Below are 115,343 nucleotides of genomic sequence, written 5' to 3'. Positions count from 1 at the left end.
GCCGCACGTGAGCAGGATGACGCCCTGCTCGTGCGCGAACTTCGCGACCTTGTTCGTGAGCGCGGCGTCGGGGGCGCCGGTGGCGGGGTCGACGAGCTCGATCGCGACCATCGCGCCGCGGCCGCGGACGTCGCCGATGCGCGGGTCGGCCGTGCGCAGCGCGTTGAGGCGGCCGATGAGCACCGAGCCGATCTCCTTCGCGCGCTCGACGAGGCCGTCCTGCTCGTAGGTCTCGATCGTCGCGAGTGCGGCGGCGCAGGCGATGGGCGAGCCGGCGTAGGTGCCGCCGAGGCCGCCCGCCATGGCGGAGTCCATGATCTCGGCGCGGCCGGTGACGGCCGAGAGCGGCAGGCCGCCCGCGATGCCCTTGGCGGTGACGATGACGTCGGGCACGATGCCCTCGTGCTCGCTCGCGAACCAGGCGCCGGTGCGGGCGAAGCCCGTCTGCACCTCGTCGGCGATGAAGACGACGCCGTTCGCCGTCGCCCACTCGACGAGCGCGGGGAGGAACCCGGCGGCGGGCACGATGAAGCCGCCCTCGCCCTGGATGGGCTCGATGATGATCGCGGCGAGGTTCTCGGCGCCGATCTGCTTCTCGATCATGGTGATCGCGCGGGCCGCGGCCTCTCGGCCGTCGAGGCCGCCGTCGCGGAAGGGGTAGCTGAGCGGGGCGCGGTACACCTCGGGGGCGAACGGGCCGAAGCCGTTCTTGTACGGGATGTTCTTCGCGGTGAGCCCCATGGTGAGGTTCGTGCGGCCGTGGTAGGCGTGGTCGAAGGCGACGACGGCCTGCTTCTTCGTGTAGTGGCGCGCGATCTTGATCGCGTTCTCGACGGCCTCGGCGCCCGAGTTGAAGAGGGCCGAGCGCTTCTCGTGGTCGCCGGGGGTGAGCTCGTTGAGCTTCTCGGCGACGGCGACGTAGCCCTCGTACGGCGAGACGGTGAAGCAGGTGTGCGTGAAGGCGCCCAGCTGCGCGCTCACGGCCTCGACGACGCGGGGGGCCGAGTTGCCGACGCCGGTCACGGCGATGCCCGAGCCGAGGTCGATGAGCGAGTTGCCGTCGGCGTCGACGACGACGCCGCCGCCCGCGGCGACGACCGAGATCGGCAGGGTGTGGCCCACGCCCGCGGCGACGGCCGCGGCCTTGCGGTTCATCAGCTCCTGCGAGCGGGGTCCGGGGATGGCGGTGACGAGGCGGCGCTCCTGGGTGAGGGCGGGGCCTCCGGTCGTGGTGGCCGGGGTGTCGACGAGGGTCATGTCTGCTCCGATGCAAGTGACGACGGTGGCGTGATGCGTCGATGCTAGGTCGAGAGCCGTAGATGCCTCAGGGCCGCGGTGTACGGTCAGGGGCACCTTCTTCGCCACGACGTACAAGTGAGCGACCTCACGCAGAGGCATCCGCCTGAATCCGGAATGCAGGAACTTCCGGGCGCCGTGCGGCGCGCCGAGCCCCGACACGCCGCCGCGCCCCCGAAAGCTCCTGCACTCTCGTCCGGGGTCTCGCCGAACGTGCCCTCGCAGCCCGTTGACGGGCGGGGAGTGCGCTCTCGACTGGGGCGGCGAACGCCGTCGCTACTCGGCGACGGAGACGAGCTCGCGCTGCTCCTCGAGCCCCTGCGCGGCGACCGCGCGGGTCGCGGGCGCCGGCGGGTCGTTCGGCACCGCTGCGATGGCGCGCGTGCCGAGGCCGGGGATCGTCAGGCGACGCCGGGCGCGCCCGATCGCCCGCAGCGACACCGCCCACTGCAGTCCGTAGCCGATCGCGAACACGAGCAGCGTGAAGATGAGCGCCATCGCCGCGCCCTGGTCGGGTTGGTAGAGCTGCGCCGACCGCGGGCTGATCATGGCGTACATGTAGACCGAGAGCGGGCGCGACTCGGGCGTCGCGAGGAACGCCGGCAGCGTGAACTCGTTGGTGCCGAGGATGAACATCTGGATCCACACCGCGAAGACCGTCGGCAGCAGCAGCGGCACGACCACCCGGCGGAAGCCCTCGAGCGGGCTCGCGCCGCTCACGAGCGCGGCCTCCTCGAGCTCCTTGCGGATCTGCAGGGTCGCGCTGTAGCCCGAGCGGTACGCGATCGAGACCCGGTACGAATAGGCGATCACGAGCGCCACGATGGTGCCGGCCAGCGGGATCACCGGGTTGATCACGAGGAAGGTGAGGAACATCGCGAAGCCCGCGATGACCGCCGGGATCGCGACCGACGACGAGGCGAAGAGGTCCATGCCCTTCGACCAGCCGGTGCGACGGCCCCGCGCGATGCCGTAGGCGAGCACGGTCGCGGCGACGCACGCGATCGTGGCGCTCGCGCCCGCGATGAGGAGCGTGCGGCCGAGCGACGCCCAGAACTCGGGGTCGGCGAGCACCTCGCCGAAGGCGCCCCACTGCGTCTGCGACGCGAGCGCCTCGAACGAGAACGCGATCGGGTACGGCGTGATCGCCGACCAGAGCAGCGCGAACATCGGCAGGATCGCGGTGAGCAGCACGAAGACGAAGACGGCGACGAGCACCGGGACCTTCCACGCGCCGAGCTTCATGATCGTCGGCCTGAAGCCCTTGCCCGAGATCGAGGCGCGGCGCTCGGCACTGCGGGTGGCGCGGAGGTAGATCACGAAGGCGATCGTCGTGATGACGAGGAACACGCATCCCCATGCCGCGGCGAGTCCGTACTGCGGCAGCTCGCCGGCACCCGCGCTGATGAGGTTCCAGAGCTTGAGGGCGAAGATGTTCTTGCCCGCCTCCTGGCCGAACAGCAGCGGGATCTCGAGGCTGCCGAGGCCGAGGATTCCGGTCAGCACCGCGACGCCGAGCAGGCCCGGCCAGAGCATCGGCAGGGTGACGCGCCTGAGGGTCTGGCCCCACGACGCTCCCGAGACCCGCGCCGACTCCTCGAGCGAGCCGTCCATCGACGTGAGGATCGGCACGATCATGAGGAACGGGAACGTCACGTTCGTGAGCGACTGCACGACGGTCATCGTCGCGAACGAGTACGGGTCGATGACGAGGTCGCCCGGCAGCAGCCGCAGCAGCTGGTTCAGCACGCCCGACTCGGGCGAGAGCATCAGCTGGTACGCCTGCGCCTTCACGATGGGCGGGATGATGAACGGCACGACGACGAGCACCGAGATCACCCGCCGGAACGGCACGTCGGTGCGCACCGTCACCCAGGCGAGGCCGAAGGCCAGCAGCAGCGAGATGATCGTCGAGCCGCCGACGAAGACGGCGGTCGAGCCGAGCACGGCCCAGAAGTCCTCGCGGAGCTCCCACAGGGTGACGAAGTTGTCGGCCGACCACTTCGCCGTCGACACGCCGAACGGCAGGAACGGACCGCGGAACGCCGTGATCACCTGCACGGCCAGCGGGATCGCGAGGAGGAGGAAGATCACCGCTCCCGCGATGACCGTCGCGATCTTCATTCCGGTCGGCCGGGTGCGCCCGACCTCCGTGGTCCGTCCTGCCGTCGACATGTCCTTAGCCGTTCAGTGCCGCGTCGGCGGCGTTGATCATCGCGATCCACTCGTCGCGGTTGTCGGGCGACTCGATGTTCGTCGTGCCGTCGAGTCCCTCGAGCAGTGCGTCGGCGTTCGTCTTCATGAGGCCGGTCGCCTCGTCGAAGACCGTCGACGGCAGGCCCGCGTAGGGCACCTGCGTCGTCGAGAACTGCTCGTCGGTCATGCGCAGGTGCAGCCAGTCGGGGTTGTACGCGTTCCAGAGCACCCAGAGCATCGCACCGGCCTGGTTCTTCGCGTCGACGTTCACGCCCGAGAACTGCGCGAAGACGGGTCCGTCCTCGTAGGGCTGCACCGTGAGGCTCGGGTTCGGGTTGAAGAGGGTCTGACCGAGCGCGATCGGCACGTCGCCGTTCGAGAGCGGCGAGTCCTGGTCTTCGAGCACCTGCAGGGTGCCCGAAGACTTCAGCTCGTCGATGAGGTCGACCATCGCGTCTTCGCCGTCGGCCATGCCGACGCCCGAGAACACGTTCGCGTTGTAGCTCGCGACCGAGACCTTGCCCTCGTACTCCGGGTCGAGCAGGCCCTCGAGCGTGGGCGGCGCCTCGACCTTGTCGGTGTTGACCTGCATGAGCGAGCCGTTGATGCTGTCGGGCAGCATGCCGGTCGAGCCGAGCGTCAGGAACTCCTCGGGCACGCCGAACTTCGTCCAGTCCACGTCGGCCCAGTAGCCTTCGTCGGTCATCGCGGCCGACGAGACGATCGACCCCGAGATGACGTCGGTGTTGCGGGCGCCGGTGGCCTTCGCCGAGATGATCGCCGACGACAGGTTGTAGGTGAGGCCCTGCGTCTCGATCGTGAGGTCGGGGTACTTCTTGTTGAACTCCGCGATGACCTCGGGCGAGAGCTCGTACCAGTCCCAGATGACGAGGCGACCCCCGTCGGTCTCCTTCGCCTGCTCGTAGAGCGCGTCCATCTGCTCGTCGATCGCGGGCCAGAGGTCGTCGTAGAAGTTCTCGCAGCGGGTGACGGGGCCGACCTCGACCGACTCGCACGCGCCGGCCTTCGCGGCGTCGCCGGAGGGTTCGATGGCCTGGGGGGTCGACGACGGCGTGCTGCACGAGCTGAGCAGCAGCATGCCGGTCGCGGCGAGGGCGATGAGTCCGCCTCGTGCTGTGGGTGTTCTCATGATCCGGATGTCCTCTCTGACGTGGATCTCGGTGGGTGGGGTGAATCGGGTGGAACTCCTAGTCGGCGAGCACGCGGCACGCCGGGGGCGCGAGCTCGATGAACACCGAGCTCCCGTTCGCGGGCGAGTCGAGGGGCGCGCCGCGCGCGACGAGCGTGCCGGCGACGCCCTGCCCGTCGAGCACCTCGACTTCGACCTCGACGATCTCGCCGAGGAACTCGACGCGCACGACCCTGGCGGGCAGCACGTTCGGCCGGTCGGGCGCGGTCTCGTGCCAGCGCACGCTCTCGGGCCGGAAGGTGACGGTGACCTCGCTGCCCGTGCCGAGCTCGGCCGGGCAGGGGGTTACGAGCTTCGTGCCGAACGCCGAGACGATCGCGTCGCCGTTCGCGTCGCGCCCCTGCACGACCGCAGGGATCATGTTGACCCGTCCCACGAAGTCGGCGACGAAGCGGTCGGCCGGCTGGTAGTAGAGCTCGCGCGGCGTCGCCTCCTGCACGATGCGGCCCCCGTTCATGACCGCGACCCGGTCCGACATCGACAGCGCCTCCGACTGGTCGTGCGTGACGTAGAGCGCGGTGATGCCGAGCTGCTGCTGCAGCCGGCGCAGCTCGTTGCGCATGGTGTCGCGGAGCTTCGCGTCGAGGTTCGAGAGCGGCTCGTCGAGCAGCAGCAGCTTGGGCCGGTGGGCGAGCGCGCGGGCGAGCGCGAGGCGCTGCTGCTGCCCGCCCGAGAGGGCGGTCGCGGGCCGGTGCGCGTAGCCGTCGAGCTGCACGAGCTCGAGCGCCTCCATCGCGCGCTTCCTCGCCTCCTGCTTCGGCAGCCGGCTGCCCGACACCTGCAGCGGGAACACCGCGTTGGCGAAGACGCTCATGTGCGGCCAGATCGCGTAGTTCTGGAAGACCATGCCGACGTCGCGCTTGTCGGGCGAGACGTGCGACGACGCGGTCGAGAGCACCCTGCCGTCGAGCGAGATGGTTCCGCCGTTGCTCGTCTCGAGCCCGGCGACGCACCGCAGCGTGGTCGTCTTGCCGCAGCCCGAGGGGCCGAGCAGCGACGTGAACGTGCCGGGCTCGATCGTGAAGGTCACGCCCTTGACGACGGGCACGTCGGCACCGTCGAGCGAGTAGTGCTTCTCGAGGCCGTCGACGATCAGGCGTCCGCCTCCGTCTGCTGCGGTCGTGGGGTGCGGCGTCGTCACTGACGGCCTCCTTCGGTTTCGTATTCAGGATCCAGAAGAACGGTGCGGATGCCTCAGCGAGGCGTTGCGACGGCCATCAGTGCTCGGCGCCCGAGGTCGAGACGGCGGTGCTGCCGGATGTCGCGGCCGTCGTGGTCGCCGACTGCGACGCCGACGTTCGCTCGCCCCATCCGACGGTGACCTTCGGCTTCGCGAAGAACGCCACGACCCCGGCGCACACCACGAACCCGGCGACCGCGAGCAGCAGCGACTGCGACATCGCGGCCGAGAACCCGCCCGCGAGCCCGGCCGGCAGCGCTCCCCCGCCCGCCCGGGCCGCGTCGGCGTCGAAGCCCGGCAGCTGCGCCGCGAGCGTGAGGCTCATGAGCGCGGCGATCGCGGCCGAGCCGAGCACCGACCCGACCTGGCGGGTCATCGTGTACACGCCGGACCCGGCACCCGCCTGGTCGCGCGGCAGGTTGCGGGTCGCCGTCGACGCGAGCGGGGCGAAGACCCCCGAGATGCCGAGCCCGAGCACGGCCGACGGCAGGAGCAGCAGCCCGAGCGAGACATCCGGGCCCATGAGGGCGCTGTACCAGGACAGCGCGAGCGCCGACGTCGAGAGCCCGGCGAGCGACACCCACTTCGGGTCCACCCGATCGCTGAGCCGGCCGACGAGCGGCGCGAGCACGCCCGAGATCACGGCCATCGGGATGAGCATGAGCGCCGCCTGCGTCGGCGTGAGCCCGCGCGCCACCTGGAAGTAGAACGCGAGCGGCAGCGGCATGGCCGTCATCGCGAGTCCGACGAGCGAGATCGCGACGTTCGAGAGCGAGAAGTTGCGGTCGCGGAAGAGCCCGAGCGGCAGCAGCGGCTCGGCCCGGTTGAACGCCTGCCAGACCACGAACCCGGCGAGCACCACGATGCCGGCGACGATCATGCCCCACACGGTGACCGGGCCCGCGATCGTGCCCCAGTCGTACGTCTGCCCCTCCTGGATGCCGAACACCACGAGGAACATGCCGACCGCGCTCAGCACGACGCCCAGCCAGTCGAAGCGGTGCGCCCGCGTCTCGAGGTCGGGCACGAGTCGCCACGCGGCGACGAAGGCGACGATGCCGACGGGCACGTTGACGAAGAACACCCACTGCCAGCCGAGGGAGTCGACGAGCACGCCGCCGAGGATCGGGCCGACGAGCGTCGCGACCCCCGCGACCGAGCCCCAGAGGCCCATCGCCGCGCCGCGCTGCTGGGGCGGGAAGACGCGGGTGATCACGGCCATCGTCTGCGGGGTCATGAGGGCGGCGCCGAATCCCTGCAGGGCGCGCGCCGCGATCAGCAGCGCGATCTCGCCCGAGAGCCCGCACCACAGCGAGGCGAGCGTGAACACGACCAGCCCCACGAGGTAGACCCGCTTGGGGCCGAACCGGTCGCCGAGGCGGCCCGTGATCAGCAGCGGAACGGCGTAGGCGAGCAGGTACGCGCTCGTCACCCAGATCACCGAGGTCAGGTCGGCGTCGAGGTCCTCGAGGATCGCCGGGTTCGCGATCGACACGATCGTCGTGTCGACGAGGATCATGAAGAACCCGATGACGAGCGCCCACAGGGCGGGCCAGGGCCTGGCGGTCTGGTTCATGGTCGGCTTTCGCACGGGTCGGCTCTCACAGGGGGATGTCTCTGAGCCGACTAGCTCGCGGCGGCGGCGCCCGCGTCGGGCAGGCCGGTGACGGGCTCGCCCAGCAGGGGCGTCGACACGGCGTAGATGCCGTGGTTCGCGAAGAGCCAGATCAGGTTGCGGTCCCACTCGACGAAGATGCCGTGCACCGGCGCTGCGAGGTCGTCGTCGTCCTTGAGGCCCATCGGCGGCACGAAGTAGGCGCCGACCTTCGGGTCCTCGGGGTCGCGGACGTCGAAGATCTGCAGCCCCGCCGCGTAGAACGCGTAGGGGATCACGCCGCCGTGCGGGGTGCCGGTGTTCGTGAAGTAGCCCGAGCGCTTCGGCCCGAACGACCCTCGGCGCTGCGCCCAGTCGGTGAAGGCGGCCTCGGCCGGCGGAAGCGGCCGGGGCAGGGTGCGCACGACCCGCGGGTTGGTCGGGTCGCTGACGTCGACCTGGTAGATCTCCTTCGCCGGCTCGTAGCAGTCGGTGTTCATCGGGTAGCCCGAGACGTAGACGTAGCCGGTCTCCTCGACCTGCGTCGTGTCGACGTTGTCGCCCTCCGTGCCGGCGACGCTCGTGGGCAGCTCGCACCATCCGACGTGGTGGATGTTCGCCGGGTCCGAGACGTCGAGCACGAAGAAGCCCTGGCCACCCTGGGCGGCGTAGCCGTACTTCCAGCCCGACTCGACCGAGCGCGGCATGAACACACCCATGCGCGAGCCGAACCAGCTCGTCTTGTTGTTCCACCGGTCGTTGCCGGCGAGGACCTCGGAGTCGTCCTCCTCACCCGCGCGGGTGCCGGGCACCCACCACTGCGAGAGCAGCTCGGGGTTCGCCGGGTCGGAGACGTCGTAGGCGGCGTGGCCGGCGGCCCACAGCGTCGTCCTGTACGGCTGGTTCGTGAAGGTGTTGTCGGGGGCCGTCGCGACGAAGAGGTACTTGTCGCCGTAGTAGACGGGCAGGTCGAGTACGCCGTTGCCCTCCTGGATCTCGTCCGGCCCGTGGTTCGGGTCCGTCGAGATCTCGGTGAGCAGCGTCCAGTCGCGCGGGCTCGGCCCGTTCATCTCCCAGGTGCGGAAGCCGCGCAGGCCCTCCCACTCCAGCAGCTGCCCCTCGACGGTGTCGTCGGTCCACTTGTTGGCGACGCGCCCCTTGAGGAAGTAGCGCGGGGTCTCGCTGGCCTGGATGGCGATGTGCTTGCCGAGCTGCTCGTTCCACTGCACGGTGGTCGCGCCGAACTGCGGGCGGGGGTCGGTCCAGCCCCACTGCTCCTCGTCGACGATCTTCAGGTCGCGCGGGTCGGTGATGTCGTAGAGCTTCCAGTGGTTGCCGCCGCCGTAGTGCAGCATGTATCGGGTGCCGTCGACGTCGTAGATGCACTGCCACGAGTGGCTCGTGTTGACGACGATCGGGTAGAACGCCTCGGCCTGCGCGTTGAGGGCGTAGGTCTCGGGGTCGCGGTAGTCGAGCTGGCCGGGCCAGTCGACGAACACGTCGCGCGGGACCGAGGGGGTCGAGGCCGGCGGCAGGAAGGTGCCGTCGGGCTGCATGCCCCAGCTCGCGGGGTCGGGGTCCGCCGGCTCGCCGGCCACCCGCTCGAAGTCCTCGGGGCGGTACTTCTTCGCGTCGGGAACGTAGGGAGAGCCGGCCATGTCGCCTCCATTGGCAGCAGGTGAGTGGGATCGTGACGACGCGGGGGCGCCGTAGATTCAGCGTCATCCGATCCAGCGATGCTGTCCAATATCAATACGGCTCGGAGCCATGACCAATCGGGCATATCGCCCAGCGTTCATCAACCCGCGGAGTGCGCGTGCTCGCGCTCGAACTCGGCGAGCCGGGCACCCTCCTCCCGCAGGTGGGCGAGCAGCGCCGCCGCGGCGGCCGACGGCGCGCGGTCCTTCGGCATCGTGACCCCGACGGACCGCCGGATCGAGCTCAGCGCCGTCGGCAGGAGGCGCAGCTCCTTGTCGTCGACCGCGATGAACATCGGCAGCGCCGCGATGACGTCGGTCGTCACGAGCAGGTTCCGCAGCGTCAGCATCGAGGTGCACTCGACGCGGTCGGCGGGCAGCGGCAGCCCCTCGTGGAAGAACACGGCCTCGAGCTCGGCGCGCAGCGCCGTCTGGGCGACGGGGAAGATCCACGGGTACGCGACGAGGTCGGCGAGCGCGGTCGAACGATGGTGCACGGGATGCCCCGCCCTCGCGACGAGCCGGATCGGCTCCTGGTGCAGCCGCTCCTGCTCGAGCCTGACCGGCACGCTCGACGAGAGCCGGCCGACGGTGAGGTCGAGGTCGCCCGCGAGAAGCAGCTGCTGCAGGGTGTCGGGCGTGCCCTCGCGCACGACGACGGTGAGTCGCGGGTGCTCCCGCTTGAGCCCGGCGATCGCCCTCGGCAGCAGCAGGTTCGAGCCCGCGAGGTGCGTGCCGACCGTCACGGTGCCGAGCTGGCCCGACTGCAGCAGCCGCACCTCCTCGCCCGCGACGCGGAGCTCGGCGAGCACCGACCTGGCGCGCTCGATGAACGGACGGCCGTACTCGGTCGGCGTCACACCCCGCGGCAACCGCTCGAACAACGGCACCCCGAGGATCTCCTCGGCCTCGCGGAGCCCGCGGGTCACGACGGGCTGGGTGATGTGCAGCGCCTCGGCGGCGCGCACGAGCGTGCCCTCGTCGGCGATGGTGGTGACGAGCACGAGATGCCGGATCTTGAGCCGGCCGTCCAGGAGTCGATCGGTGGCCATGCCGCAGGACTATAGCCGAAAGGGCATGGCAGTGCAGCAAGAGAGTATTTGTCGGCATCCCTCCGCCTTCCTAGCCTGAAGCCATGCCAACGCAGACGACGACGTCGGCGGTGACGGCGACCGCCGCCCCGCCCGCCCCGAACCGGCTCCGCAACTTCATCGGGGGCGAACCCGTCGACGGCGTGCGCGGCTTCGACAAGACGAACCCGGTCGACGGCTCGCTCGTCGCGATCGTGCACGAGGCGGGCGCCGACGAGGTCGACCGTGCGGTCGCCGCGGCGCGGGCCGCGCTCGAGGGCGCGTGGGGCCGCATGACGGTCGCCGACCGCACCCGCCTGCTGCGCCGGGTCGCCGACGTCATCGACCGCCGGGCCGACGAGCTCGTCGCGGCCGAGGTCGGCGACACCGGCAAGCCCGAGACCCTCGCCCGCGACCTCGACGTCGCCCGGGCGTCGGCGAACTTCCGCGCCGCGGCCGACACGGTCTCGTCGGCCGGCCTCGACTCGTACCTGACCGAGATGCCCGACGGGCGCCGCGCGCTGAACTACGCCGTGCGCAAGCCGCTCGGCGTCGTCGCGGTGATCGTGCCGTGGAACCTGCCGCTGCTGCTGCTGACGTGGAAGCTCGCCCCCGCCCTCGCCGCGGGCAACACCGTCGTCGTGAAGCCCTCCGAGGAGACGCCCTCGTCGGCCACGCTCCTCGCCGAGATCCTCGTGGAGGCGGGCGTGCCCGCCGGCGTCGTGAACGTCGTGCACGGATTCGGCACCCGCTCGGCGGGCGAACTGCTGACGAGGCATCCCGGCATCGACGGGGTCACGTTCACGGGCGAGTCGTCGACCGGGTCGGCGATCATGCGAGCGGTCGCCCCGCGGGTGCGGCCGGTCTCGTTCGAGCTCGGCGGCAAGAACGCCGCCGTCGTCTTCGCCGACGCCGACCTCGATGCCGCGATCGCCGGACTCGCCCGCTCGACCTACCTCAACACGGGCCAGGTCTGCCTCTGCACCGAGCGCATCTACGTCGAGCGCTCGATCTTCGCCGATGTCGCGGCCGGGCTCGCCGAGCAGGCGTCGCGCCTGCGGCTCGGTCGCCCCGAGGACCCGGCGACGACGACCGGCCCGCTCATCTCGCAGGCGCACCGCGACAAGGTGCTCGGATACTTCGAGCTCGCCCGCGAGGAGGGCGCGACGGTGCTCGCGGGCGGCGGCGTGCCCGCCCTCGGCGGCGACCTCGACGGCGGATCGTGGATCGAGCCGACCCTCTGGACGGGCCTCGACAACTCCCACCGCACGATGCGCGAGGAGGTCTTCGGACCGGTCGCCGCGCTCGTGCCCTTCGACACCGAGGAGGAGGCGATCGCGCTCGCGAACGACACCGACTACGGGCTCGCCGCCGTCACCTGGACGAGCGACCTCACCCGCGGCCACCGCGTCGCGCAGCGCATGCGCGTCGGCATGTCGTGGGTGAACACCTGGTACCTGCGCGACCTGCGCAGCCCGTTCGGCGGTGTCGGGCTCTCCGGCGTGGGCCGCGAGGGCGGCCGGCACTCGCTCGAGTTCTACACCGAGCCGACGAACGTGTGCGTGCAGCTGTGAGCGGGCAGAGCGCGCCGGCCTGGCCTGGCGAGCACGAGGTGACGGATGCCTCGGGCGCGACGACCTCGACGATCGGGGCCTCGAACGCGGATGCCTCGTGGCGCGACGCCGACGAACGGCTGCGCGCCGCCGCCCGCACCGGCGTGGCGTGCGCCCCCGTGCGCGAGCTCATCGGCGAGACCGACGAGCGCGCGGCCTACGCCGTGCAGTCGCTCGGCATCGAGCGGCGCCTCGCCGAGGGCCGCCGCATCGTCGGCCGCAAGATCGGGCTCACCTCGCCCGCCGTGCAGGCGCAGTTCGGCGTCTACACGCCCGACTACGGGGTGCTGCTCGACGACATGGTCTTCGCCGACCGCGAGCCGATCGACCTCGGCCGCTTCCTGCAGCCCCGCGCCGAGGCCGAGGTCGCGTTCGTGCTCGGCCGCGACCTCGACTCCCCCACGGCGCACGTCGCCGACGTGATCCGCGCGACCGAGTTCGTGCTGCCCGCGATCGAGGTCGTCGACTCCCGCATCGCGGGCTGGGACATCCGCATCACCGACACGATCGCCGACAACGCCTCGAGCGGGGCGGTCGTGCTCGGCACCACCCCGCACCGCCTCGACGGGCTCGACCTCGCGGGGGTGGGCATGCGGCTCGACCACGGCGGCGAACCCGTGTCGACCGGGTCGGGTGCCGCGTGCCTCGGCAACCCGGTGATCGCCGTCGCGTGGCTCGCCCGTGCCGTCGCGCGGCACGGCCGGCCGCTCCGTGCGGGCGAGGTCATCCTCTCGGGCGCCCTCGGCCCGATGGTCGCCGCCGCCGAGGGCGTGTTCCACGCCCGGCTCGACGGCCTCGGCGAGGTGCGGGCCGACTTCATCACGACCACGGAAGGAGCCGCGGCATGACGACCGGCGTCGCCATCATCGGATCCGGCAACATCGGCACCGACCTGCTCATCAAGGTCAAGCGCCTCTCGTCGACCCTGCGGGTCGTCGCGATGGCCGGCATCGACCCCGACTCCGACGGGCTCGCCCGCGCGCGCCGGATGGGCGTCGCGACGACGCACGAGGGCGTCGACGGCCTCGTCGCCATGCCCGAGTTCGAGGACGTCGAGCTCGTCTTCGACGCGACGAGTGCGGGCGCGCACGCCCGGAACGACGCGCTGGTCCGCGACGCCGGCCGCGTCATGGTCGACCTCACCCCCGCCGCGATCGGCCCCTACGTCGTGCCCGTCGTGAACCTCGGCGAGCACCTCGGCGCGACGAACGTCAACATGGTGACGTGCGGCGGCCAGGCGACGGTGCCGATGGTGGCGGCGGTCTCGCGCGTCGCGCCCGTCGCCTACGCCGAGATCGTCGCCTCGATCTCATCGCGCTCGGCGGGCCCCGGCACGCGCGCGAACATCGACGAGTTCACGCAGACCACGGCACGCGCGCTCGAGGTCATCGGCGGCGCCGAGCGCGGCAAGGCGATCATCGTGCTGAACCCGGCCGAGCCGCCGCTCATCATGCGCGACACGGTCTACTGCCTCGTCGAGCACGACGACGGGGCCCCGCTCGACGAGGCCGCCGTGCGCGCCTCGGTCGACGCGATGGTCGCCGACGTGCAGGGCTACGTCGGCGGCTACCGGCTCAAGCAGCGGGTGCAGTTCGACCCGGTCGACGAGCCCTGCGTGCCCGCGCTCGACCGGCCGTTCCGCGGTACGCGCGTGACCGTCCTGCTCGAGGTCGCCGGCGCCGGCCACTACCTTCCCGAGTACGCGGGCAACCTCGACATCATGACCTCGGCGGCGCTGCGCACCGCCGAGCGCCTCGTCGCCGAACGCGCGACCGCCGAACCGCAGGGAGCGAGCGCATGACCGAGATCACCCCCGACGCGACATCCCCCGACGGCCCGAAGGTCTACGTGCAGGACGTCACCCTGCGCGACGGCATGCACGCCATGGCCCACCGCTACACGCTCGACCAGGTCCGCGACATCTCGCGCGCCCTCGAGGCCGCGGGCGTCGACGCGATCGAGGTCGCCCACGGCGACGGCCTCGGCGGCTCGAGCGTCGCCTACGGCCAGGGCGCGCACAGCGACCGGCAGTGGATCGAGGCGGCCGCCTCGGTGCTCGAGCGCGCGAAGCTCACGACGCTGATCCTGCCCGGCATCGGCACGATCGACGACCTCGCCCGTGCCCGCGACCTCGGCGTCGCGAGCGTGCGCGTCGCCACCCACTGCACCGAGGCCGACGTCGCCGCGCAACACATCGGCTGGGCGCGCGAGCACGGCATGGACGTCTCGGGCTTCCTCATGATGAGCCACATGAACGACCCGCGCGGCCTCGCCGAGCAGGCCCGGCTCATGGAGTCGTACGGCGCCCACTGCGTCTACGTCACCGACTCGGGCGGGCGGCTCACGATGCGGGATGTCGCCGACCGGGTCGACGCGTACCGCGAGGTGCTCGCCCCCGAGACCCAGATCGGCATCCACGCGCACGAGAACCTCTCGCTCAGCGTCGCGAACAGCGTGACCGCCGTCGAGCACGGCGCCTTCCGCGTCGACGCCTCGCTCGCGGGGCAGGGCGCGGGCGCCGGCAACTGCCCCATCGAGGCGTTCGTCGCCGTCGCCGACCTCGTCGGCTTCGAGCACGGCTGCGACCTGTTCGCCCTGCAGGATGCCGCGGAGGAACTCGTCCGTCCCCTCCAGCGCCGGCCCGTCCGGGTCGACCGCGAGACCCTCACGCTCGGCTACGCGGGCGTGTACTCGAGCTTCCTCCTGCACGCCGAGCGGGCCGCCGAGCGGCACGGGCTCGACGCCCGCGACATCCTCGTCGAACTCGGCAGCCGCCGCATGGTCGGCGGCCAGGAGGACATGATCGTCGACGTCGCGCTCGACCTCGTCGAGGCGCGGTCCGCGGCCGCCGGAGGTGCGGCGTGACCGCCGCCTCGGCCTTCGCGGCGGCCCTCGACCGCGCCCAGCGCACCGCATCGCCGACGACCCAGCTCGCCGCCGACGCGGCGATCGGCCTCGACGCCGCCTACGCGACCCAGCACGCCCTCCTCGCCCGCCGGGTCGCCCGCGGCGAGCGCATCGCGGGCTTGAAGCTCGGCTTCACCTCGCGCGCCAAGGCGCAGCAGATGGGCGTCGACGACGTCATCATCGGCACCGTCACCGACGCCATGCGACTCGAGAACGGCGGGGTGTTCGACGTCTCGACGGCGATCCACCCCCGCATCGAACCCGAGGTCGCCTACCTGCTCGGCGACGACCTCGACGACCCCGCGCTCGCCGCGTCCGACGCGGTCGGCGCCGTCGCCGGGGTCGCGCCCGCGCTCGAGGTCATCGACTCGCGCTACCGCGACTTCACGTTCAGCCTCGACGACGTCGTGGCCGACAACGCCTCGGCCGCGGCGTTCGCGATCGGACCGTGGCGGTCGCCCGAGGCGGTCTGGCCGCTCGACAACCGGGCCGTCCGACTCGAGATCGACGGCCGGCTGTCGCAGGCCGGCTCGACCGCCGCGATCCTCGGCGACCCGGTGCGGGCGCTCGACGCCGCGCTCCGTCTCGCCCGCCGGCACGGCTTCGCGCTGCGCGCCGGCATGGTGCTGCTCGCGGGGGCGGCGACCGTCGCGGTGCCGCTGCCGGCCCGCGGCGTCGTCACGGCGCACGTCGCCGGGCTCGGCGAGGTCTCGGTGCGCGCGAACGGCGACGGGGGTGCGCGATGACCGACGCCCGAGGCATCCTCGTCACCGGCAAGGCGACGCCGCGCGGCCGGTTCCCGCACGCCCGGGTCTCGGGCGACCTCGTGTTCGTGTCGGGCACCTCGAGCAGGCGCCCCGACAACACGATCGCGGGCGCGGAGGCCGACGAGTTCGGCGCGACGCGGCTCGACATCGCCGTGCAGACGCGCGCCGTCATCGAGAACATCCGCGAGATCCTGTCCGAGGCGGGCTGCACGCTCGACGACCTCGTGCAGGCGACGAGCTACCTCGTCGACATGAACGACTTCGCCGGCTACAACGCGGTCTGGGCCGAGTACTTCGACGAGCGCGGGCCCGCCCGCACGACCGTCGCCGTGCACCAGCTGCCGCACCCGCACCTGCGCATCGAGATCCAGGCGATCGCGCGACGCCCCGACGCATCCCACGACCCCAGCGCCACAACTCTCGAGGAGGAGAACCAATGAGCACCATCCCACCCGTCATCGATTTCGCCGCGTGGATCAAGGAGCACGAGCACCTGCTCCAGCCCCCGGTGAACAACAAGCAGGCGTTCATCCCGATGAACGACTTCATCGTGCAGGTCGTCGGCGGCCCGAACCAGCGCACCGACTTCCACTTCGACCCGTACGAGGAGTGGTTCTACCAGTACCGGGGCAACATGCACGTCAACATCCAGACCGAGGACGGCCCGCAGCGCATCGACATCCGCGAGGGCGAGATGTGGCTGCTGCCCGGCAACGTGTACCACTCGCCCCAGCGCCCCGAGGCCGGCTCGATCGGCATCGTCATCGAGCGCATCCGCGAGGAGGGCACCCTCGAGAAGTTCGCCTGGTTCTGCCCGAACTGCAACGAGAAGGTGCACGAGGTCGAGCTGCAGGTGCGCGACATCGTCGAGGACCTGCCGCCCGTCTTCCGCGAGTTCTACGAGAGCGAAGAGGGTCGGACGTGCCCGAAGTGCGGCACCGTCCACCCCGGCAAGGGCTGAACCCGTTGGGCACGATCGACGTCCACACGCACTTCGTGCCGCACGCCTGGCCCGACCTCGCCGCCGAGGTCGGGCCCGGCGTCTGGCCGACGCTGCGGGTGGACTCCGAGCGCGAGGCGATGATCATGCTCGGCTCGAGCGAGTTCCGGCGCATCGACGACCGCTGCTGGAACGCCGAGGCGCGCCTCGCCGACATGGACGCCGACGGCGTCGAACTGCAGGTCGTCTCGCCGACCCCGCTCTTCTTCTCGTACACGGCGGCGGCCGACGAGGGCGCGAAGGTCGCACGCATCTTCAACGACCTCGCGCTCGAGCTGTGCGAGCAGGCGCCCGACCGGCTCGTGCCGTTCGCACAGGTGCCGTTGCAGAGCACCGACGCCGCGTGCGCCGAGGCGTCGCGCGCGATCGCCTCGGGCCACGCCGGCGTCGAGATCGGCAACCACGTCGGCGATCGCGACCTCGACGACGAGGGCGTCGTCACCTTCCTGCAGCACTGTGCGGCCGAGGGCATCCCCGTGTTCGTGCACCCGTGGGACATGGCGAACTCGCCCCGCCTCGACCGCTGGATGGCGCGCTGGCTCGCGGGCATGCCCGCCGAGACCCACCTGTCGATCATCTCGATGATCCTCGGCGGCGTCTTCGACCGGGTGCCCGCGTCGCTCCGCATCGCGTTCGCGCACGGCGGCGGGTCGTTCGCGTTCTGGCTCGGCCGCTTCGAGAACGCCTGGCACCAGCGGCGCGATCTCATCGGCGTCAGCGAGCGGCCGCCCTCGGACTACCTCGACCGGTTCAGCGTCGACTCCGTCGTGTTCGACCCGCCTGCGCTGCGGCTGCTCGTCGACACGCTCGGCGCCGAGCAGGTCATGGTCGGCAGCGACTACCCGTACCCGCTCGGTGAACGCCCCGTCGGATCGGTCGTCGACCGCGCCGAGTTCCTCAGCCCCGCCCAGTGCGAGGCGATCCGCCGCGGAAACGCGCTGCGGTTCCTGGGGCGGTAGCGCCCCTCGGCCACCCCTTTGGCCTCGCCTCGACCCACGATCCGGAGAACCGCACATGAGCCTCGCGACATCCCCCCAGCTCACGATCGACCGCGCGACGTGCGCCGCCCTCGACGCGGCCGACCCGCTCGCCGGGTTCCGCGAGCGATTCGACCTTCCCGCGGGCGTCGTCTACCTCGACGGCAACTCGCTCGGAGCGCTGCCGAGGACGACGCCCGCGCATGTCGAGCGGGTCATCCGCGAGGAGTGGGGCACCGGGCTGATCCGCAGCTGGAACGACGCGGGCTGGTTCGACAAGCCGCGCGCGCTGGGCGACCGCATCGCCCCGCTCATCGGTGCCGCCCAGGGCGAGGTCGTGCTCGGCGACTCCACGTCGTCGAGCCTGTTCCAGGTCGCGGTCGCGGCGACCAGGCTGCGACCCGGCCGACGGGTGATCGTGTCGGAGCGCGGCAGCTTCCCGACCGACCTGTACATCCTCGAGGGCGTCCAGGAGCTCGCGGGCGCCGACACCGGCGGGCCGCTCGAGCGACGGCTCATCGACGACGAGGCCGACCTCGACGACGTTCTCGGCGACGACGTCGCGGTCGTCGTGCTCACTCACGTGAACTACCGCACGGGGCGCATGTACGACCTGGCCGACGTCACCCGGCGGGTGCACGAGGCCGGCGCGCTCATGGTGTGGGACCTCTGCCACTCGGTCGGCGCCGTGCCGGTCGACCTGGCCGGCGCCGGCGCCGACTTCGCGATCGGGTGCACGTACAAGTACCTCAACGGCGGACCGGGCTCGCCCTCGTTCATCTGGGTCGCGGAGCGGCACCAGGCCGAGGCGCGCCCCGCGCTCACCGGGTGGCACGGGCACGCGAGGCCGTTCGACTTCGGCCTCGACTACGCGCCGGCCGACGGGGTCGCCCGGTTCCGGGTGGGCACCCCGCAGCTGCTCTCGGTCGCGGGGCTCGAGGCGAGCCTCGACGTGTGGGCCGACGTCGATCTCGAAGCGCTGCGCGAGAAGAGCCTGCGCCTCACCGAGCTGTTCATCTCGCTCGTCGACACCCGGCTCGCGCGGTGGGACGTCGAGGTGGTCTCGCCCCGTCAGTCCGCGCGCCGCGGCAGCCAGGTCGCGCTGCGGTTCGGCGGCGACGACGGCGTGCGCGACGGGCTGCCCGAGACGGCCGACGGCTACGCGGTCATGCAGGCGATCATCGGGCGCGGCGTCATCGGCGACTTCCGCGCGCCCGACCTCATGCGCTTCGGCTTCGCCCCGCTCTACGTCTCGCACACCGATGTCTGGGACGCGGTCGCGGTGCTCGAGGACGTGCTCGCGAGCGAGACCTGGCGCGAACCGCGCTTCGCACGCCGCAGCGCCGTCACCTGAGGGGCGCTCCGGCGCTCGGCGGCGGCGCGCCTCCCCGAACGTGCACTCGCCGCCCGAGAACCGGCGACGAATGCACGCTCGAGTGCGGTCGCGCAACACGGCTGGATGCCTCGGCGCCGATGTGTACACTCAGGGCATGATGTTCGCCGGCGTGTACACCAGCGTCGGCCGGGCAACCCCGACGGTCGAGTAGGCCGGCCGGGGCCGAGTCGAGACACCGAGGCACCCCCGCATGAAGCCCACCGTGCAGACACTGCTCGCCCGCCCCGAGCTGGGCCTCGGCCTCCTCACGCCCATCGAGTCGCTGTCGGCCGGCGCACTCGACGCGCCCGTCGTGTGGGCGCACAGCTCCGACCTCGCCGACCCGACGCCGTTCCTCGACGCCGGGCACGTGCTGCTCACGACCGGCACCCAGTTCGCCGAGGGCGTCGTCGGCGACGATGCGGGCGAAGCCGGGTTCGCCGACGCGTACGTCGCCCGCCTGCGCGCGACCGGCATCGCGGCGCTCGGCTTCGGCACCGAGGTCATCCGCGCCGGCACGCCCGAGGCGCTCGTGGCCGCCTGCACCGCGCAGGGCCTCCCGCTCTTCGAGGTGCCGTACCGGGTGCCGTTCATCGCCATCGCCCGCACGGTCGCCGACCTCATCGCCGAAGACGCGTACGCCCGTCAGGCGTGGGCGCTCGCGGCGCAGCGCGCGATCTCGCTCGCCGCCCTCCGGCCCGACGGCCTCTCGGCCACCCTCGCCGAGCTCTCGAACCGGCTCGGCACCTGGGTCGGGCTCATCGACGCGACCGGCACGCTCGACCGCGAGGCGCCGGCCGACGGACTGCCGCAGCCCGCGCTCGGCGAGGTCGTGGGCGAGGCCCGCTCGATGATCCGGCGCGGCCAGCGCGCGAGCCGCACCCTCGTCGCCGGCGAGTCGACCGGCGCTCCGCAGCGCATGACCCTGCAGACCCTCGGCGGCGGCGGGGCCCTGCGCGGAGTGCTCGCAATCGGCGACTCCGCCGAGCTCGACGCCGCCGGCCGGGAGGTCGTGAACGCGGTGATCGCCCTCGCCGGGCTCGCGCTCGAGCAGAACCGCGACCTCGACCGCGCCCGCGGTCACCTGCGATCGGGGCTGCTCCGCGGCATCCTCGACGGCGACACGGCGCTCGCCGAGCGCGTGTCGGCCGAGATGTGGGGGCCGCTTCCCGAGGCACCCGTGCGCGTCATGGTCACGGATGCCCCGGCCCAGGTCGACCGACTGACCGAACTGCTCGAACTGCGCGTCGAGGAGCGCGGCGGGCGACTGTTCTTCGGGCGGGACGACGAACGGTTCGTGCTCATCGTCGAGGAGGCCGACGCCCCGCTGGCCGAGGAGCTCGCGACCGAGTTCGAGCTTCCGGTCGGCGTCTCCGACCCGGTCGCCGAGGCGGGCGTTCCGCAGGCGCACGAGCAGGCGCTGCGCGCCCTCGACCGGGCGCGCGAGAGCGGCGCCGGCGTCGTCAACTTCGACGAGATCAGCCGGCAGGGCGTGCTCGCCTTCCTCGCGCGCACCGACGCACGCGCCGTCGCGCTCGCGACGCTGGCCCCGCTCACCGAGCACGATGCCGCGAACGGCACGACGCTCGTCGAGACCACGCGGACCTGGCTCGAGCACGGCGGCCAGTTCGACGCCACCGCGCAGGAGCTCGGCGTGCACCGGCACACGGTGCGCAGCCGCATCGCCCTCGCCGAGCGGCTGCTCGGGCGCGACCTCTCGGGCTTCCACGCGCGCGCCGACCTGTGGGCGGCACTGCTCGCGGTCGAGTAGCGCGGCGCTCGGCGCGCACCCCGCTCGGGAGGTCCCCGCGGCCGGGCGGCGGGTCACCGGGCCCGGCTGCGATGCCGCTCCGGCGCCATTGCGCGCGGGCACTCCGTCCACCCCGAGCCACTGACGCATCCTGCTCGAAGAGCAGTCTTCACATTCAGAAATCGTCAGGTCAACCCTTGCCGCTGACGCAGAGAATCGCTACGGTCATCCTATCTTTCCCTACGAAGGAGCCCGCAATGATGCGAATCTGGCCAGTGAAGACGCTGATTTCCACCTCAATCATCGGAGCAATGATCGGCGCGGCGGCGATCGTCGCCGCACCGGCGAATGCGGCTCCTGATGTTCGAACGATCACTCCGGCGTCGGCGGGGCCGACCGGCATCGACGCTGTCATCCCCCGCCCGACCGACTGGACCGCGGGTGACGGGACCGTCGGCCTCACCCGCGCCTCACGGCTGCTCGTCGACGGGCCGTCGCGCGACCTCGCACTGCTGCCCGCGGGCGAGGCCGCCTTCCCCGGCCCGGTCGCCGAGGTCACCCAGGATCTCGCGAAGCGCGTCGCGGCCGAGCTGCGAGACCTCACGGGGCTGCCGCTCAAGACCACGGGCGAGGTCGGCAAGGCCGCCGAGGGCGACATCGTGCTGCGGCTCGTCGACGACGAGGCGCTCGGCGCCGAGGGCTATCGCTGGTCGAGCGACGGCCCGATCGTCATCGAGGCGTCGACGACGAACGGCCTCTTCTACGGCACGCGCACCCTCGTGCAGCTGCTCGAAGCCGACGACGACCACCGCGACGTGCCGCGGGCGACGTCGACCGATGTGCCGACGCAGGCCGTGCGCATGATCCAGCTCGACGCCGGCCGCAAGTACTGGTCGATGGAGTCCCTCGAGAACCTGCTGCGCCGCATGGGGCAGCTCAGGCTCAACACGCTCTTCCTCCACCTGTCCGACTCGGAGGGCTTCCGCCTGTACAGCGAGAAGTTCCCCGGGCTCGCCGACCCCGAGCACTCGTACAGCAGGGAGGACATCGACCGGCTCAAGGCCCTCGCCGCCGAGCAGCACGTGCAGCTCATGGGCGGCATCGACGTGCCCGGGCATGCGACGGTCATCAGCGACGCGTTCGACATCGGCTTCGGCTCGGGCGATGGCGCCTGCACGCAGGCGCACACCCACTCGCACCTCACCCCCGACTGGATCATCGACATGACCCGCGAGGACGCGGTCGCGAAGACCGCCGAGATCGTCGACGAGTTCTCGTCGTGGTTCGACGCCCCGCTCTTCTCGATCGGCGCCGACGAGCTGCCGGGCCAGCTCGCGAACTGCCCCCGTGTGGCGCAGGCGATCGCCGACGATCCCGAGATCGACACCCTCGGCGACCTGCTCACGAGATACATCAACACCCTCGACGCGGTCATCACCGAGAACGGGGCGCGCACCGCGATCTACAACGGCGTCGAGCACATGTCGACGCCGAAACAGGATCTCAACGCCTCGGTGGTCGACCTCACCTGGGAGGGCACGGGCGCAGGCCCGGCCATCCCGGGGCACGACGAGATCGCGATCGGTCCCTTCTACCTGACGCCGAACAACTACCACAACCTCTACCCCGACGTCGCCTGGATGTACGACGAGTGGGCGCCGAACACGGAGGCGGACCTGCTCGGCTCGGGCATGCCGCACTGGGCCGACTACAACTTCTGGTCGGAGGACGCGTACTGGGAGCAGCTGAGCGCGCTGCCCCGGGCGGTGCTCGCCGACCGCTCGTGGAACGGCTCGGCGACGCCCGACGACCTCGCTGCGTTCACCGCGCGCTTCGACGCCCTCGCCGCTCCGGCCGGCCTCATGACGCCCGATCGGCCGAAGCGGGTCGACGACGGCGAGCCGTCGCACCGCTGGACGTTCGACGAGGCCGAGTACCCCTCGGGCTGGACGTGGGCCGGCAGCCCGGGAAACACGATCCTCGCCGAGGACGCGGCGGGCGACCTGCCGGGCTCGACCTACATCATCAACAACCCGACCCTCGTCGACGGCGGGGTGAAGGGCGAGGCGTTCCGGTTCGACCACAACCGCGACGGCGTCGGGTTCGGCGGGGTCGACGTCGCCGAGCCGTGGACGGTCTCGACGTGGGTCAGGCTCTCGTCCGACGCGGGCGAGCAGGTGCTGCTGACCTCGAAGGCGGGCGCGCTCAAGCTGCGCCAGACCGGCACCGGCAAGGTCGGATTCACCGAGTACGGCGTCGCCGACCACTCGTTCGAGTTCACCCTTCCGGCCGGGCGGTGGGTGCAGCTGACCTGGGTCGCGACGGAGGGCGAGACGACGCTCTACGCCGACGGCGCACGCGTGGGTCGGATCGCCGCGTCGATCCCGCTGCCCCTGCGCTCGGTCGGCACCCCGTCGGCGAGCCTGCGCGGCGACCTCGACGAGCTGACCACGTGGGACGAGGCGCTCGACGGCGACCAGGTCGCCGGCTGGTTCGACGGGTACGACGTACCGGCGTGGGACTACACCGCGTCGACCGCCTCGCTCAACTCGCACGAGAGCCCCGAATGGTTCGACGACGACAAGTTCGGCATCTTCGTCCACTGGGGCCCGTACTCGGTGCCCGCCTGGGGGCCGCGCGGCTCGTACGCCGAGTGGTACTGGAACTACATGAACTCGAACGGCTCGGCGACGAACCAGTATCACCGGGCGACGTACGGCGCCGACTACCCGTACGACCGGTTCATCGACGAGTGGAAGGCCGAGGAGTTCGACCCCGAGGCCTGGGTCGACCTCTTCAAGGACGCGGGCGCGAAGTACTTCGTGCTCACCTCGAAGCACCACGACGGCACCGCCCTCTGGGACAGCGATGTGAGCGGACGCGACACGGTCGACCTCGGCCCGAAGCGCGATCTCGCCGGTGAACTGTTCTCGGCCGCCCGCGACGACGGCGAGCTCAAGGCGGGCTTCTACTACTCGCTCTACGAGTGGTACAACCCGGCCTACACGGGCAAGCCGGCCCGCAATCCGTACACCGGTGCCGAGGTGCCGTACACGGGCGCCCCGACGGGGGTGGACTACGTCGACGACTACATGCTTCCGCAGATGCGCGAGCTCATCGACAAGTACGACCCCGACATCCTGTGGTGCGACGGGCAGTGGGAGAAGCCCGCCTCGTACTGGAAGACGGCGGGCGTCATCGCCGAGTACTACAACCGGGCGAAGAACGGCGAGGAGCCGCACGAGGTCGCCGTCGCGAACCGGTGCAAGATCGACTCCGGCTCGCTCGACTCGACGGAGCTCGACTTCCAGACGCCCGAGTACACGGTCAAGCCCGACATCGACACGAACAAGTGGGAGTCGAGCCGCGGCATCGCGCACTCGTACGGCTACAACCAGAACGAGCCGATCGAGGACTACCTCACGAGCGACCAGCTGGTCGAGTCGCTCATCGACATCGTGAGCAAGAACGGCAACCTGCTGCTCGACGTCGGCCCGAAGGCCGACGGCACCATCCCCGAGCTGCAGGCCGAGCGGCTGCGCGACATCGGCGCCTGGCTCGACGTGAACGGCGACGCGATCTACGGCACGACCTATTGGAACCGGGCCGACGAGCCGGCGTCCGACGTGCCGGTGCGGTACACGCAGCGCGACGGATCGCTCTACGCGACGGCCCTCGACTGGCCGGGCGAGCACCTCACGCTCGGCGGCGACCTGCCGTTCGGGGACGACACCTCGGTGAAGCTGCTCGGCTCCGACGGGACGGCGCTCGACTGGGCGCGCAACTCGGCCGGTGAGGTCGAGGTCGAGATGCCCGCCGACGGTGCCGACGCCACGACGTCGACCCACGCGTTCACCTTCGAGATCTCGAACCCGGGCGCCGACAGCCTCCTGCGCACGACCGTCCGGGTGCCCGAGGCGGTGCAGCGCGGAAAGACGGTCGTCGGGTCGGCCGTCATCGCCAACCCCTCGTCGAAGGCGTCAGCGAAGGCGGAGCTCGAGATCGCCGGACCGAAGGGATGGACCGTGCAGGCGGGCGGCGCCTCGGTGCCCGCACTCGGCCCGGGCGAGTCCTACGTTGTGCCGATCACGATCTCGGTGCCGGCGGGCGCCGATGCCGCGAGCGGCCGCATCGTCGTGACGACCACGACGGACGGTGTGTCGACATCGGCCGCCGCGACCGTGAAGATCGCACTGCCCAACCTCGCGAAGGGCAAGCCGGCGACGCAGTCGAGCATCGCGTGGGACGGCGTGCCCGCGCGCGCGGTCGACGGCGACCGCAACGGCGCCTTCTCCGGCAACTCGGTGACCCACACCTCGGAGCCGTCGAAGGAAGCCTGGTGGCAGGTCGACCTCGGCGAGAGCGCCGAACTCGACCGCGTGGAGATCTACAACCGCACGGACTGCTGCGGCGAACGTCTCTCGAACTACTGGGTCATGACTTCTGACGTGCCGTTCACGGCGAGCACGCTCGCCGATGCGCGGGCAGAGGCCGACACGGCGATCCGCGTCGCCGAACAGGCCGGTCGACCGTCGGTCATCGACCTGCCCGACGGGGCGACCGGGCGCTACGTGCGCATCCAGCTCGAGTCCGCCACCCTGCCGCTCTCGCTCGCCGAGGTCGAGGTGCTCGGGACACCGGCGGGCGGCTGAGGCCGCCCGTGGGCCGGGGCCGGGGACGCGTCGAGCGTCCCCGGCCCCGGCCGCGTCAGCGCTGCGCCGCGATCAGGTCGCGATACCAGGCGAACGAGTCCTTGCGGGTGCGCTCCCCCGTCTCGAAGTCGACGTGCACGAGTCCGAACCGCTGCGTGTAGCCCTGCGCCCACTCGAAGTTGTCCATGAGCGACCACACGAAGTAGCCGCGCACGTCGACGCCGTGCTCGATCGCGTCGGCGACGGCGCGGAGGTGCCCGTCGAGGTAGGCGATGCGCTCGTCGTCGTGCACGGCCCGGCCGTCGTCTCCGGCGCCGTCGGCCGCAGGCACGACCTCGTCGGGGTACGACGCACCGTTCTCGGTGATCACGACGGGCGGCAGCGCGTCGCCGTAGTCGCGCTGCAGGCCGACGAGCAGCTCGCCGAACGCCGCCGGCACGACGGGCCAGTCGAATCCGGTGACCGGTGTGCCCTCGGGCGGCACGACCGGTTCGAACGGCAGCCCGGCCGCGGCGAACTCCGAGCCCTCGGCGGGCGCGGCGACGTACGTCGGGTTGTACGAGTTGACGCCGTAGAAGTCGAGCGGCGCCGAGATCGTCTCGAGGTCGCCGTCTTCGAGCCCCGGAAACGCGTCGAGCCCGAACGCGGACAGGTCGGGGTAGGCGCCCGTGAGCACTGGGTCGACGAAGATGCGGTTGTAGACCAGGTCGAACGCGCCCGCGGCCATGAGATCGGCCGGATCCGACGAGGCGGGCACGACGAGCGTGTGGTTGTTCGTGATGCCCACTTCGACCGAGCCCGACCGCGAACCCGAACCCGACGCCGCGCCGGCACGGATCGCCGCGACCGCGAGCCCGTGGCCGAGCAGCTGGTGGTGCACGGTCGGCAGCGCGCCGAGCATGAGCTGCCGTCCAGGCGCCTGGGTCCCGAGCGCGTAGCCCTCAAGCGTCGTCATCGCCGGCTCGTTGAGCGTGATCCACCGGCCGACCCGGTCGCCGAGCCGGTCGAGCACGAGGCCGACGTAGTCGGCGTACCGCGAGGCGGTGTCGCGCACGAGCCATCCCCCGGCGTCCTCGAGCGGCTGCGGCAGGTCCCAGTGGTAGAGCGTCGCGAGCGGGGCGATGCCGGCCTCGGCGAGCGCGTCGACGAACCGTTCGTAGTGGTCGAGCCCCGCGGCGTTCGCAGGTCCCGTGCCGCCGGGCTGCACGCGCGGCCACGAGATGGAGAACCGGTAGTCGGTCGCGCCGAGCTCGGCGAGCAGGGCGATGTCGTCGCGGTAGCGCCGATAGCTGTCGGCCGCGACGAGCGCGTTCGACCCGTCGATGACCCGCCCCGGCTCGGCGGTGAAGGTGTCCCAGATGCTCGGTCCGCGCCCGTCGGCCGTCGTCGACCCCTCGATCTGGAAGGCCGCCGTCGCCGCGCCCCACCGGAAGCCGCGCGGGAAGGTCGGCGGCGCGGCCGCCGCCCGGTCGTCCAGGGGTGCGTTCATGTCGGGTTCCGCCGTCTCTGCGTCGTCGCGAGGCGAGCGCCCGAGGCATCCCCGCCTTGTGGGTCAGATGACCCACTTCGGACGAGCCTAGCGATCCCGCCCTCGACGGGGAAGCCCCACCGGGGATTCCGACGCCGACGCGTCCGCCGCCGATTCCCCCGGCAGCGGCATGGTCGCGACATCGGGCCAGTCGAGTTCGCCCGACTCGAACTCGCCGGCGAGCGCGGCCATCCAGTCGCGCTCGGACGAAAGGCGCGCCCGCTCGAACTCGGTCTCGATGAGCAGGATGCGCGGCACGCCCCGTGCTTCGGCGAGATCCGCCGCGATCCGGGCGAGCGCCAGGTCGATCGCCGCGACCCGTGCCCGCAGCGCGGCGATCGCCTCGTCGCGACCGAGCACGCCCATGAACGAGAGCGCCGCGTACGCGAGCACGGCGTCGGGGTCGGGCGACGCGAGCAGCAGGGCGACCCGCCGGCGCAGCTCGGCGCGCCCGGGCTCGGTGATGGCGTACCGGACGCGCTCCGGACGCCCGGTGGGCTGCTCGGTGCCCGCCTCGACGACGAGTCCGGCTGCCTCGAGCTTCGCGACCGCGTGATAGAGGCTGCGGGGCAGTCCGCCGATGAAGTCCTTGCGCGTGTCGACGATGAACCGGTGCATGTCGTACGTGTGCCGGGGCCCCTGGCTCAGGAGCGCGAGCACCGCGAGGGCGGGAAGGTCGCGGTCTGATCGCTGCAGTCGGTCGCGGCTCGTCACCGCCCCAGCGTAATCCATTCAGCGCATTCTGCATTAGTGCATGTTGCACTAATGCAGAATGCATGCGATGCTGTCGGCATGAACGAGACGCAGACACCCATCGACTCCGACGCCGACCGCACCGCCGTGCTCGACGCACTCGAGCGCATCCGCTCCGCATGGGACTCGGGCGACGCGAGCGCGTACGCCGCCGAGTTCACCGACGACGCGAGCTACGTGATCTTCGCCGGCCTGGCGAGCCTCGGCCGCGAAGCCATCCGACGCGACCACGTCCCCGTCTTCGAGCAGTGGCAGCGGGGTTCGCGCATGGCCATGCGCGTGCTGGACCTGCGCCTCGTCGGCCCCGACGTCGCGATCGCGGTGACCGAGGGCGGCATCGGCAAGCGCGCACGAATCCGCCTCGACAAGATGCAGACCTTCGTCATGGTGCGCGAGGCCGACGCCTGGCGGTGCGCCGCGTTCCAGAACACCAGGAAGAACCGGCTCTTCATCACGATGAACCGGCTCGCGGCGCCGCGCGATCGCTGAGCGGGAGGTCCGCGATCGGCACCGGCCCGGCCGCGCCCGCGCGACGCACCACTTCTCCGCGCCCCCACCCCCGGCGTACGCTGTAACCGTCGGAGGGGGTTGCAATGCAGGCCACGGTGGGCGAACGCCTCTTCATCCACGGAAAGCAGGTCGGCCAGCCCGGCCGGCACGGCGAGATCCTCGAGGTCCGCGGCGAGGACGGCGGTCCGCCGTACCTCGTGCGCTTCGACGACGGACACGAGACGCTGCTCTACCCGGGCGCCGACTGCGAGCTCGAACCCGCCGCCGAGTGAACCTGTGCCGCGGCATTCCAGCGCCGGTCACGGTTCGGCCGACGGGATGGCTCGCGCTCGCGCCGCGCTAGCGTGGAAGGCATGTACCACTCCTATGCGGCGATCGGCGACAGCTTCACGGAGGGCGTCGGCGACGAGTTGCCCGACGGCAGCGTGCGCGGCTGGGCCGACTTCGTGGCGCTCGGCCTCGCACAGCACGCGCGCGAGCCGATCGGCTACGCGAACCTCGCGATCCGCGGGCGCAAGCTCGGCCCCATCATCGACGAGCAGCTCGGCGCCGCGATCGCGCTGAAGCCCGAGCTCCTGAGCTTCAACGGCGGCGGCAACGACATGCTGCGCCCCCGCATGGACGAGCAGGTGACGGCGACTCGCTTCCGCGACGCGATCCACCGCATTCGCGACGCCGGCATCCACGTGCTCATGCTGAGCGGGGCGAACCCGACCGAGCACCTGCCGATGGGCAAGGTCTTCGACGCCCGCGGCGCCCGGCTCACGGCCGCGCTCGTCGACCTCGGCACGCTCGAGGGCGTGACCTTCGTCGACAACTTCAACGACCGCGGGCTCCGCGACATCCGCTACTGGTCGCCCGACAAGCTGCACCTCAACGCCCTCGGCCACGCGCGCGTCGCCTCGAACGTGCTCACCGCGCTCGACGTGCCCGTGCCGCCCGAGTGGGGCGTCGAAGAGGTCGCAGCCGCCCCGCCCGGGCCGCGAAGCCGCAACACCGCCGCGTACTACCGCGAGTTCGTGCTGCCCTGGATCGGGCGCCGGCTCACCGGCCGCTCGTCGGGCGACGGCCGGGTCGCGAAACGCGCGACGCTCGAGGCGGTCGAGCCGGGCTGAGTGCGGGCGGGCGCCGGCGGCCGAGTGGGCGTCGCGTTCGGCGGCGCGCGGCTCAGGGCTCCAGCGCCTCCGAGACCGCGAGGCGATCCTCGAAGATCCGCTCACCGGTCCGCTCGAGCACTTCGACCACGTGGTCGGGGGCGCCCGACCTCCTGATGTGGTCGACCAGCACCGAGGTCGTCACCGGGAACTGCAGCCCGTCCAGATGGGACTGCACTCGCACCTCGTGCACCAGCACGCTCATCACCTCTCTCGTCGCTCAGGTTCTTCGTGGGAGGCGACGCGGGCGCTGCGGCATCGGCCGGGCGCCCGCGTCGCCGTGGGGATCAGGCGGTCACCGACTTGCGCCCGACCTCACCGGCCGACTCGATCGCGACCTTGCGCGGCTTGGCACGCTCGGCGATCGGGATAAGAACGCTGAGCACGCCGTTGTCGTAGCTGGCGCTGATGCCGTCGGGATCGACGTCGTCGCCGATCGTGAACTGCCGCATGTAGCTGCCGAACGGGCGCTCCTGCAGCATCCACCTGCTGTTCTCACCCGCGGCAGCCGACCGCTGGGCGCGGATCGTCAGCAGGTGCCCATCGACGTCGATGTCGATCGACCCGGGATCGATGCCCGGGAGGTCGGCATTGAGGAGGTAGCGGTCGCCCTCTCGGAAGAGGTCGACCGGCATCATCCTCGGCTGGCGACTGGTGTCGAAGATCGTCTGCGCGATCCGGTCGAGTTGGCTGAAGGGATCGAATGACATGGCCACGGTGAACTCCTTTCGTCGATGGTGGGATCTCTCGTCTGCGCGCCCGTCGCGCGGGGGATCGCGAGCCCTCCCGCCGACGTGCGCCGGGCGTGTCGGCGGCTGCGTCGAGGTCAGCGCCCGGCCGCGAGCGGCACGAGCGGGCGATCGGCCGGCCGTGAGCGCCGTCGTCGTCGACGACGTGCGCAGTCGCGCGACGATCGCCTCGAACTCGACGTCGACCCACGCCTGGTCGGCGAGCACCAGCTCGACGAACCCGGCCGTCGACGTCGCCGACATCTGCATCAACCCGGCCACCCCCGACCTCGACGGGCCGACCGATGGGTTACCCGTCATCGCTGATTGAGATTACCTACAGTGTTTGCAATAGATTTAATACACCAACTGCTTGACTTGTTTCAAGTCCCCGAGCAGACTTCCGAAGATGAACGATCGGGCGGGCGGCATGCCGCTGTACAGCATCGCGGTGGCGGCTCAACTCGTCGAGTTGCAGCCGGCCACCCTCCGCCTCTACGAGGAGAAGGGGCTGCTGACACCCGCCCGCACCGAGGGCGGCACCCGCCGGTACAGCGAAGACGACCTCGCGCTCGTGCGCCAGGTCGTGCGGCTCCAGGGCGACGGCATCAACCTCGCGGGCATCGGTCGCGTCCTCGCCCTCGAGCAGGAGAACGACGAGTTGCGCCGTCGGCTCGGGCGACGCCCCCGGCGCTGACGATCCCGCCCATCAGCGTGACGAGGCGACGGCGACGCCGCGCTCGATCGGGGGCATCCGTCGGTCGTGCCGATGACAATGCCCGGTGCGGATGCTGCTTCAGAAGCCGCGCCTACGCCCCGAGCACGTCGGCCACGAACGCGCGGGTGCGTCGCGCGAGCCCCTCGATGCGCTCGAGCTCGTGGGCGCTCGGCAGTACCTCCGACGGCGCGGCGGGCCGGCCGAGCCGCACCGTCTCCTGGCAGGCGAGGTCGCTGCAGATGTACGTGCCGATGCTGTCGCCGCGTTCGCCCGCCTCGCCCGCGCGCCGGGCGGAGAACAGCGCGACCTGGTCGCCGGGCTGGTGGGTGTGGCAGAGGTTGCACACGGCGGCGCGGTGCCGGGAGCCGGTGCGTTCCGACGCGCGCAGCACGACGCCGGCGGGCGAACCGTCGAGCTCGGTGACGAGGTAGCCCCGCTCGGCGATGCGCGGGTCGCGCCAGGCGAACGCGTCGAGGTGCGCCCACTCGGTGACGAAGAACTTGACCGGCAGCGACAGCTGGGCGATCTCCGCCTGGCTGGCGTTGCCGAGCGCGGACTTGACGTCGGACTCGACCAGTGGCTGCATCGGTCTCCCCTCGTGCGACTCCCCCAGTCTACGAACGGCGCATTCAGTCGACGAACGCCTCATCCTCGCGACCCGACGACCACTCACCGTAGGTCATCCGATCGTTCCCGGGCGGGTCGATCATCACGAGCTCCCACTCGACGCCCTCGGCGTCGGGCAGCCAGGAGACGACGATCACGTCGCGCTCACCCGATCCGCGCGGTCGGCGGGCGCCGAGCTCGGTCGCCGCGTACTGCACGACGATGCCGTGCTCGGCGAACCGCTCGCGCGAGGCGCACTCGCCGCGCTCGACGAGGTTCGTGCCGCCGATCGGAATCACCGAGAGGCAGACCTGGTCGGCGCCGTTGAGGTACACCCAGAACCCGCGGCCGAACAGCTCGTCGAGCTTGCGCACGGTGTCGGCCTGGGCGCCGAGGGCCACGACGAGGCTCTCGTCCTCCGGCTGCTGCGGCCGATCGAACACCGCGAGTCCGCGCGGCGGCGCGAGCGCCGCGTCGAGCGCGACGGCTCCGACCGCCGCGAACACGCCGAGCACTCCTGCGATCGCGAGCACGCCGGGCCACCGGCGAGGACGCAACGCCGCCGCCGCTGGCGGGTTCGGAGATTCGTCGCGCCGCGCGGCGACGGGGGCATCCGCGCCCGGCGCATCGCCGGATTCCCCGGATCCGGCATCAGGGGCGGGTGCCGCCGTGCGGGATGCCGCGGCCCGGCGCTGCTCCGACCGCCGGGCGAGTTCGGCCTCGACGCGTTCGAGCTCGATCGCGGCATCCGTCTCGTAACCGTCGGGGGTTCCGTAGACGACGCGCCGCAGCGCGTCGGCACGCGCCTCGAGTTCAGCATCGTCGCCCGTCACTGGGAGCCTCCGCTCCCGACGCTAGTCCGCGGCGATCGTCGCGGCCAGCCCCCGTTCGGCGGGCGTCTCAGGCGAAGTCGAACGCGGCCCGGGGGCGGTCGTCGACGAGCGGGTGCCAGCCCTCGGGACCGCGGTCGTACGCGTGCGCCGGTCCGTCGGCGACGAGCTTCGCGAGGGCGGCGAGGAAGCGGTCGACGTCGTCGGTCGTGGAGCCCGCGCCGAGGCTCGCGCGCAAGCCGTTCGAGCGGCTGCCGACTCGGTCGAAGAAGGGGTGGGCGCAGAACCGGCCGGCGCGCACCGAAATCCCGTGCTCGGCGCCGAGGGCGGCGGCGAGCAGCCCGACCGAGCCGCGGTCGAGTTCGATCGTGGCGATGCCGAGACGGTCGACGACGTCGTCGAACCCGCGCACGACGCGAATGCCGCGCTGGGCGGCGAGCCCCGCGTGCAGGCGTTCGGTGAGCGCGAGCTCGTGCGCCGCGCGGGCCGGCTCGCCGAGGCGTTCGAACTCGGTGAGCGCGCGGGCGATCGCGACGATGCCGACGACGTTCGGCGTGCCGGCCTCGTGGCGGGCGGCGCCGTGCTTCCATTCGACGCGGTCGAGGCGAACGTGCTCGACGGCGCCGCCGCCGGCGAGGTGGGCGGGCGCCGCGTCGAGCCAATCGGCGCGGCCCACGAGCGCACCGGCCCCGAACGGCGCGTAGGCCTTGTGACCCGAGAAGGCGAGGTAGTCGATGCCGGATGCCTCGAGCGAGACCCGACGGTGCGGCAGCAGTTGCGCGGCGTCGACGGCGATGCGGGCGCCGTGCGCGTGGGCGATCCGCGCGAGCCGGTCGATCGGCAGCACCTCGCCGGTGACGTTGGACGCGCCCGTGACGGTGAGGAGCGCCGCGGGACATCGGGCGAGCTCGGCGTCGAGCGCATCGATGGTCTCGGCGATCGTCGGCCGTGCGACGACGACGCGGCGGGCGCCGTCGCGCCAGGGCAGCAGGTTCGCGTGGTGCTCGAGGTCGAGCACGACGGTGTCGCCCGGCACCGCGGCCGCGAGCAGGTTGAGCGCGTCGGTCGTGTTGCGGGTGAACACGACGATGTCGTCATCGCGGGCGCCGACATGGCGGGCGACGGTCGCACGGGCGCCCTCGACGAGCGCCGTGGTCTGCTGCGACGGGTACCCGGTGCCGCGGTGCACGCTCGCGTAGTACGGCAGCACCCGGGCGACCTGCTCGGCGACGACGGTGAACGCCGGCGCCGAAGCGGCCACATCGAGGTTGACGTGGCAGACGGTGCGGCCGCCGAGCACCGGCACCTCGAGCCCGGCGTCGGCGAGCGGGGCGAGCGGTGCGGATCCGTCGGGGAGCGAGGGCACCGCACCGGCCGTCATGCTCGCCGCCTCCGACGTGCGCGCGGGGCGGACGGCGGCCTGTTCGGTGGCGATCACGGAAGTCTCCTCGGTGCGTGGTGGGTCGAGGCTACGAGCCGCCCGTGACCGCCTCAACCCTTGCCGTCGCGCACCGTCACGCCGCGCAACATTCGGACACAATCGGCTCAGGCCGCGGGCGGGGTGGGCTCGCCGAGCGAGAGCATGAGCCGATTCGCCCAGTTGAAGAACGCCGCGGAATGGATGACGTCGGAGACGGCCTGCTCATCGAGGCCGACCTCGCGGAGCGCGTCGAGATGGCGCCGCTCGAGCCGCGGCGGCGTGGCCGCGAGCGCGACCGCGGCGTCGATGACGGCCCGCCATGCGGCATCCTGCTCGCCGTCCGTGCCCTCGTCGAGCAGCCGCTGCACGTCGTCGTGGCGCTTGGAATGGTGCGTCGCGAAGCGCGCGTGCACCGAGGCGCAGAAGATGCAGCCGTTGAAGCGGCTCGTCGCGGCGGCGGCGAGCTCGCGCTCGGCGCGCGGCAGGCCGTCCTTCGCGTTGTAGAAGATGTCCTTGTCGGTGAGGGTGCGCGCCCTCAGGATGTCGGGGTCGCGCGCGAGCAGCCTGAAGTAGTCGCTCTTCGCACGGGCGCGGTCGACGAGCCCCTCGTACTGGCGTTCGGTGAGACCCGCCTCGTCGGCCGGTTCGAGCCACGGCGTCCAGCCGAGCTCGTCCTGGGTGAAGCGATCAGGGGTGGATGCCTCGGGGTGGGCGACGACCGCGTCGTCGACGGCCTGGTCGGTGATGGTCTGGTCGGTCATGCTGCGTCCTCCGTGTCGAGCAGGCGGAGCCCGGCCGCGACGCGCAACTGGAACGCGAGGAACGACACGAGCTGGGAGAGGGTGACGATGCCGTCGGTCGACCAGCCGGCCGCGGCGAGCGCGCCGAGCGCCCCGGGCGACGACTCCCGCGGGCGGAACACGAGCAGGTGCGCGTGCTCGAGCGCCGCGGTGAGCCGGGTGCCGAGCACCGTGCGGGCGGGGTCGTCGGCCGCGACCCCGAGGCGCAGGCCGTCGCGGTCCTCGGCGGTGAGCGGGCCTGCCGGGTACGCGCCGTACGGGCCGGTCGTGCGCACCGAGGCGGCGAGGTCGGTCGTCGCGTCGACGAGGGCGTCGCCGCCCGCGTCGCGGGCGAGTGCGGCGTAGTGCGCGGCCGAGACCTCGTCGTCGTGCAGGATCGAGACGAACTGGGCGACCGCGGCGCGTTCGGCGAGACTCGCGTGCGTCTCGTCGATCGCGGTGAAGAGGGCGTCGTAGCTCGCCTGGGCGTTGTCGCGGGTCGCGGGGCGGTGCCGGCGCAGCGCGTCGACGGCGCTGCCGGGCGTCACCCCCGCGAGCCGGTCGATGAGGTCGGTCATGTCGGTGCCTTTCTGTCGTAGTCGTTCGTTGCCGGTCTTGGTCGGTCGTTGCCGACCTGGTCGTTCGCTGCCGACGGAAGGATCCCGCTCCTCAGCGGGTTCGGTCATGTGGTCGCCCTCTCCCGAGTGAGGCGCGGGGCCGAATGGCGAACGGCCGGCCGACCCGTTCCTCGCCCGCGCGAGTGGGTGCGTTCAACCGGCGAGGGCGTGCGAGCGTGCGCCCCAGCCGAGCGCGGGCGCGACCTCGCGGGCGATGAGCTCGATCGAGCGCAGCACGAGCTCGTGCGGTGGGTCGACCGAGTGCACCTGGAACGCGACCTCGGTCGCCTGCGCGGCGACCGTGTCGCGCGAGAGCGACTCGATCACCTCGTCGACCGTGCCGACGTGGGTGTCGTACGCGGCGATGAGGTCGTCGAGGGTGTCGCCGAGGGGCGGCTGGCCCATGCGGGTGAAGCCCACGGCGGCGCGACGCAAGCCGATCTCGGCGTGGCGCCTCGCCTCGTCGCGCGAGTCGGCGACGAAGAGCGTGCGCGACGCGAGGATGCGCGGCGGCACCCCGTGCGGCAGCGCCTCGAGGTACGCGTCGATCACGGGCTGCTGCACCTGCGAGAGGCTCGCACCCGGGGCATCCCCAGACCGGGGCTGGGTGCGGGAGAGCATGAGGCCGTGCCCCGCGCGTCCGGCTCGGGTGCCGCCGAACGCCGAGAACGTGGCCTGCCAGACCCGGCCGAGCAGGTCGCGACCCGGCGGTTGCAGACGGTTCGCGTCGTCGCCGAGCGCGCCGCCGGCGAGGGCCGCGACGAGCGCATCGATCTTCTCGCCGAAGACCCGGCCGCGATCCTCCGAGCGCTCGCCGAAGGCGAGGAACGACGCGGGCGTCGAACCCGACCCGAGCCCCAGCTCGGCGCGGCCGCCCGACAGGAGGTCGAGCACGACCGCGTCTTCGGCGACCCGCACGGGGGATTCGAGCGGCAGCGTCACGACCCCCGTGCCGAGCCGGATGCGCGAGGTCTGCGCCGCGACGTGGGCGAGGAAGACGAACGGCGACGGCAGCCCGCCCTCCGCGGCGTGGAAGTGGTGCTGCGCCACCCATGCCGAGTCGAAGCCGTGCCGCTCCGCGGCGACGACCTGCTCGGTCGCGATGCGGTAGCGCTCGGCCGCGCCGGCGTCGTCGAGGAGCCTGGTGAAGAATCCGATGCGGGTCATGCGAGGGCCTTTCCGGTCGGGACGGCGGGAGGGACGGCGGGAGCGGATGGAGCGGGCGTCGCGACGGCAGCGACCGCCGCGCGTCGGGGCACCGCGTCGAGCAGCTCCCGGGTGTAGGCGTGCTGCGGCGCTCGGAAGACCTGCTCGGTGGCGCCCTGCTCGACGATGCGCCCGCGGCGCATCACCGACACCGAGTGGCTGATGCGGGCGACGACCGCGAGGTCGTGCGAGATGAAGAGGTAGCTGAGCCCGAGCTCGTCCTGCAGCTGCTCGAGCAGCTCCAGGATGCGGGCCTGCACGGTGACGTCGAGCGCCGAGACGGCCTCGTCGAGGATGACGAGTTCGGGCTCGGGCGCGAGCGCACGGGCGATCGCGACGCGCTGCCGTTGCCCGCCCGACAGCTCGGCCGGGCGACGTCCGGCGACGTCGGCCGGAAGGGCGACGCGGTCGATGAGCCGGCGCGCGGTCGCGGCGCGGGTGGCGCGATCGCCGACGCCGAAGTTGCGCAGCGGCTCCGAGATGATCTCGGCGACCGTCTGGCGCGGGTCGAGCGACGCGAACGGGTTCTGGTAGACGAGTTGCACTCGGCGGCGGAACTCCCGCTTCGCGGACCCGGCGAGCGCCGTCGCGTCGGCGCCGCCGAGCGACACCGCGCCCGCGTCGGGCGCCGCGAACCGGGCGATGATGCGGGCCGTCGTGGTCTTGCCCGAGCCGGACTCCCCCACGATCGCGTGCGTCGTGCCGCGCAGCACCTGGAACGACACGTCGTCGACGGCGCGGAACGCCGGCCGCCGGCGCCCGAGCGAGAACTCCTTCACGAGACCGGATGCCTCGAGCACGAACGGGTTCTCGGCGGCGGCGACGCCCGGGTCGCGGAGGAAGAGCGGCGGCCTCGGGTGCCGGAACGTGTGCTCGGCGAGCCCCGGCGCGTCGGCGAGCAGCCGGCGCGTGTACGACTCGCCGGGCGCATCGAGCACGGCTTCGGTCGCGCCCTGCTCGACGATGCGACCGTGCTGCATGACCACGATGCGTTCGGCGCGCTCGGCGGCGACGCCGAGGTCGTGCGTCACGAGCAGCACCGCCGTGCCGTGCTCGCGGCGCAGCTCGTCGATGAGGTCGAGGATGCGCCGCTGCACGGTCACGTCGAGCGCGCTCGTCGGCTCGTCGGCGATCACGAGCTCGGGCGAGAGCGCGACCGCGTTGGCGATGAGCACCCGCTGCCGCATGCCGCCCGACAGCTCGTGCGGGTACTGCTTCGCCCGCAGCGCCGGGTCGTCGAGGCCGACGCGTTCGAGCAGCTCGAGCACGCGCCCGCGGATGCTACGACGGTCGCCCCGCCCGTGGATGCGGAACGTCTCTGCGAGCTGCACGCCGATCGGCCGCACGGGGTTGAGCGACGAAACCGGGTCCTGCGGGATGTAGCCGATGCGCGCGCCGCGCACCGACTCGAGGCGGCGGTCGCTCCAGCCTGCGATGTCGGTACCCGACAGCCGGATCGCACCGCCGAGGGCGCGGCCTCCCTCGGGCAGCAGGCCGAGCACGGCGCTCGAGGTCGTCGTCTTGCCCGAGCCCGATTCGCCGACGAGGGCGACGACCTCGCCCGGCTGCACGTCGAACGACACGTCGTGCACGACGGGTCGCACGCCGTCGCGGGTGCGGTAGCCGACGTCGAGGTGCTCGATCGAGAGCAGCGGGGCGGTGGCGGTCATCGGGTCCTCCCGAGGGCGTGGCTGATGCGGTTGGCGCTGAGCACGACCGCGACGACGACGAGGCCGGGCAGCACGGTGAGCCACCACGAGGTCGCGACGTAGTTGCGCCCCTCCGCGATGAGCAGGCCCCACTCGGGCGTCGGCGGCGGCGCGCCGTAGCCGAGGAAGCCGAGCGTCGAGATCGCGAGGATCGCGGTGCCGAACTGCAGCGCTGCGAGGCCGACGACGGCGGTCAGCGAATTCGGCAGCACATGGCGGAAGAGCACCGCGTGCAGTCGGGCGCCCGAGCCGAACGCCGCCTCGACGTAGTCGGCCTGGCGCACTCGCACCACTTCCGAGCGCGACAGCCGGGCGAACGCGGCGACCGAGCCGACGCCGACGGCGATCGCGGCGTTCACGGTGCCGAAGCCGAGCAGGATGATGATGCTGAGCGCGAGCAGCAGCCCGGGGATCGCGAGCAGCACGTCGACGAGACGCATGACGACCGCGTCGACCGCGCCGCCGAGCGAGCCCGCGAGCACGCCGAGCAGGGTGCCGCCGACGAGGCCGACGGTGACGGCGACGAAGGCGCCCGAGAGCGAGTGCACCGCGCCGTGCACGACCCGCGTGAAGAGGTCGCGGCCGATGGCGTCGGTGCCGAACAGGTGGGCGCCGCTCGGCGCCTGCAGCTTCTCGGCGGGCACGCCCGCGAGCGGGTCCTGCCCGGTGAACAGCCATGGCACGATCGCCCACGCGATCACGACGGCGATCACGGTCCACGCCACCACGAGCCCAGGCCGGATGCCCCGGAGCCGGCGCCGCACGTCGGCCGCTCGGGGAGCGCCCGACGGAGGAGGCCCCGCTGCCGCCGGTCGAGGAGCGTCCGGCGACGGAGGCCGCGCCTCGAGAACCTCCGACCGGGGCCCGGTCGTGACGGGGCTCGGCGCGCTCGCCACGCTCCCACCTCTGCCGCCGGCCTCGACCGACTCGCGCACGTCGACGCTCATGCCGCCACCGCCTTCCGCTTGAGTCGCGGATCGAGCACCGGGTACACCAGGTCGACCGCGAGGTTGACGACGACGAACACGAGGGCGGCCAGCACGACGATCGCCTGCAGCACCGCGACATCCTGATTGGCGACCGCCTGTTCGGTGAGCCGGCCGATGCCGGCGCGGCCGAACACGGTCTCGGTGACGACCGCGCCGCCGATGAGTTCGCCGATGAGCACGCCCGCGATCGTGATCGCGGGCAGGGTCGCGTTGCGGGCGACGTCGCGCCAGAGCACCCGCGCGGGGCTCGCGCCCTTCGCCCGGACGACGGCGACGAACGGCGAGAGCTGCACCTCGTCGATCGATCGGGCGAGGATCTGCGCGAGCGGCGCCGAGATCGGCACCGCGAGCGTGAGCACCGGGAGGATGAGTCCCTGCACGGGGTCGGCCCCGATCACCGGCACGAGCCGCAACTGGAACGAGAAGACCTGGATGAGCACGATGCCGAGCCAGAACACGGGCACCGAGACGAAGACGCCGGGCAACGCTCGCAGCCCCTGGCGCAGCCAGCCGAACGGGGCGAGCGTCGAGAGGAACGCGAGCGCGACCGCGAGGACCACCGCGACGACGAACCCGAGGCCCGCGAGCACGAGCGTCTCGGGCAGCGCGGTGCCGATGAGCTCGTGCACGGGCGTGCCGTACTGCACCGAGTACCCGAAGTCGCCGACGACGAACCCCGAGATCGTGTGCAGGAACTGCTGCCACGCGGGCACGTCGGCGCCGTAGCTCGCCCGGATGTCGGCGATCTGCTCGGGCGAGAGCCCGAGCTCGGGACTCTCGAACTTGATGAGGATCGCGTCACCGGGCAGCGCCTGCAGCAGCACGAACGTCGCGGTGAACGCGATCGCGAGCACGATGAGCGCCTGTCCGGTGCGGCGTGCGAGGTAGGGCATCGTTCTCTCCTTTCGAGGGGTTGCGGTTGCGGGTCGAGGAGGAGCGGAGCGGCGTCTCGAAACCCGCGACGTGCGGGCCCGGGTTTCGAGACGGTCGCCGACGCTCCCTCCTCGACCTGCTCGACCGACCGAGCGGCTACTGCTTCTCGACCCAGGTGTCGTAGAACTGCGGACGGGCCACGGCCTCGGTCGTGAAGCCGTGCACGTACGGCGCAGCGCCGTAGACCTGCGGCTCCTCGAACAGCGGGATCACGTAGGCCTGCTCGGTCAGGTAGTCCTGCACGGCGGCCGAGGCCTCGTCGCGCTTCGCGGGGTCGGGCTCGGAGGCCACGGACTCGAGCAGCTCGTCGAGCTTCGCGTCGTCCGACAGCAGCGTGTTGCGGTTCTGCGTGTGGTACTGGCTCTTGATCACGTCGTTGTCGGCGCGTCCGACCATCGAGTGGTAGACCGGGGTCTTCAGCGGGTCGAGGATGTCCTCGGCGTAGCTGCCCGCGTCGGCGGCCTTGACGTTGAGCTCGACGCCGATCTTCGCGAGCTGCTGGCTCACGAGCTCGAGCGTCTGCTTCGAGAGCGGCTGGGGCTTCGCCTCGTAGACGGTGAGCGAGAGCCGCTCGCCGCCCTTCTCGCGGATGCCGTCGTCGCCGACCTTCCAGCCGGCCTCGTCGAGCAGCTGCTCGGACTGCTCGGGATCGTAGGCGAGCTTCGCCGACTCGTCGGTGTACCCGGCGGCCGTCGCCGCGAGCTCGCTCGTCGCGACCGGGTAGTTCGCGGTGAAGATCGTGTCGACGACCTCTTGGGCGTCGACGCCGTGCACGAGCGCCTGGCGCACGCGCAGATCGCTCAGCAGCGGATTGGTGAACCGCAGCCCGAGCGAGTTGTTGACGCCCCGGGTGGGGGCGGCGACGATCTCGAAGCCGGCGTCGGCGACCTGCTGCTCGTCGAACGCCTGCACGTAGCGGATGACGTCGGCCTGCCCGGCGAGCAGCGAGCCGATGCGCACGCTGTCCTCGGGCGTGACGACGAGGTCGATGCCGTCGAGGTAGGCCCGGCCCTGATGCTCGAACGAGGCCGGGGCCCAGTCGTAGTCCTCACGCGCCGCGAGGTGCAGCGAGGTGCCGATCTCCTCCTCGGTGATCGTGAACGGACCCGAGCCGATGATCTCGGTCGCCGAGCCGGCGCCCCAGTCCTCGAGCTTGCGGTCGAGGGTGTCGGGCGAGACGAGGCCCGAGTTGATCGTCGAGGTCGCCTGCAGGAAGCCCGGCGCCGGCGCCGAGAACCGGAACGTCACGGTGTCGTCGTCGACGACCTCGCTCGAGGCGTAGTTGTTGATCGCCTCGGAGACGGTGAGTCCGAGCTCCTCGTCGCCGAGCCCGTACGTGTCGAAGTTCTCGGCCACCGCGGCCGCGTCGAGCGGGGTGCCGTCGGAGAAGGTCACGTCGTCGCGAAGGTCGAACGTGTACTCCGTGGCATCCGCGTTGACGGCCCAGTCGGTCGCGACCCACGGCTGGATCTCGAGCGTCTCCGGGTCCTGCCAGGTGAGGCGGGCGGTGAGGTTGTTGACGAGCCCGCCGTTCGGGTAGAAACCGGCCTGCGGCGGGTAGAGCGTCGTGTACGGCTGGTGCTCGAGGTACGTGAGCGTGCCGCCCTCGACCGGCTCGCCGGCGGCGCCGGCCGAGCCTGCGGCGCCCTGCCCGGCGCAGCCGGCGAGGAGCCCGACTGCGGCGAGCGCGGCGGCGCCGGCGGCGATGAGTCGCGTGTGCTTCGTGGACATGTGCGTGGAGTTCCTTCGGTTCGGAAGTGCGATCAGGTCACCCAGTGGTGCGGGGTGTGATCGTCGAAGCTACGGATGCCTCGCCGGCGTCTCAACCGCCCCACGACGCCCGCCGTCACCGCGGGAAACCGGCGGCAACGGGGCGTCATGCCGCGTCACGTGGACGTTGTCGGGGCGGGCCAGGCCGAGGTGCTCGCGCAGGGTCTCGCCCTCGTACTCGGTCGGGAAGACGCCCCGCCGCTGCAGCTCCGGCACGACCTCGAGGGCGAACGCGTCGAACTGCGCGGGCTGGATCGCGGAGAGCACGTTGAAGCCGTCGACGGCGCCGGCATCACCCCACGCCTCGAACTCCGTGGCGATGTCGTCGGCCGTGCCCACGATCATCGAGGCGTTCACCGAGGCGGCGACGACGAGGTGCCTGAGCGTCGGCGGGCGTTCGCCCGCGGGGCTGCGACCGGTGCGCTCGGCCACGATCTCGACGAGCTCCTGACCGGGCGCGCTGAACTCGGCCACGAGCGCCGGCGTGACCGCGCGGTCGGGCGACAGCCCCGACACGTCGACGCCGAGCAGGGTCGACAGCTGCGCGAGCGATCGGTTCGCGGGGAACGCGGGCGGCGGGCCGTCTGGCCAGTCCTCGGCGATCTGCACGAGCTCGCTCAGCTCGTCGGCGATCGCCTGGGCGTGCGCTCGCGTCTCGCCGACGATGGGCAGCACGGGCGCGATGACCTTGAGCGTGCGATCGTCGCGGCCCGACTCGAAGGCGAGCGCTCGCAGCTCCTCGCGCACTTGCACCGCGTGCTCGAGGTCGCCGACGGCGACGAGTGCGAGGTCGGCGTTCTGCGCGGCGAACAGGCGCGAGCGCGGCGAGGTGCCCGCGTGCACGATCGGCAGGTGGCCCTGCACCGGGCGGGCGACGTTGAGCGGACCCGTGACGTCGAGGTGCTGGCCGTTGAAGTCGGTGGCGTGCAGCTTCGACGGATCGATGAAGACCCCCGCCGCGGCATCCGCGACGATCGCGTCGTCCTCGAACGAGTCCCACAGCCGGCGCAGCACGTGCTCGAACTCGACCGCGCGGTCGTAGCGGGTCTCGTTCGCCGCGTGGAAGTCGCGGCCGTGGTTGCCGGCCGCGCGCGGCTCGGCTCCCGTGACGAGGTTGAGCCCGGCGCGGCCTCCGCTCAGCAGGTCGACCGAGGCGGTCGCACGGGCGAGCGTGTACGGGTCGGAGTAGCTCGTGTTCGCGGTCGCGATGAGCCCGATGCGCTCGGTGACGCCCGCGAGGTACGTGATCGCCGAGAGCGGGTCGATGCGGGCGACGAGGTAGGGGTCGCGGAACTCGAGGTCGTGCCCCGTCGCGAGCCAGTCGCCGAAGAACAGGTAGTCGAGGCGCGCCCGTTCGGCGACCTCGGCCGCGCGGCGCAGCACCGCGGCATCCCCCCTCGGATCCCGGTGCGCCCCCGGATACCGCCAGCCCGACGGGTAGGCCCCGATCGCCCGGACCATTGCGCCGATGATGAGTCGTGTCATGTGTCGACCTCCCGGGCTCCGACGCTAGGGAGGGCGGCAGCGGGCCGCGAGCCCGCCTGTCACACGGGGGAACCGGGTGTCACACGAGGTCACCCGAACGTCACATGACGACGGGCCCCGGATGGTCGAGCAGCGAGCGCAGCGAGCGCAGCGAGCGCGTCCAGGCCGCCCGCGCCTCAGATGCTCGCCCGCTGCGCCACGAGCGGGCACTCGAACGGATCGCGCTCACCGAGCCCCACCCGGTTGATGTAGTGGAAGACGATCGCGTACGACCGCCACAGCGTCGTCTGCGTGTACGGGACGTCGTGCTCGCGCAGGTAGGCGGCGATCAGCGGGGCCGCCCGCCGCAGGTGCGGGCGCGGCATCGACGGGAAGAGGTGGTGCTCGATCTGGTAGTTGAGCCCGCCCATCGCGAAGTCGAGCACCCGGTTGCCGCGGATGTTGCGACTCATGAGCGCCTGCCGGCGCAGGAAGTCGAGCTTCATGCCCTTGGGAACGAGCGGCATGCCCTTGTGGTTCGGAGCGAACGACATGCCCATGTAGAAGCCGAACAGGCCGAGCTGGATCGCGAGGAACACGGCCGCCTTGTCGGGCGAGAGCACGAGCAGGACGAGCGCGAGGTAGCCGATGATGCGCACGGCGAGGAACGCGATCTCGACGGGTCGGTGCGCGAGGTGCTCGCGGGCGAGCACCCGGTGCACGCTCGAGGCGTGCAGCGAGAGCCCCTCGAGCAGCAGGATCGGGAAGAAGAACACCCCCTGATGCGCGATGACCCAGCGGAAGAACGCCGCGCGCTCGCGGGCCGCCTGCTCGGGCGTGAACGCGACGACGGGCAGTTCGATGTCGGGGTCCGCGCCGAGCTGGTTCGGGTTCGCGTGGTGCCGCGTGTGCTTGTGCTGCCACCAGCCGTAGCTCATGCCGACGATGCCGCCGAGCACGAGGCTCGTCCAGTCGTTCCACTTGCCCGATCGGAAGATCTGGCGGTGGGCGGCGTCGTGGCCGAGGAACGCGGTCTGGGTGAACAGGAACGCGAAGACGGCGGCCGTGAACATCTGCCACCAGCTGTCGCCGATCCAGATGAAGACGGCGATCGCCGCGGCGACCGCCATCGGCACGGCGATGAGCTTCGTCCAGTAGTAGCCGTAGCGCCGGCGCATGAGCCCGGCGGACTTCACGAGCCTCGCGAGGTCGGTGAAGTCGCTGTTGGGATTGGGGCGGGCGACCGGCGCGGCCGCCTTCACCTGAGTAGCGGATGCCTCGTCCATGAGGTCTGCTCCCAGCCCGCGCCGCCCGACGGGCGGCGCGAATCAGGTCATCGGTACGTCGAGCTGTGAGGGTCGAAGCTGATGCGGTTCGCCAGCTTCACGACCGCGGCGGCGCGATCGGACTCCTCCTCGGCGAGCTTCACGCGCTCGAGATCGCGAGACTTGCGGAGCGTCGCGACCTGGGTCCCGATGTCGGCGAGGATCTCCCCGATGCGCTGCGCGAGCCCGGCCTCGAGTTCGTGCAGGTTCGTGTTACCGATGAGCAACCGGCGGTCGGCGGTCATGAGCGTGATGCCCTTGTAGCCGGCAGCCAGTTGGTCGGTGACGCTCGCCGCGGCGAGCAGTTCGAGTTCGAGCGGGTCGGGACGCCTCGAGAAGACGGCGGTCACGACGTACCGTTCGGGGGCCTCGGCGGTGCCGAGCGTGGCGGGCAGTTCGCTCGCCAGGATGTGATCGAGCGCGAACGGCCCGAGCGTCGAGACATCCATGTCGGCGGTGATCATGATGCGATCACCTCGGCGGCCGGTCGCCAGTAGGCGGCCGCGCTGTCGACCCAGCGGTTCGGGTTCGAGACGTTCGCCTCGAAGTGCGACCAGAAGGCTGCGGTCCGGCGGTGTTCTGCGGCTTGCGCGGTGACTCGCATGTCGTCGGCCGGGGGCGGGCGGATTGCTCCTCGTATTGCGTTCATGATCGGACGTTACGCCTCGAACATGTGTACGTACACAGGTTCGACGCGAGGCCTCACCACGTCGCGACGTACTCCGACACCCGGTCGGGGAGCGTGCCGCGCACGACCGGCACGCCGCGCTGCACGGCCTGCGAGATGCGGTCGCGCAGCTGCGCCGACTCGAGGCGGTAGTCGACGAAGTCGACGTCGCTCGCGTACACCCCGATCGGCAGCGTGAGCGCCTGGAAGAAGGCGAACAACGGCCGGAACTGGTGTTCGATGATGAGCGCATGACGGTCGCTGCCGCCGGTCGCGGCGAGCAGCACGGGCTTGTCGATGAGCGCGTACTGCCCGACGAAGTCGAACACGTGCTTGAACAGCCCCGTGAAGCTCGCCCGGTAGACGGGGCTCGCGACGATGAGCAGGGTCGCCGACTCGATGCGCCGGATCGCCGCCTCGGCGACGGGGCTCAGCTCGTCGCGCCGCAGCGCGCCGCTGAACTCGCGCCCGATCGCGCCGAGCTCGATGAGCTCGGTCTCGACCTCGACCCCGGGTTGCGCGGCGAGGGCGACCGCGAACTCCTCGAGGATCTCGCGCACCAGCACGGTGGTCTTCGAGGGGGCGTGCAGGCTGCCCGAGACGGCGACGAGTGAGACACGGTGCGACATGCTCCCGACGCTAGGCAGCCGCCCCGGATGCCGCGACCGACCGGGTCATACGACGGAACCCGCCGTCATCCGGCGGAACGGCCGGTCACACGAGGTCATCCGCGCCTCGACGATCGACGAGACGCTCGAGTTCCTCAGTTCTTCTCGGAGGTCACCGGCTTCGGCGGGGCGCTTCGTTCGCGCGCGTCAACAGGATGAGCGGTAGGGCACCCGCCGCCAGGGCGGTGCCGGAGGGCTCATCCTGTCGAACGCGAGCGGATGCCTCGTCGCTCAGTCGCGCGACGAACCGTGCCGCGGCTTCCTGGCCGGGCGGTCGTCGCCCTCGGGCGCACGCCCGCCCTCGCGGTCGCGGTCGTAGCCGCCGCGCGATCCCCGGTCGCGGTCGTAGCCGCGTCCACCGCGGTCGCGGTCGTACCCGCCGCCCGACCCGCCCCGCGACGATCCGCCGCGGTCGGGGCGCAGGTCGATGAGCTCGCCCGAGATCCGCGTGCCGGCGAGCCGGTCGAACACGTCCCGGGGCAGGTCGGCGGGCAGCTCGACGAGCGAGAAGTCGCCGCGGATCTGGATGCGACCGAAGTCCTCGCGACGGAGGCCTCCCTCGTTCGCGAGCGCGCCGACGATCTGGCGCGGCTCGACGTGCTGGCGGCGTCCGACCGAGATGCGGTAGTTCTGCAACGACGCGCCGCCGCCGCGACGACGGTCGGAACCGTCGCGCTCGTACCGGTCGCCTCCGCGGTCACCGCGGTCGAAGCGGTCGCCGCGCGAGTCGCGCGACCCGCGATCCCGATCGCGGTCGAACCGCGCGGGCCGCTCGGGCTCGGGCTCGAGCAGCAGGGGCGACTCGCCCTGCGCGACCACGGCGAGCGCGGCGGCCACGTCGGTCTCGGGCACGTCGTTGTGGCGCACGTAGTGCGCGATGATGTCGCGGAATCCGGCGATGCGGTCGGTCTCGCCGAGCGCCGCCGTGATGCGGTCGTCGAAGCGCGCGAGGCGGGTGACGTTGATGTCCTCCACGGTCGGCAGCTGCATCTGGGTCAGCGGCTGCTTCGTCGTCTTCTCGATGCGGTTGAGCAGGCCACGCTCACGCGGCGTGACGAAGCTGATCGCGTCGCCCGAGCGCCCCGCGCGACCGGTGCGGCCGATGCGGTGCACGTACGGCTCGGGGTCGGTCGGGATGTCGTAGTTGACCACGTGCGAGATGCGCTCGACGTCGAGGCCTCGCGCCGCGACATCCGTCGCCACCAGGATGTCGAGCTTTCCGCTCTTCAACTGGTCGACGGTGCGCTCGCGCTGGGCCTGCGCGACGTCGCCGTTGATGGCGGCGGCCGAGTAGCCGCGGGCACGCAGCTTCTCGGCGACCTCCTCGGTGGCGTTCTTCGTGCGGACGAAGATGATCATGCCCTCGAAGTTCTCGACCTCGAGGATGCGGGTGAGCGCGTCGATCTTCTGCGCGTGCGCGACGAGCAGGTAGCGCTGGGCGATGTTCGCCGACGTCTGCGTCTTCGTCTTGACGGTGATCTCTTCGGGGTCGTGCAGGTACTGCTTCGACATGCGGCGGATCGCAGCCGGCATGGTCGCCGAGAACAGCGCGACCTGCTTGTCGTCGGGGGTGTCGGCGAGGATCGTCTCGACGTCTTCGGCGAAGCCCATCTTGAGCATCTCGTCGGCCTCGTCGAGCACGAGGTACTTGAGCTCCGAGAGGTCGAGGGTGCCCTTGTCGAGGTGGTCCATGATGCGTCCGGGCGTGCCGACGACGATGTGCACGCCGCGGCGCAGCGCCGAGAGCTGCACGCCGTAGCCCTGGCCGCCGTAGACGGGCAGGATGTGCACGCCGCGCAGGTGCGCCGCGTACTTCTCGAACGCCTCGCAGACCTGCAGGGCGAGCTCGCGCGTCGGCGCGAGCACGAGCGCCTGCGGCGTCTTCTGGTCGACGTCGAGCCGGTCGAGGACGGGCAGCGCGAAGGCCGCCGTCTTGCCGGTGCCGGTCTGCGCGAGGCCCACGACATCGCGACCGGCGAGCAGCGTCGGAATCGTCGCCGCCTGGATCGCCGAGGGCGTCTCGTACCCGACGTCGTCGAGTGCGCGGAGCACGGCGTCGCCGAGCCCGAGGTCCGCGAAGGTGGTCGTGGCGGGCTCCTCCGGAGCCGCGGCCTCGACGGGGGCGTCGCCTGTAGTCACCCTTCAGGGTACCGCCCGCCCCCTGCGCGATACCTGAGTCGGGCTCGGGATGCCTCACGGCCGGCGCCGCGCGGATCGAGACCCGCCCGGGGGTCGAGCAGCGCGACGGGTAGCGAGACCCCGCCTCAGCCCTTCGGCTTCTTCGGGCCCTGGCCTCGGCCCGGGTGGTCGTCTTCGGGCTCGGGGGTCGGTTCGGGCGTGGGCTCGGCCGTCTCGGGCGCAGGCTCGGGCTCGACGGTCGGCTCGGTGCCGGGATCGTCGGCGGCACCATCGTCGGGCTCGGTCGTCGGCGTCTCGTCAGCGGGCGGGGTCGCGGTCGGCAGGATCGGCGGGTAGGCGCGCGTCGGCGTCGTCGTGCCCGGCGTCGGACGCGGCGACTCGACGGCGGGGCCGGCCTCGTCGACCTGCCCGGCGGTCGACCCGATGACGGCGACGGCGCCGCCGAGCATGGCCACGGCGACGAGTCCTGCGCCGGCGATGACGACCGCCGGACGGTGCCCGCGCGCCCAGAGCACGGCCGGGGCGAGCGCACGACCGACGGGTGCGAGGCGGGAACGAGCCCACGTGACCGCTCGGCCGAGCTGCGGGACTCGGCCGGGCAGGGCGCCGGACCAGGCGGCGATCGAGGCGGCTCGTGCGACGAACCAGGCGGCGATCACCGTCAGCGGCGCGAGCAGCACGGCACCGCGCGCGGGCTTCGGCGCGGCTCGTCGGCCACGCGGACGCCGCAGCGGCTCGTCGTCGTGGGGGTACTCGTCGGTCACGATGCCTCGGGAGGTGCTCGGGTCGGTCGCCGTCGGGTCGATCACCGGGCTCCGCGATGCGGGATCGGGAGCGCGACCCGCGAACGGGGGACGTTCCCATCGAGGATAGGCGGTGACCGCCGCCGCCGCATCCCGAGCAGGCGTGGATGACCGAACCGAATGTCGGAAGAACCGGCCGACACGCCGAGCCGATGCCGGCGACACGCCGCCCGGGCGCCCGAAGTTCCTCCAGAAGCGCGCGGTGCGCAGGCGCACAGGGTCGAGCGAGGCTCGGCGAGGCTCGGCGAGGCCGCGGGATTGCGACCCGACTCAGGCGCCGACGATGAGTCCGTAGATGAGCGATCCGAACTGCTGGACGAGCGCCATCGCGCCGATCGTCGCGCCGATCGCGCCGTACACGCGCGTGGCGCCGCCCCGCACGAAGGCGACGACGCCCACCGAGATCGCGGCGAGCGCGAGCACGACCATGACGGCCGCCGACACGAGCGAGACCGTCGAGTACGCGGCGAAGTCGGCCGCGCGGATGATCGAAGCGGTCACGAAGATCATGACGAAGTCGAGCACGACGATGAAGACGCCGAACACGAGCGCCACGACTCCGACGGGTTCGCTCCGTCGCGAGTCGGCCGGCGGCTTGCGCTGAGCGGGCGCGTGGCCGGCGGAACCGTAGCCGGGCGCGGGCGTACCGGGAGCTGGTTCGGGGCTGGTCATGCCGCCACCCTATCGGCCGGCGCGCGACTGCGGCAGCGGCGCGGCGCACCTGCTACTGTGCATCGTGGTTTCAACGTTGAAACCCTGACCCGACCGAGGACGATGACGACTCGAACCGACACCCCCACGGCACGCACCGCACGCGCCTCCCATCCGCTCGGCGCCCGCACCTGGGCCGCCGTCATCCTCGTGGGTCTCGTCGGCCAGCTCGCGTGGGTGATCGAGAACATGTACCTCAACGTGTTCGTCTACGACACGATCTCGACCGACCCCGCCGTGCTCGCCGTGATGGTGGCGGCGAGCGCCGTCGCCGCCACGGTCGCGACCCTCGTGGTCGGCGCATGGTCCGACCGGCTCGGTCGCCGCCGGGAACTCATCGCGGCCGGGTACGTCGCCTGGGGCGCCGTCACCGCCGCCTTCGGCCTCGTCGGCGCACCGGATGCCGCGGCCGAGGCCGCACCGGCGGTGATCGCCGCCGTCGTGGCCATCGTCGCGCTCGACTGCATCATGAGCTTCATCGGCTCGGGTGCGAACGACGCGGCCTTCGCCGCGTGGGTGACCGACTCGACGGTGCCGGCGAACCGCGGCCGGGTCGACGGCTGGCTCGCGACGATGCCGCTCGTCGCGATGCTGATCGTGTTCGGCCTGCTCGATCCGATGACGCAGGCCGGGCAATGGCCCGCCTTCTTCGCGATCGTCGGGGGCGCGACCGCGGCGACCGGCGCGGCGGCGTGGTTCCTCGTGCGCGACCGGGGCGTCGCGCCGCGGCCGTCCGGGGTCTGGCGATCGGTCGTCGACGGGCTTCGCCCCTCGACCGTGCGCCGCGAGCCGGCGCTGTTCATCACCCTGGCGATCTGGTGCGTCATCGGCGTGAGCTCGCAAGTGTTCATCCCCTTCGTGCTCATCTACCTGCGCTACTCGCTGCAGCTCGACGACTCGGCGATCGTGCTGGGCGTCGTGCTCATCCTCGCGTCGGCGCTGAGCGTGGTCGGCGGTCGCATCATGGACCGGGTCGGCAAGGAGCGCTACCTGCTGCCCGCGGTCGCCGTGTTCGCGGTCGGGCTCGTCGCGATGTCGTTCGCCCGCGACTTCACCTGGGTCGTCGTCGCGGCGACGCTCATGATGGCCGGCATGATGAGCTCGATCGCGGCGGTCTCGGCCATGACGCGCGACTGCACCCCCGCCGACCGCGCGGGTGGCGTGCAGGGCGCTCGCATGATCATGGCCGTGATGCTGCCGATGGTGATCGGCCCGGCGATCGGGGCTGCGATCATCTCGGGAACGGCCCACACGTACGTCGAGCTCGGCCGGGAGCAACCCGTGCCCGGACCCGAGATCTTCCCGGTCGCGGCGGCCGTGCTGCTCGTCGTGCCCGTGCTCGCGGTGCTGCGGCGGCGGATGCTGCGGCGGTCGGGTTCCGGGACGAGCGCTCCGCTCCCTCCCGCTCCGGAGGACGCCGGATGAGTCGCCGCACGCCCTGGGCCGACGCGATCGATCCCGCCGCGGTCCTCCCCGAGTACCCCCGCCCGCAGCTCGCGCGCGACAGCCACCTCAGCCTCAACGGCTGGTGGGAGCACGCCTTCACGGTCGACGATCGCCGACCGCGGGCGTGGGCCGGAGCCATCCTCGTGCCCTTCTCCCCCGAGGCCGAGCTCTCGGGCGTCGGCCGGCAGCTGCAGCCCGGGGAGCACCTCTGGTACCGCCGCACGGTGCGCCTGCCCGAGGGGTTCCTCGTCGACCGCGTCGTCCTGCACTTCGGAGCGGTCGACCAGCGCTGCCGCGTCTTCGTCGACGACGTGCTCGTCGGTGCGCACGCGGGCGGTTACCTGCCGTTCTCGCTCGACGTCACCGACGCACTCGCCGCCGGCGAGGAGCACGAGCTCGTGGTCGACGTGGTCGACCCGAGCGACACGTCGTACCACTCGCGCGGCAAGCAGTCGCTGAAGCGCGGCGGCATCTGGTACACGGCGCAGTCGGGCATCTGGCAGAGCGTCTGGATCGAGTCGGTGCCGGCGCTGCACGTCGCGGGCCTCGACCTGCGCCCGAGGCTCGACGACGAGACGGTCGAGGTCGTCGTCGAGGCATCCACCCCGCACGAACCGCCGACGGGCGGCGCGACCGAACCGGCGACCGGCCCGGCCGGGCCGCCCGTCGCGACGGTCGTGCTGCTCGCCGACGGCCTCGAGGTCGCGCGCGCCGAGGGCGCGGCCGGCGCGACCCTCACCCTGGCGGTGCCGCAGGCGCGGCGCTGGAGCCCCGACGACCCCTACCTCTACGACGTCGAGGTACGACTCGGCGACGACCTGGTGCGGAGCTACGTCGGCATGCGCTCGGTCGGCGTCGCCCCCGATGCGTTCGGGCGGCCACGGCTCGTGCTGAACGGCGAGCCGGTGTTCCACGCGGCCGTCCTCGACCAGGGCTACTGGCCCGAGGGGCTCTACACGCCGCCGTCCGACGAGGCGATGGTGCACGACCTGACGTCGATGAAGGCGCTCGGCTTCAACGCCGTGCGCAAGCACATCAAGATCGAGCCGCTGCGGTGGTACCACCACTGCGACCGCCTCGGCCTGCTCGTCTGGCAGGACATGGTGAACGGCGGCCGGCGCTACAACCCGGCGGTGATCACGGCGCCGGTCAAGCTCCCGGTGCGGCTCGACGACAGCAGGCATCGGCGATTCGGCCGACAGGATGCCTCGGGGCGGGCCGAGTTCACCGCCGAGCTCGAGTCGACCGTGCGACTGCTGAAGAACGCGCCGAGCGTCGTCGTGTGGGTGCCGTTCAACGAGGGCTGGGGGCAGTTCGATGCGCTCGACGCCGTGGAGCGGGTGCGTGAGATCGACCCGTCGCGGGTCGTCGATCACGCGAGCGGCTGGCACGACCAGGGGGGCGGCGACCTCCTGAGCCTTCACGTGTACTTCCGGCGGCTGAAGCCCGGACGCGACTGGGGGCGCGACGGCCGCGCGGTCGTCGTGTCGGAGTACGGCGGCTACAGCCTGCGCCTGCCCGGTCACGAGTTCTCGCCGAGGGAGTTCGGCTACCGCCGCTACCGCTCGGTCGACGCCCTGACCGACGGCTTCGTCGAGCTGCACCGGCGCGAGGTGCTGCCGGCGATCGCGGCCGGGCTCTCGGGCATCGTGTACACGCAGCTCTCCGACGTCGAAGACGAGCTCAACGGGCTGCTCACCGCCGACCGCACCGTGGTGAAGGTCGACGCCGACCGGGTGCGCGACGTGCTCGGCGAGCTGTTCGCGGAGTTCGCCGCGGCGACGACGCCGGAGGTCGCCGAACCCGCCCGCCGGGCCTCGGCACCCCGAGAACCTCAGGTGCGTCCCGCCCCGCATGAGGCAGAACCCGCATGACGACACGGCACGGCGTCGCCCCTGTGAGGCTCGCCCCGCGTGGGGCGAGCCTCAGGTGAGGATTCGAGACACGCCGCTCCGCCACGCCCCCCACCACCGCACCGAACCCGAGATCGGAACCCCATGCCCCGCACCATCGTCGAGCGCGAACTCACGACACCCGTCGCCCTCTGCGGGCCCGACGGCCGGCTGAACCGCGATGCCGTCGGCTGGACCCGCACCCCGCTGCACGACACGTCGGGCATCGACGGCCGCCGTGTCTGGGGCCGCAACAAGCGGTGGGAGTACTGGGCCGTCACGACGCCGACCCACATCATCGCCCTCACCGTCTCGTCGATCGACTACGCCGCGGTGCACGCCGTCCTCGTGCACGACCGACGCGACGGGTCGACCGTCGACCGCGCGGCGATCGCACCGCTCGGCTCGAGCGCGACGCTGCCCGCATCGCTCGGCGGCGGGCCGGCGCGAGCGCGCACGAAGGCGATCGAGATCGACATCGAGGAGCGCGCCGACGGCTCGGGAACGCTGCTGCGCGGCTCGGCCCAGGGCGTGCGCTTCGAGATCGACGCGCACCGGCCGACTGGGCACGAGTGCCTCGGCGTGGTCGTGCCGTGGTCCGACCGCCGGTTCCAGTACACGGTGAAGGATGTCGCGCGACCCGCGACCGGCTGGCTCGAGCTCGGCGGCGAGGGCGATCGGCCCGTCGACCGCATCGCCCTGCCCGAGGGCGAGAGCTGGGCGGTGCTCGACCACGGCCGCGGCCGCTGGCCGTACCGCATGGTCTGGAACTGGGGCGCCGCGTCCGGCGAGGTCGACGGCCGCACGATCGGCCTGCAGCTCGGCGGCAAGTGGACCGACGGCACCGGCTCGGCCGAGAACGCCGTCGTCGTCGACGGCCGTCTGCACAAGATCAGCGAGGAGCTCGACTGGGACTACGACATCCACGACTGGCTCGCGCCGTGGCACATCCGCGGCGAGCACGCCGACCTGTGGTTCGAGCCGTTCTGGGACCGGGTGAGCGCGACCGAGCTCGTCGTGTTCGGCTCGCACGGGCACCAGTGCTTCGGTCACTACTCGGGCTGGGTCGATGCTGGCGGCGAGCGCATCGCCGTCGATGGGCTGCTCGGCTGGGCCGAGGACGTACGGAACCGCTGGTGAGCGAACGCGATCCGAAGGCCGTCGGCGGCCGCCGCTCAGCGGGGCCGACCCTGAAGGATGTCGCGGCCATCGCCGGCGTCTCGTACCGCACGGTCTCCAACGTCATCAACGGCGGCGCCCCCGTGAGCGACTCGACGAAGCGACGGGTCGAGGCCGCGATCGCCGAGGTCGGCTACCGCCCGCAGCTCGCGGCGCGCCAGTTGCGGATGGGCCGCAGCAACCTGCTCACCCTCTCGGTGCCGTTCCTCTCGCTGCCGTACTTCGCGCAGCTCGCGCACGCCGTCGTGGGCGCGGCCGAGCGGGTCGGCTACGACGTCGTCGTCGACGAGACGCACGGCGATCCCGAGCGCGAGCTGCGGGCGGCGCGCGGCTTCGGCACGATGCTCACCGACGGCATCGTGCTGAGTCCGATGTCGCTGAGCGACGCGCAGCTCGAGGCCGCGCGCGGCAGTACTCCGCTCGTCGTCCTCGGCGAGCGCATCCGCGGCGCCCGCGTCGACCGGGTCGTCGTCGACAGCGTGGTCTCGTCGCGCGATGCCACCTCACACCTGATCGTGTCGGGTCGCCGTGCGCTCGGCTTCCTCGGCACGGTTCCGGATGCCTCGTCAGGAGCCGCCGCGGCCGACCTGCGGCTCGAGGGGTTCCGAGAGGCGCTTCGCACGGCCGAGCTCGAAGCCGACCCGCGGCACGTGCTCGAGGTCTCGCCGTGGGACCCGGCCTCGCCCGACGGCGACTACTCGCGGGAGGAGGGCTACGCGCGCGTGCGGGCGCTGCTCGCGGAGCCCGAGGGGCTCGCCGGCCTCGACGGGCTCGTCTGCGCGAACGACCTGCTCGCGATCGGTGCGCTGCGCGCGTTCCGCGAGGCGGAGGTCGACGTGCCGGGGCAGGTCGCCGTCGTCGGCTGGGACGACTCCCCAGAGTCGGCGTACGCCGCCCCGGCCCTGACGAGCATCGCGCCCGACCTCGCCGAGATCGCCCGCCTCGCAGTCGCCTCGGTGCTGCGCCTCGTCGACGACCCGCACGCGCCGCCCCGCGTCGAGCAGGCGCCGTACCAGCTCGTCGTGCGCGAGTCGGCGCCGTAGCCGCAGCCGGTGAAGAGCACCGACGCGCAGCTCGTCGTCGTCACGGTGCGCGAACTGCTGCCCCGGCGCGCCGCGGCGCGCCCTGCCCTCACCCGGCGGTCGAGGCCCGCACCACGAGTTCGGGCTGGAACACCACCTGCTCGGGCGTGAAGTCGTCGTCGGCGTCGGCCTCGCGCAGCAGCAGGTCGACGGCGGTGTGCCCGATGAGGGCGGCGGGCTGCCGGATCGACGAGAGCGGCACGACCGCGGCGGCCGCGAAGTCGATGTCGTCGTAGCCGATGAGCGCGATGTCGCCGGGCACCTTCGCGTCGCCGCGCATCACGAGGGCCTGCAGCACGCCCATCGCGAGCAGGTCGTTCGCGGCGAACACGGCGTCGGGCCGCTCGGCCGCGGGGCGCGCGCGCAGCACCTCGCCCGCGGCACGCCCCTGCAGCACGGTGAGGTTCTCGGTGGGCACGACCTCGAGCGAGGCATCCGGCACCTCGGCGACGGCTCGCCGGGCGCCCTCGAGGCGGTCGGCGACCTGGCGGATGCTCTCGGGTCCGCCGACGAACGCGATGCGCCGCCGGCCGAGCCCGAGCAGGTGCTCGGCGGCGAGCCGGCCACCGGCGATGTCGTCGACCGCGACTGACGAGAAGCTGCGGTCGTGGGCCTGCCGGTCGACGAGCACGACCGGGGTGCCGCGGTCGCGGAGGCGCTGCAGCCTCGGCAGGTCGTCGGCGAGCGGCGAGATGAGCACGCCGTGCACGCGCTGCTCCTCGAAGAGGTCGACGTAGACGCGTTCGCGTTCGATGTCCTCGTCGCTCGTGCCGAGCAGCACCGTCAGTCCGGCGTCGGCGGCGCGGGTCTCGGCGCCGCGGGCGACCTCCGTGAAGAACGGGTTGCGCACGTCGAGCACGACGAAGCCGATCGACCGGCTGCGTCCGGCTCGCAGCTGGCGGGCGGCGTCGTTGCGCACGAAGCCGAGCTCCTCGATCGCGGCGAGCACCCGCTCGACGGTCGCGGGGGCCACCTTGTCGGGGCGGTTGAGCACGTTCGAGACGGTGCCGACCGAGACCGACGCGGCGGCCGCGACGTCGCGAACACTGACTGCCATGGCCGTTCCTCCTCGTTTCGCACCGGCCCCGTCGGGTCGCTCGGCGTTGAACCGATTCGATCATGACATCGAATCCGGACCGTGAGCGGCGCGCGATATTGATTCGTTTCAATATCGTGACTTGACCACTCGTGCGACCTGACCTTACAGTAACCATGCATCGATTTTGAATCGATTCATAGCAGAGTCACTGCAGAGCGATCCCCCCGCTCCCACCTCGACGAGGAGGCCCCCGTGTCGGACACCCCGCGCATGACGGCGGACACCCCGCCCGCCCCCGCGGCGACCCCGCCCATGCTCGAACTCGAGAACGTCGCGAAGTCGTTCGGCGCCGTCGTCGCGCTGCGCTCCGGAAGCCTGCGGCTCGAGCGCGGCTCGATCCACGCGCTCATCGGCGAGAACGGCGCCGGCAAGTCGACGCTCGTGAAGATCGTCGCCGGGCTCTACCGCCGCGACGCCGGCGACTTCCGCCTCAACGGCGAGTCGGTCGACTTCGGCTCGACCGCCCAGTCGAAGGCCGCGGGCATCGCGGTCATCTACCAGGAGCCGACGCTCTTCCCCGACCTCACGGTCACCGAGAACGTCTTCATGGGCCGCCAGCCCGTCGGCCGGTTCGGCCGCATCGACCGCAAGGCCATGCGCGCCGAGGTCGAGCAGCTGTTCGCCCGGCTCGGCGTCGGCATCGACCCCGACCGGCCGGCCGAGGGCCTCTCGATCGCCGACCAGCAGGTCATCGAGATCGCGAAGGCGGTCTCGCTCGACGCGCGCGTGCTCATCATGGACGAGCCGACCGCCGCGCTCTCGGGCGTCGAGGTCGACCGACTCTTCCAGATCGCCCGCAGCCTGCGCGACGAGGGCCGCGCGCTCCTCTTCATCTCGCACCGCTTCGACGAGGTGTTCGCGCTCTGCGACACCGTCACGGTCATGCGCGACGGCGCCTACATCGCGACGACGCCCATCGGCGAGACCACGGTCGACGGGCTGGTCCGCCAGATGGTCGGCCGCGACGTGACCGACCTCTTCCCCAAGCTCCCGGCCGAGATCCGCGAGCCGCTGCTCGAGGTCGAGGGGCTGTCGAGCCCGTTGTTCCACGACATCTCGTTCACGGTCCGCGCGGGCGAGATCGTCGGCCTCGCCGGCCTCGTCGGCGCCGGCCGCAGCGAGGTGGCGCGCGCGGTCTTCGGCGTCGACGCCTACGACGAGGGCACGGTGCGGCTGGGCGGGCGGGCGATTCCGAAGAACCGGCCGGATGCCGCGATGCGGGCCGGTCTCGCACTCGTTCCCGAAGACCGCCGCAAGCAGGGGCTCGTGCTCGAGTCATCCGTCGCCCGCAACGTCACGCTCGCCATCCGCGAGACGATCGCGAAGGCCGGCCTCATCACCTCCGGCATGGAGAACCGTGCCGCGAAGGAGTGGGCGAGCCGGCTCGAGGTCAAGACGAACGCGCTGTCGACCGTGGCCGGCACGCTCTCGGGCGGCAACCAGCAGAAGGTCGTGCTCGGCAAGTGGCTCGCGACCGAGCCGAGGGTGCTCATCATCGACGAACCGACCCGCGGCATCGACATCGGCACGAAGTCCGAGGTGCACCGGCTGCTCTCCGAGCTCGCGGGCCGCGGCATGGGCATCCTCATGATCTCGTCCGAGCTGCCCGAGGTGCTCGGCATGGCCGACCGCGTGCTCGTCATGCGCGAGGGCCGCATCACCGCCGAGATCGACCGCGACGACGCGACGAGCGAGAACGTCATGTTCGCCGCGACCCACGCCCAGGGAGCCCACCAGTGACCGCCACCATCGAGAAGACCGCCGTCACGAAGCGGTTGCACGCCATCGGCGCCGTGCGCGAGTTCGGTATCCTGCTCGCCCTCGCGCTCGTCGTCCTCGCGGCGACGGTCGCGAATCCCAACTTCCTGTTCAGCGCCGACGGCTGGCGCGACCTGCTGCTGACCCCGTCGATCCTCGTGCTCGTCGCGATCGGCCAGGCGATCGTCATCATCACCCGCAACGTCGACCTCTCGGTCGGCTCGATCCTCGGCCTCTCCGCCTACCTCACGGGCCGGCTCTTCATCGACCTCCAGGGCATCCCGATCGTCGCGGTCTTCGTGATCGCGGTCGTGTTCGGGGGCCTCCTCGGCCTCGTCAACGGCGCGCTCGTCGCGTTCGCGAAGGTGCCCGCCATGGTCATCACGCTGGGCACGCTCTACGCCTACCGCGGCATCAACGTGCTGTGGACGGGCAGCGACCGCATCAACGCGTCGGACCTGCCGAAGGACTTCCTCGCGCTCGGCACCGGGCAGATCCTCTGGATCCCGATCCTCACGATCATCGCCGTCGTCGTGCTCGCCGTCACCGGCTGGATCATGAAGAACACCCGCGGCGGCCGCGAGTTCTACGCGATCGGCTCCGACCCCGCCGCGGCCGAGCTCTACGGCCTGCGCGTGACCCGCCGCCTGCTCATCGCGTTCGTCGTCTCGGGCGCCCTCGCCGGTCTCGCCGGCGTGCTCTACGCCGCCCGCTACGGCACGATCAACTCGCAGGCGGGTTCGGGCTGGGAGCTCGACGCGGTCGGCGCGGCCGTCATCGGCGGCGTCGCCATCACGGGCGGCGTCGGCTCGGTGTGGGGCGCCGCGATCGGCGCCTGGCTGCTGCTCACCATCAACCGGGCCCTGCCGATCCTCGGCATCCCCGACTTCTGGCAGCGCGCCGTCGTCGGCGCGCTCATCATCGGCGCCATCGTGCTCGACCGCGTGCTCGCCGTTCGACAGAGACGCAAGCTCCTCGAGGCGAGGGAGGACGACCGATGACCGCCACGACCACCGCGGCCGCCGCGATCGCGCGCAGCTACCGCGACTACGACCGTCCCCTCTGGCAGCGCGTGCTGCTCACCCGCGAGATGGCGATCATCGCCCTCGTCGTCCTCGTCTCGGTCGTCGCCGCGGCCACCGTGCGCGGATTCGGGCAGCCGATCACCGTCACCTACCTGCTGCTCGACGTGATGCCGATCCTGCTCATCGCACTGCCGATGACGCTCGTCATGATCACGGGCGAGATCGACCTCTCGGTCGCGAGCATCGTCGGCCTCTCGAGCGTGCTCACCGGTGTGCTCACCGCGGGCGGACTGCCGTTCGAGGTCGCCGCCGTCGTCGCGCTCGTGGCCGGCGCGGTGTGCGGCGCGGTCAACGGCTTCCTCGTGACCGTCGTCGGCCTGCCGTCGCTCGCGGTCACGATCGGCACGCTCGCCCTCTTCCGCGGACTCGCCGTGGGCCTGCTCGGCACGACCGCGATCACCGACTTCCCCGACTTCTGGACCGACCTCGCGAAGGCGCGCGTCGGCGGCAGCAACGTTCCGGTCGTGCTGTTCGTGTTCCTCGTGCTGCTCGTCGTGTTCATCGTGCTGCTGCACTTCACGCCGTTCGGCCGCGGCATCTACGCGATCGGCCTGTCGAAGGCGGCGGCCCGGTTCTCGGGCGTGCACGTCGAGCGCACGAAGTTCGTGCTGTTCGTGCTCGCCGGCACGATCTCGGCGCTCGCGGGCGTCTTCTACACGCTGCGCTTCGGCAGCGCCCGCGGCGACAACGCGACGGGCCTCGAACTGCAGGTCATCGCCGCCGTCGTGCTCGGCGGGGTCTCGGTCTTCGGCGGTCGCGGCGCCATCCACGGCGTCATCGCCGGCGTGCTGCTCATCGGCGTGCTCTCGAGTGCGCTGCGGCTCGCCAACGTCACGAGCGACGTCATCAACATCATCACCGGAGCGCTGCTCGTGCTCTCGGTGGTGGCCACCAGCTTCCTGGCCTGGCTGCGCAAGCGCCGGAAGGCACCAGGGGGAACACCGCGCATCGAGGCCTCCACAGCAGGGTGACCGGGCCGCGCGAACCGTCGAGGCGATCACTCGTCGACCTCATCCGATGAAGGGAAGAACAACGATGTTTCAGAAGAAGACCCGCGCCGGTGCGCTGACCGCGGTCGTCGCGGCCGCCGCACTGGTGCTCACCGGCTGCGCCGTCGACAGCGGCACCGACGGCGGCGGCTCGACCGACGGCGGCGATTCCGCGAACCTCGCGATCACGTTCCTGCCGAAGAACCTCGGCAACCCGTACTTCGACACCTCGTCGGCGGGCGCCAAGGAGGCCATCACCGAGTTCGACGGCACGTTCGCCGAGGTCGGCCCCGCCGAGGCGACGCCCGACGCGCAGGTGAGCTACATCAACACGCTCACCCAGCAGGGCGTCGGCGCGATCGCCGTGTCGGCGAACGACCCCGAGGCCATCTGCGACGCGCTGAACGAGGCCCGCGACGCCGGCATCAAGGTCGTCACCTTCGACTCCGACACGAACGCCGAGTGCCGCGACCTGTTCATCAACCAGGCCACCGCCGAGGGCATCGCCAAGGTGCAGGTCGACGAGATCACCGAGCAGATCGGCGACGAGGGCGAGATCGCGATCCTGTCGGCGTCGGCGAACGCGACGAACCAGAACGCGTGGATCGAGCTCATGAAGGAGGAGCTCGCCGCGAACCACCCGAACGTGAAGCTCGTCGACACCGTCTACGGCGACGACGACGACCAGACCTCGTTCGACAAGACCGCGGCACTGCTGCAGACGCACCCGAACCTCAAGGGCATCATCTCGCCCACGACGGTCGGCATCGCCGCGGCGGCCCGCTACCTCTCCACCTCGGAGTACAAGGGCAAGGTCGCGCTGACCGGCCTCGGCACCCCGAACCAGATGCGCGAGTACGTCGAGGACGGCACCGTCACCTCGTTCGCGCTGTGGAACCCGGCCGACCTCGGCTACCTCGCCGCGTACGCGTCGAAGGCGCTCATCGAGGGCGAGATCACGGGTGAGGAGGGCGACTCGTTCGAGGCCGGCAAGCTCGGCGACTACGAGGTCGGCGCCGACGGCGTCGTGCTGCTCGGCGACCCCTACGTGTTCGACGCCGAGAACATCGGCGACTTCGACTTCTGAGCCGTCGGAACACCGTTGAACGAGGGTGCGGGCCGTACCGGCCGGCACGGCCCGCACCCTCCCGGCACAGACCGGACCAGACCGAAGAGAGGAGCGCTCGACATGGCTTCCGAATCGCGCCCCGAGCGCATCTGCTTCCAGCTGCAGGTCGACCCCGCACGCCTCGACGAGTACCGCGAGCGGCACGCCGCGGTCGACCCCGAGATGCTCCGCGCCATCGAGGCCTCGGGCCGGCGCAACTACTCGCTGTACCTGCGCGACGACGGCCTGCTCATCGGCACCTACGAGACCGATGACGACGAGGCATCCCAGGCGGCCCTCGCGGCCGACCCGCGCACCGCCGCATGGGAGGCGGAGATGGCCCCCTTCTTCGTCGCCCTCGACGGCACCCGCCCCGACCAGGGCGCCCCCCGACTCCCCGAGGTGTTCCACCTCGAAGACCAGCTCGCACGGCTCGACGCCGATACCGGCGCCGACCCCGCGAGCCCGACGACCCGCTGACGCGGCATCCGACCGCCCTTCTCACGAAAGCAGGACCACAGTGAGCATCCTCACCGACGACATCACGGGGCAGCTCGCCGCGCAGGCCATCGAGCTGCCGAGCTGGGCCTTCGGCAACTCCGGCACGCGCTTCAAGGTGTTCACGACGCCCGGCACGCCGCGCGACCCGTTCGAGAAGATCGCGGATGCCGCGCAGGTGCACCGCTACACGGCGCTCGCACCGACCGTGGCGCTGCACATCCCGTGGGACCGCGTCGACGACTACGAGGCGCTGAAGCGGCACGCCGAAGACCACGGCGTCGAACTCGGCACGATCAACTCGAACACCTTCCAGGACGACGACTACAAGTTCGGCGCCCTCACCCATGAAGACCCGGCGGTGCGCCGAAAGGCGATCGACCACCACTTCGAGTGCATCGACATCATGCACGCGACCGGCAGCCGCGACCTCAAGATCTGGCTCGCCGAGGGCTCGAACTACCCGGGCCAAGCCGACCTGCGCGGACGGCAGGACCGCCTGCACGAGTCGCTGCAGGAGATCTACGCCCGGCTCGGCGACCAGCAGCGCCTCGTGCTCGAGTACAAGTTCTTCGAGCCGGCGTTCTACCACACCGATGTCCCCGACTGGGGCACGAGCTACGCGCAGGTCGCCGCGCTCGGCGAGCAGGCCATGGTCTGCCTCGACACCGGCCACCACGCCCCCGGCACGAACATCGAGTTCATCGTCATGCAGCTGCTGCGCCTCGGCAAGCTCGGGTCGTTCGACTTCAACTCGCGCTTCTACGCCGACGACGACCTCATCGTGGGCGCCGCCGACCCGTTCCAGCTGTTCCGCATCATCTTCGAGGTGATCCGCGGCGGCGGCTTCAACCACCCCGACGTCGCGTTCATGCTCGACCAGTGCCACAACGTCGAAGACAAGGTGCCGGGCCAGATCCGCTCGGTGCTCAACGTGCAGGAGATGACGGCGCGCGCCCTGCTCGTCGACGCCGAGGCGCTGCGCGCTGCGCAGGTCTCGGGCGACGTGCTCGAGGCCAACCGCGTCTTCATGGACGCCTTCTACACCGACGTGCGTCCCGCCCTCGCCGAGTGGCGCGAGTCGCGGGGCCTGCCCGCCGACCCCATGCGGGCGTTCGCCGAGTCGGGCTACCTGCAGCAGATCGCGGCCGACCGCGTCGGCGGCGTGCAGGCCGGCTGGGGCGCGTAGGCCCGCCACGAGGCATCCGGGATGCCTCGGCAGGCCCACGAACCGACGGCGTCGCGGCCCGCTCGACCACCGAACCCCACAGATCTCGAAGGAACCACCATGACGAACCCCGCAGCCGCCGAGCTCATCGCGCGGTCGAACCGACTCGGGGCCGACCCGAAGAACACGAACTACGCCGGCGGCAACACGTCGGCGAAGGGCACCGAGACCGACCCGGTCACCGGCGAGCCCGTCGAGCTGCTGTGGGTCAAGGGCTCGGGCGGCGACCTCGGCACGCTCACCGAGCAGGGCCTCGCGGTGCTGCGCCTCGATCGGCTGCAGGCGTTGCAGGGCGTCTACCCGGGCGTCGACCGCGAGGACGAGATGGTCGCCGCGTTCGACTACTGCCTGCACGGCAAGGGCGGTGCGGCCCCCTCGATCGACACGGCGATGCACGGCCTCGTCGACGCGGCGCACGTCGACCACCTGCACCCCGACTCGGGAATCGCGATCGCGACCGCGGCCGACGGCGAGCAGCTGACCGCGACGGTCTTCGGCGACAAGGTCGTGTGGGTGCCGTGGCGACGCCCCGGGTTCCAGCTCGGCCTCGACATCGCCGCGATCAAGGCCGCGAATCCGCAGGCGGTCGGCTGCATCCTCGGCGGGCACGGCATCACGGCGTGGGGCGACACCTCCGACGAGGCCGAGGCGAACTCGCTCTGGATCATCGACACCGCCGCGGCCTACCTCGCCGAGCACGGCGACCCGCAGCCGTTCGGCGGCGTGCGCCCCGGCTTCGAGGCGCTGCCCGAGGTCGAGCGATGCGAGCGGGCGGCCGCCCTCGCGCCCACGATCCGCGGCATCGCGTCGCACGACAAGCCGATGGTGGGCCACTTCACCGATGCCGACGTCGTGCTCGACTTCCTCGCGTCGGAGAAGGCGCCCGCCCTCGCCGCGCTCGGCACGAGCTGCCCCGACCACTTCCTGCGCACGAAGGTCAAGCCGCTGCTGCTCGACCTGCCCGCGACCGCGGCGGCCGACGAGCAGATCGCCCGCCTGCACGAGCTGCACGCCGAGTACCGCGCCGACTACCAGGCGTACTACGACGCCCATGCGACGGCCGACTCCCCCGCGATCCGCGGCGCCGACCCGCTCATCGTGCTGGTGCCCGGCGTCGGCATGTTCTCGTACGGGGCGAACAAGCAGACCGCCCGCGTGGCCGGCGAGTTCTACGTCAACGCGATCAACGTGATGCGCGGGGCCGAGTCGGTGTCGACCTACTCCCCCATCTCCGACGCCGAGAAGTTCCGCATCGAGTACTGGGCGCTCGAGGAGGCCAAGCTCCAGCGGATGCCGAAGCCCAAGACCCACCAGGGCCGCATCGCGTTCGTCACGGGCGCTGCGTCGGGCATCGGCAAGGCCATCGCCACCCGGCTCGCGGCCGAAGGCGCGTGCGTCGTCGTCGCCGACCTCGACCTCGAGAAGGCGCAGGCCGCCGCCGCGGAGCTCGGCACGGCCGACGTCGCGATCGGCGTCGCGGCGAACGTCGCCGACGCCGCCGCCGTGCAGGCCGCGCTCGACGAGGCGGTGCTCGCGTTCGGCGGCATCGACCTCGTCGTGAACAACGCCGGCCTCTCGCTCTCCAAGCCGCTCCTCGAGACCACCGAGGCCGACTGGAACCTGCAGCACGACGTCATGGCCAAGGGCTCGTTCCTGGTCTCGAAGGCCGCGGCGCGCGTGCTCATCGACCAGAAGCTCGGCGGCGACGTCATCTACATCTCCTCGAAGAACTCCGTCTTCGCCGGCCCCAACAACATCGCCTACTCGGCGACGAAGGCCGACCAGGCCCACCAGGTGCGCCTGCTCGCGGTCGAGCTCGGCGAGCACGGCGTGCGCGTCAACGGCATCAACCCCGACGGCGTCGTGCGCGGTTCCGGCATCTTCGCCTCGGGCTGGGGCGCGAACCGCGCCGCGACCTACGGGGTCGAGGAGGAGGACCTCGGCCAGTTCTACGCGAACCGCACCATCCTCAAGCGCGAGGTCGTGCCCGAGAACGTCGCCGACGCCGTCTACGTGCTCACGGGCCCCGAGCTGAGTCGCACCACCGGGCTCCACATCCCCGTCGACTCCGGCGTCGCCGCCGCGTTCCTGCGATGACCGGCGGAGCACGGCGATGACGACCCCGGGCTCGGTCGCCGCGGTCGACCTGGGCGCGACGAGCGGCCGGGTCGTGGTCGGCCACGTCGACCAGTCGGCCGGGCGGCTCGACCTCGAGCAGGTCGCCCGCTTCCCGAACGGCCCCGTGCGCCTCGCCTCGGGCCTGCACTGGGATGTCACGGGGCTCTACCGCGACCTGACGCACGGCCTCGCCGAGGCGTTCCGCCTCGAGCCCGGCATCTCGTCGATCGGCGTCGACTCGTGGGCGGTCGACTACGGCCTGCTGCGCGGCGACCGGATGCTCGGCGAGCCGTTCCACTACCGCGACGAACGCAACGAGCGGGCCGTCGCCGCCGTGCACGCGGCGGTGCCGCCCGCGGAGCTCTACCGGCGCAACGGCCTGCAGTTCCTGCCGTTCAACACCCTCTACCAGCTCACCGCCGAACGCGAGTCCGGATGCCTCGGGCTCGCCGACACGCTCCTGCTGGTCCCCGATCTCATCGGCTTCCAGCTCACCGGCGCGAAGGTCGCCGAGCGCACGAACGCCTCGACCACGGGGCTCGTCGGACTCGCGACCGGCGAATGGGACACCGAGCTCCTCGAGCGGCTCGGGCTCGAGGCATCCCTGCTGCCCCCGCTCGTGCCGCCGGGCACGGTCGTCGGGCCGCTGCACCCGGCCGTCGCGACCGAGCTCGGAGCGCCCGACGGGCTCGACGTCGTCGCGGTCGGTTCGCACGACACGGCCTCGGCCGTGGTCGCCGTGCCGATGCGGGCCGAATCGGCCGCGTACATCTCGTGCGGCACCTGGGGGCTCGTCGGCGTCGAGCTCGAGGCACCGGTCACGAGCGATGCGGCCCGGGCCGCGAACTTCACGAACGAGGGCGGCGTCGACGGGCGGGTGCGGTTCCTGCACAACGTCATGGGCCTGTGGCTGCTCAGCGAGTCGGTGCGCTGGTGGGAGCGCGACGGCTCGCGCATCGTGCTCCCGGAGCTCCTGGATGCCGCGGCCGCCGTCGATCGCCCGGTGGCGCTGTTCGACGCGAACGACCCCCGCTTCCTGGCGCCCGGCGACCTGCCCGGTCGCATCGCCCGGTGGTGCGCCGAGTACGGCGTCGCCGCCCCGCAGACCCGCGCCGAGTTCGCCCGGTCGATCATCGAGAGCCTCGCCCAGGCCTTCGCCGACGCGGTGCGCGAGGCGTCGATCCTGTCGGGCGTCGACGTGTCGACGATCCACGTCGTCGGCGGCGGCGCGCTCAACGAGCTGCTCTGCCGGCGGACCGCCGACCGTGCCGGCATTCCCGTGCTCGCGGGCCCCGTCGAGGCGACCGCGATCGGCAACGTGCTCGTGCAGGCGCGGGCCCAGGGGTTCGCCTCCGGCGACCTCGAGTCGCTGCGCGCGCTCGTCGCGCGCGCGTTCGAGCCCGTGCGGTACGAGCCGCGTGCGAGCCGGCACGGCGGCTGAGTTCGCGCTCCCCGGGCCGGCGCCGCCGCGCAACCCCTCAGGCCCCGCCGAACGCCGCCCTGACCTCGTCGTGCGGCAGCGCGTAGGAGGCGTGCCCCTCGCGCCCGACGGTGTCGCGGGCGGCGACGAGCGCGTTGAGCACGGCCTCCTCGGTCGCCTCGACGACGGCCTCGTAGAACGGGTCGATGCTGCCCCACGCGACGTGCTCGAGCTGCTCGACCCGGACCTCGCCGTGGCCCATGCGCGACGCGAGCGCCCCTTCGTTCGCGGTCGAGAACGCGAGGAAGATGTCGCCCGAGAAGTGGCTGCCGGTCGTGCCCGTCCGGGCGAGTCCGAGCGGCACCCGGCGCGCGAGCGCACGGCACTGGTCGGGCAGCATCGGCGCGTCGGTCGCGACGACGACGATCACGCTGCCGGCGCCGGCCACGGCGCGAGCGGGCACGGACGCGCCGGCCGTGCCGGTGTCGCGCTCGAACCAGTCGGTCGACTCCAGCGGGTTCGGGGCCTTGGAGTCGCGGCCGAGCGGCCGGCCGGCGACCCGCAGCTCCCTGCGCGAGCCGAAGTTCGCCTGCAGCAGCACGCCGACGGTCCAGGTGCGCTCGCCCGACCGCACGATGCGCGATGCGGTGCCGGTGCCGCCCTTGAAGCCGTAGCAGTTCATGCCGGTGCCGCCGCCGACGCTCCCCTCCTCGATCGGGCCCGTGGCCGAGGCATCCAGCGCCTCGATCGCATGCCCGGGGGTCACCGTGTCGGCGTTGATCGAGTTCAGGTAGCCGTCCCAGGTCTCGCCGACGACGGGCAGCATCCACTGCGCGGCGGTGACGGGGTCGTGCTCGGCCAGCCACCGGTCGATGCCCCGGTGCACGGCGCCGACGGCGTGCGAGTTGGTGATCGCGACCGGCGTCTGGAACTGACCGGCCTCCTCGATCCAGCTGCGGCCGGTCAGCTCGCCGTTGCCGTTGAGCACGGCGACGCCGGCGGCGCACGGAACCCCGGGTGCGCCCTTGCCGCGCGGCAGTATCGCGGTCACCCCGGTGCGCGCGACGACCGGGTCGTCGGCGACGATCGTCGCGTACCCGACCTCGAGGCCGGGCACGTCGGTGATCGCGTTCCAGCGCCCCGGCTCGCCGTCGAACGGGATGCCGAGGTCGCGGGCGCGGGGCGCGGAGGGCAGGTCGGTCACAGCGGATCCTTCGGTGTCTCGTCGTGGTCGGCGGCAGCCGCATCGGCGTCGCGGTCGGCATCGCCGGCTCCGCCGGCGGCATCCCCGCCGAGGTCGCAGTCGAGCGCGAGCTCCGCGTACCGCACCGTGCACTCGAGGTAGCGGCCCCGCTCCCAGTTGTCGGGGTTCAGCAGGTAGAGGTCGTAGGCGTCCTCGAGGGCGACGAGGTTCGACGCGATCATGTCGGCGGGCATCCGCGGGCGGAACGCGCCGAGCGCGACCCCGACCTCGATGTTCGTGCGGTAGAGCGCGACCTGGCGCTCGAGCAGCACCGCCATGTGCAGCCGGTACTGCGGGTGGTCGCGCAGGGTGGCGGACGCCTCGTACGTGATGCGCAGGTCGTCGCTGATGACCTCGGGGATGCCGGCCTCGATGGTCGCGCGCAGTCGCTCGACCGGATCGGTGATGCCGTCCACGAGCGCGTGACGGCGCTCGATGAACTCGTCGATCGCCCCGCGCACGGCGGTCTCGACGAGGTGGTCGAAGCTGTCGAAGTGGTAGAGCACGCTGCCCGAGCTCACCTCGGCCCGCTCGGCCACCGACCGCACGCTCGCACCGGCGATGCCGCGCTCGCTGATGACCTGGCTCGCCGCGCGGAGCAGGTCCCGCTTGCGCTGCTGCACCTTCTCTGCCGCCACTACCGGACCTCCGCGTTCTCCGGTTCGACGGTGCGCTCCGGTGCTACGACGGTAACCGACCGGGTGAGGGCGGCATAGCGCTCGGGCGAGCGGCGCTTCATGACGAGGCCGACCACGATGCCGATGACGAAGACGGCCGGCACGCACCCGATGAGCGCCCAGTTCACGACGGGGTCGGTGAAGCCCGAGACGAGGTCGAAGTTGGTGATGATCACGACGAACGCGACGAGCAGGCCGACGGCGCCGAGCACGGGCGCCACGAGCACCCGCCACACCCCGTGGCCGCGGCGGTCCTTCCAGAAGAAGCCGATCACCGAGACGGCGGCGACGCCTTGGGCGAAGATGAGGCCCGCGACGCCGATGGCGTAGGTCCACAGGCCGAGCCCGAGGAAGGGATCGGCGCCCGAGAGGGCGCCCACGAGCACCGCGATGAGGCAGATCGCCGTGAGCGTGATGCTCGCGACGTGCGGCGACTGCATGCGCGGGTGGGTGCGGGCGAGCGGGGTGGGCAGGAGGCGCTCGCGCCCGAGCGAGAACAGGTACCGCGAGCAGGCGTTGTGGAAGGCGAGCGTGCATGCGAAGAAGCTCGTGACGATCAGCACCTCGAGCACGACGCCGGCCCACGCGCCGAGCGCGTTCTCGCCGGCGATGACCTGCATCTCCTCGAAGTTCTCGGAGTTCGCGAGCGCGATGACGCCGTCGGCGCCGAAGGCGACCGTGAGCGCCCAGAACGTGAACGCGTAGAAGATGCCGAGGAACGCGATCGCGATGTACGTCGCCCGCGGCACGGTGCGGTCGGGGTCCTTCGCCTCCTCCGCGTAGATGACGGTGCCCTCGAAGCCGAGGAACGCGCCGAACCCGAAGACGAACAGCGCGCTCGCGCCGGCCGCGAAGAACACGTTCTGGGGGTCGAACGAGGCCGCCGTCGCCTCGCCGATCGTGCCGCCGTTCTGCACGATGATCGCGACCGCGATGACGAGCAGGATCGCGATCTCGGCGCTCAGCAGCACGGCGAGCACCTTGGCGCCGACGTCGATGCGGCGGTAGCCGAGGTAGCCGATCACGAGCACCGAGACGACCGACCAGACGCCCCACGGCAGGTCGAACCCGAAGAGGTTCGCGAAGGTGAGGTTCGCGTAGAAGCCGAGCAGTGCGTAGAAGCAGATGCAGAGGAACGCGTAGGCGACGATCGTCGTGAAGGCGACGCCGATGCCCACGGGCTTGCCGAGGCCGGCGGCCGCGTACGCGTAGAACGCGCCCGTGTTGCGCACGAACCGCGACATCGCGGTGAACCCGATCGCGAACAGGATCAGCACGACGCCGCTCGCGAGCATCGCGCCGGGCGCGCCGACACCGCCGACGAGGAACGCCAGCGGCGCCGAGCTGACCGCGACGGTGAGCGGCGCGGCGGCCGACACGACGAAGAAGACGATGTCGAAGGTGCCGAGCCTGCCCTTGGCGAGGCCGGCGTTCTCGGATGTCTCGGTGGGTGCGTTCGTCATCGGGGGACCTTCCATGGCACGACGTTGTGGTGTGAAGACTGAACAACCGTATCGTTTTAGGTTCCGCTGTCAAGCGATGATTGCATTTGATGCCCCGCATGAAGCTATACGATCGTGCAAAACACCTGGCATCAATTGAACTGATCTGGTGGAGCGAAGACATGTATTGGCGCGATCGACACGGCTGCGCTTGACTCGTCACGCGGTCAGCCCCATCGGTGCAACGGAGCATCGGTCGGCCCGCGATCCCCCAGGCCATGAGACGGACAGAGGAGTCCTCGATGAGCGCACAGCTTGAGACCTCGAACCTCAGGACCCAGCACTTCCGCAAGACGCTGGGCCGCGCCGACATCGTGCTGATGTCGATCAGCGCGATCATCGCGATCGACACGATCGCCCTGATCGCGGGCGCCGGTGCCGAGGCGTTCACCTGGACGCTCGTGATCGGCATCACGTTCCTGTTCCCGTACGCGCTCGTGATCGCCGAGCTCGGCAGCGCGTTCCACGAGGAGGGCGGCCCGTTCGTCTGGGTGCGCCTCGCCTTCGGCAAGCTCACCGCGGCCGTGGCGACGATGTTCTACTGGATCACCAACCCGCTCTGGATGGGCGGGTCGCTCGTCTTCATCTCGGCCGCGACGTGGGACGCCTACATCTCGCCGCTGCCGCCGGGCAGCGTCGGCGACTACGTGTTCAAGATCGCGTTCATCTGGCTCGCGATCGCCACCGCGGTGATCGGGCTCCAGTACGGCAAGCACATCCTCGCCGCCGGCGCGATCGTCAAGGTGGGCCTGCTCGCGATCTTCGTCATCACGGTCGTGCTCTACGGCCTGCGCTACGGCATCAACGGCTTCGCCGCCGGCGACTTCTCGCCGACGACGGCGGGCTTCCTCGCGGTGACGCCCGTCATCCTCTTCGCCGTCGTGGGCTTCGAGGCCCCCAACGGCGCGGCCGAGGAGATGCGCAACCCGCAGCGCGACGTCCCGCGGGCGATCGCGGCCTCGGGCACCATCTCGATGCTCTGCTACCTCGTGCCGATCTTCGCGCTGCTCGCGGTCGTGCCGGCCGACAGGATCGAGGGCGCCGGCGGCTTCCTCGAGGCGCTCCGCGAGGTGTTCAAGGTCTACGGCGGCGCCTCGGAGCCCATCATGATGGTCGCCGGCCTCCTGTTCGTGTTCATCGCGTTCACGCAGGCCAGCGCCTGGATGATCGCCTCCGACCGGGTGCAGGCGGCGGCCGGTGCCGACGGCGCCTTCTTCCGCTACTTCGGCAAGTTCTCCGAACGCCTCGGCACCCCGGTGCGCATGAACCTGCTGAGCGGCATCGTCGCCACCGTCTTCTGCCTCGCGGCGACCGTGCTGCTCGAGGGCAGCGCCGCGACGATCTTCACGATCGTGCTCATCGTCGCGATCTCGACGCTGCTGCTCTCGTATCTCGTCATCTTCCCGACGATCATCGTGCTGCGGCGCAAGTACGCCGACGTCGAGCGCCCCTTCCGGGTGCCCGGCGGCAAGGCCGGCCTGTGGGTGTCGTTCGCCCTCATCTACGCATGGGTGCTGCTGGGTTCGTGGGTCGCCGTCTTCCCGGGTACGCTCGAACCCCTGTTCGGACTCGAGTACGACTTCATCGACGTCTGGGGCGTCGACCAGCTGGTCTTCGAGACCTTCACGATCGGCACCCTCGTCGTCATCGCACTGCTCGCGGTCGTCGGCTACTTCTGGCAGCGCAGCCGCGACCGGGCGACCGACCTCGACGTGATCGACGAACTCGACGTCCTCGAGGGGACCGCCTCATGAACCCGACCGCACTCATCCACGCAGAGACGGAGAGCCCAGTGACCGACCTCGCCACCCCGACCATCCGGCGGGTGCACCCGCTCGATCCGCTCGGCGCCGACGAGATCGTCGCCGCGCGCGACCTGCTCGTCGCCGAGGGCCGGCTCCGTGACACGGTCCGCGTCGCCTACCTCTCGCTCAAGGAACCCGCGAAGCGCGCTGTCGCGGCCGGCCTCGAGCCCGGTGGTACCGTCCCGCACCGCGAGGCCCGCGCCATCCTGCTCGACACCGCGACGGGCGAGACCACCGACCTCGTGCTCGACCTCACCGCCGGCGCGATCACGGCCTCGGTCGCGGTCGACCCGGCCGTCGCCGGACAGGCGCCGGTGCTGCTCGAGGAGTTCGACGCGATCGAGGAGATCCTGGCCGCCGACGAGGGCTGGATCGCCGCCCTCGCCTCACGCGGGCTCACCCCCGACCGGGTGCGGGTCGCCCCCCTCTCGGCGGGCATCTTCGACTACCCCGGCGAGGAGGGCAAGCGCCTGCTGCGAGGGCTCGCATTCGTCGAGCGCGAGCCGGGCGACTACGCCTGGGGCCACCCGGTCGACCAGCTCGTCGCCTTCGTCGACATGATCGAGCGCCGCGTCGTGCGCATCATCGACGACGGGCCGGCCGAGATCCCGCTCGACAACGGCAACTTCGAGGACCCCGAGCTCACGGGACCGCTGCGAACCGACCTCAAGCCGCTCGTCATCAGCCAGCCCGAGGGGCCGAGCTTCTCGCTCGACGGCAACGTGCTGAGCTGGCAGAAGTGGGACCTGCACGTCGGCTTCGACGCGCGCGAGGGCCTCGTGCTCAGCCGCATCGGCTTCGACGACCGCGGTCGCCGGCGCTCGATCATCGACCGCGCCTCGATCGCCGAGATGGTCGTGCCCTACGGCGACCCGGCGCCCTACCGCTCGTGGCAGAACTACTTCGACACTGGCGAGTACCTCGTCGGCCGCGACGCGAACTCGCTCGAGCTCGGCTGCGACTGCCTCGGCGAGATCACGTACCTGACGCCGGTCGTCGCCGACGACTTCGGCAACCCGCGCGAGATCCCGCAGGCGATCTGCATCCACGAGGAGGACTTCGGCCTGCTGTGGAAGCACACCGACGGCTGGGCCGGGCACAAGTCGACGAGGCGCCAGCGCCGGCTCGTCGTGAGCTTCTTCACCACCGTCGGCAACTACGACTACGGCTTCTACTGGTACTTCTACCTCGACGGCACCATCGAGTTCGAGGCCAAGGCGACGGGCATCGTGTTCACCGCGCGGTATCCCGGCAAGGGCTACCCCTACGCGTCGGAGATCGCGCCCGGGCTCGCCGCGCCGTACCACCAGCACCTGTTCTGCGCCCGGCTCGACATGGCCGTCGACGGCGACGCCAACGCCGTGCACGAGCTCGACCTGCAGCGCGTGCCGAAGGGCGAGGGCAACCCGCACGGCAACGCCTTCACCCGCTCGCGGCGCGTGCTCGCGAGCGAGTCGGAGGGGCGGCGCAGGGCCGACGGCTCGGTCGGCCGGGTCTGGGAGATCGTCAACACCGAGAAGACGAACGTCGTCGGCGAGCCCGTCGCGTACACGCTCTTCCCCGAGGGGCAGCCGACGCTCGCCGCGGCCGACGACTCGTCGATCAGCCGCCGCGCGGCGTTCGCGACCGAGCACCTGTGGGTCACGCGCTTCGCCGAGGACGAGCGCTACCCCGCGGGCGACTTCGTGAACCAGAGCATCGGCTCGCCGGGCCTGCCCGAGTACGTCGCGGCCGACCGCGACCTCGACGGGCACGACCTGGTCGTCTGGCACAGCTTCGGCCTGACCCACTACCCGCGGGTCGAGGACTGGCCGATCATGCCGGTCGACTACACGGGCTTCACGCTGAAGCCGACGGGCTTCTTCGACCAGAACCCGGCGCTCGACGTGCCGCCGTCGCAGCCGGCCACGGGCCACTGCGGCGCCGACGGCGACGCCTGTCACTGCTGACGGCTGACGGCTGACGGCCGACGGCTGACGGCTGACGGCTGCGATCGGCGGGTCGGCGGGGTGTGCACTCCCCTGCCGGCCGCCGCGCCGTCGCGTGAAAACAGGAGAATCCGACACGCACCCCTGGCATACGGGCCTACCCGCCGAAATATCCTGCTCAAGGCCACGGATGCTGTCGCCCCAGCCGAGCCCGGCCGCCCCATGAACGGGCCTGCCTGTCGAAATATCCTGCACAAGGCCCGGATGCCGCCACGCGCGCCCGGCGGCGGGCACGCGTGCACCCGTCACCCGCCCGCCCCTACCCCCGCGGCGCCCCGAACAGCTCGCGCGCGAGGGTCGCGACGACCCGCGCCCGCGCCGTCGGCCGCACCCCGGCGACGCGCACGAGGCACACGTCGAGCGGCGCCACGTCGTCGGCGATCGCCACGGCCCGGAGTTCGCCGCCGTCGTAGGTCTGGGGCGATCGCGGCACCTGGTTGAGGATCGAGTAGCCCTGTCCGCGCGCCACGAGCGAACGCACGGTCTCGTAGCTGCGCGAGCTGTAGCGGATCTGCGGCTCGACACCCGCCGCGGCGAGCATGCCGAGGAAGTACTCGCGCGAGTGCGGCATGTCGAGCAGTACGAGGTCCTGCCCGGCGAGCGCCGAGAGCTCGATGCGCTCGCTCGCCGCGAGCGGGTGGTCGGCCGGCAGGATCACGTGGGGCGGCGCCGAGAAGAGGTGGTCGAACGACAGGTCGTGGAGCTGCCCGAAGTCGTAGGCGATTGCCGCCTCGACCGAGCCGTTGAGCAGCATCGCGACGGTGCCGTCGGCGTCGGCCTCGAAGACCTCGATGCGCAGGCGGGGGTGCTCCGCCTCGACGCGCGAGATGAGCGTCGGCAGCACGAACGGCGCGAGCGTCACGAAGCACGCGAGCCGCAGGGTGCCGCGCACGTCGTGGTGATGGCCGCGCACGGCGTCGGCCATCTCGTCGACCTGGGCGAGCAGCGAGTGCGCGTCGCGCAGCAGCTGCTCGCCGGCTTCGGTGAGCGCGAGGCCCTTGCTGCGCTGCCGCACGAACAACTGCACGCCGAGGGTGCGTTCGAGCTGCGCGATCGCGGTCGAGACTGCCGACTGGGCGACATGCAGGTCGACTGATGCCTCGGTCATCGACCGCTTGGTCGCGGCCGCGACGAAGTACCGCAGCTGCACCAGGGTCAGGTCCGATCGGCCGAGTCGTGCCATGCGACGAGTGTATCAATCGATCTGATGCACTGCCTCAGCATTGTCTGGTTTACAGATGCAATGGCGTTTCCTAGCCTGATTCCACCGGTGAAGACGCCGGTCGGAATGGAGTTTCGGCATGTCGAGTCACGAGGTCGACGTGGTCGTCGTCGGCGCAGGCCAAGCGGGCATCGCGATGAGCGAGCACCTGAGCGCACGCGGCGTCACGCACGTCGTGCTGGAGCGCGACCGGATCGCCGAACGGTGGCGCACCGGGCGCTGGGACTCGCTCGTCGCGAACGGTCCCGCCTGGCACGACCGGTTCCCCGGCCTCGAGTTCGCCGGCCTCTCCCCCGACGCGTTCGCGTCGAAGGACCGGGTCGCCGAGTACTTCGTTGAGTACGCGCAGTTCATCGCCGCCCCGGTGCGCACCGGTGTCGAGGTCGTCTCGGTGCGTCGGCGCGACGGCGAGCCCGGCTTCGACGTCGACACCACCGACGGCTCGTACGTCGCCCGCTTCGTCGTGGCCGCGACCGGTCCCTTCCAGAAGCCCGTCATCCCGGCGATCGTTCCGGACGGCGCGCGCGTGCACCAGCTCCACTCGAGCTCGTACCGCAACCCGCAGCAGCTGCCCGACGGCGGCGTGCTCGTGATCGGGGCCGGCTCGTCGGGCGTGCAGATCGCCGACGAACTGCGCGCCGCCGGACGGCAGGTGCACCTCGCCGTCGGCCCCCACGCCCGCCCGCCCCGCGCCTACCGCGACCGCGACTTCTGCTGGTGGCTGGGGGTCCTGGGCAAATGGGATGCCTCGGCTCCCGCCGCCGGCGCGGAGCACGTGACGATCGCCGTGAGCGGGGCGCGCGGCGGCCACACCGTCGACTTCCGCCGCCTCGCCGCCGACGGCATCACCCTCGTCGGCCGTGCGAACGCGTACGACGACGGCGTCATGCACTTCGCCCCCGACCTCGCCGCGAACATCGCGGGCGGCGACGCCGACTACCTGGCGCTCCTCGACGAGGCCGACGCCTACGTCGAGCGCAACGGCCTCGACCTCCCCGAGGAGCCCGAGGCGCGCCGCCTCGGCCCCGACCCGGCGTGCGTCACCGACCCGGTGCTCGAGCTCGATCTCGCCGCCGCGGGCGTCACCTCGATCGTGTGGGCGACCGGGTTCGCGGCCGACTACGGCTGGCTCGAGGTCGACGCGTTCGACGAGCGCGGCCGGCCCCGCCACCAGCGCGGCGTCTCGGTCGAGCCCGGCGTGTACTTCCTCGGCCTGCCGTGGCAGTCGCGCCGCGGGTCGAGCTTCATCTGGGGCGTGTGGCACGACGCCAAGTACGTGGCCGACCAGATCGGCATCCAGCAGAGCTACCGCGCCTACGACGAGGCGGCCTCGGTGACGACCGCGGCCGCAGCCGAGGCCTGCGCCCCCGACGTCGCCGCCCTCACCACGACAGGAGCCCTCCGTTGACCACGCACACTCGCATCCGGCCCTTCAACACGAAGGTCACGTACCCCGAGCAGAACCTCGACAACGACCTCTGCCAGGCCGTCGTCGCCGGCGGGGTCGTCTACCTCCGCGGCCAGATCGGGCAGGACCTCGAGACGCGCGAGTCGGTCGGCATCGGCGACGTCGAGGCGCAGGCCGAGCAGGCCATGGCCAACATCGCGATGCTCCTCGAGGAGGCCGGGTCGTCGCTCGACGACATCGTGAAGGTCGTCGTCTACCTGATCGACCCCCGCTACCGCGAGCCCGTCTACCGGGTCATGGGGCGCTGGCTGAAGGGCGTCTTCCCGGTCTCGACCGGACTCGTGGTGAGCGCGCTCGCGCGCCCCGAGTGGCTCGTCGAGATCGATGCGACTGCGGTCATCAGCACCCGCACCGAAGGAGCCGGCGCATGACCTTCTCGATCGTCGCCCGGGATGCCTCGGGCGCCATCGGCTCCGCCATCTGCTCGTCGTCGCCCGCGGTCGCCGCCCGCTGCGTGCACCTCGCCGACGGCGTCGGCGGCGTCAACTCGCAGAACGTCACCGACCCGAGGCTCGGATCTGCCGTGCTCGAGCGGCTCGCCGCGGGCGACTCGGCCGCCGAGGCGCTCGCCGCCGTCGCCGACGGCCGCGAGCACCTCGAGTTCCGCCAGCTCCTCGTCGTCGACGCCGAGGGCCGCACCGCCGTGCACTCGGGGCAGCGTGCGCTGGGCGTGTTCGCCGACGCCCAGGGCGGTGCACGGGGCGACGGCGTCGCCGCCGGCGGCAACATGCTGGCGTCGGCCGACATCCCCGCGGCGATGGTGGTGCGGTTCGAACAGACCGAGGGCGATCTCGAGATGCGCCTCCTCGCGGCGCTGCGCGCCGCGATCGACGCGGGCGGCGAGGCCGGGCCCGTGCACTCCGCCGGGCTCTCGGTCGTGCGCGGCAACGGCTGGCGGGTCACCGACCTGCGGGTCGACTGGGTCGACGACGACCCGATCGGCGAGCTCGGACGACTCGTCGAGGTCTGGCTGCCGCAGCGCGACGACTACGTCACGCGCGCGCTCGACCCGTCGGCCGCGCCGTCGTACGGGGTGCCCGGCGATGAGTGAGTCGGTCGCAGCGGCGAGCGCCGCCGCCACGATGAACGCGAGCGTCGCGATGAAGCGAGCCGCGGATGCGGCGGTCGCCGAGGCCTCCGCCTCGCTCGTCGCCCTCTCCGACACGCTGCACGCCCACCCCGAGACGGCCTGGCAGGAGCACCGCGCTGCCGGCTGGGTCGGCGACGCGCTCGCCGCCGCGGGGTTCGACGTCACGCCGGCCTACCTCGGCTACGACACCGCCCTGCTCGCCGAGGCGGGCAGCGGGCCGGTGACGATCGGCATCATGGCCGAGTACGACGCGCTGCCCGGGCTCGGGCACGCGTGCGGGCACAACCTCATCGCGGCGAGCGCGGTCGGCGCCGGGCTCGCGCTCGCGCGGGTCGCCGACGAGCTGGGCATCACGGTGCGGGTCTACGGCACCCCGGCCGAAGAGGGCGGCGGCGGCAAGATCGAGCTCATCGAGGCGGGCGCGTTCGGCGACCTCGACCTCGCGATGATGGTGCACCCGGGGCCCGTCGATGTCGCCGAGGCGCGGCCGTTCGCCGTCTCGCACAGCCACGTCGCCTACGACGGCGTCTCGGCGCACGCGGCGGCCTACCCCGACGACGGCGTCAACGCGAACGACGCGTTCCTCGTCGCGCAGGTCGCGATCGGCCTGTTGCGCCAGCAGCTGCCCGCCGACACGCGGGTGCACGGCATCCAGACCCTCGGCGGCTTCGCGCCGAACGCGATCCCCGAGCGCACCGAGGGCCGCTGGTACGCGCGCGCGAGCTCGCTCGCCGAGCTCGAGGTGCTGGAGGAGCGCGTGCGCCGCTGCTTCGAGGCGGGAGCGCTCGCCTCGGGCGCGAGCCTCACGATCACGCCCGAGTCGAAGCCCTACGCCGAGTTCCGCACCGACGAGCGGGCGCTCGCGGCCTACCGGGCGAACGCGCTCGAGCGCGGCCGCGTCTTCGCCGACCCGCTCGTGGCCGGACGCATGAACCGCGCCTCGACCGACATGGGCAACGTGTCGCAGCTCGTGCCCGCGATCCACCCGTACATCGGGGTCGGCTCGCTGCCGCACACCAACCACCAGAAGGAGTTCGCGGCGGCCTGCGTCGGCGCTGCCGCCGAACGCGCCCTCACCGACGCCGCCGTCCTGATGGCCTGGACGGCGATCGACGTCGTCACCTCGGACGACCCCGCCTCGAACCCCCGGGAGCACGCATCATGACCACCATCGACTGGGCGGCGCGCAGCCGCGAACTCGCGATCGACGGCCGCGCGGTCATCGACGGCCGGCGGGTGGATGCCTCGGAGGGCGCCACGATCCCGGTGATCAGCCCGGGCTCGCTCACCCACCTCGCAGACCTCGCCGCGGGCACCGAGCGCGATGTCGACCTCGCCGCCGACCGTGCCAGGCAGGCGTTCGACGACGGCCGCTGGAGCCGCCTCGACGCGGCCGAGCGCGGGCGCGTGCTGGTGCGCCTCGCCGACCTCATGATGGAGCACCTCGACGAGCTCGCCCTGCTCGAGACGCTCGACTCGGGCAAGCCGATCGCGCAGACCCGCGTCGTCGACGTACCGGGCGCCGCCGCGACGTTCCGCTGGTACGGCGAGCTCGCCGACAAGCGGTTCGACGAGATCCCGTCGACCCCGCCCGGCTCGACGGCACTCGTGCGCCGGGTTCCGCTCGGCGTCGTCGGTGCGATCGTGCCGTGGAACTACCCGCTCGAGATCGCCGCGTGGAAGCTCGCGCCGGCCCTCGCGTCGGGCAACAGCGTGGTGCTGAAGCCCGCGACCGAGACATCCCTCACGGCGCTGCGGCTCGCCGACCTCGCGCTCGAGGCGGGCATCCCCGCGGGCGTGCTCAACGTCGTCCCGGGTCGCGGCTCGACCGTCGGCGGGCGCATCGCACGGCATCCCGGTATCGACGTGCTCGCGTTCACGGGGTCGACCGCCGTCGCCAAGCAGCTCATGGTCGATGCCGGCACCTCGAACATGAAGCGCGTCGCGCTCGAGGCGGGCGGCAAGAGCTCGAACCTCGTCTTCGCCGACGCCGACCTCGGACTCGCCGCCGCGAAGGCGGCCTTCGGTGCGTTCTACAACCAGGGACAGGTGTGCTCGGCGAACTCGCGCATCCTCGTCGAGCGGAGCGCCCACGACGAGTTCGTGCAGCTCCTGACCGAGGCATCCCGTGCCTACGAGCCGAGCGACCCGCTCGCAGGCGCCGACGGCAACGGCAGCCTCATCAGCCGGGCGCACGCCGACGACGTCGGCGCGGCGATCGCGCTCGCGGCCGGCGACGGCACGCTCGTCAGCGGCGGTGAGCGCGTGACGATCACCGGCTCCGACGCCTACCTGCGGCCTGCGATCGTGACCGGCCTCGCCGCCGACCACGACCTGCATCGCGTCGAGGTGTTCGGCCCGCTCGTGGCGGTGCTGCCGTTCGACGGCGAGGACGAGGCCGTGCGGCTCGCGAACGCCACCGACTACGGGCTCGCCGCCTCGCTGTGGACGACCGACCTCGCTCGCGCGCACCGCCTCTCGGAGCGGCTCGTCGCCGGCACCGTCTCGGTCAACACCGTCGACGCGCTCGGGCTGACGACGCCGTTCGGCGGCTTCCGGCAGTCGGGCTTCGGCCGCGACCTGTCGCGCCACGCCCTCGACAACTACACCGACTGGAAGACGACGTGGTTCCAGTGGGCGTGATGCGGGTCGCCGCCGTCGTCGTCGGGCGTCGTGCAGGGATCGGCAAGCTCCGGGCGGCGATGGGCAAGACCCCGGCCGACCCCGGTGGGAGGCTGGCACTCATCCAGCCGGGCACCGAGCCCTCGACGACGTGAGCCACCCATGACGACCATCACCGCCACCGCCGACCGGCGCGGCGCGGCCACGCGCGCGCACGGGTCGTCGCGGCCGCCGCGCCGCGCGTCGGCGGCGCTGGCCGTGCGCGCCGCGATGGCCGCGGTCGCCGCGCTCTGCGTCGGCCTGCACGTGTGGCTCGCCGTCGGCGCCCCCGACTGGCGCTCGCTCGCCATGCTCGCGCTCGCGGCGGCGTGCGCCGCCTGCATGCTGCACCGCGGAGGCACGGCGCTGCCCTCGACGGGCGAGTGGAGCCTGATGGCGGTGGCCGCGCTCGCGATGCTCGTCGTCCACCTCACGGGCGTGGGAGGCGCGGGCGGGCACCATGCGGCGGCCCTCGTCGGCGGCTCCGGCGATGCGGATGCCCCGATCGGCGGCGCGACGGCGGCGGTGCATGCCCTCGCGCTCACGCTCGCGGCGATCGAACTCGGCGTTGCGATGCTCGCCCTCGTGGTCGGCGGAGTACAGCGGCGATCCGAGCGCGGGTGCCTGACGACCGTCGTCCGTTCGGGCGATGCCGGTTCCGCCTCACGATGAGGCGGAACCGGCGCAGCTGAATTCCGCCGAAGCGTCGAGAGCCGTGGTCCCTCGCACGCCGAGCCGTCGATGGGCGCGGCGAGGAACGATCGGCTTCAGTCCGCGAGCGGGCCGCCCGACGGCGCCGCGAACTCCTCGAGCGCGGCGAGCACGTCGGCCGAGAGCTCGGCCCTGCTGGCGGTGACCGCCTCGTCGATCTGCCCCGGGCGCGACGCGCCGATGATGGCGGTGGTCACGGCGGGGTTGCGCAGCACCCAGGCGACCGCGAGCTGCGGGATCGACAGGCCCGCCTGCTTCGCGACGCCGTCGATGCCGCGGATGCGGCGCAGGTAGTCGTCGGTGATGGCCGACCCGTCGAGGAACCGGCTGTTCGCCGCCCGCGAATCGGCGGGGATGCCGCCGTCGAGGTACTTCGCGGTCAGCAGTCCCTGCGCGAGGGGCGAGAACACGGCGCTGCCGACCCGGAGCTCGGTCAGCAGCGGGAAGAGCTCGGCCTCGGGCGTGCGATCGAACAGCGAGTACCGCGGCTGGTGGAGCAGCAGCCGCACGCCTTCTCCTGCGAGCAGCTCGTGGGCGCGGCGCGCGAGCGGTGCCGGGTAGTTCGAGATGCCGACGTAGAGCGCCTTGCCGCTGCGCACGATGTCGACGAGCGCCTGCATGGTCTCCTCGATGGGCGTCTCGGGATCGACGCGGTGCGAGTAGAAGACGTCGACGTGGTCGGTGCGCATGCGGGCGAGGCTCTGCTCGAGCGAGCGGACGAGGTACTTGCGCGATCCGCCGTCGCCGAACGGGCCCGGCCACATGTCGTAGCCCGCCTTCGTCGTGACGAAGAGCTCGTCGCGGTAGCGGCCGAGATCGGTCTCGAGCACGCTCCCGAACGTCGACTCGGCGGCGCCGTACGGCGGCCCGTAGTTGTTCGCGAGGTCGACGTGCACGATGCCGCGATCGAACGCGTGCAGCAGGATCTGCCGCTGGCTCTCGATCGAGCGGTCGCGCCCGAAGTTCTGCCAGAGCCCGAGCGAGATGCGCGGCAGCCGCACGCCGCTCGCGCCCGCGCGCCGGAAGGGCACGTCGTCGTATCGCGTGGCCGCGGCCGTGTGCGGGGTCACGAGCCGGGGGTCGTCGGCGGGGATGGGCATGGTGCTCCTCTGCGCGGAAGGGATCCCCCGAAACGCTACTGGAAGCGCGACCCCCTCACGCGAGCGGCTGCACGAAGGTGAGTTGCGACCCGTCCTCCTCGATGAGCGGTCCCAGCGCGGTGTTGAACACGGCCCCGTACGGTGCGGCGAGGTGCGCGGCGAAGGCCGCGGCGTCGCGGTACGCCTCGGTGACGATGAAGCGGCGACCCGCCGGTGCGGGGCCGGCGACCACGGCGTCGGCCCCTGGCGCGGGCACGGGCGCGCCCACGACCCTGAGCGGGGTGAAGTCGAGGCATCCCGGTTCACGGCGCACGTCCTCGGTGAGCGCGAGGAGGAGGCGCTCGACCTCCTCCTCGCGCCCCGGCAGGGCGGTGAACTCGGCGACGAGACGCACCGGTCCGGCGGGTCGCCCGGGTCGCGTCATCCCTGCGACGCGCCCGTCATGATCGCGACCGCGTCGGTCATCGAGTGCGACTCGGGCGTGATCGTCGCGGCGCGCTTGCCGAGCCGCTGGATGTGGATGCGGTCGGCCACCTCGAACACGTGCGGCATGTTGTGCGAGATGAGGATCACGGGGATGCCCTGGTCGCGCAGCCGCTTCACGAGCTCGAGCACCTGGTTCGACTCGCGCACGCCGAGCGCGGCGGTCGGCTCGTCGAGCACGACGACCTTCGACCCGAAGGCTGCGGCGCGGGCGACCGCGACGGCCTGGCGCTGGCCGCCCGACAGGTTCTCGACCGGCACCGTGACGTCCTGCAGGGTCGAGATGCCGAGCGAGGTGAGCTGCTCGCGCGCCTGCTTGCGCATGCCCTTCTGGTCGACGACGCGGAACACCGAGCCGAGGATGCCCTTCTTGCGCACCTCGCGGCCGAGGAACAAGTTCGACGCGACGTCGAGCGCTGGCGAGACGGCGAGGTTCTGGTACACCGTCTCGATGCCGGCCGCCCGCGCGTCCTGCGGGCGCTTGAAGTGCACCGGCTGCCCGTCGAGGAACAGCTCGCCCTCGTCGGGAACGTAGGCGCCGGTGAGGCACTTGATGAGCGTCGACTTGCCCGCGCCGTTGTCGCCGATCACGGCGAGCACCTCGCCCGGGTAGAGCTCGAGGCTCACGCCGTCGAGGCCGACGACCCGGCCGAAGGTCTTCACGAGCCGGCGTGCCTGCAGCACGGGGGTGCGGGTTTCCGTTGCGGCCCCTGCGGGCGTTGCGGTGGTCATTTGCGTACCTTCCGAATCCACTGGTCGACCGAGACGGCCACGATGATGAGCACGCCGACGGCGAACGTCTGCCAGAGCACGTCGAGCCCGGCGAGCGAGAGCCCGTTGCGGAACACGCCGACGATGAGTGCGCCGAGCAGGGTGCCCCACACGGTGCCGCGGCCGCCGAAGAGGCTCGTGCCGCCGATGACGACGGCGGTGATCGAGTCGAGGTTGAGCTCGGCGCCCGCGTTCGGCGAGGCGGCGTTGGTGCGGCCGATCTGGATCCACGCGGCGAGCGCGAGGATCGCGCCGGCCGCGAGGTAGACGCTCATGAGCACGCGGCTGACGCTGATGCCGGCGAGCCGCGCGGCCTCGGGGTCGTCGCCGACCGCGTAGACGTGCCGCCCCCACGCGGTCTTCGACAGGATCAGTGCGATCGCCACGTAGAGCAGCAGCATGAGCAGCACGCCGACCGTGAAGTTGACCCCGCCGATGTCGAACGTCGAACCCGTCCAGGTGAGGAGTTCGGGCATCTCGCCGCCGCGCACCGTCGCACCGCCCGAGTAGAGCAGGGTGAGCGCGACGAAGATGCTGAGCGTGCCGAGGGTGACGATGAAGGGCGGCAGCTTGAGCCGCGTGACGAGCACGCCGTTGAGCGCGCCGGCGGCGAGCCCGACGACGAGCCCCAGCAGCAGCGCGAGCACGGCGGGGATGCCCTGGTTCACGCTCGTCTGCGCGATCACCATCGAGCTCAGCACCATGGCGGCGCCGACCGAGAGGTCGATGCCGGCGGTCAGGATGACGAGCGTCTGCGCGACGGCGAGGGTGCCGACGACGGCGACCTGCTGGGTGATGAGCGAGAGGTTCGCCGGGTTCAGGAACCGGTCGTTCAGCAGACCGAAGACGATGACCGCGATGACGAGCACGATCGCGGGGCTGATCGCCGGGTAGCGGTGCAGGACGTTGCGGATGCGGCTGAGCGGCGTTGAGCGGTCGAGGAACTCCTCGGCCAGGTCGAGCGCCGAGGTCGGCGGCCCGCTGGTGGGCTGGGCCGGCGCCGCGGGCGCCGGTTCGGTGGTGTGCTGACTCACGTTGAGACTCCGTCGTGTCGGTCGGTGCGGTGGTACGAGGGGCGGGATGCCGCGGAGCGGCGTCGCCCGGGCGGTCGGTGCGGGCCGGGGAGGGGCGGGATGCCGCAGCATCCGTCACCCGACCCGCACCGGGTTCAGGCGGCTGGTGCGATCAGCCCCAGCAGATCTCGCCGGCTTCGGCGGTGTCGATCGACTCGACGCCGTCCTGGGGGTCGTCGGTGACGAGGGCCACGCCGGTGTTGAAGAAGTCGAGGCCGTCGCTGGTCTCGGGCTTCTCGCCGGTCTTCACGAGGTCGAAGATCGCCTGCACGCCGAGTTCGGCCATCTTCACCGGGTACTGCTGGCTCGTCGCGCCAATCACGCCGTCGGCGACGTTCTCCACGCCCGCGCAGCCGCCGTCGACCGAGACGACGATGAGGTCGTCGGTCGCACCGGCCGCCTTGAACGCCTGGTACGCGCCGTACGCCGCGGGCTCGTTGATCGTGTAGACGACGTTGATGTCGGGGTTCTTCGACAGCAGCGTCTCGGCGGCGGTGCGGCCGCCGTCTTCGGCACCCTGGGATGCCTCGTTGCCGACGATCTCGTACTCGCCGCCCGAGTAGTCGCCGGTCTTCTCCTCGTCGCCGTTCGTCTGGTCGTCGGCGAGGTCGATGCCCATGCCGTCGAGGAAGCCCTGGTCGCGAGCCCAGTCGACCGACACGACCTTGTCGTCGAAGAGGTCGATCATGGCGATCGTCGCCTTCTCGCCGTCGAGCTTCGCGGCGGTCCACTCGCCGATCTCCTGGCCGGCGAGGAAGTTGTCGGTCGCGAAGGTGATGTCGGCGGCCTCGGGGTCGGCGGGCGGGGTGTCGAGGGCGATGACGTAGAGGCCGGCGTCGCGGGCCTTCACGAGCGCGTCCTCGACGCCGGGGCCGTTCGGGGTGATCAGGATGCCGGCGTCGCCCTTCGAGATGGCGTTCTCGATCGCCTGGATCTGGGTGTCCTCGTCGCCGTCCTCCTTGCCCGCGGCGAGCGTGAGGTCGACGCCGAGCTTGTCGGCGGCGGTCTTCGCGCCGTCCTGCATCGCGACGAAGAACGGGTTGGTCGTCGTCTTCACGATGAGCGAGACGCCGATCTCCTCGTCGCTGCCCGACGCGCTCGCGCCGTTGCCCGACGCGCAGCCCGTGAGGGCCAAGGCGGCTGCGGCGGTGATCGAGACGCCGGCGATCAGTCGACGGCGGAGCCCGCCGGTTGCTGCGTGATTCATCGATGAATCTCCTCTGGTGTGGGGGACCCGTTGTCCTCCTGACAACGATGTCAAAGGTAGGTCTAGCCGATCACCATGTGTATAGTCAAGTCCAACGAGCACATTGGAGACCGAAACGTGACACCGTTGTCAGAGTCGGAGCCCGCAGCGGGCGGCACCCGATCGCGACCCACCATGCGACACGTCGCCGCGCTCGCGGGCGTCGGCGTGAAGACCGTCTCGCGCGTCATCAACGGCGAGCCCAACGTCTCGGCCGCAACGATCGAGAAGGTCAACGCCGCCGCCCGCAAGCTCGACTACCAGCCCGACCTGCACGCCGGCAACCTCCGTCGCGCCGATGGCCGCACCCGCACCCTCGGGCTCCTCGTCGGCAGCGTCGACAACCCCTTCGCCGGCGCCGTGCATCGCGCCGTCGAAGACGCGGCGGCCGACCGGGGCGTGGCCGTCTTCGCCTCGAGCCTCGACGACGACCCCGCCCGCGAGCAGGAGGCGGTCGCGGCGTTCCTCCGTCGCCGGGTCGACGGCCTCATCCTCACGACGGTCTCCGAGAGCCAGGCGTACCTCGCGCCCGAGCTGCGCCGCGGCACTCCCGTCGTCTTCGTCGACCGCGAGCCCGCAGGCCTCACCTCCGACTCCGTCGTCAGCGACAACGCCGACGGTGCGGCGCTCGCCACCCGCCACCTGCTCGAGCACGGCCATCGCCGCCTCGCCTACCTCGGCGACCGGGCCGGAATCCAGACCGCGCGAGAGCGCCGCCGCGGATTCCTCGAGGAGCTCGGCCGGGCCGGCGTCGCGACACGCGACATCCCCGTCGTCGAAGGCCTGCACGACGAGGCGACCGCCCGCGAGGCCACCCTCGCCCTGTTCGCGGGCGACCAGCCGCCGACCGCGATCTTCAGCTCGCAGAACCTCGTGACGATCGGCGTGATCCGGGCACTGCGCGAACTCGGTCGACACCACGACACCGCGCTCGTCGGATTCGACGACGTACCGCTCGGCGACCTGCTCGATCCCGGCATCACCGTCGTGGCGCAGCATCCGCAGGAGATCGGCCGCCTCGCCGCCGAGCGCGTCTTCGCACGCCTCGACGGCGACGAGGCGCCCGCGCTCCGCACGGTCGTGCCCACGACGCTCATCGTGCGCGGATCGGGCGAGCTGCCTCCGAAGGCCGAGCGGTGACGGGCGCGACGACGCCGGGCGGTGCGCGGCCTCGCGCCACGCGGGTGACCGTCATCGGCGACGCGCTCATCGACGAGCTGCGCGACCTGCTCGGCGCGCGGGAGTTCGTCGGCGGCGCCGCACTGAACGTCGCGGTGGGCCTGTCGCTCCTCGGCGACGACGTCACGCTCGTCGCGATGGTCGGCGACGACGAGCCGGGGCGACGCATCCGCGCGTACCTCGCCGACTACGGCGTGCGGCTCGTCGCGACCCCGTCGCCCCTCGGCACGTCGCGCGCGATCTCCGACCGCCGCGACGGCGAGCCGCGCTACGAGTTCAACGAGGCCGCGCGGCGACGACGACTCGACTTCGACGACCGGGCGCGTTCGGCGATCGCCGGTGCCGACCTCGTCGTCGTGAGCTGCTTCCCCTTCGACGACGCGCAGCAGCTCGACGCCCTCGTCGAAGCGATCGATGAGCCCGAGCGCCGGCTCGTCGTCGACGGCAACCCGCGCGAGGGCATGCTGCGCGACCGCGCCGCGTTCCTCGCCGGGTTCGTGCGCGTCGCCGCACGTGCCCTGCTCGTGAAGGTCGGCGACGAAGACGCCGCACTGCTGCTCGGCGACGGGCTCGACGCGTTCGTCGCGCGCCTGCGCGGTGCCGCGTCCGTCGACACCCCGGATGCCTCGCGCACCCGCCCCCTCGCCGTGCTGGCCACCGCCGGGCGCGAGGGCGCGTCGGTGCATCACGGAGGCGTGCACGTGCACGTCGGCATCGCCTCGCTGCCCGGCCCGGTGATCGACACGATGGGGGCGGGCGACGCGACCCTGTCGGCCGTCGCGCACCACATCGGCCATGGCGGGCTGCCCGTCGACGAGGCATCCTGGTCGGTCGCCCTCGACGCCGCGATGACGATCGCGGCCGCGACCGTGCGCCATGAGGGCGCCCTGCTGCGGGTGCCGCACCTGGTCGGGCCGGCCGACGCGCTCGGCAGCTGACGCGCACCGCCGCGCTCGGCGTCCTGCCCGCGGGACACCCGGCGAAACGGCCCTTGCATTGTCCGGCGGACACTGCGTAGCATCGCCGGCGTCGAACCTGACAACGATGTCACCTCGGGTGACGAGTTCCGCGCAATGAAGGGCGAATCGATCGATGACGACGGTATCAAGACTCCGTTTGGCCGCAGTCGCGGCCGTGACCGCGGCGGGCTGCACGCTCGCCGCAGCGGCACCGGCGATGGCCGATGACGCACCCGACCCGGCGAGCGAGCAGTACCGGCCGTACCTGCACTTCTCGCCCGAACGCAACTGGATGAACGACCCCAACGGCATGGTGTACGAGAACGGCACCTGGCACCTGTTCTTCCAGCACAACCCGAACGGCACCCGCTGGGGCAACATGAGCTGGGGCCACGCCACGAGCACCGACCTCGTGCACTGGGAGGAGCAGCCGCTCGCGATCCCCCAGACCTTCGACGAGTCGGGCACCGCGATCGAGGACATCTTCTCGGGGTCGGTCGTCGTCGACGAGGGCAACACGACGGGCTTCGGCACCGCCGACGACCCGGCCCTCGTCGCGATCTACACGAGCGCCTACACCGGCACCCACCCGACGCACGCGGGCAAGCAGGCGCAGTCGCTCGCCTACTCGCTCGACCACGGGCAGACGTGGACGAAGTACGAGGGCAACCCGGTCTACGACCGCGACTCGGCGAACTTCCGCGACCCGAAGGTGTTCCGCTACACGAACCCCGGGACCGGCGAGTCGTACTGGGTGATGGCCGCGGTCGAGGCGACGAGCTACCAGGTGATCCTCTCGCGCAGCGACGACCTGAAGTCGTGGACCGAGCTCAGCACCTTCGGCCCGGCGAACGCGACCGGCGGCATCTGGGAGTGCCCCGACCTGTTCCCGCTCGCGGTCGACGGCGACCCGGCGAACACCAAGTGGGTGCTCGTCGTGAACCTCAACCCCGGCGCGCCGAACGGCGGCTCGGGCGGCCAGTACTTCGTCGGCGACTTCGACGGCACGACGTTCACGTCGGAGAGCACCGTGAGCGCCGACCAGTTGCCCGACGGCACCGTCTTCGCGGGTTTCGACGACGGCACGTACGACGGCTGGACGGTGAGGAACGAGCCGGGCAACTGGAAGAACGGCCCGTGGGGCGACGCACCCGCGGCCGGCAGCCTGCCCGGCCAGAACCCGGTGTCGGGCTTCATCGGCGCCGGCCTCGTCAACGGCTTCAACGACGGCGACTGGCCGGTCGGCACCATCGACTCGCCGACCTTCACCGTCGAGCACGACCTCGTCAACCTGCTCGTCGGCGGCGGCAACCACCCCCACGTCGAGGGCGCACAGCTCGGCAACGAGCCGCCGGCGGGTCGCACCCTCTTCGACTTCGAGCTGCCCGACGGCACGACCCTCGCCGACAGCGGCTGGAGCGTGACGGGCGACTTCGCGACCGATCCGGCACGCAACCCCTCGACCGCGGGCGGTGAGTACTCCCTCGGCCAGAAGCGCATCAACACCTGGGAGGGCGGCCCGAAGGGCGACGACAACACCGGCGACCTCACCTCGCCGGCCTTCACGATCGAGCCCGGAGAAGACCACCTGAGCTTCCTCGTCGGCGGCGGCAAGCGCACCGACGGCTCGCTCGACGTGCAGCTCCTCGTCGACGGCGAGGTCGTGCGGTCCGCGACCGGTCCCGAGGCGGGCGCCCTGAACTGGCGAAGCTGGGATGTCTCGGAGTACGCCGGCCGCGAGGCCAGGCTGCGCGTGCACGACGCCGCCACCGGCGGCTGGGGCCACCTGACCGCCGACCACTTCGTGCTGGGTGCCGAACCGGCGGTCGTGCGCTCGGATGAGACCACCGTCAACCTGATCGTCGACGGCGAGGTCGTGCGCTCGGCGACCGGCACGAACAGCGAGGGCCTCGACTGGCGCAGCTGGGACGTGTCGGAGTTCGCCGGCCGCGAGGCATCCATTCGGATCGTCGACAACAACCGGTCGGGCTGGGGTCACGTGCTCGTCGACCAGGTGATGTTCGCCGATGCCGCGGCGACGCCGCGCATCGAGGGCTACGACTGGCTCGACTGGGGTCGCGACTACTACGCGACGGTGTCGTTCAACGGCGCACCCGACGGCCGGCGCGTGATGCTCGGCTGGATGAACGACTGGGACTACGCGCAGGACATCCCGACCGGCTCGTGGCGCAGCGCCATGACGCTGCCCCGCGAGGTCGCGCTCGTCACGACGCCGAAGGGACCGCGCCTGACGCAGCAGGTGGTGCCCGAGTTCGCCGAGCTCGAGCAGCCCGATCGCGCCTTCATCGATCCGGCGGCAGCCGCCGGCGGCCGGGCGATCGCCTCGGGAACCGAGACCCTGCCGATCTCGGGCGACCGGGTGCGCATCGACGCGGTCATCGACCCCGGCTCGGCCGATGCCGCAGGGCTGACCGTGCTCGGCGACGACGAGTCGGCGACGCGAATCGGCTACGACGCTCGGTCGGGTCGGCTCTTCGTCGACCGTCGCGACTCGGGCGTCACCGACTTCCACCCCGCCTTCGCGTCGGTCGACGACGTCGCCGCGCCGCTCGCCGACGGGCGCATCGCGCTCACCGTCTGGGTCGACCGCGCCTCGGTCGAGGTGTTCACGGCCGACGGGCGCACGACCATCACCGACCAGGTGTTCCCGAACGCCGGCGCCGACCGCATCGGGCTCTTCGCCGACGGCGGCGACGCCGCGCTCGAATCGCTCACGGTGACGCCGCTCAACGGCGCGATGTGGAAGGAGGCCGGGGCCGACGGCGCGATTTCCGCGCCCCCGAGCGCGGAGGTGACGGCGCTCACCGGCCCGCGCAAGGGACCCGACGCCGACGGCGACTACGAGATCAAGGTGAAGACCGGCAAGGGCCGGCCGACCACGGTCGTGCGGCTGCTCGAGAGCGGCCGCGTGATCGACCGGGCCTACCGCGGCGCCGATGCCGAGCGCGTCGTCGCGTTCGAGATCGAGGATGCCTCGCCGGGCGAGCACCGCTACACGGTCGAGCTCGAGAACTCGGCCGGCGTGACCGCCGGCGGCGAGGTCACGGTGCACGTCGCCGGATGAGACCGGGTGGGGCGCCCGTCGTGCTGACCGGGCGCCCCGCCCTCGTCCGTCGGCGTGATGCCGCGACGGAGATGCGGAAAATACCGCCCGTCGACTTCCGGCAGGAGCAGAATGCGGCATAACGGATGCGAGCCCGCATGCCGTGCCACAGCGAGGCGGTCCTCGCCGCCTCTCGCCCACGGAAGGGTGTTCTCATGGTTCCCGAGATCAACTACTGGACCGTCCTGCTCGCCACCCTCTCGAGCATGGTCATCGGTTCGATCTGGTACGCCCCGAAGGTCTTCGGCATGAAGTGGGCGAAGCTCGCCGACGTCGACATCGACCGACCGGGGGCGAGCGCCGTCGGGCCGATCGTCGTCACCGTGCTCGTGAGCTTCATCACGGCCTGGGTGCTCGCGGGCAGCACGGCGATCGCCTGGCACTTCTACGGCGGCGGATTCCTGCTGTCGGCCGTCGTGACGGCGATCGCGCTCTGGGCCGGCTTCACGGCCGCTCGCTTCATCACGCACGACGCCTTCGAGGGGCGCCCCGCCGCGCTCACCACGATGAACATCGCGCACGAACTCGTCACCGTCGTCGTGATGGCGATCATCATCGGCGTCTGGCCGCCCGCGGGCACGGTCTAGTCCCGGGCACGTTCTCTCCCCTGCATAGGGGCCGGGATGCGCGAGGGCCCTGCGACGTACGCCGGGCCTTCACGGCACTCGGGTCACAGCGAGGTCGCGACCCACCAGCCGATGATGAAGAGCCCCATCACGATGAAGAGCAGGCCGATGACCACGAACAGGGCCCGGCTCGGGGCGCGCGCCGCCGCGCGCCCCGGGCGCGACCGGCGCTCCGCCGCGATCGTCTCGGCGAGCCACCTCCGCCGGGTGACGAGCGCGATGCCGGCGACGAGGGCGAGCACCGCCCATGCGAGCGCGAAGACCAGGCCGAGTTGCACCACGTCAGCCTAGCTGTGAGCGGCGCGCTGCCGACGCACGTGGCGGTGAGGCGCAGCGGAGATGCGAAAGGCCCGGCACTTCCGAAGAAGACCGGGCCGATGGTAGCGAGGGCGGGACTCGAACCCGCGACACCACGGAGGCGACGGGGTCGTTCTCGAGATAGTCATCGCGATCCGGAAGTCTCGGATTTTCTCGGGATGACCCGGGATTCCTTGAGAGAACGGATGCTGTGAGTGCGATGCTACACGGACGAGCTGGGAACGTTTGGGGTCTCCTCGGACCAATATCCGTTGAGTATGCGTGCGCGCATCAGATCGTCGACATGTGCGCCCGCCCAGGCGCGCCTCACATGAAATCGGCGTCGACGAATACCTGACCTCGTGCGTGGCCCCGGTGCCGCATGCGGCTTCTGGCCCCGCCCGCGGCACGCGCCGGGGCTGGGCCGTCCGCATAGGCTGAGCGATCCCCGTGAAGTGAGACGAGGTTGCTCAGGCGCCCCGAGACCTCCCCGACTCGATCGCCCGACAGCCGTCACCGCATCGTGGCGCGCCTATGCGACGCCAAGCACCTCGTTGGCCAGCGGCGCAAGCGTTCTCTGCTCGGATATCGGGGCCGGGAGGTCACCGCGATCCATGCCGATCCGGTTGTGCCACCAGACCGGCATCCCCACGCCGGCGGCACCCGCAATGTCGAATTGCGAACCCGCGACGAACAGCGTTCGCGCCGGGTCGGTGCCAAGCTCGTCCAGGGCGAGCCGATAGGGCTCCGGCCGTGGCTTGTAGGCGCCGGCCCGTTCCGACGTCACGACGACCTGGAGCGGAGCCCTGAGGAGACGAGCCGCGCGGTGCCCGAGGTCTTCCGAACAGTTGGTGACCGCGCCCAGCCGGACGTGTTGACCGAGCCGGCCGAGGGTCTCTGGTGCATCAGGCCATGGCTGGAGTTCATCCCAGGTGTTGACGAGCATCTGAACCGCAGCCTGCCCGACGCCTTCCTGCTGCGCCGCTTCAGCGACGACGGCCTCGTACGGGCGGTACTCGCCTGCCCCGTAGGTGAGTTCCAGATAGCGTTGGCGCCATCGCGCGCCGAGCTCCGCGCTGCCCGCCGCAGCGTTCCACAGCGACCACGAGTCGAGGAGCGCGGTCAGGAGATCGAAGAGTACGGCGTCGTACCGAGGTTTCATGAGTGGATGTCCGTTCGATCGGGCGGAGCCGCGGGAGCAATCGCCACGGCGAGCTTGGCTGCGAGGCGGGACCCGCTGTCGATCAGCCATCGGCGAGGGTCGGAGATCGCCGCTCGGGTCGACCCTGCGGATTCCGTCAACGAGATGGCCAAGGCGAACCCGTCCGTCGCGGCGACGATCCTCCCGGCGACGAGTGCCGTGGGAACGTGAGCACGGCGCGCGATGCCGAGCACTTCGGAGGGCACCTTCCCTGCCAATGACTGCCCATCGAACTGGCCCTCTCCGGTGATGACGAAGTCAGCGTCGGTGACGGCTTCGGCGAGGCCGATCGCGTCGGCGACCACCGATGCTCCCAATTCCAGGCTGGCGCCCCAGACCATGAGCCCGTAGCCGGTACCGCCGGCGGCCCCAGCACCAGCGGAGTCGGGCGCGACACGGACGCCCGCTTCACCCAGAACGGAGACATAGTGGTCCAACGCTCGTTCGAGGACGTCGACTTCGTCCGCATCGGCACCCTTCTGCGGGCCGAAGACGGCGGCCGCTCCGTGCGGTCCGAGCAGCGGATTGGTGACGTCCGACAGCCCGATCACGCCCCTGCTCGGGACACGGGCAAGGCCTGCGAGATCGGTGGTTCGGAGCCTCATGAGCCCCCGACCGCCGAGACTGATCGGCTGGCCGTCGGCAGTGGTGAATCGTCCGCCGAGGGCCGAAAGCATGCCGGACCCGCCGTCCGTGGATGCGCTCGAGCCGAGGGCGACGAGGACCCGGGTGACCCCCGCATCAAGCGCCGTCGAAATGACCTGACCGAGTCCGAACGTATGGGCATCGAGCGGCGAAAGCGCGTCCATCAGAGTGATGCCGGAAGCACTCGCGAGCTCCACAGCCGCGGTCCCGTCGGGGAGCATGAGCCACGGCGCGTTCATCGCCCTGCCGTCTGGGCCGAAAACTCGGGCGTGCTCCCACGAGGCGCCCGGAATGGCGGTGGCGAGCGCTGCGAGAGTCCCCTCACCGCCATCCGCCATGGGTTTGAGCACGAGCTCGTCTTCCGGGCGTCGGGTCTTCCAGCCGGCCGCGATCAGCTTCGCGGCTTCGTCCGCACCGACAGTTCCCTTGAACGAGTCGGGCGCTACCACCACCTTCATCAGGCGTGCCCGACCGGCCGCACCGGTAGGGAGTACTGACGGGGAAGGGAGAACACGTGGAACCTACCCCTCGATCGCCTCGGCGATCTCGCTGCCGAGTCGAACCGTCGTGCCCCGACCTCCGAGATCCGGGGTGAGCATCGAGTCGTCGGAGATCTCGAGCACGGCTTCGATCGCGGCGACGATAGCGTCGCCTGCTTCGGGGTGGCCGAGGTGGTCGAGCATCATGGCGCCTGCCCAGATCTGGCCGATGGGGTTCGCGATGCCACGGCCGGCGATGTCGGGTGCTGACCCGTGGACCGGCTCGAAGAGGCTCGGGAAGGTGCGCTCGGGGTTGATGTTTGCGCTCGGTGCGATGCCGATCGTTCCGGTGCAGGCCGGTCCGAGGTCGGACAGGATGTCGCCGAAGAGGTTGCTCGCCACGACGACGTCGAACCAGTCGGGATGAAGGACGAAGTTCGCCGCGAGGATGTCGATGTGGTACTGATCACGGTCGATGTCGGGGTGCTCCTCGCCGACGGCTGCGAATCGTTCGTCCCAGTAAGGCATCGAGATCGTGATCCCGTTGCTCTTGGTGGCGGAGGTGATGTGCTTCTTCGGTCGACGGTCAGCGAGGTCGTATGCGTAGCGCAGCACCCGGTCGACGCCGGTGCGAGTCATGACGGTCTGCTGCATCACGACCTCACGGTCGGTTCCGTCGAAGATTCGGCCACCGATCGCGGAGTACTCCCCCTCAGTGTTCTCGCGGACGACGACGAAGTCGATGTCGCCCGGCCCGCGACCGACGAGGGGCGACTCGATGCCGGGCATCAGCCGGCAGGGCCGCAGGCTGATGTACTGGTCGAAGGTGCGGCGGAACTGGATGAGGCTTCCCCACAGCGAGACGTGGTCCGGGACGACGTCGGGCCAGCCGACGGCACCGAAGAAGATGGCGTCGAATCCGCGCAACGTCTCGAACCAGTCGTCCGGCAGCATCTGCCCGTGCTGCTGCCAGTACGGTGCAGAGGCGAAGTCGAACCATTCGTATTCCAGCGGGATGCCGAAGCGCTTCGCGGCGGCGTCGAGGGCGCGGATCCCTTCGGGGACCACCTCGGTGCCGATGCCGTCGCCGGGGATCACGGCGATGCGGTGGGCGCGTTCAGTCATGGAGAGTTCCTGTCTTCGTCGGTGTGCGGAGCGGCTCGGTGGACGGGCGCGGACCTAGACGGCGGCCCGCTCCTCCGGGTAGTGGCAGGCGACGCGTTGTCCGTCGCCGAGCCCGGCGAGCGGCGGCTCGACGGCCGCGCAGAGCTCGGTCGCCTTCCAGCACCGGGTGCGGAAGCGGCATCCGGACGGCGGGTCGACCGGGCTCGGTACGTCGCCGCCGAGAACGATCCGCTGCCGACCGCGCTCGACCCTGGGGTCGGGGACCGGGATCGCGGACAGCAGCGCTTGGGTGTACGGATGCTTCGCGTGATCGAACAACTGATCCACCGGGGCTTCCTCGACGAGCTTGCCGAGGTACATCACGCCGACTCGGTCGCTGAGGTGCCTGACCACCGAGAGGTCGTGCGCGATGAAGAGGTAGCCCAGGCCGAGGTCTCGCTGGAGGTCGTCGAGCAGGTTCAGCACACCGGCCTGGACGCTGACGTCGAGCGCGCTCACGGGCTCATCGAGGACGATGAGCGACGGCTCGACGGCGAGGGCCCGGGCGATGCCGATGCGCTGACGCTGACCGCCCGAGAACTCGTGCGGGAATCGGCTGCCATGCCGAGGGTCGAGCCCGACCTGCTCGAGCAGTTCGTTGATCCGGGCCGCCCGGTCGGTCCGGTGCAGTCCGTGGATCTCGAGCGGCTCGCTGAGCGTCGCACGCACCGTCTTTCGGGGGTTCAGCGACGCGTAGGGGTCTTGGAAGACGAACTGGACGCGTCGCCTCAGGCTGCGAAGCGCCGAGCCTCCGATCGACGTGATGTCCTCGCCATCGAGGGCGATGGTGCCGGCGGTGGCGGTCTGCAGGCGGGCGACGGTTCGGCCGAGTGTCGACTTCCCGCAGCCGGACTCGCCGACGAGTCCGTAGGTCCTGCCGGCAGCGACCTCCAGGCTCACGTCGGAGACCGCTTGGACGATCTCGCCGCCGCGACCGAACAGCCCACCGCCGCCGACCCGGTACTCCTTGACCAGCCCGCCGACTTCGAGTGTCGCCGTCATCGTGCCTCCACCTGCCATTCGCCGACACGCACGCATGCCGCCACATGCCCGTCGCCGACCTCGACCGCCGGTGGCACCGCGACGTCGCAGCGGCCGGCGATCGCGTACCTGCAGCGGGGCGCGAATCGGCAGCCGGGCGGCCAGGCGGTCGATACGGGCGGTTGCCCGGGGATCTGGAACAGCCGCTCGTCGCGGGAACGCCGGTCGAGGCGAGGCAACGAAGCAAGGAGGCCGGCCGTGTAGGGGTGCGCGGTCTCGTAGAAGAGCGGCTCGACCGGGGCGGACTCGACGACCCCACCGGAGTACATCACGAGGACCCGGTCGGCGCTGCCCGCGACGACGCCCAGGTCGTGGGTGATGAGCATGACGGTCGTGCCGGTCCGGGCCTGCACCTCGCGCAGGACGTCGAGGATCTGCGCCTGCACGGTGACGTCGAGGGCGGTCGTCGGCTCATCGGCGATCAGCAGATCGGGCTCGTTCGCGATGCTCATGCCGATCATCACTCGTTGGCGCATGCCGCCCGAGAACTCATGCGGGTAGCGCGCCATCCGCTGGTCCGGGGAGGGGATCCCGACCAGGGTCAGCAGCTCGATCGCGCGGGCACGGCGCGCTTCCCCGCTCATGTCGGGGCGATGCACCCGGACAGCCTCGATGAGCTGGTCACCGACGGTCATCACCGGGTTCAGGGCGGTGAGCGCGTCCTGGAACACGATCGCGATCTGCCGGCCTCGCACCTCGCGAAGCTCGTCCTCGGAGAGCCCGACCAGCTCGCGACCACGGAACCGGATCGAACCGGTCACGACGGCGGCCTTCGGCAGGATCCCCATGATCGCCATCGCGGTCATCGACTTCCCGGAGCCCGACTCCCCCACGATGCCCAGCGTCTCCCCCTCGCGCAGCACGAAGGAGACGTCCTCGACCGTGCGGGCGAGACCGGAATCGGTCGGGAAGCCGATGGAGAGGTGCTCGACCTCGAGCAGGATGTCGGTACTCACAGGTGCTTCCCTTGCGGATCGAGGGCGTCGCGCAGCCCGTCGCCGATGAAGTTGACGGCGAGCACGGTGACCAGGATGAACAGCCCCGGGAAGTAGAGGAGGTACACCTGCGGCGTGCCGACGTACCCGGCGGCCTGGCTGAGCATGGAACCCCAGCTCGTCTGCGGCGACTGCACGCCGAAGCCGAGGAAGCTGAGGGTCGACTCGGCGATGATCGCGGATGCGACGGCGAGGCTCATGCCGACGGCGACCACGCCGGCGAGATTGGGAAGGAGGTGAGCGAGGATGATCCGGAGGTTCGACGCCCCGATTCCGCGGGCGGCCTCGATGAAGTCCTTCTCCCGGAGCGAGAGCACCTGCGCCCGCACCACCCTCGCGATGTACGTCCAGCCGAGTGCGGTGAGCGCGAACACGATCGTGACCGGCGAGGGACCGAGACCTTGCACGATGACCGCGAGCAGCGCGATCGCCGGGACGATGAGGAAGAGGTCGGTGATGCGCATGAGGAGCTCACCGACCCAGCCGCCGAGATAGCCGGCGACCGCGCCGAGCGTCGTGCCGACGAGCGTGGACAGCAGGGCGACGAACAGGCCGATCGCGAGGGAGATGCGTCCGGCGTAGAGGATCTCGCTCAGGAAGTCCCGTCCGAGCTCGTCGGTGCCGAGCAGGTGCTCGGCCGACGGCGCTGTCGGCCCGAGCAGCAGATCCTGTTGGCCCTGAGGGTAGGGGGCGATCCAGTCGGCGCCGAAGCACACGATCATGAGCACGAGCAGGACAATCATGCTCCCGAGCGCGAGCCGATGCTTCAGGAAGCGTTGCAGGAGCTGGCGACCCGACCCCTGTTGCACGTCCTGTTCGGCGAGGAGTTCCTCGTTCCCAGCCAATCCGGCCCCGCTCATCGCAGCCTCACTCTCGGGTCCAGTAGTGCGTAGCCGACGTCGGCCAGCAGGTTGCAGATCACGACGGCGATCGCGACGACGATCATCCACGGCAGCAGCACGAAGACGTCGCCGGCGACGAGCGAGTCGAGGAAGAGCCGCCCCATGCCCGGGATCGCGAAGATCTGTTCGGTCACGACGAGCCCGCCGATCAGCACAGCCGCGTCGAGCGCGACGACGGTCACGAAGGGGGCGAGCGAGTTGCGAACAGCGTGCCGCCAGATGATCTGTCGTCGAGGCACGCCCTTCGCGCGTGCGGTCCGCACGTAGTCGCTCGACATGGCATCGAGCATCGCTGCCCGGCCGAATCGGCTCCAGGTCGCGACCAGGGCGATCATGAGCGCCGCGACGGGGAGCACCAGGTGCCTGACGTAGTCGAGGTTGAAGCCCTCTTGCCCCGGCGAGTGCAGTCCGATGAAGTACAGCGGGGGCTCGGCGAGGCCGAACTGCTCCTTCGGCCAGACCGCGAAGGTCTGGATGAGGATGAGCCCGAACCAGAAGGCGGGCATGGCGATACCGAGGTACGCAGTGCCGGTCAGCAGGTTGTCACCGAGCGAGTAGCGCCGGACGGCGGAGTAGACGCTGACGAGGCCCGCGACGACGACCGCGACGAGCAGTCCCCAGAACGCGAGCTGGATGGTCGGCCAGAGCGCCTCGCCGATGAGCTGGAGCACTGGCGAACCGGTTCGCGAGCTCGTACCCCAGTCACCGGTGACGAAGCTCCGCAACCAGAGGAAGTACTGTTCGAGGATGGAGCGGTCGAGCCCGAGTCGCTCGATCTCGCGCGCGACCGCGGTGGGATCCTGCGCCTGCCGAAGCTTCGCGAGCGGATCGAAGGTCGAGCGAACGGCCCAGAAGAGCACGAAGGAGGCCACCAGGATCACCGGGATCGAATACAGCACTCGTCGGATGATGAAGGTGAACAACGTCGTCCTCTCCTGAGCCGTTCCGGTCCGGCGTCAGCCGGCGAGGCCCCAGGCCGCGAGGTTCCAGAACGGGCCCTCGACCGGGTTGATGCTCAGCGGACCGCCGACCTTCTGGTTCCAGAGCAGCACGTTCGGCACGGTGTCGATCGGGATCGACGGCACTTCCTCGGCGATCAGGCGGTCGGCCTCGATCGAGGCCGCGACGCGTGCGTCCTGGTCGAGCTCGTCGTCGACCTGCGCCAGCAGGCCGTCGAGCTCGGGGATGTCGGCGCGGAAGAAGTTGATCCCGGAGTAGCCGTTCGCCTCGCTCGGGATGTTCGTCGAGGTGAACGAGGCGCTGAGCGTGGGCTCCGGGAAGGTGTCCACGATCGCCCACAGGCCCGCCTGGAAGTCGCCCTCCGGTGCGATGGTGCCGAACAGGTCGGCCGGGGTGACCGACTTGATGTCCATCTCGAAACCGGCCTCCTGCAGCTGCGACTGGATGACCTGGACGGTGAGGTCGCGCCGCTTGTTGCCGGCGAGCGTCTCGAGGGTGAACGAGGCGGTCTCGCCGTCCTTCGCCCAGACGCCGTCGGCGTTCTTCTCCCACCCGTCGTCGGTCATGATCTCGTCGACCTGGTCGAGATCCTTCGTGTACTCGGCGAAGTCGTCACCGCCGAACGCGCCGACGATGGGGGTGTTGAAGCTCTGCTGGGCCGAATCGATTCCGAGCTCACCGAACAGCCGCTTCACGATCGCGTCGCGGTCGAGCGAGTACGCGATCGCTGTGCGGACCGCCTTCGAGTCGAACGGAGCGACCGAGTTGTTGAACCAGAGCGCCTCGAGGTTGCCGCTGCGCGCGTCGATCGATGAGCTGATGCCGGGCAGCCCGGCCTCGATCTGCTTCAGCGCGTCGAGCTGCGCCGATGGGTACAGGGCATCGACCTGGCCGCTCTTCAACGCCTGGAACGCGGCGGCGGTGTCGGGCAGGAACATGAAGGTGACCTTGTCGAGGTGCGGCTGCTCGCCCCAGTACTCCTCGTTCGGCACGAGCGTCACGGAGGTGCCGCGGTCCCAGGACTCGATCTTCCAGGGTCCGCCGCTGAAGTCGTACCCGTCCTTCATGATCGCTGCGCGGTCCTTCCCGTCGAGGAGGTGCGAGGGAAGGACGCCGTAGACGCTGAAGAGCGAACGCCAGCCGGCGTACGAGCTGCCGAGGGTCACGATCGCGGTCTGCGGATCGGGCGTCTCGACCGACTCGATGCCGGTGTAGCCGCTCTTGTCGAAGATGTCGTCACCGTCGCGGATCTGCATGGCGGTGTAGGCGAAGTCGGCCGACGTGATGGGCGTGCCATCCGACCACACCGCCTCGGGGTTCAAGCGGTAGGTGATGACCTGCTTGTCGCCCTGCATGACGGCTTCCGGCTCCTCGCTCATGAGGTCGGACGCGACCGGGGTCCAGACGTCGTCGACGAGGCGGGTCTCGAATGCGACGGGCATCGTCGGGACCTGCATGATGTAGCTGCCCCAGATGGAGCCCGCGCAGGTGGCGATCCAGTCGGCGCAGTCGGGCTCCTGCTCGGCACCGATGACGAGCTCGCCGCCGTCCGTGACGGTGAGGTTAGGGGTGTCGGTGGGCTCGGCGCTCGTCGCTGAGCAGGCCGAGACGGAAGCGACGGCGAGCGTCGCGATGAGCACGGCGGCGGCGCGAACCGGCCGACGCCGCTGGGACTGTGAAACCTGAGACCTCTGCATTGGGGAACTCCGTGATCGTGGGGGAAGACGTCCGGTGCCACCACCGGCGAGGGCCGGTGGGTGGTTTGACTATAGGCGCATTGCGGAAGGTTAGCAATGCCCATAGTCAATGTAAGTGACTAAGTGCTATGAACGGGGCGCCGGGGCGATGTCGCGCTTGTTGCCGTCGCTCCAGCGGCGCCCCTCGAGCGCGCGCAGGGCGAGCTCAAGCATGATCCGCTGCTCCGATTCGAGCAGATCGAGACCGGTCGGCTCGTGGCCGCCGTCGAAGATTCGCAGCACGACGTCGCCGCCGCGTTCGGCCAGCTCGTCGACGAACCGTTGCACGCCGACGATCGGTGTCCTGGTGTCGAGCGCGCCTTGGTTGATCCAGGCGGATCCGCGGATCCGATCGACGTAGCTCACCGCGGAGTAACGTGCGACCGCCTCCGGCGGCACCCATGTCTGCCAGACGCCGCGGACCGCAGGATTCATCGCTGCGATCGCCGCCTCCCAGTCGGCGACCGCGACGTGCGCGAACCCGCCTGCGAAGAGCTCCGGAAGCCGGCCGAGACTCAGGAGGGTCAGATGCCCGCCGAACGACGCTCCGGTGATGAAGGTGGAGTGCGGTTGGCCGAGCCCCTGGTCGCGCAGCCAGCCGACCGCAGCGGCGATGTCCTCGATCTCGCGGTCGCCGCCCGATCCCCAGAACCCCTCGCGGAACGCCTGCCCGAATGTCACCGATCCGCGATAGTTGACGGTCGCATAGGCGAAGCCGGCATCGATCCAGGCCTGTGCCGTCGGACTGTATTCGTCCAGGAAGACGAGGTTCGGCCCGCCGTGCACCTCGAGGACCGTGCCGAGCGGTTCGCGCTCCGGCGGGAGGCCGAGCCAGACCTGCACGGGTGTGCCGTCGGCACTCGCGACCATCCGCGAGGTGAACGGCACGCCGGCCGGTGTCGCCGCCGGCGGCAATCCCGCTGTCACGTCGCCGTCGGCATCGATGAGCTCAGCATGGAGGGGCAGATCCCAGGCGGACCGGAGGGCCGTGAGCTCCCCACCGGCGCGGTACCAGGACGCCCATTGAAAGGCGTGCACGTCGGCGACATCCGGGTTGGCGAAGCTCCCGCCCGTGCGGATCACCCGGTGCTCGCCCGAATGCTCGTCGATCTCGACGAGGCGCTGAATGCCGTCCTCGACATGGACGGCGAGGATGCGCCCGGTGGCCGGGTGCCAGTCGAGCGGGATGACTTCGCCGCGGAGATCCGGCACCGGGTAGTCGGTGCGCGCGCCGCTCACCGGGTCCCAGATCGCCGGACGTGCGTAGCCCGTCTGCTCCGTCGAGACGAGGAGGCGTTCGTCGCCGACCTCAGGTGAGAAGCGCACCGCCCGCACCGGGCCGGCGGGCATGTCGTTCAGCACCGCGACCGGCGCGCCGCTCGCGACCTCGAAGACGCTGACCGCGGCCCGGCGGACGCCCGGGTTGTGATCGGTGGTGTCCATCGAGGCGAGCCGGCCGTCGGCCGACGGCTGGCCGTACCAGGCCTCTGCCGAGGTGCGATGCACGACGGAGGCGTTCCCCCAGGGGCGGGCGGGGATCGCCAGTAGGTGGTAGCCCGCTTCGTCCACGATCGAGGCGAGCACGAGCGAGCCGTCGGCGCTGGCCTCCAGGCCGCGGAGCACGAAGGACTCGCGACCCGGGGTGAGGTCGACTCGTTGCTCGCCGTCGAGGCTCGTCGCGACGAGCGTGCCGACTTCGGAGCCTCCGCCGTCGGCGAGGTCGACGATCCATCCGCTCCCTTCGCCCGCGATGATCGCGCCGACCGCGACCGGGAAGGGCAACTCGTCGCCGGGCGCCTCGCCCGCTCTCCAGAGCCTCGCGAACGACTCGGTTCGCTGGTCCTCGACGACGAGCGCGAGGTCGGGGTCGGACTGGGCCGGGCGGATCGCAAGGGTGTGCTGCACCGCGAATCGCGCACGCATCCGCTGGTCGAGTCGATCGATCGCTTCGGTCATCCACAAGCTCCTTCGCAAGGCGGCATCCGTAATCAGCATGAATGACTATACCGTTGACTTGCAAGCAGGTGCACCATTTTGCGTCGTCAATGTCGTTGACTACGTGGAAGACTCCCGTGTTGTACGGTGGGTGCGGATCCGCACGGGGCGGAGTCGGGCTCTTCCCCGCAACCAGTTCTGATGGAGGACACGCGTGTCAACGGCGAAACCAGTGCAGGCGGCGTCGGCGAGCACGGGCCGGAAGCGACGCGCCCGTGACTCCCTGAGCAGGGACGTGATCGTCGCAGCGGCCGAGGAGATCGCGCTGCGCGAGGGACTCGATCGGCTCACCTTCCAGGCCATCGGCGAGAAGCTCAGCGCGCACCCCACCTCCATCTACCGCCACTTCCGGGACAAGGACGAGCTGATGCTGGTCCTGATCGACACCCTGCGCGCCCGCTCGTACGCCGGGGCGATGGTCGCCACCGACGACTGGGTCGCCGACATTCGCGCGCAGGCGCACCTGATCCACGACCACTACATGCGGTATCCCGAGTTCGCCCTGCAGATGGCAACCCGGCGGCCGACGGACTTCGGCTCCATGGAATTCATGATCGGCGCGCTCCGGCGGGGTGGGTACGGCCCGGAGGAGTCCGCCCTCTACGCTCGCGCCCTGGGCCAACTGGTGCGCTCGGCGACGAGCATCCAGGCGGCGATCGAGGCGCAGCCGGCGGAGATCCGCGAGGCCGACGAGGTCACCTGGGAGATGGATTACCGGAGGCTCGAGGAATCGGACCACCCCAATATCGTCTGGGCCGGGCAGAGCCTTCCCGGCATCCGCGACCCGCGGGCGTGGGAGACCGCACTCGACCTCATGATCGAGAGCATCGTCCGTCGCGCACCCGGCGACGGCGGGGCTCAAGCGACGTGATCTGCCGCGATCGCGTCGATCGTCCCGGCGATCAGAGCGATCCGCTCGAGCATCGAGGCGAGTGAGACCCACTCGTCGATCGCGTGAGCGCCCCCGCCCTTCGGCCCGAGCCCGTCGAGGGTGGACGCGCCGGCCGCGGCCGTGAAGTTGCCATCGGATGCCCCGCCGACAGCGACGTCGCACAGTTCGGACTGCCCCAGCTTCGCGGCCACCGCGCGCGCCACGGCGAGCAGCGTGCGGGAGGCGTTCGGTTCCATCGGCGGCCGGTTGATGCCGCCGTGCAGCACGACGCTCACGTCGGGCGTGTGGGCGGGAAGCGCGAGCAGCCCCTGGTGGACGCGCTCCAGCTCGGCGATCGACCATGCGCGAACGTCGATGCGGAGTTCCGCATGGTCCGGAATGGCGTTCGTGACGGTGCCCGCCCGCGCAACGGTCGGGCTGATCGTCGTGCCGAGGCTCGCGTCGGCGAGCACCGGCAGCGCCAGCACCTGATGCGCGAGCTCGGTCAGGGCATTGCGTCCACGTTCCGGTTCCAGGCCGGCGTGCGCCGCGCGGCCGTGCACCTCGACGCGGTAGATGCTGCCACCCCTTCGCGCGGTCTTCACCGCGCCGTCCAAGCTGGGCTCGAGCACGAGAACGGCGCCACACCGCTTCGCCTCGCGTTCGATGAGCGCTCTCGACGTCAGCGATCCTGTCTCCTCGTCGCTCGTCAGGAGGATCGCGACGTCCTGAGGATCCGCGACGCGTCCGAGCGCCTCCGCCATCACGACGATGCCGGCCTTCATGTCGAAGACGCCGGGTCCGGTGATTCGATCGCCGTCCACGCCGAATGGCCGCTCCGCAGCGGTGCCACACGGCCAGACGGTGTCCACGTGTCCCAGCAACAGCACGGAGGGCGACTCCCCGCCGCGCCACGACAGATGGCGCACGCCGTCGACCTCGACCACCTCTCCCGGAGCGCCGACCACGGGGGCGATCCACGAGTCGATGAGGGCGTGGGCCGCGCCGATCGCGACGGCGTCTCCCGTCGGGGTCTCGATCGAGACGAGCGAGCGGAGCCGGTCGAGGGCACGCTCCTCCCCGGCGCTCACGCTGCTCCTCCGCTACCGAGGAACTGGTTCAGCGCCGCGGCGGTCTCGACCGGGGCTTCTTCGGCGAGATAGTGGTCGGCCGAGATCGCCCGGCCCTCGACTCGAGCGGCGAACCCTCGCCAGACCGACAGGACATCGAAGTTGCGGCCGACATAGCTCGCCTCGCCCCAGAGCGCGAGGACGGGCGCATCGACTACTCGACCATCAGCGCGGTCGAGACGGTCATGCTCGAGGTCGGTTCCGGCGGCGGCACGGTAGTCGGCGCAGGATGCGGCGACCGTGGCACTGTCGAAACAGCGTTCGTATTCGTCCATCACCTCAGCCGGGAACACCCCGGGCCGCAGCGCGCGGCCACGGAAGCGACTCTCGAGCCAGGCCCGCGGTTCCGAACCGATCAGCTTCTCAGGCAGCCCCCCGCCCTGGGTGAGGAAGAACCAATGGAAGTAGCTCGTGGCCATCGTTCGGTCGACATGCTCGAACATGTGCAGGGTCGGCACGATGTCCAGTACCGCGAGGGATGTCACCGCGTCAGGGGCGTCGAGCGCGAGCCGATGACCGACCCGTCCGCCACGGTCGTGCCCGACCACCGCGAAACGCTCGAAACCGAGCGACCGCATGAGCGCTAGCTGGTCGGCAGCCATGGCGCGCTTGTCGTAGACCTCACCGGCGGGCTTGGCCGAATCGCCGTAGCCCCGCAGGTCACTCGCGACGACCGTGAAGTGCTCGGCGAGCAAGGGAGCGACGAGACGCCACATCGAGCGCGTCTGCGGGTAGCCGTGCAGAAGCAGCACCGGTGGCCCATCGCCGCTCAGGGTCGCCCCCACGGAGACCGCGCCGTCGACTTCGACGTTCACCCGGTGACCTTCGAACCACACCATCGGCCGCTCCACTCAGCATCGTTGCTTGTCAATGACGTTGACTATAACACTGACTTCGCGCCATTTCGACGGCCAATGCGGCGCCGCTGCGCACCCGACTCGGGCCGGCGGGGAGGAGCTCGCCGGGGACCGCTAGAACACCGGGCGCCGAATCCTTCCGACAATGCACTGCCGCCTTGCCACGACCGGGTGTTCTCCTCGCCGCGAACGAGCCGTGCTCGCCGTCCAGATCCGCCGGGCAGGACTACCGCAACGAGATGCGGCGCAAGTGACGGCACTAGCGCCTCGAAGGTAGGCGACCGTGTCTTCCCAGCCGGTTACGGCACGACATTCGATGCCCATGGCGAGCACGGGGTAGTCGTTGCCCTGCTCGTCGAGACGGTCGCCGACGAAGAGCATGGCGTCGAGCGGGATGCCGGCCTGCTCGGCGAGCCGCGTCATGCCGTGGGCCTTGTCGATGCCGCGGTTCGTGATGTCGGCCGAGGTCGAACCGCCCGAGCGGACCTCGAGGTCGGGCTGCCGCTGCGGCGCGGAGGGCGCCGGCAACGATGCGATCGAGGAGCGGCGGAGTTCCCGCCATCGCATCGACCTCGGCGGACGGACGCTCGACGGAAAAGCGTTGAGTCCTTGCCCTTCGATAGGACAAGAAACCCCAAATCAACCCCAGATTTCTGGTAGCGAGGGCGGGACTCGAACCCGCGACACCACGGAGGCGACGGGGTCGTTCTCGAGCTCTTCCTTGCGATCCAGAAATCTCGGATCTTCTCGGGCTGACCCGGGGTTCCTTGAGAGTACGGATTCTGGGAGACCAATGCTACTCGGATGAGCTGGGAACATCTCGGGTCGGATCGATTCATATTCGTTGAATAAGCGTGCGCACATCAAATCCCTCCTCGCCCGCAACAAGGATCTCGCTAAGAAGTGCTGAATCCGATTGTCGACCCGGGCTCATCAAAGCACTCATTTGACTCGAGGGTGAAGCGCACGCTCGTCGAGGTTGTCTCCACGCTCACGTCAGCCGTGCCTCGATCGGATCAGCATCCCCTAGGGGGCGACCATGATCGAATGGCGCGAAAGGTAGTACTTGCTTTGCGCCCAGCGAGCTCTGACATCAACTCGCGCTCCATGATGATCCAGGCTCGGCCCCGCCGGGGGATGAGCTCGACATTGACATGGCAACCTACCTTGGTGTTCCCAGGGCCTGATTGATGGCGTCGACAATTCCCGTCTCGCGATTCGCAGCATCCGCCGTCCTCACTCTTCAGGTTGCGATCCAGAAGAATTCAGATCACGCCCAGGGCGTGCTCTGAAATCTCCGTGCTGCCCGCCGATACTGAGGACGCAGAGATATACCGCAGAGAGAATCCTCCGCACACTCGGGGAAATCCTCGGGGGCACCTCAGCAGAAGCCCGGCGAAGCTGGGACGGGAGCGAGTCCCCCTTTTGGTGCATCAATGGATCGTCACCGCAAGGTCTCCGTCGTCGACTTCAGCAACGACTACGACATCGGCGAACATGATTCGGACTTCGTCGACAAGGCCAACTTCATTCCGTACGCCTTCGACGCCAGTGAGTATGTGTCCGACTACGGGCATGAGCGCCCTAGGAGAAGGCTCAACCTCCCATAGACCGACGTCGATCGCGAGTTGTTGACGTTCCACATCTGACGCATTCGCGAACGGGTCGATCCATGCCCTGGAAGCGACCGTGATGACCCAGTCGGATCCGACATCAATCGTCGAAAACGTCCCATCGTCCCACGCAAATTCGACAGGACCAGTCGAACTTCGCTCCCCCCCGTCAAAGCGGTGGAAGAAGCGGCGCACTCCTACGCACCGCCTGCCGAGTGGGATCAATTCCGTGTTCAAGGCCAGATCACCTCTGCGGCCTCGAAGAACGCGTTCCCGCCCGCTGTCTGGGGGAACATTGTCACAAACTCTCCGCTCGGTTTGGTCAGCACCACATCAGTCCCTTGCCGATAGAAGTAGTATCCATCTCCGCCACCAGCCCTATGCGGGTTCCAAGGCCCGCGGCGCACTTCGTCAGCGCTTGCACGAACAGCCTGAATACGCTCTTGGTACCATGCACGTGCTGTAGCACTCCCAGGATCCAAGCCATAGTCCTTTGCATGTCTGCCCCATTTCTTTCCAAACTGCGCGGAGGCGACCGAAAATGCTGGCCCAATACTGCTGGTAGCGGCGCGCCCGCCGTTCGCGACTCGGATTGCTGCGGCGGCGTCATCGCTAACTGTCGTGTACGCCGATCGAATGGGTCCCGCTACAAGGCCACCGCCACATGGCATCTGCATGCAATAGTTCGCGATCATGTCGGCCAAGGACAGGATATTGACCAGGAAGAAGTAGCCCACCACACGTGCGTCGGCCCCGAAATCTCGCGTGCTGCCGCACTCCGCCGATGTCCCTGTTGCTGCCAGCACGGAGCATGCCTGTTGCGCAGCTTGAAGACTTTCACCGAGCTGCTTTAGCCCCGCGTTTCGGATGCTCATGGAGGAGGAACGGCTGTTGACCTGGTCCTTTTTGTTGGCGCGCGGGTTGTAGGTGCTGTTGTCAGTGCTGCCTTGCATGAGTAGCCCGGAGGCATCCTCGAAGGTGAGGGGGCTGTTGCCTGCGTATGCGTATCCGTTCCACTGCTGCGGATCCGTAAGGTCGAGGATGGGATCTGCGCTGATGAACGCGCCGACCGCTTCGTCGTAGTACCTGGCTCCGAGGAGGGTGAGCCCACTTTCTGTGTCGCGGTTTTTGCCGAGGAATTGGATGTCGCCGGGCACGGTAGACGCGTTCGAGTTGCCGCGGGTGCCGCCGAACGGGTCTGTGTACAGCCGTTTCACGGGGGTTCCGGTGGGGTTGCCCCCGTTCGGGACGGCTGCGAGTGGGGTGCCGTGGTGGTCGGTCACGAGTGAGGTGACCGCGTTCAGGCCGCGCCCGGTGCGGACCGCGATCGTCTTGCCGCCGAACTGGTAGTAGCGGGTGGCTTTCACGTCGCCGGCGGGGGTGATCAGCACTTCCTGCCCGCCGAGGTACACGGTGGTCCCGGTGGTGTCTGTACGGAGGAGCCGGTTGCCGTCGGCGTCGTACGCGTTCGTCGTGGCGCCGGTGGTGGTGAGTTCGCCCTCAACGTCCCACCCGTAGGTAGTCGCGGTGCCACCGGTCGGGGCCTTCGTGACACGGTTGCCAGCGTCGTCGTAGGTGTAAGTGTTCGTCGTGGCCCCGGTCGTCGAGGTAACGAGCTGATGGGGGCCCGCCTCGCCGGTGCCGTATGCATTCGTCGTGACCGTGGTCGAGCCAGCCGTGGTGTGCGTGGTCAAGCTCGTGCGGTTACCCAGGAGGTCGTAGTCGTAGTCGTTCCAGTAGGGTGCTGCACCACCCATCGCCCCGGTCGACGGCGCTTGGCCGCAGTTCGCGTCCCTCGCAGTCCACGCGGTCTGGAGGCGTGCGAGCTCGTCGTAGCTGAAGCACTGGTTATCCCGGAACGCATCGGTCGCCAAGCCCGCGTTGGTGGGGGCGTCCTTGATGCTGGTGACGTTGCCGGCCTTGTCATACCCGTAGGTGACATCGAGTTCGGTGCCGTCGATGCGTTCCCGGTCGAGCCGGACGTTCTGCAACCGTTTCGTGCCGTTCTCGTACAGGTACGAGACGACGCCGCCGTACGTGTTCCCGAGGTCGGTGAACACGGGGCGCCCGTCGTAGCTGTAACCGGAGGAGGCGACGTAGACACCCCACCCGAATCCGCCACCCATCCAGGATGGCTGTGACGTGTTCTTGGCGTAGACCGTCGTCACGGTCTCCGCGGGCAGGACCGCGGTGGTGACGCCCGTTTTCGTGACGGCGGGGTAGGTGATCTTCGCGGTCTGTCCGTCGACCGTGTAGGTGTACGTCGTCGAGAACGTCTTCGAGCCGAGGTTCGCGAACTGGGGGCTGTCGGGCAGCACGACGCTGGTCCGGGTGGGCCGGTATGCGGCATCCCAACTATCAACCCGCGTCGTGTACGGCTTCTGGTCGATTACCCGAGTCGAGGACGCAAGGACGCCCTTCAACGTTGTGTCGTACGTCCACGACGCCCGCACCTCGCCGGCCGTGACATCGGTGCCCGCGTTGGGCAGATCGCGGATGCTGGTGGTTCGGCCGAGCGCGTCGTATGTGTATCCGACGTACTGTTTGTTGCCGTTCTGGCGGGTCGTGACGCGGCCGAGGACGTCGTACGTCGTGTTCGTGGTGCCCGCGTCGGGGTCGACCGCCTTGGTCTGCCGGCCCTGCTTGTCGTACGTGTACGACCACGAGTTCTTTGCGGCTCCGACCGCGGCGCCGGCGTCGGTCATGCCGGCCAGCAGGCCCGCTTGGTTGTAGTTGTATGTCGTTGTCGTGCCCGTGAGCCCGGGGACCTCACCGACGGTGTCTTTGTCGGATTGGGTATCGGGGTCGCGCTGGTACTGGGTCAGCGCTGTCGTGCGGCCCCGCCCGTCGACCGTGGTCGCGGTCGGCACACCACCGATCGGGGGCACGACCAGGGTCGTCGCCCCGTCGTAGGCAGTTTGGGTGCTCCATTTCTTGTTGCCGTCGTTCGAGGTCGTCCCGATCCAGAAGGTTTTCGCGGTCTCACGGCCGGCCTGGTCGTAGGTGAACGTGGTCGTGCCGGAGGTGTCGGGGTCTTTCGCGACCGGGGTCGCGGACGCGCCGCCTTCGACCTGCCAGGGTTCGGTCTGCTCGACGACCCGACCGGTCGCGTCATAGGTCGTGTGCGTCACAGCGCGACCGCCGCTGCCGCCGCGTGCGTCTTGCTGGGTCTGGAACGGCCGCAGCAACGCGTCATACAGGACGGAGGAGCTGTGCTGCTTCCTCCCGTCAGCAGACAGCGTCTTCGTGACGACCGCGTTCAACCCGTTGGATTTCACCGTGTAGATGTACTCCACCGAGGCGAAGGAAGCGACCGATTCCGGGTGTTGTGGGTACCGGACAGTGAGGAGCCGGCCCAGCGCGTCGTAGGTTGCGGTCGTGGCGCGCCCGTTCGCGTCGGTCGTGGTGGTCGGCACCGCGAGGAGCGGGTCGAACACGGTGGTCGTGGAATGCCCGAGCGGGTTCGTCACCTTCATCTCAGTCAGCAGCCCTGCCCCGGTCGGGGTGTACTCGGTGGTGGTGGCCTGACCGGTCGGATCGGTGACCTTGGTGACGCGCCCCAGCGTGTCGTACTCGTACCTGGTGAGTTCTTCCACCCAGTTGAGCCCGTCGACAGGGTCGATCTGCTGCGTCGCCTCCGGCAGCCCGGTCGCCCCGTACGTGGTCTTGGACCCGGTGACGACGTCGGCGGAAGCCGGGGTGGCCGGGATATCGCTGCAGCGGTGCGCAAACGTCTTCACTTCGCTGGAAAGTGCGACCAGGTGTGCGTTCTCCAGCGCGGAGCTGCTCTCGTGCGCGTACTTGGTGCGGGTACAGACGTTGTCGTCGCCGTCGCTGTCTTTGACACCGTCGTCGGCGCCGACGGTGCCGAAGTCATCGACCTCGAAGGGTTGGCTGTACTCGTTGAAGCGGGTCACCGACGCAGCCTCGAGCGCGACCGTGCCGCCCTTGCTGTACGTGTAGTCGCGGGTCTCCTCGCTGGCCACCCGTGTGGCCTCGATGCCGGCAGAGCTCGTGGCGACGGTGGCGGAGGTGAGTTTCGTGACGGTCTCGGTCACCGGCACGTCGCCGTTGTACGTGACGGTCTTGAACGGTTGCCCGATGAACCGGGTGTCGTCATCGACGACCGTCACCGCCCCGCCGGGACCACCCTTGAGCGGAACCGGCTTCCCATCCTCGTCGAGCTTCTCGATAACGCCCGTGTAGTACGTGGTCGTCGTCTTCGAGTCCACGCTCACCACGCCGTCCTCGTTCTTCGGTTCGCCGAGGGTGGTCGTCACGGTCCGGGCGCCGCGGAATTCGGAGTACGTCTTCTGTGCGGCGGGGATCATCGGGCTGTCGGGCTCGGCCCATACCGCGGGCCCGTAGGTGTAGTTCGTGATCTTCGCGAACGAGTCGGTCGCAAGCTCGGGGGTGCCGGGCGTGATCTGGGTGTGCCCCTCGGTGAGCGTTTTCACGACCCACTTATGGAAGTACCCAGACCGGGCCGTCTGCTCCGGGCCTTGCCGCCAGTTCACCGGGAAACACAGCTGGTTGTTCTTCGCCGGGTCGGCAGGGAGTACCCCGTCCTCACAACCGGTCTCGTACGCGACCGTGACGCGGCCGCCCGCCTCGGTGCGGACCGAGTAGACGCGGGGGCGGATGAAGGGGTCGTACGCTTCGCCGGTCTTCTCGACCCGGTTCGCGGTGTCGGTGTAGCTGAACTCGACCGCGGGAATCGTGGTGATGTCGGCCTTTGCACCGGCCAGCGCGTCGTGCTTGATCGACCCGAGCTGGAGCATGATGCCCTTGGCGTTGTTCAGCCCGATCCCGGTGCCCTGCGGGACGAACCGCTGACCAAGCGTCCAGGAGTCCACCGGTTCGTAGCCCTGACCCGCATCTGCGAATGTCGTAATCCCGGCCAGCCGGGTGCGGTTGAAGAATGTCGGCGCATACGTGGTGCAGGCTGCGGTCGCGGCGCAGATCAGGTCTTTCGGAGTGTCGGGCCAGTAGTTCGCGCTCGTCGAAGTCTGCGTCGTCAGGCACCACGAGTCCGGCTTCGCGAGGTCCGTGATGCATCGTGGCCGCTGATCGAACTCGACCTTTGCCGGCTTCACCGGGTCGCCGTCGCGGGTGCCGTATACGATGCGTTCGAGCTGGCCGCCGGCCGTGTAGGACAGGTTCGCGTCGCCGTAGAAGGGGCGGTAGTAGTTCGTCTCCGTCTCGTAGAAGTAGGACATCGTGTTGCCCTGCGGGTCGACCACCTTGTCCAGGTTCCACCGCCATACCTGCTGCGAATGCGAGTCCGCGAACTCAGTCTTGTGCCCCGCCTCGTTGGCGTGGTTGCCGAACACCGGCACCTCCCATGCCGACTTCGACGCCGAGCTCGAGCCGAACAGGTATCGGGTGCCGTCGACCGTGGTGACTTCCCACGACTCGCCCGCCTCACCGACGGTTCCGAGGTGTCGGACACGGGTTCCGTCATCCCGGCGAGGATGCCACGCCCCGTCGGCACCCTTCACGAGCTCGGACCCGGACCCGCTCAGCGACAGGGTCGCGTTGTCCTTGCCCCAGCACAAGTCGGGGGCCGACTTGCCGATATTGTTCGCACCGGCGGTCTCATCCTCGGAGCACGGGGTGTAGGCACGTTCGATGAAGCTCGCCCCGAGGTCGAATCCTTCACCGACCGGGCCGGCCTGGTTGTTCGTCGACGGCACTCTCCCGTCGACAGTTGCGGACGAGTACGACAGCGCCAGTTCCGGCGCAGGGCCCGCGGCGACCTTCGGCACCCGCATCGGGTACGACCAGGTGAACGCCCCCGTCGATCCTGCGACTCCCCAGGTCGAGGACTGGGTCAGCCCGGTCGCGGACCAGTCGCCCAACGCTCCCGCGTATCCGGCGCTGAACGACATCGACCCGCCCGCCGAACCGCCGTCCCCATCCGCGGCGACGGCAGACGCTCTGCTTGCACCCAAACGCCCGCCGGGCTCCGACGCGCCGAACGGCGCGGAGACCGTGTCACCCGCCTCAGGTGCGTCAGGCGTGGGCGTTTCGGTGACCGGGGCGTCCGTGGCGGGCGGCTCGGTGGCTGGCGGTTCCGACGCCGCAGGAGGCTCGGACGCGGTCGGCGACTCCGTCGGTCCGGACTCGACGGCCGGCGGCTCGGTCGGTGCCGGTTCGGTGGTCGGGCCTTCGCCCACGGTGACGGGGACCTCTGCGGTGATCGTTCCGTCTTTCGCGTTGATCACGCTCTCGACCGGGACCGGCGTACACTCCGGGCCGGTCTGGTCGGCGCAATCCGGAATCCACACGGCCTGCAGCCGGGACTCCCAGTCACCGCCCGCGACGCCCGCGAAGTCCTTGTAGGACACCGTCAGCTTGACCGATTGGCCCGGCGCCGGCACCGCTGATGCATCCGTCACGGTCAGCACGACACCGGCCGCAACGCCCGCATCCTCCGCGGCAGCCGGGTCAGCAACTCCGACCTCAACAAGGTCCGGCGCCTCGGTTCCGCTCGTCGGGGCGACCTCGATCGACATGCCGTCCAGGTCAACCTTGACCGGGTCGCCACCAGCAGCGCCGAGGTCGACCGGCTTCGACACGGCGACCGGGAGATCATCCGGCATCACCAGCGGATCCAACGGCTTCGCCAGCTCCTCCGCAGTCGGCGTCACCGTGCCGGCGGCATCTGCAGCAGGAGGCGCGATCCCGTCCACGTCGGCCAGATTCCCCGAGCGGGACTCGTTGTTGATCCCGGTCGCCGCGAACGCCGCGACCGTCGGTGCGAAGTTCAACACCACCGTCTCGCCAGCAAGGACCACCGCCAGCCCAGCGGCGACGGCCAACGTCGTCCTGGAGCGGCGCAGCAGACCGCGCAACACGCCAGTTCGGGTGCTGTGCATGTTCGATCCGTTTCGCATGAGCTGTCTCACTGGTCCTTCACCGTCGGGTCGAGCGCGTTCAACCCGGCCTCGCCGGTACCGAAGTCGCTGGCTTCAGCGCCCTGGCACAGCCGGCGCACCTTCGCGTCATCCACGACCTCGCCCGAGAACACGCGGACGTTGTCGATCACGCCCTGGAACCAGTCGCCCGCGACCCGGCTGTGCAGCGCCCGACCCAGGGTGAACGCCCCGCCCGCGTCAGCCGGCAACACCACCCGGGGCCCCTCGACCGTCACCGGTTCACCATCACCCGGCGCGTCCGGCGTGCCGATACCGCACACCCGCAACCGCACCGCGGGGCTCGTGCCCGCGTCATACTCGCCTACCAGGTGCACCCACTCTCCCGGCTTCACCGGCACCTTCGACCTCGCGTACGAACTCGAGGACCCCGTAACGAGGAACTCCCAACAGCCGGACATCTCCGCACCTGCGGCATCCAGACACACGCTATTCGTCGGGTTGTACCGCAACCGGAATCCAGACATATTCACCCCGTCCTGGCCGAGGACCGCACCGTACTTGTTGTTTGTGACCATCGCCGGGTCCAGTTGCACGAACGCGGACACCACGAACGAGTTCTTCATGTCCACGACCGGCCCCCCACTGACCGCCGCGTCGTCGACGCCGTCGAACTTCAGCGCCTTGTCCCCGTCGCGCGATCCGAACAACTGATGCGGACCAGGTACCCAGGTCGGCGCAGTCATACCGGTTACGGTGAGCGAACCGGCGTCGACGGGGCCGGTGTTGGCCGTCGACCCGTCCAACATCCACACGGCGTCCTCCTGTGGTGCCGCGACGTCGATCGTGTGCGAGACCGGGTCAGACTTATTCCCCGCACGATCGACGGACTTCACCGTCAACGTCGCCGCCCCCGCAGCCACCGGCGTGAAGCTGATCGTGCCGGACGTACCCATCCCGACGGTCACCGTGCCGGCATCCGATCCGCCCGATGCCGGTGGGCCCGTGATCGTCCACTCGAACTTCACGACGTCCGTGATGGTGTTCGGGCCGAAATTGAACTTGCCCAGCATCCCGATGCCGCCTCGCTCGGCCCCGGACGTGTACACGGCCTTGATCCCGGTGCTCGGGTCGTCCTCCGCGGTGATCTTCGGCTTCCCGGGGCGGACGGTGTCGAGGGTGAACTCGCACCAAGCACCCCACCCGGACCACAGCTTCCCGTCGGTCGCGGTCACGTGCCACGAATACGTGTCATCAGCCAGCGCGGTGCCCACCGTGACCGCCTTGCGCTGATTGTCCGTCACCCCGGTCAACGTCGCGCTCTGCCAAGGCACGTTCGAAGTGCCCGTCTCGACAACCGCGAACACCGGCTGAATCGTGTCGCCCGGGTCCGGGTCGCTCATCACGGCCGACAACGTCGGCGTGTTGTCATTGATGA

General features: G+C 70.9%; 97 protein-coding genes (2 of these 97 running past the window's edge). 43 read left to right on the top strand and 54 right to left on the bottom strand.

Annotation, left to right across the window (positions count from 1 at the left end; genetic code table 11):
* The 7 genes from gabT to PX701_RS10235 all read right to left on the bottom strand — a co-directional run.
* Positions 1–1,257, bottom strand: partial view of a 4-aminobutyrate--2-oxoglutarate transaminase gene (gene gabT / locus PX701_RS10265; RefSeq protein WP_275506230.1) — the 5' portion only. It extends 102 nt beyond the left edge of the window; only the first 1,257 of its 1,359 coding nucleotides appear in the window; it begins with the start codon at positions 1,255–1,257; the stop codon falls past the left edge of the window.
* A 315-nt stretch (positions 1,258–1,572) separates the two neighbouring features.
* Entirely contained in the window at positions 1,573–3,471 is a 1,899-nt protein-coding gene (locus tag PX701_RS10260) for an ABC transporter permease (RefSeq protein WP_275506229.1), read from the bottom strand.
* Positions 3,472–3,475: 4 nt separating this feature from the next.
* Positions 3,476–4,642 carry a type 2 periplasmic-binding domain-containing protein gene (locus tag PX701_RS10255; RefSeq protein WP_275506228.1) on the bottom strand — a complete coding sequence of 389 codons (1,167 nt, stop codon included), beginning with the start codon at positions 4,640–4,642 and terminating at the stop codon, positions 3,476–3,478.
* A gap of 58 nt (positions 4,643–4,700) precedes the next feature.
* Complete coding sequence (locus tag PX701_RS10250; protein ID WP_275506227.1) at positions 4,701–5,843, bottom strand: ABC transporter ATP-binding protein; 1,143 nt, start codon at positions 5,841–5,843, stop codon at positions 4,701–4,703.
* A gap of 76 nt (positions 5,844–5,919) precedes the next feature.
* Positions 5,920–7,458: a DHA2 family efflux MFS transporter permease subunit gene (locus PX701_RS10245; protein ID WP_275506226.1), complete on the bottom strand. Its 1,539-nt coding sequence runs from the start codon at positions 7,456–7,458 to the stop codon at positions 5,920–5,922.
* Positions 7,459–7,508: 50 nt separating this feature from the next.
* Positions 7,509–9,134: an LVIVD repeat-containing protein gene (locus PX701_RS10240; RefSeq protein ID WP_231428676.1), complete on the bottom strand. Its 1,626-nt coding sequence runs from the start codon at positions 9,132–9,134 to the stop codon at positions 7,509–7,511.
* Between the two features lie 140 nt (positions 9,135–9,274).
* The gene (locus PX701_RS10235; RefSeq protein ID WP_275506225.1) at positions 9,275–10,225 is read right to left on the bottom strand and encodes a LysR substrate-binding domain-containing protein; all 951 of its coding nucleotides are present in this window, start codon (positions 10,223–10,225) and stop codon (positions 9,275–9,277) included.
* A gap of 83 nt (positions 10,226–10,308) precedes the next feature.
* Between PX701_RS10235 and PX701_RS10230 the strand changes: the two genes are divergently transcribed.
* The 11 genes from PX701_RS10230 (at position 10,309) to PX701_RS10180 (ending at position 25,284) form a co-directional block, all read left to right on the top strand.
* On the top strand, positions 10,309–11,817 hold the full coding sequence (locus tag PX701_RS10230; RefSeq protein WP_275506224.1) for a 2-hydroxymuconic semialdehyde dehydrogenase: 1,509 nt from the start codon (positions 10,309–10,311) through the stop codon (positions 11,815–11,817).
* Positions 11,814–12,704: a 2-keto-4-pentenoate hydratase gene (locus tag PX701_RS10225; protein ID WP_275506223.1), complete on the top strand. Its 891-nt coding sequence runs from the start codon at positions 11,814–11,816 to the stop codon at positions 12,702–12,704. The genes PX701_RS10230 and PX701_RS10225 overlap by 4 nt, the downstream gene beginning before the upstream one ends.
* Positions 12,701–13,657, top strand: coding sequence for an acetaldehyde dehydrogenase (acetylating) (locus tag PX701_RS10220; protein ID WP_275506222.1), 957 nt, complete (start codon positions 12,701–12,703; stop codon positions 13,655–13,657). The genes PX701_RS10225 and PX701_RS10220 overlap by 4 nt, the downstream gene beginning before the upstream one ends.
* Complete coding sequence (gene dmpG / locus PX701_RS10215) at positions 13,654–14,721, top strand: 4-hydroxy-2-oxovalerate aldolase (RefSeq protein WP_275506221.1); 1,068 nt, start codon at positions 13,654–13,656, stop codon at positions 14,719–14,721. Before PX701_RS10220 ends, dmpG begins: the two co-directional genes overlap by 4 nt.
* The gene (locus PX701_RS10210; RefSeq protein ID WP_231428681.1) at positions 14,718–15,509 is read left to right on the top strand and encodes a 2-keto-4-pentenoate hydratase; all 792 of its coding nucleotides are present in this window, start codon (positions 14,718–14,720) and stop codon (positions 15,507–15,509) included. Before dmpG ends, PX701_RS10210 begins: the two co-directional genes overlap by 4 nt.
* Complete coding sequence (locus PX701_RS10205) at positions 15,506–15,970, top strand: RidA family protein (protein ID WP_231428682.1); 465 nt, start codon at positions 15,506–15,508, stop codon at positions 15,968–15,970. The genes PX701_RS10210 and PX701_RS10205 overlap by 4 nt, the downstream gene beginning before the upstream one ends.
* Positions 15,967–16,491: a 3-hydroxyanthranilate 3,4-dioxygenase gene (locus PX701_RS10200; RefSeq protein ID WP_231428683.1), complete on the top strand. Its 525-nt coding sequence runs from the start codon at positions 15,967–15,969 to the stop codon at positions 16,489–16,491. Before PX701_RS10205 ends, PX701_RS10200 begins: the two co-directional genes overlap by 4 nt.
* A 5-nt stretch (positions 16,492–16,496) precedes the next feature.
* The gene (locus PX701_RS10195) at positions 16,497–17,489 is read left to right on the top strand and encodes an amidohydrolase family protein (RefSeq protein ID WP_231428684.1); all 993 of its coding nucleotides are present in this window, start codon (positions 16,497–16,499) and stop codon (positions 17,487–17,489) included.
* Between the two features lie 55 nt (positions 17,490–17,544).
* The gene (gene kynU / locus PX701_RS10190) at positions 17,545–18,861 is read left to right on the top strand and encodes a kynureninase (RefSeq protein WP_275506220.1); all 1,317 of its coding nucleotides are present in this window, start codon (positions 17,545–17,547) and stop codon (positions 18,859–18,861) included.
* Between the two features lie 232 nt (positions 18,862–19,093).
* Positions 19,094–20,653, top strand: a complete 1,560-nt coding sequence (locus PX701_RS10185) for a PucR family transcriptional regulator (RefSeq protein ID WP_275506219.1) — start codon at positions 19,094–19,096, stop codon at positions 20,651–20,653.
* A gap of 290 nt (positions 20,654–20,943) precedes the next feature.
* Positions 20,944–25,284, top strand: a complete 4,341-nt coding sequence (locus PX701_RS10180) for an alpha-L-fucosidase (RefSeq protein ID WP_275506218.1) — start codon at positions 20,944–20,946, stop codon at positions 25,282–25,284.
* A gap of 55 nt (positions 25,285–25,339) precedes the next feature.
* Here the strand turns inward: PX701_RS10180 and PX701_RS10175 are convergent, their stop codons facing one another.
* Positions 25,340–26,773: a GH1 family beta-glucosidase gene (locus PX701_RS10175; RefSeq protein ID WP_231428688.1), complete on the bottom strand. Its 1,434-nt coding sequence runs from the start codon at positions 26,771–26,773 to the stop codon at positions 25,340–25,342.
* Between the two features lie 87 nt (positions 26,774–26,860).
* Positions 26,861–27,544 carry a PadR family transcriptional regulator gene (locus PX701_RS10170; protein WP_231428689.1) on the bottom strand — a complete coding sequence of 228 codons (684 nt, stop codon included), beginning with the start codon at positions 27,542–27,544 and terminating at the stop codon, positions 26,861–26,863.
* Between the two features lie 60 nt (positions 27,545–27,604).
* Between PX701_RS10170 and PX701_RS10165 the strand changes: the two genes are divergently transcribed.
* From PX701_RS10165 to PX701_RS10155, 3 genes are all read left to right on the top strand, one after another.
* Positions 27,605–28,054, top strand: a complete 450-nt coding sequence (locus PX701_RS10165; protein WP_231428690.1) for an SgcJ/EcaC family oxidoreductase — start codon at positions 27,605–27,607, stop codon at positions 28,052–28,054.
* Between the two features lie 104 nt (positions 28,055–28,158).
* Positions 28,159–28,347 carry a DUF1918 domain-containing protein gene (locus PX701_RS10160; RefSeq protein ID WP_231428691.1) on the top strand — a complete coding sequence of 63 codons (189 nt, stop codon included), beginning with the start codon at positions 28,159–28,161 and terminating at the stop codon, positions 28,345–28,347.
* Between the two features lie 81 nt (positions 28,348–28,428).
* Positions 28,429–29,190 carry an SGNH/GDSL hydrolase family protein gene (locus PX701_RS10155; protein ID WP_231428692.1) on the top strand — a complete coding sequence of 254 codons (762 nt, stop codon included), beginning with the start codon at positions 28,429–28,431 and terminating at the stop codon, positions 29,188–29,190.
* Between the two features lie 52 nt (positions 29,191–29,242).
* Here PX701_RS10155 and PX701_RS10150 read toward each other — a convergent pair whose 3' ends face one another.
* Complete coding sequence (locus PX701_RS10150; protein ID WP_231428693.1) at positions 29,243–29,434, bottom strand: DUF2795 domain-containing protein; 192 nt, start codon at positions 29,432–29,434, stop codon at positions 29,243–29,245.
* A gap of 82 nt (positions 29,435–29,516) precedes the next feature.
* Positions 29,517–29,945 carry an Hsp20/alpha crystallin family protein gene (locus PX701_RS10145; protein WP_231428694.1) on the bottom strand — a complete coding sequence of 143 codons (429 nt, stop codon included), beginning with the start codon at positions 29,943–29,945 and terminating at the stop codon, positions 29,517–29,519.
* 154 nt (positions 29,946–30,099) lie between these two features.
* Here PX701_RS10145 and PX701_RS10140 point away from each other — a divergent pair, with 154 nt between their 5' ends.
* Together PX701_RS10140 and PX701_RS10135 are read left to right on the top strand one after the other, a co-directional pair.
* Entirely contained in the window at positions 30,100–30,288 is a 189-nt protein-coding gene (locus PX701_RS10140) for a hypothetical protein (RefSeq protein WP_231428695.1), read from the top strand.
* 78 nt (positions 30,289–30,366) lie between these two features.
* Entirely contained in the window at positions 30,367–30,654 is a 288-nt protein-coding gene (locus tag PX701_RS10135; RefSeq protein WP_231428696.1) for a MerR family transcriptional regulator, read from the top strand.
* Between the two features lie 112 nt (positions 30,655–30,766).
* On the opposite strand, the gene PX701_RS10130 is transcribed toward PX701_RS10135, so the two are convergent.
* The 18 genes from PX701_RS10130 to PX701_RS10045 form a co-directional block, all read right to left on the bottom strand.
* Entirely contained in the window at positions 30,767–31,261 is a 495-nt protein-coding gene (locus PX701_RS10130; protein ID WP_231428697.1) for an FBP domain-containing protein, read from the bottom strand.
* A 43-nt stretch (positions 31,262–31,304) separates the two neighbouring features.
* Entirely contained in the window at positions 31,305–32,114 is an 810-nt protein-coding gene (locus PX701_RS10125; RefSeq protein WP_231428698.1) for a hypothetical protein, read from the bottom strand.
* Positions 32,115–32,181: 67 nt separating this feature from the next.
* Positions 32,182–33,549 carry an aminotransferase class V-fold PLP-dependent enzyme gene (locus PX701_RS10120; protein WP_275506217.1) on the bottom strand — a complete coding sequence of 456 codons (1,368 nt, stop codon included), beginning with the start codon at positions 33,547–33,549 and terminating at the stop codon, positions 32,182–32,184.
* A gap of 107 nt (positions 33,550–33,656) precedes the next feature.
* A complete protein-coding gene (locus PX701_RS10115) occupies positions 33,657–34,292 on the bottom strand; it encodes an alkylhydroperoxidase domain protein (RefSeq protein ID WP_275506216.1) in 636 nt (211 codons plus the stop codon).
* A complete protein-coding gene (locus PX701_RS10110) occupies positions 34,289–34,888 on the bottom strand; it encodes a CMD domain protein (protein WP_275506215.1) in 600 nt (199 codons plus the stop codon). Before PX701_RS10110 ends, PX701_RS10115 begins: the two co-directional genes overlap by 4 nt.
* A 192-nt stretch (positions 34,889–35,080) precedes the next feature.
* Complete coding sequence (locus PX701_RS10105) at positions 35,081–36,094, bottom strand: putative FMN-dependent luciferase-like monooxygenase (protein ID WP_275506214.1); 1,014 nt, start codon at positions 36,092–36,094, stop codon at positions 35,081–35,083.
* Positions 36,091–37,803: a dipeptide ABC transporter ATP-binding protein gene (locus tag PX701_RS10100; RefSeq protein ID WP_275506213.1), complete on the bottom strand. Its 1,713-nt coding sequence runs from the start codon at positions 37,801–37,803 to the stop codon at positions 36,091–36,093. Before PX701_RS10100 ends, PX701_RS10105 begins: the two co-directional genes overlap by 4 nt.
* Positions 37,800–38,567, bottom strand: coding sequence for an ABC transporter permease (locus PX701_RS10095; RefSeq protein WP_374201052.1), 768 nt, complete (start codon positions 38,565–38,567; stop codon positions 37,800–37,802). Before PX701_RS10095 ends, PX701_RS10100 begins: the two co-directional genes overlap by 4 nt.
* A gap of 218 nt (positions 38,568–38,785) precedes the next feature.
* Entirely contained in the window at positions 38,786–39,724 is a 939-nt protein-coding gene (locus PX701_RS10090) for an ABC transporter permease (protein WP_231428705.1), read from the bottom strand.
* Between the two features lie 136 nt (positions 39,725–39,860).
* Positions 39,861–41,495: a TIGR04028 family ABC transporter substrate-binding protein gene (locus tag PX701_RS10085; RefSeq protein ID WP_231428706.1), complete on the bottom strand. Its 1,635-nt coding sequence runs from the start codon at positions 41,493–41,495 to the stop codon at positions 39,861–39,863.
* Positions 41,496–41,564: 69 nt separating this feature from the next.
* The gene (locus PX701_RS10080; protein WP_231428707.1) at positions 41,565–43,019 is read right to left on the bottom strand and encodes an NtaA/DmoA family FMN-dependent monooxygenase; all 1,455 of its coding nucleotides are present in this window, start codon (positions 43,017–43,019) and stop codon (positions 41,565–41,567) included.
* A gap of 176 nt (positions 43,020–43,195) precedes the next feature.
* Entirely contained in the window at positions 43,196–44,284 is a 1,089-nt protein-coding gene (locus tag PX701_RS10075) for a fatty acid desaturase family protein (protein ID WP_231428708.1), read from the bottom strand.
* Between the two features lie 47 nt (positions 44,285–44,331).
* A complete protein-coding gene (locus PX701_RS10070) occupies positions 44,332–44,787 on the bottom strand; it encodes a hypothetical protein (RefSeq protein WP_275506212.1) in 456 nt (151 codons plus the stop codon).
* Positions 44,784–44,972, bottom strand: coding sequence for a hypothetical protein (locus PX701_RS10065; RefSeq protein ID WP_231428710.1), 189 nt, complete (start codon positions 44,970–44,972; stop codon positions 44,784–44,786). Before PX701_RS10065 ends, PX701_RS10070 begins: the two co-directional genes overlap by 4 nt.
* 53 nt (positions 44,973–45,025) lie before the next feature.
* Positions 45,026–45,619, bottom strand: coding sequence for an FMN reductase (gene msuE / locus PX701_RS10060; protein WP_275506211.1), 594 nt, complete (start codon positions 45,617–45,619; stop codon positions 45,026–45,028).
* A 270-nt stretch (positions 45,620–45,889) separates the two neighbouring features.
* Positions 45,890–47,797 (bottom strand): DEAD/DEAH box helicase, encoded by a 1,908-nt coding sequence (locus PX701_RS10055; protein WP_275506210.1) that lies wholly within the window; start codon positions 47,795–47,797, stop codon positions 45,890–45,892.
* A gap of 125 nt (positions 47,798–47,922) precedes the next feature.
* Positions 47,923–48,606 carry a hypothetical protein gene (locus PX701_RS10050; protein WP_275506209.1) on the bottom strand — a complete coding sequence of 228 codons (684 nt, stop codon included), beginning with the start codon at positions 48,604–48,606 and terminating at the stop codon, positions 47,923–47,925.
* Positions 48,607–48,870: 264 nt separating this feature from the next.
* The gene (locus PX701_RS10045; protein WP_275506208.1) at positions 48,871–49,272 is read right to left on the bottom strand and encodes a hypothetical protein; all 402 of its coding nucleotides are present in this window, start codon (positions 49,270–49,272) and stop codon (positions 48,871–48,873) included.
* 102 nt (positions 49,273–49,374) lie between these two features.
* Here PX701_RS10045 and PX701_RS10040 point away from each other — a divergent pair, with 102 nt between their 5' ends.
* The 4 genes from PX701_RS10040 to PX701_RS10025 all read left to right on the top strand — a co-directional run bounded on the left by PX701_RS10040 (position 49,375) and on the right by PX701_RS10025 (position 54,871).
* The gene (locus PX701_RS10040) at positions 49,375–50,736 is read left to right on the top strand and encodes an MFS transporter (protein ID WP_275506207.1); all 1,362 of its coding nucleotides are present in this window, start codon (positions 49,375–49,377) and stop codon (positions 50,734–50,736) included.
* A complete protein-coding gene (locus PX701_RS10035) occupies positions 50,733–52,631 on the top strand; it encodes a glycoside hydrolase family 2 protein (RefSeq protein WP_275506206.1) in 1,899 nt (632 codons plus the stop codon). Before PX701_RS10040 ends, PX701_RS10035 begins: the two co-directional genes overlap by 4 nt.
* A gap of 123 nt (positions 52,632–52,754) precedes the next feature.
* Positions 52,755–53,789: a DUF2804 domain-containing protein gene (locus tag PX701_RS10030; RefSeq protein ID WP_231428717.1), complete on the top strand. Its 1,035-nt coding sequence runs from the start codon at positions 52,755–52,757 to the stop codon at positions 53,787–53,789.
* The gene (locus tag PX701_RS10025; protein WP_275506205.1) at positions 53,786–54,871 is read left to right on the top strand and encodes a LacI family DNA-binding transcriptional regulator; all 1,086 of its coding nucleotides are present in this window, start codon (positions 53,786–53,788) and stop codon (positions 54,869–54,871) included. The genes PX701_RS10030 and PX701_RS10025 overlap by 4 nt, the downstream gene beginning before the upstream one ends.
* 88 nt (positions 54,872–54,959) lie before the next feature.
* Here the strand turns inward: PX701_RS10025 and PX701_RS10020 are convergent, their stop codons facing one another.
* Entirely contained in the window at positions 54,960–55,967 is a 1,008-nt protein-coding gene (locus PX701_RS10020; protein WP_231428719.1) for a LacI family DNA-binding transcriptional regulator, read from the bottom strand.
* A gap of 252 nt (positions 55,968–56,219) precedes the next feature.
* Here PX701_RS10020 and PX701_RS10015 point away from each other — a divergent pair, with 252 nt between their 5' ends.
* The 8 genes from PX701_RS10015 to PX701_RS09980 all read left to right on the top strand — a co-directional run bounded on the left by PX701_RS10015 (position 56,220) and on the right by PX701_RS09980 (position 66,234).
* Entirely contained in the window at positions 56,220–57,749 is a 1,530-nt protein-coding gene (locus PX701_RS10015; RefSeq protein WP_231432183.1) for a sugar ABC transporter ATP-binding protein, read from the top strand.
* Positions 57,746–58,768, top strand: coding sequence for an ABC transporter permease (locus PX701_RS10010; RefSeq protein WP_231428720.1), 1,023 nt, complete (start codon positions 57,746–57,748; stop codon positions 58,766–58,768). Before PX701_RS10015 ends, PX701_RS10010 begins: the two co-directional genes overlap by 4 nt.
* Positions 58,765–59,823 (top strand): ABC transporter permease, encoded by a 1,059-nt coding sequence (locus PX701_RS10005; protein ID WP_231428721.1) that lies wholly within the window; start codon positions 58,765–58,767, stop codon positions 59,821–59,823. Before PX701_RS10010 ends, PX701_RS10005 begins: the two co-directional genes overlap by 4 nt.
* Positions 59,824–59,887: 64 nt before the next feature.
* Complete coding sequence (gene rhaS, locus PX701_RS10000) at positions 59,888–60,928, top strand: rhamnose ABC transporter substrate-binding protein (RefSeq protein ID WP_231428722.1); 1,041 nt, start codon at positions 59,888–59,890, stop codon at positions 60,926–60,928.
* A 102-nt stretch (positions 60,929–61,030) separates the two neighbouring features.
* Positions 61,031–61,429: an L-rhamnose mutarotase gene (locus PX701_RS09995; protein WP_231428723.1), complete on the top strand. Its 399-nt coding sequence runs from the start codon at positions 61,031–61,033 to the stop codon at positions 61,427–61,429.
* A gap of 40 nt (positions 61,430–61,469) precedes the next feature.
* On the top strand, positions 61,470–62,636 hold the full coding sequence (gene rhaI, locus PX701_RS09990; protein ID WP_231428724.1) for an L-rhamnose isomerase: 1,167 nt from the start codon (positions 61,470–61,472) through the stop codon (positions 62,634–62,636).
* Between the two features lie 99 nt (positions 62,637–62,735).
* Positions 62,736–64,772 carry a bifunctional aldolase/short-chain dehydrogenase gene (locus tag PX701_RS09985; protein WP_275506204.1) on the top strand — a complete coding sequence of 679 codons (2,037 nt, stop codon included), beginning with the start codon at positions 62,736–62,738 and terminating at the stop codon, positions 64,770–64,772.
* 16 nt (positions 64,773–64,788) lie between these two features.
* Positions 64,789–66,234, top strand: coding sequence for a rhamnulokinase (locus PX701_RS09980; RefSeq protein ID WP_275506203.1), 1,446 nt, complete (start codon positions 64,789–64,791; stop codon positions 66,232–66,234).
* Between the two features lie 37 nt (positions 66,235–66,271).
* Here PX701_RS09980 and PX701_RS09975 read toward each other — a convergent pair whose 3' ends face one another.
* The 3 genes from PX701_RS09975 to PX701_RS09965 are packed head-to-tail and all read right to left on the bottom strand — an operon-like array spanning position 66,272 to position 69,596.
* Entirely contained in the window at positions 66,272–67,417 is a 1,146-nt protein-coding gene (locus PX701_RS09975; RefSeq protein ID WP_275506202.1) for a DmpA family aminopeptidase, read from the bottom strand.
* On the bottom strand, positions 67,414–68,094 hold the full coding sequence (locus PX701_RS09970; RefSeq protein WP_231428728.1) for a TetR/AcrR family transcriptional regulator: 681 nt from the start codon (positions 68,092–68,094) through the stop codon (positions 67,414–67,416). Before PX701_RS09970 ends, PX701_RS09975 begins: the two co-directional genes overlap by 4 nt.
* Positions 68,094–69,596, bottom strand: coding sequence for an APC family permease (locus PX701_RS09965; protein WP_275506201.1), 1,503 nt, complete (start codon positions 69,594–69,596; stop codon positions 68,094–68,096). The genes PX701_RS09970 and PX701_RS09965 overlap by 1 nt, the downstream gene beginning before the upstream one ends.
* 281 nt (positions 69,597–69,877) lie before the next feature.
* On the opposite strand from PX701_RS09965, the gene PX701_RS09960 reads away from it, so the two are divergent.
* Together PX701_RS09960 and PX701_RS09955 are read left to right on the top strand one after the other, a co-directional pair.
* Positions 69,878–71,389, top strand: coding sequence for an APC family permease (locus tag PX701_RS09960; protein ID WP_275506200.1), 1,512 nt, complete (start codon positions 69,878–69,880; stop codon positions 71,387–71,389).
* Positions 71,386–73,389: a primary-amine oxidase gene (locus PX701_RS09955; protein ID WP_374201053.1), complete on the top strand. Its 2,004-nt coding sequence runs from the start codon at positions 71,386–71,388 to the stop codon at positions 73,387–73,389. The genes PX701_RS09960 and PX701_RS09955 overlap by 4 nt, the downstream gene beginning before the upstream one ends.
* A 298-nt stretch (positions 73,390–73,687) precedes the next feature.
* Here PX701_RS09955 and PX701_RS09950 read toward each other — a convergent pair whose 3' ends face one another.
* The gene (locus PX701_RS09950; RefSeq protein WP_231428732.1) at positions 73,688–74,611 is read right to left on the bottom strand and encodes a LysR substrate-binding domain-containing protein; all 924 of its coding nucleotides are present in this window, start codon (positions 74,609–74,611) and stop codon (positions 73,688–73,690) included.
* 118 nt (positions 74,612–74,729) lie between these two features.
* Between PX701_RS09950 and PX701_RS09945 the strand changes: the two genes are divergently transcribed.
* Genes PX701_RS09945 through PX701_RS09915 form a run of 7 tightly spaced genes read left to right on the top strand, consistent with a single transcriptional unit; the run spans position 74,730 to position 80,541 of the window.
* The gene (locus tag PX701_RS09945) at positions 74,730–76,058 is read left to right on the top strand and encodes a flavin-containing monooxygenase (protein ID WP_275506199.1); all 1,329 of its coding nucleotides are present in this window, start codon (positions 74,730–74,732) and stop codon (positions 76,056–76,058) included.
* On the top strand, positions 76,055–76,489 hold the full coding sequence (locus PX701_RS09940) for a RidA family protein (RefSeq protein WP_231428734.1): 435 nt from the start codon (positions 76,055–76,057) through the stop codon (positions 76,487–76,489). The genes PX701_RS09945 and PX701_RS09940 overlap by 4 nt, the downstream gene beginning before the upstream one ends.
* On the top strand, positions 76,486–77,169 hold the full coding sequence (locus PX701_RS09935) for a DUF1028 domain-containing protein (RefSeq protein ID WP_275506198.1): 684 nt from the start codon (positions 76,486–76,488) through the stop codon (positions 77,167–77,169). The genes PX701_RS09940 and PX701_RS09935 overlap by 4 nt, the downstream gene beginning before the upstream one ends.
* Positions 77,162–78,373, top strand: coding sequence for a M20 family metallopeptidase (locus PX701_RS09930; protein ID WP_420831072.1), 1,212 nt, complete (start codon positions 77,162–77,164; stop codon positions 78,371–78,373). The genes PX701_RS09935 and PX701_RS09930 overlap by 8 nt, the downstream gene beginning before the upstream one ends.
* Positions 78,370–79,851 carry an aldehyde dehydrogenase family protein gene (locus PX701_RS09925; RefSeq protein WP_275506197.1) on the top strand — a complete coding sequence of 494 codons (1,482 nt, stop codon included), beginning with the start codon at positions 78,370–78,372 and terminating at the stop codon, positions 79,849–79,851. Before PX701_RS09930 ends, PX701_RS09925 begins: the two co-directional genes overlap by 4 nt.
* Positions 79,851–79,985, top strand: coding sequence for a hypothetical protein (locus tag PX701_RS09920; RefSeq protein ID WP_275506196.1), 135 nt, complete (start codon positions 79,851–79,853; stop codon positions 79,983–79,985). Before PX701_RS09925 ends, PX701_RS09920 begins: the two co-directional genes overlap by 1 nt.
* 7 nt (positions 79,986–79,992) lie before the next feature.
* On the top strand, positions 79,993–80,541 hold the full coding sequence (locus PX701_RS09915) for a hypothetical protein (RefSeq protein ID WP_275506195.1): 549 nt from the start codon (positions 79,993–79,995) through the stop codon (positions 80,539–80,541).
* Between the two features lie 95 nt (positions 80,542–80,636).
* Here the strand turns inward: PX701_RS09915 and PX701_RS09910 are convergent, their stop codons facing one another.
* The 5 genes from PX701_RS09910 to PX701_RS09890 all read right to left on the bottom strand — a co-directional run bounded on the left by PX701_RS09910 (position 80,637) and on the right by PX701_RS09890 (position 85,214).
* On the bottom strand, positions 80,637–81,680 hold the full coding sequence (locus PX701_RS09910) for an aldo/keto reductase (RefSeq protein ID WP_231428738.1): 1,044 nt from the start codon (positions 81,678–81,680) through the stop codon (positions 80,637–80,639).
* 55 nt (positions 81,681–81,735) lie between these two features.
* Positions 81,736–82,104 (bottom strand): putative quinol monooxygenase, encoded by a 369-nt coding sequence (locus tag PX701_RS09905; RefSeq protein WP_275506194.1) that lies wholly within the window; start codon positions 82,102–82,104, stop codon positions 81,736–81,738.
* On the bottom strand, positions 82,101–82,895 hold the full coding sequence (locus PX701_RS09900; protein ID WP_231428740.1) for an ATP-binding cassette domain-containing protein: 795 nt from the start codon (positions 82,893–82,895) through the stop codon (positions 82,101–82,103). The genes PX701_RS09905 and PX701_RS09900 overlap by 4 nt, the downstream gene beginning before the upstream one ends.
* A complete protein-coding gene (locus PX701_RS09895; protein ID WP_231428741.1) occupies positions 82,892–83,968 on the bottom strand; it encodes an ABC transporter permease in 1,077 nt (358 codons plus the stop codon). The genes PX701_RS09900 and PX701_RS09895 overlap by 4 nt, the downstream gene beginning before the upstream one ends.
* A gap of 151 nt (positions 83,969–84,119) precedes the next feature.
* Complete coding sequence (locus PX701_RS09890) at positions 84,120–85,214, bottom strand: substrate-binding domain-containing protein (protein ID WP_275506193.1); 1,095 nt, start codon at positions 85,212–85,214, stop codon at positions 84,120–84,122.
* Positions 85,215–85,388: 174 nt separating this feature from the next.
* Between PX701_RS09890 and PX701_RS09885 the strand changes: the two genes are divergently transcribed.
* The 4 genes from PX701_RS09885 (at position 85,389) to PX701_RS09870 (ending at position 91,102) form a co-directional block, all read left to right on the top strand.
* Positions 85,389–86,393 carry a LacI family DNA-binding transcriptional regulator gene (locus PX701_RS09885; protein WP_231428743.1) on the top strand — a complete coding sequence of 335 codons (1,005 nt, stop codon included), beginning with the start codon at positions 85,389–85,391 and terminating at the stop codon, positions 86,391–86,393.
* Positions 86,390–87,370, top strand: coding sequence for a PfkB family carbohydrate kinase (locus PX701_RS09880; RefSeq protein ID WP_275506192.1), 981 nt, complete (start codon positions 86,390–86,392; stop codon positions 87,368–87,370). Before PX701_RS09885 ends, PX701_RS09880 begins: the two co-directional genes overlap by 4 nt.
* A gap of 238 nt (positions 87,371–87,608) precedes the next feature.
* Positions 87,609–90,476: a glycoside hydrolase family 32 protein gene (locus PX701_RS09875; RefSeq protein WP_275506781.1), complete on the top strand. Its 2,868-nt coding sequence runs from the start codon at positions 87,609–87,611 to the stop codon at positions 90,474–90,476.
* A gap of 194 nt (positions 90,477–90,670) precedes the next feature.
* Positions 90,671–91,102, top strand: coding sequence for a DUF1761 domain-containing protein (locus tag PX701_RS09870; protein ID WP_231428745.1), 432 nt, complete (start codon positions 90,671–90,673; stop codon positions 91,100–91,102).
* An 83-nt stretch (positions 91,103–91,185) separates the two neighbouring features.
* On the opposite strand, the gene PX701_RS09865 is transcribed toward PX701_RS09870, so the two are convergent.
* From PX701_RS09865 to PX701_RS09820, 10 genes are all read right to left on the bottom strand, one after another.
* Positions 91,186–91,419, bottom strand: a complete 234-nt coding sequence (locus PX701_RS09865) for a hypothetical protein (protein WP_275506191.1) — start codon at positions 91,417–91,419, stop codon at positions 91,186–91,188.
* Between the two features lie 551 nt (positions 91,420–91,970).
* Positions 91,971–92,600 carry an HAD-IA family hydrolase gene (locus PX701_RS09860; protein WP_275506190.1) on the bottom strand — a complete coding sequence of 210 codons (630 nt, stop codon included), beginning with the start codon at positions 92,598–92,600 and terminating at the stop codon, positions 91,971–91,973.
* Complete coding sequence (locus tag PX701_RS09855; RefSeq protein WP_275506189.1) at positions 92,597–93,742, bottom strand: glycerate kinase; 1,146 nt, start codon at positions 93,740–93,742, stop codon at positions 92,597–92,599. Before PX701_RS09855 ends, PX701_RS09860 begins: the two co-directional genes overlap by 4 nt.
* Before the next feature lie 63 nt (positions 93,743–93,805).
* Positions 93,806–94,888: a tartrate dehydrogenase gene (locus PX701_RS09850; protein ID WP_275506188.1), complete on the bottom strand. Its 1,083-nt coding sequence runs from the start codon at positions 94,886–94,888 to the stop codon at positions 93,806–93,808.
* A 54-nt stretch (positions 94,889–94,942) separates the two neighbouring features.
* Positions 94,943–95,929, bottom strand: coding sequence for an ABC transporter ATP-binding protein (locus PX701_RS09845; RefSeq protein ID WP_275506187.1), 987 nt, complete (start codon positions 95,927–95,929; stop codon positions 94,943–94,945).
* Entirely contained in the window at positions 95,926–96,924 is a 999-nt protein-coding gene (locus PX701_RS09840) for an ABC transporter ATP-binding protein (protein ID WP_275506186.1), read from the bottom strand. Before PX701_RS09840 ends, PX701_RS09845 begins: the two co-directional genes overlap by 4 nt.
* Positions 96,921–97,823: an ABC transporter permease gene (locus tag PX701_RS09835; RefSeq protein WP_275506185.1), complete on the bottom strand. Its 903-nt coding sequence runs from the start codon at positions 97,821–97,823 to the stop codon at positions 96,921–96,923. Before PX701_RS09835 ends, PX701_RS09840 begins: the two co-directional genes overlap by 4 nt.
* Entirely contained in the window at positions 97,820–98,788 is a 969-nt protein-coding gene (locus PX701_RS09830) for an ABC transporter permease (protein ID WP_275506184.1), read from the bottom strand. The genes PX701_RS09835 and PX701_RS09830 overlap by 4 nt, the downstream gene beginning before the upstream one ends.
* A gap of 33 nt (positions 98,789–98,821) precedes the next feature.
* Positions 98,822–100,522 (bottom strand): ABC transporter substrate-binding protein, encoded by a 1,701-nt coding sequence (locus PX701_RS09825; protein ID WP_275506183.1) that lies wholly within the window; start codon positions 100,520–100,522, stop codon positions 98,822–98,824.
* A gap of 126 nt (positions 100,523–100,648) precedes the next feature.
* The gene (locus tag PX701_RS09820; protein WP_275506182.1) at positions 100,649–102,517 is read right to left on the bottom strand and encodes a prolyl oligopeptidase family serine peptidase; all 1,869 of its coding nucleotides are present in this window, start codon (positions 102,515–102,517) and stop codon (positions 100,649–100,651) included.
* Positions 102,518–102,791: 274 nt separating this feature from the next.
* Here PX701_RS09820 and PX701_RS09815 point away from each other — a divergent pair, with 274 nt between their 5' ends.
* On the top strand, positions 102,792–103,427 hold the full coding sequence (locus tag PX701_RS09815) for a TetR/AcrR family transcriptional regulator (protein WP_275506181.1): 636 nt from the start codon (positions 102,792–102,794) through the stop codon (positions 103,425–103,427).
* On the opposite strand, the gene PX701_RS09810 is transcribed toward PX701_RS09815, so the two are convergent.
* The 3 genes from PX701_RS09810 to PX701_RS18550 all read right to left on the bottom strand — a co-directional run bounded on the left by PX701_RS09810 (position 103,415) and on the right by PX701_RS18550 (position 105,981).
* Positions 103,415–104,518 (bottom strand): M20 family metallopeptidase, encoded by a 1,104-nt coding sequence (locus PX701_RS09810; protein ID WP_275506180.1) that lies wholly within the window; start codon positions 104,516–104,518, stop codon positions 103,415–103,417. The two genes, PX701_RS09815 and PX701_RS09810, sit on opposite strands and share 13 nt — an antisense overlap.
* Positions 104,515–105,396, bottom strand: a complete 882-nt coding sequence (locus tag PX701_RS09805; RefSeq protein ID WP_275506179.1) for an alpha/beta fold hydrolase — start codon at positions 105,394–105,396, stop codon at positions 104,515–104,517. The genes PX701_RS09810 and PX701_RS09805 overlap by 4 nt, the downstream gene beginning before the upstream one ends.
* A 132-nt stretch (positions 105,397–105,528) precedes the next feature.
* Entirely contained in the window at positions 105,529–105,981 is a 453-nt protein-coding gene (locus tag PX701_RS18550) for an HAD hydrolase family protein (RefSeq protein ID WP_420831071.1), read from the bottom strand.
* An 869-nt stretch (positions 105,982–106,850) separates the two neighbouring features.
* Here PX701_RS18550 and PX701_RS09795 point away from each other — a divergent pair.
* Positions 106,851–107,024, top strand: a complete 174-nt coding sequence (locus tag PX701_RS09795) for a hypothetical protein (protein ID WP_275506178.1) — start codon at positions 106,851–106,853, stop codon at positions 107,022–107,024.
* Between the two features lie 236 nt (positions 107,025–107,260).
* Here PX701_RS09795 and PX701_RS09790 read toward each other — a convergent pair whose 3' ends face one another.
* Both PX701_RS09790 and PX701_RS09785 read right to left on the bottom strand, forming a co-directional pair.
* On the bottom strand, positions 107,261–113,908 hold the full coding sequence (locus tag PX701_RS09790; protein WP_275506177.1) for an RHS repeat-associated core domain-containing protein: 6,648 nt from the start codon (positions 113,906–113,908) through the stop codon (positions 107,261–107,263).
* Positions 113,909–113,934: 26 nt separating this feature from the next.
* Positions 113,935–115,343 carry the end of a LamG-like jellyroll fold domain-containing protein gene (locus PX701_RS09785; RefSeq protein ID WP_275506176.1) on the bottom strand. Its footprint extends 1,747 nt past the window's final position, so 1,409 of the gene's 3,156 nt are visible here — the last part of the coding sequence; its start codon lies off the right edge, out of view; it ends in the stop codon at positions 113,935–113,937.

The sequence above is a fragment of the Agromyces chromiiresistens genome (genome assembly GCF_029167465.1).
Classification (GTDB): domain Bacteria; phylum Actinomycetota; class Actinomycetes; order Actinomycetales; family Microbacteriaceae; genus Agromyces; species Agromyces chromiiresistens.
The sequence above is the reverse complement of the archived record's forward strand: the minus strand, read 5'-3'. Positions and strand labels throughout refer to the sequence as shown.

Excerpts from the sequence above, each read along its gene's own strand:
- PX701_RS09860 (WP_275506190.1), bottom strand. The coding sequence starts at position 92,600 with ATGAAACCTCGGTACGACGCCGTACTCTTCGATCTCCTGACCGCGCTC.
- PX701_RS09980 (WP_275506203.1), top strand. The coding sequence starts at position 64,789 with ATGACGACCCCGGGCTCGGTCGCCGCGGTCGACCTGGGCGCGACGAGC.
- PX701_RS10040 (WP_275506207.1), top strand. The coding sequence starts at position 49,375 with ATGACGACTCGAACCGACACCCCCACGGCACGCACCGCACGCGCCTCC.
- PX701_RS10230 (WP_275506224.1), top strand. The coding sequence starts at position 10,309 with ATGCCAACGCAGACGACGACGTCGGCGGTGACGGCGACCGCCGCCCCG.
- PX701_RS09910 (WP_231428738.1), bottom strand. The coding sequence starts at position 81,680 with ATGCCCATCCCCGCCGACGACCCCCGGCTCGTGACCCCGCACACGGCC.
- PX701_RS09905 (WP_275506194.1), bottom strand. The coding sequence starts at position 82,104 with ATGACGCGACCCGGGCGACCCGCCGGACCGGTGCGTCTCGTCGCCGAG.
- PX701_RS10240 (WP_231428676.1), bottom strand. The coding sequence starts at position 9,134 with ATGGCCGGCTCTCCCTACGTTCCCGACGCGAAGAAGTACCGCCCCGAG.
- PX701_RS10070 (WP_275506212.1), bottom strand. The coding sequence starts at position 44,787 with ATGATCACCGCCGACATGGATGTCTCGACGCTCGGGCCGTTCGCGCTC.
- dmpG (WP_275506221.1), top strand. The coding sequence starts at position 13,654 with ATGACCGAGATCACCCCCGACGCGACATCCCCCGACGGCCCGAAGGTC.
- PX701_RS10180 (WP_275506218.1), top strand. The coding sequence starts at position 20,944 with ATGATCGGCGCGGCGGCGATCGTCGCCGCACCGGCGAATGCGGCTCCT.
- PX701_RS10235 (WP_275506225.1), bottom strand. The coding sequence starts at position 10,225 with ATGGCCACCGATCGACTCCTGGACGGCCGGCTCAAGATCCGGCATCTC.
- PX701_RS09795 (WP_275506178.1), top strand. The coding sequence starts at position 106,851 with ATGGATCGTCACCGCAAGGTCTCCGTCGTCGACTTCAGCAACGACTAC.
- PX701_RS09915 (WP_275506195.1), top strand. The coding sequence starts at position 79,993 with ATGACGACCATCACCGCCACCGCCGACCGGCGCGGCGCGGCCACGCGC.
- PX701_RS10220 (WP_275506222.1), top strand. The coding sequence starts at position 12,701 with ATGACGACCGGCGTCGCCATCATCGGATCCGGCAACATCGGCACCGAC.
- PX701_RS10170 (WP_231428689.1), bottom strand. The coding sequence starts at position 27,544 with ATGGATTACGCTGGGGCGGTGACGAGCCGCGACCGACTGCAGCGATCA.
- PX701_RS09930 (WP_420831072.1), top strand. The coding sequence starts at position 77,162 with ATGAGTGAGTCGGTCGCAGCGGCGAGCGCCGCCGCCACGATGAACGCG.
- PX701_RS09845 (WP_275506187.1), bottom strand. The coding sequence starts at position 95,929 with ATGACGGCGACACTCGAAGTCGGCGGGCTGGTCAAGGAGTACCGGGTC.
- PX701_RS09870 (WP_231428745.1), top strand. The coding sequence starts at position 90,671 with ATGGTTCCCGAGATCAACTACTGGACCGTCCTGCTCGCCACCCTCTCG.
- rhaS (WP_231428722.1), top strand. The coding sequence starts at position 59,888 with ATGTTTCAGAAGAAGACCCGCGCCGGTGCGCTGACCGCGGTCGTCGCG.
- PX701_RS09995 (WP_231428723.1), top strand. The coding sequence starts at position 61,031 with ATGGCTTCCGAATCGCGCCCCGAGCGCATCTGCTTCCAGCTGCAGGTC.
- PX701_RS10200 (WP_231428683.1), top strand. The coding sequence starts at position 15,967 with ATGAGCACCATCCCACCCGTCATCGATTTCGCCGCGTGGATCAAGGAG.
- PX701_RS10175 (WP_231428688.1), bottom strand. The coding sequence starts at position 26,773 with ATGAACGCACCCCTGGACGACCGGGCGGCGGCCGCGCCGCCGACCTTC.
- PX701_RS09805 (WP_275506179.1), bottom strand. The coding sequence starts at position 105,396 with ATGGTGTGGTTCGAAGGTCACCGGGTGAACGTCGAAGTCGACGGCGCG.
- PX701_RS09950 (WP_231428732.1), bottom strand. The coding sequence starts at position 74,611 with ATGGCACGACTCGGCCGATCGGACCTGACCCTGGTGCAGCTGCGGTAC.
- PX701_RS09820 (WP_275506182.1), bottom strand. The coding sequence starts at position 102,517 with ATGACCGAAGCGATCGATCGACTCGACCAGCGGATGCGTGCGCGATTC.
- PX701_RS10130 (WP_231428697.1), bottom strand. The coding sequence starts at position 31,261 with ATGCAGCCACTGGTCGAGTCCGACGTCAAGTCCGCGCTCGGCAACGCC.
- PX701_RS10090 (WP_231428705.1), bottom strand. The coding sequence starts at position 39,724 with ATGCCCTACCTCGCACGCCGCACCGGACAGGCGCTCATCGTGCTCGCG.
- PX701_RS10205 (WP_231428682.1), top strand. The coding sequence starts at position 15,506 with ATGACCGACGCCCGAGGCATCCTCGTCACCGGCAAGGCGACGCCGCGC.
- PX701_RS09925 (WP_275506197.1), top strand. The coding sequence starts at position 78,370 with ATGACCACCATCGACTGGGCGGCGCGCAGCCGCGAACTCGCGATCGAC.
- PX701_RS09900 (WP_231428740.1), bottom strand. The coding sequence starts at position 82,895 with ATGACCACCGCAACGCCCGCAGGGGCCGCAACGGAAACCCGCACCCCC.
- PX701_RS09875 (WP_275506781.1), top strand. The coding sequence starts at position 87,609 with ATGGCCGATGACGCACCCGACCCGGCGAGCGAGCAGTACCGGCCGTAC.
- PX701_RS10030 (WP_231428717.1), top strand. The coding sequence starts at position 52,755 with ATGCCCCGCACCATCGTCGAGCGCGAACTCACGACACCCGTCGCCCTC.
- PX701_RS09890 (WP_275506193.1), bottom strand. The coding sequence starts at position 85,214 with ATGAATCACGCAGCAACCGGCGGGCTCCGCCGTCGACTGATCGCCGGC.
- PX701_RS09855 (WP_275506189.1), bottom strand. The coding sequence starts at position 93,742 with ATGAAGGTGGTGGTAGCGCCCGACTCGTTCAAGGGAACTGTCGGTGCG.
- PX701_RS09835 (WP_275506185.1), bottom strand. The coding sequence starts at position 97,823 with ATGAGCGGGGCCGGATTGGCTGGGAACGAGGAACTCCTCGCCGAACAG.
- PX701_RS10155 (WP_231428692.1), top strand. The coding sequence starts at position 28,429 with ATGTACCACTCCTATGCGGCGATCGGCGACAGCTTCACGGAGGGCGTC.
- PX701_RS10135 (WP_231428696.1), top strand. The coding sequence starts at position 30,367 with ATGAACGATCGGGCGGGCGGCATGCCGCTGTACAGCATCGCGGTGGCG.
- PX701_RS10165 (WP_231428690.1), top strand. The coding sequence starts at position 27,605 with ATGAACGAGACGCAGACACCCATCGACTCCGACGCCGACCGCACCGCC.
- PX701_RS10085 (WP_231428706.1), bottom strand. The coding sequence starts at position 41,495 with ATGTCCACGAAGCACACGCGACTCATCGCCGCCGGCGCCGCCGCGCTC.
- PX701_RS10045 (WP_275506208.1), bottom strand. The coding sequence starts at position 49,272 with ATGACCAGCCCCGAACCAGCTCCCGGTACGCCCGCGCCCGGCTACGGT.
- PX701_RS10110 (WP_275506215.1), bottom strand. The coding sequence starts at position 34,888 with ATGACCGACCTCATCGACCGGCTCGCGGGGGTGACGCCCGGCAGCGCC.
- PX701_RS10020 (WP_231428719.1), bottom strand. The coding sequence starts at position 55,967 with ATGGCAGTCAGTGTTCGCGACGTCGCGGCCGCCGCGTCGGTCTCGGTC.
- PX701_RS09985 (WP_275506204.1), top strand. The coding sequence starts at position 62,736 with ATGACGAACCCCGCAGCCGCCGAGCTCATCGCGCGGTCGAACCGACTC.
- PX701_RS09935 (WP_275506198.1), top strand. The coding sequence starts at position 76,486 with ATGACCTTCTCGATCGTCGCCCGGGATGCCTCGGGCGCCATCGGCTCC.
- PX701_RS10255 (WP_275506228.1), bottom strand. The coding sequence starts at position 4,642 with ATGAGAACACCCACAGCACGAGGCGGACTCATCGCCCTCGCCGCGACC.
- PX701_RS18550 (WP_420831071.1), bottom strand. The coding sequence starts at position 105,981 with ATGCGATGGCGGGAACTCCGCCGCTCCTCGATCGCATCGTTGCCGGCG.
- PX701_RS09790 (WP_275506177.1), bottom strand. The coding sequence starts at position 113,908 with ATGCACAGCACCCGAACTGGCGTGTTGCGCGGTCTGCTGCGCCGCTCC.
- PX701_RS10260 (WP_275506229.1), bottom strand. The coding sequence starts at position 3,471 with ATGTCGACGGCAGGACGGACCACGGAGGTCGGGCGCACCCGGCCGACC.
- PX701_RS09955 (WP_374201053.1), top strand. The coding sequence starts at position 71,386 with ATGAACCCGACCGCACTCATCCACGCAGAGACGGAGAGCCCAGTGACC.
- PX701_RS10150 (WP_231428693.1), bottom strand. The coding sequence starts at position 29,434 with ATGAGCGTGCTGGTGCACGAGGTGCGAGTGCAGTCCCATCTGGACGGG.
- PX701_RS10245 (WP_275506226.1), bottom strand. The coding sequence starts at position 7,458 with ATGAACCAGACCGCCAGGCCCTGGCCCGCCCTGTGGGCGCTCGTCATC.
- msuE (WP_275506211.1), bottom strand. The coding sequence starts at position 45,619 with ATGTCGCACCGTGTCTCACTCGTCGCCGTCTCGGGCAGCCTGCACGCC.
- PX701_RS09885 (WP_231428743.1), top strand. The coding sequence starts at position 85,389 with ATGCGACACGTCGCCGCGCTCGCGGGCGTCGGCGTGAAGACCGTCTCG.
- PX701_RS10005 (WP_231428721.1), top strand. The coding sequence starts at position 58,765 with ATGACCGCCACGACCACCGCGGCCGCCGCGATCGCGCGCAGCTACCGC.
- PX701_RS10160 (WP_231428691.1), top strand. The coding sequence starts at position 28,159 with ATGCAGGCCACGGTGGGCGAACGCCTCTTCATCCACGGAAAGCAGGTC.
- PX701_RS10100 (WP_275506213.1), bottom strand. The coding sequence starts at position 37,803 with ATGACCGCCACCGCCCCGCTGCTCTCGATCGAGCACCTCGACGTCGGC.
- PX701_RS10035 (WP_275506206.1), top strand. The coding sequence starts at position 50,733 with ATGAGTCGCCGCACGCCCTGGGCCGACGCGATCGATCCCGCCGCGGTC.
- PX701_RS10185 (WP_275506219.1), top strand. The coding sequence starts at position 19,094 with ATGAAGCCCACCGTGCAGACACTGCTCGCCCGCCCCGAGCTGGGCCTC.
- PX701_RS10105 (WP_275506214.1), bottom strand. The coding sequence starts at position 36,094 with ATGACCCGCATCGGATTCTTCACCAGGCTCCTCGACGACGCCGGCGCG.
- PX701_RS09825 (WP_275506183.1), bottom strand. The coding sequence starts at position 100,522 with ATGCAGAGGTCTCAGGTTTCACAGTCCCAGCGGCGTCGGCCGGTTCGC.
- PX701_RS09960 (WP_275506200.1), top strand. The coding sequence starts at position 69,878 with ATGAGCGCACAGCTTGAGACCTCGAACCTCAGGACCCAGCACTTCCGC.
- PX701_RS10075 (WP_231428708.1), bottom strand. The coding sequence starts at position 44,284 with ATGGACGAGGCATCCGCTACTCAGGTGAAGGCGGCCGCGCCGGTCGCC.
- PX701_RS10065 (WP_231428710.1), bottom strand. The coding sequence starts at position 44,972 with ATGAACGCAATACGAGGAGCAATCCGCCCGCCCCCGGCCGACGACATG.
- kynU (WP_275506220.1), top strand. The coding sequence starts at position 17,545 with ATGAGCCTCGCGACATCCCCCCAGCTCACGATCGACCGCGCGACGTGC.
- PX701_RS09945 (WP_275506199.1), top strand. The coding sequence starts at position 74,730 with ATGTCGAGTCACGAGGTCGACGTGGTCGTCGTCGGCGCAGGCCAAGCG.
- PX701_RS09850 (WP_275506188.1), bottom strand. The coding sequence starts at position 94,888 with ATGACTGAACGCGCCCACCGCATCGCCGTGATCCCCGGCGACGGCATC.
- PX701_RS10115 (WP_275506216.1), bottom strand. The coding sequence starts at position 34,292 with ATGACCGACCAGACCATCACCGACCAGGCCGTCGACGACGCGGTCGTC.
- PX701_RS10015 (WP_231432183.1), top strand. The coding sequence starts at position 56,220 with ATGACGGCGGACACCCCGCCCGCCCCCGCGGCGACCCCGCCCATGCTC.
- PX701_RS09965 (WP_275506201.1), bottom strand. The coding sequence starts at position 69,596 with ATGACGAACGCACCCACCGAGACATCCGAGAACGCCGGCCTCGCCAAG.
- PX701_RS10080 (WP_231428707.1), bottom strand. The coding sequence starts at position 43,019 with ATGACACGACTCATCATCGGCGCAATGGTCCGGGCGATCGGGGCCTAC.
- PX701_RS09920 (WP_275506196.1), top strand. The coding sequence starts at position 79,851 with ATGCGGGTCGCCGCCGTCGTCGTCGGGCGTCGTGCAGGGATCGGCAAG.